At 36.8% G+C, this 115,343-nt stretch carries 99 protein-coding genes and 1 pseudogene; 58 read left to right on the top strand and 42 right to left on the bottom strand.

What is annotated here, in order from left to right; translation table 11 throughout:
- Positions 1-374 precede the first annotated feature (374 nt).
- On the top strand, positions 375-647 hold the full coding sequence (locus QSH13_RS07580; RefSeq protein ID WP_109397591.1) for a hypothetical protein: 273 nt from the start codon (positions 375-377) through the stop codon (positions 645-647).
- 138 nt (positions 648-785) lie between these two features.
- Here QSH13_RS07580 and argS read toward each other — a convergent pair whose 3' ends face one another.
- Positions 786-2,516 carry an arginine--tRNA ligase gene (gene argS, locus QSH13_RS07575; RefSeq protein WP_109406225.1) on the bottom strand — a complete coding sequence of 577 codons (1,731 nt, stop codon included), beginning with the start codon at positions 2,514-2,516 and terminating at the stop codon, positions 786-788.
- Positions 2,517-2,688: 172 nt separating this feature from the next.
- Here argS and QSH13_RS07570 point away from each other — a divergent pair, with 172 nt between their 5' ends.
- A complete protein-coding gene (locus QSH13_RS07570) occupies positions 2,689-3,243 on the top strand; it encodes a VOC family protein (RefSeq protein WP_109397589.1) in 555 nt (184 codons plus the stop codon).
- Positions 3,244-3,397: 154 nt separating this feature from the next.
- Positions 3,398-4,150 (top strand): copper homeostasis protein CutC, encoded by a 753-nt coding sequence (gene cutC, locus QSH13_RS07565; protein ID WP_286039011.1) that lies wholly within the window; start codon positions 3,398-3,400, stop codon positions 4,148-4,150.
- Positions 4,151-4,209: 59 nt separating this feature from the next.
- On the opposite strand, the gene QSH13_RS07560 is transcribed toward cutC, so the two are convergent.
- The 5 genes from QSH13_RS07560 to QSH13_RS07540 all read right to left on the bottom strand — a co-directional run bounded on the left by QSH13_RS07560 (position 4,210) and on the right by QSH13_RS07540 (position 9,269).
- The gene (locus QSH13_RS07560; protein WP_286039012.1) at positions 4,210-5,775 is read right to left on the bottom strand and encodes an ATP-binding cassette domain-containing protein; all 1,566 of its coding nucleotides are present in this window, start codon (positions 5,773-5,775) and stop codon (positions 4,210-4,212) included.
- Between the two features lie 237 nt (positions 5,776-6,012).
- A complete protein-coding gene (locus tag QSH13_RS07555) occupies positions 6,013-6,828 on the bottom strand; it encodes a hypothetical protein (RefSeq protein WP_286039013.1) in 816 nt (271 codons plus the stop codon).
- A gap of 128 nt (positions 6,829-6,956) precedes the next feature.
- Positions 6,957-7,931 (bottom strand): tRNA 5-methoxyuridine(34)/uridine 5-oxyacetic acid(34) synthase CmoB, encoded by a 975-nt coding sequence (gene cmoB / locus QSH13_RS07550; protein ID WP_109397585.1) that lies wholly within the window; start codon positions 7,929-7,931, stop codon positions 6,957-6,959.
- Positions 7,931-8,683: a carboxy-S-adenosyl-L-methionine synthase CmoA gene (gene cmoA, locus QSH13_RS07545; RefSeq protein WP_109406228.1), complete on the bottom strand. Its 753-nt coding sequence runs from the start codon at positions 8,681-8,683 to the stop codon at positions 7,931-7,933. The genes cmoB and cmoA overlap by 1 nt, the downstream gene beginning before the upstream one ends.
- Positions 8,684-8,870: 187 nt before the next feature.
- Positions 8,871-9,269, bottom strand: coding sequence for an MAPEG family protein (locus tag QSH13_RS07540; RefSeq protein ID WP_109397584.1), 399 nt, complete (start codon positions 9,267-9,269; stop codon positions 8,871-8,873).
- A 266-nt stretch (positions 9,270-9,535) separates the two neighbouring features.
- Here QSH13_RS07540 and aspS point away from each other — a divergent pair, with 266 nt between their 5' ends.
- The 6 genes from aspS to ruvB all read left to right on the top strand — a co-directional run bounded on the left by aspS (position 9,536) and on the right by ruvB (position 14,930).
- On the top strand, positions 9,536-11,320 hold the full coding sequence (gene aspS / locus QSH13_RS07535) for an aspartate--tRNA ligase (protein ID WP_109397583.1): 1,785 nt from the start codon (positions 9,536-9,538) through the stop codon (positions 11,318-11,320).
- Positions 11,321-11,323: 3 nt separating this feature from the next.
- Positions 11,324-11,758 carry a dihydroneopterin triphosphate diphosphatase gene (nudB, locus tag QSH13_RS07530; RefSeq protein WP_286039014.1) on the top strand — a complete coding sequence of 145 codons (435 nt, stop codon included), beginning with the start codon at positions 11,324-11,326 and terminating at the stop codon, positions 11,756-11,758.
- 27 nt (positions 11,759-11,785) lie between these two features.
- Positions 11,786-12,541, top strand: coding sequence for a YebC/PmpR family DNA-binding transcriptional regulator (locus tag QSH13_RS07525; RefSeq protein WP_023582074.1), 756 nt, complete (start codon positions 11,786-11,788; stop codon positions 12,539-12,541).
- 123 nt (positions 12,542-12,664) lie between these two features.
- Positions 12,665-13,186, top strand: coding sequence for a crossover junction endodeoxyribonuclease RuvC (ruvC, locus tag QSH13_RS07520; RefSeq protein WP_006536599.1), 522 nt, complete (start codon positions 12,665-12,667; stop codon positions 13,184-13,186).
- Between the two features lie 103 nt (positions 13,187-13,289).
- On the top strand, positions 13,290-13,910 hold the full coding sequence (gene ruvA / locus QSH13_RS07515; protein WP_109406229.1) for a Holliday junction branch migration protein RuvA: 621 nt from the start codon (positions 13,290-13,292) through the stop codon (positions 13,908-13,910).
- A gap of 12 nt (positions 13,911-13,922) precedes the next feature.
- A complete protein-coding gene (gene ruvB, locus QSH13_RS07510) occupies positions 13,923-14,930 on the top strand; it encodes a Holliday junction branch migration DNA helicase RuvB (RefSeq protein WP_109397580.1) in 1,008 nt (335 codons plus the stop codon).
- Between the two features lie 97 nt (positions 14,931-15,027).
- Here ruvB and znuB read toward each other — a convergent pair whose 3' ends face one another.
- Entirely contained in the window at positions 15,028-15,813 is a 786-nt protein-coding gene (znuB, locus tag QSH13_RS07505) for a zinc ABC transporter permease subunit ZnuB (protein ID WP_109397579.1), read from the bottom strand.
- Positions 15,806-16,531 (bottom strand): zinc ABC transporter ATP-binding protein ZnuC, encoded by a 726-nt coding sequence (znuC, locus tag QSH13_RS07500; protein ID WP_286039015.1) that lies wholly within the window; start codon positions 16,529-16,531, stop codon positions 15,806-15,808. The genes znuB and znuC overlap by 8 nt, the downstream gene beginning before the upstream one ends.
- A 74-nt stretch (positions 16,532-16,605) precedes the next feature.
- Here znuC and znuA point away from each other — a divergent pair, with 74 nt between their 5' ends.
- From znuA to lpxM, 3 genes are all read left to right on the top strand, one after another.
- Positions 16,606-17,550 carry a zinc ABC transporter substrate-binding protein ZnuA gene (gene znuA, locus QSH13_RS07495; protein ID WP_109397578.1) on the top strand — a complete coding sequence of 315 codons (945 nt, stop codon included), beginning with the start codon at positions 16,606-16,608 and terminating at the stop codon, positions 17,548-17,550.
- 12 nt (positions 17,551-17,562) lie between these two features.
- On the top strand, positions 17,563-18,888 hold the full coding sequence (gene mepM / locus QSH13_RS07490) for a murein DD-endopeptidase MepM (protein ID WP_286039016.1): 1,326 nt from the start codon (positions 17,563-17,565) through the stop codon (positions 18,886-18,888).
- A gap of 105 nt (positions 18,889-18,993) precedes the next feature.
- Entirely contained in the window at positions 18,994-19,968 is a 975-nt protein-coding gene (gene lpxM, locus QSH13_RS07485) for a lauroyl-Kdo(2)-lipid IV(A) myristoyltransferase (protein ID WP_196544275.1), read from the top strand.
- A gap of 80 nt (positions 19,969-20,048) precedes the next feature.
- Here lpxM and pyk read toward each other — a convergent pair whose 3' ends face one another.
- Together pyk and QSH13_RS07475 are read right to left on the bottom strand one after the other, a co-directional pair.
- On the bottom strand, positions 20,049-21,491 hold the full coding sequence (gene pyk, locus QSH13_RS07480; RefSeq protein WP_109397575.1) for a pyruvate kinase: 1,443 nt from the start codon (positions 21,489-21,491) through the stop codon (positions 20,049-20,051).
- A gap of 231 nt (positions 21,492-21,722) precedes the next feature.
- The gene (locus QSH13_RS07475) at positions 21,723-22,565 is read right to left on the bottom strand and encodes a MurR/RpiR family transcriptional regulator (protein ID WP_109397574.1); all 843 of its coding nucleotides are present in this window, start codon (positions 22,563-22,565) and stop codon (positions 21,723-21,725) included.
- Between the two features lie 352 nt (positions 22,566-22,917).
- Here QSH13_RS07475 and zwf point away from each other — a divergent pair, with 352 nt between their 5' ends.
- From zwf to mdtI, 3 genes are all read left to right on the top strand, one after another.
- Positions 22,918-24,393, top strand: coding sequence for a glucose-6-phosphate dehydrogenase (zwf, locus tag QSH13_RS07470; protein WP_109397573.1), 1,476 nt, complete (start codon positions 22,918-22,920; stop codon positions 24,391-24,393).
- Between the two features lie 612 nt (positions 24,394-25,005).
- On the top strand, positions 25,006-25,446 hold the full coding sequence (gene mdtJ, locus QSH13_RS07465) for a multidrug/spermidine efflux SMR transporter subunit MdtJ (protein ID WP_109397701.1): 441 nt from the start codon (positions 25,006-25,008) through the stop codon (positions 25,444-25,446).
- A gap of 2 nt (positions 25,447-25,448) precedes the next feature.
- On the top strand, positions 25,449-25,781 hold the full coding sequence (gene mdtI / locus QSH13_RS07460) for a multidrug/spermidine efflux SMR transporter subunit MdtI (protein ID WP_109397572.1): 333 nt from the start codon (positions 25,449-25,451) through the stop codon (positions 25,779-25,781).
- A gap of 142 nt (positions 25,782-25,923) precedes the next feature.
- Here mdtI and QSH13_RS07455 read toward each other — a convergent pair whose 3' ends face one another.
- Both QSH13_RS07455 and QSH13_RS07450 read right to left on the bottom strand, forming a co-directional pair.
- Entirely contained in the window at positions 25,924-26,565 is a 642-nt protein-coding gene (locus QSH13_RS07455; RefSeq protein WP_286039017.1) for a LysE family translocator, read from the bottom strand.
- Positions 26,566-26,902: 337 nt separating this feature from the next.
- Positions 26,903-27,247, bottom strand: a complete 345-nt coding sequence (locus QSH13_RS07450; protein ID WP_109397570.1) for a RidA family protein — start codon at positions 27,245-27,247, stop codon at positions 26,903-26,905.
- Positions 27,248-27,332: 85 nt separating this feature from the next.
- On the opposite strand from QSH13_RS07450, the gene yoaA reads away from it, so the two are divergent.
- The 5 genes from yoaA (at position 27,333) to rnd (ending at position 33,965) form a co-directional block, all read left to right on the top strand.
- Positions 27,333-29,276, top strand: coding sequence for a DNA repair helicase YoaA (gene yoaA / locus QSH13_RS07445; protein WP_286039018.1), 1,944 nt, complete (start codon positions 27,333-27,335; stop codon positions 29,274-29,276).
- A gap of 92 nt (positions 29,277-29,368) precedes the next feature.
- On the top strand, positions 29,369-30,070 hold the full coding sequence (tsaB, locus tag QSH13_RS07440) for a tRNA (adenosine(37)-N6)-threonylcarbamoyltransferase complex dimerization subunit type 1 TsaB (protein ID WP_286039019.1): 702 nt from the start codon (positions 29,369-29,371) through the stop codon (positions 30,068-30,070).
- Between the two features lie 90 nt (positions 30,071-30,160).
- Positions 30,161-30,757, top strand: coding sequence for a Slp family lipoprotein (locus QSH13_RS07435; RefSeq protein WP_109397567.1), 597 nt, complete (start codon positions 30,161-30,163; stop codon positions 30,755-30,757).
- Positions 30,758-31,059: 302 nt separating this feature from the next.
- On the top strand, positions 31,060-32,748 hold the full coding sequence (gene fadD / locus QSH13_RS07430; protein ID WP_109397566.1) for a long-chain-fatty-acid--CoA ligase FadD: 1,689 nt from the start codon (positions 31,060-31,062) through the stop codon (positions 32,746-32,748).
- A 98-nt stretch (positions 32,749-32,846) separates the two neighbouring features.
- On the top strand, positions 32,847-33,965 hold the full coding sequence (gene rnd / locus QSH13_RS07425; protein ID WP_109406232.1) for a ribonuclease D: 1,119 nt from the start codon (positions 32,847-32,849) through the stop codon (positions 33,963-33,965).
- A 360-nt stretch (positions 33,966-34,325) separates the two neighbouring features.
- On the opposite strand, the gene minE is transcribed toward rnd, so the two are convergent.
- Genes minE through minC form a run of 3 tightly spaced genes read right to left on the bottom strand, consistent with a single transcriptional unit; the run spans position 34,326 to position 36,135 of the window.
- Complete coding sequence (gene minE / locus QSH13_RS07420) at positions 34,326-34,595, bottom strand: cell division topological specificity factor MinE (RefSeq protein ID WP_006536628.1); 270 nt, start codon at positions 34,593-34,595, stop codon at positions 34,326-34,328.
- Between the two features lie 3 nt (positions 34,596-34,598).
- Positions 34,599-35,411, bottom strand: coding sequence for a septum site-determining protein MinD (gene minD, locus QSH13_RS07415; RefSeq protein WP_109397564.1), 813 nt, complete (start codon positions 35,409-35,411; stop codon positions 34,599-34,601).
- A gap of 22 nt (positions 35,412-35,433) precedes the next feature.
- Positions 35,434-36,135, bottom strand: coding sequence for a septum site-determining protein MinC (gene minC / locus QSH13_RS07410; RefSeq protein ID WP_109397563.1), 702 nt, complete (start codon positions 36,133-36,135; stop codon positions 35,434-35,436).
- A gap of 133 nt (positions 36,136-36,268) precedes the next feature.
- On the opposite strand from minC, the gene QSH13_RS07405 reads away from it, so the two are divergent.
- The 4 genes from QSH13_RS07405 to ycgN are packed head-to-tail and all read left to right on the top strand — an operon-like array spanning position 36,269 to position 38,897.
- Complete coding sequence (locus QSH13_RS07405) at positions 36,269-36,556, top strand: YcgL domain-containing protein (RefSeq protein ID WP_069369136.1); 288 nt, start codon at positions 36,269-36,271, stop codon at positions 36,554-36,556.
- A gap of 24 nt (positions 36,557-36,580) precedes the next feature.
- Positions 36,581-37,708: a lytic murein transglycosylase gene (locus QSH13_RS07400; protein WP_196544278.1), complete on the top strand. Its 1,128-nt coding sequence runs from the start codon at positions 36,581-36,583 to the stop codon at positions 37,706-37,708.
- A 52-nt stretch (positions 37,709-37,760) separates the two neighbouring features.
- Positions 37,761-38,417: a fumarylacetoacetate hydrolase family protein gene (locus tag QSH13_RS07395; protein ID WP_109397561.1), complete on the top strand. Its 657-nt coding sequence runs from the start codon at positions 37,761-37,763 to the stop codon at positions 38,415-38,417.
- Between the two features lie 36 nt (positions 38,418-38,453).
- Positions 38,454-38,897 (top strand): cysteine cluster protein YcgN, encoded by a 444-nt coding sequence (gene ycgN / locus QSH13_RS07390; protein ID WP_109397560.1) that lies wholly within the window; start codon positions 38,454-38,456, stop codon positions 38,895-38,897.
- Between the two features lie 65 nt (positions 38,898-38,962).
- On the opposite strand, the gene fetB is transcribed toward ycgN, so the two are convergent.
- The 4 genes from fetB to QSH13_RS07370 all read right to left on the bottom strand — a co-directional run bounded on the left by fetB (position 38,963) and on the right by QSH13_RS07370 (position 42,678).
- Positions 38,963-39,736 carry an iron efflux ABC transporter permease subunit FetB gene (fetB, locus tag QSH13_RS07385; protein WP_109397559.1) on the bottom strand — a complete coding sequence of 258 codons (774 nt, stop codon included), beginning with the start codon at positions 39,734-39,736 and terminating at the stop codon, positions 38,963-38,965.
- A gap of 50 nt (positions 39,737-39,786) precedes the next feature.
- Positions 39,787-40,437: an iron efflux ABC transporter ATP-binding subunit FetA gene (gene fetA, locus QSH13_RS07380; protein WP_196544279.1), complete on the bottom strand. Its 651-nt coding sequence runs from the start codon at positions 40,435-40,437 to the stop codon at positions 39,787-39,789.
- A 213-nt stretch (positions 40,438-40,650) separates the two neighbouring features.
- Positions 40,651-41,583 carry an acyl-CoA thioester hydrolase/BAAT C-terminal domain-containing protein gene (locus QSH13_RS07375; protein WP_286039020.1) on the bottom strand — a complete coding sequence of 311 codons (933 nt, stop codon included), beginning with the start codon at positions 41,581-41,583 and terminating at the stop codon, positions 40,651-40,653.
- Positions 41,584-41,763: 180 nt separating this feature from the next.
- The gene (locus tag QSH13_RS07370) at positions 41,764-42,678 is read right to left on the bottom strand and encodes a helix-turn-helix domain-containing protein (RefSeq protein WP_109397556.1); all 915 of its coding nucleotides are present in this window, start codon (positions 42,676-42,678) and stop codon (positions 41,764-41,766) included.
- Positions 42,679-42,768: 90 nt separating this feature from the next.
- On the opposite strand from QSH13_RS07370, the gene QSH13_RS07365 reads away from it, so the two are divergent.
- The 3 genes from QSH13_RS07365 to QSH13_RS07355 all read left to right on the top strand — a co-directional run bounded on the left by QSH13_RS07365 (position 42,769) and on the right by QSH13_RS07355 (position 46,055).
- Entirely contained in the window at positions 42,769-43,389 is a 621-nt protein-coding gene (locus tag QSH13_RS07365; protein WP_185902138.1) for a TetR family transcriptional regulator, read from the top strand.
- A 66-nt stretch (positions 43,390-43,455) separates the two neighbouring features.
- Positions 43,456-43,932, top strand: a complete 477-nt coding sequence (locus QSH13_RS07360) for an NUDIX hydrolase (protein ID WP_185902139.1) — start codon at positions 43,456-43,458, stop codon at positions 43,930-43,932.
- Between the two features lie 524 nt (positions 43,933-44,456).
- A complete protein-coding gene (locus QSH13_RS07355; protein WP_196544721.1) occupies positions 44,457-46,055 on the top strand; it encodes a methyl-accepting chemotaxis protein in 1,599 nt (532 codons plus the stop codon).
- A gap of 84 nt (positions 46,056-46,139) precedes the next feature.
- On the opposite strand, the gene QSH13_RS07350 is transcribed toward QSH13_RS07355, so the two are convergent.
- Positions 46,140-47,138: a 2-hydroxyacid dehydrogenase gene (locus tag QSH13_RS07350; RefSeq protein WP_185902141.1), complete on the bottom strand. Its 999-nt coding sequence runs from the start codon at positions 47,136-47,138 to the stop codon at positions 46,140-46,142.
- Between the two features lie 149 nt (positions 47,139-47,287).
- On the opposite strand from QSH13_RS07350, the gene QSH13_RS07345 reads away from it, so the two are divergent.
- From QSH13_RS07345 to QSH13_RS07335, 3 genes are read left to right on the top strand one after another with little or no spacing between them, the layout of a single operon-like run.
- On the top strand, positions 47,288-49,924 hold the full coding sequence (locus tag QSH13_RS07345; protein ID WP_196544722.1) for a YdbH family protein: 2,637 nt from the start codon (positions 47,288-47,290) through the stop codon (positions 49,922-49,924).
- Positions 49,921-50,127 (top strand): YnbE family lipoprotein, encoded by a 207-nt coding sequence (locus QSH13_RS07340; RefSeq protein ID WP_006536650.1) that lies wholly within the window; start codon positions 49,921-49,923, stop codon positions 50,125-50,127. Before QSH13_RS07345 ends, QSH13_RS07340 begins: the two co-directional genes overlap by 4 nt.
- Positions 50,128-50,137: 10 nt before the next feature.
- Positions 50,138-50,470: a YdbL family probable chaperone protein gene (locus QSH13_RS07335; RefSeq protein ID WP_109397550.1), complete on the top strand. Its 333-nt coding sequence runs from the start codon at positions 50,138-50,140 to the stop codon at positions 50,468-50,470.
- A gap of 93 nt (positions 50,471-50,563) precedes the next feature.
- On the opposite strand, the gene QSH13_RS07330 is transcribed toward QSH13_RS07335, so the two are convergent.
- The 4 genes from QSH13_RS07330 to QSH13_RS07315 all read right to left on the bottom strand — a co-directional run bounded on the left by QSH13_RS07330 (position 50,564) and on the right by QSH13_RS07315 (position 54,974).
- Positions 50,564-51,145 carry a fimbrial protein gene (locus QSH13_RS07330; protein WP_109397549.1) on the bottom strand — a complete coding sequence of 194 codons (582 nt, stop codon included), beginning with the start codon at positions 51,143-51,145 and terminating at the stop codon, positions 50,564-50,566.
- Positions 51,146-51,185: 40 nt separating this feature from the next.
- The gene (locus QSH13_RS07325; protein WP_286039021.1) at positions 51,186-53,597 is read right to left on the bottom strand and encodes a fimbria/pilus outer membrane usher protein; all 2,412 of its coding nucleotides are present in this window, start codon (positions 53,595-53,597) and stop codon (positions 51,186-51,188) included.
- Entirely contained in the window at positions 53,590-54,285 is a 696-nt protein-coding gene (locus QSH13_RS07320) for a fimbrial biogenesis chaperone (protein ID WP_196544725.1), read from the bottom strand. Before QSH13_RS07320 ends, QSH13_RS07325 begins: the two co-directional genes overlap by 8 nt.
- A 134-nt stretch (positions 54,286-54,419) precedes the next feature.
- Positions 54,420-54,974, bottom strand: a complete 555-nt coding sequence (locus tag QSH13_RS07315; protein WP_286039022.1) for a fimbrial protein — start codon at positions 54,972-54,974, stop codon at positions 54,420-54,422.
- Between the two features lie 653 nt (positions 54,975-55,627).
- Here QSH13_RS07315 and hrpA point away from each other — a divergent pair.
- Complete coding sequence (hrpA, locus tag QSH13_RS07310; RefSeq protein ID WP_196544727.1) at positions 55,628-59,524, top strand: ATP-dependent RNA helicase HrpA; 3,897 nt, start codon at positions 55,628-55,630, stop codon at positions 59,522-59,524.
- Positions 59,525-59,758: 234 nt separating this feature from the next.
- Here hrpA and QSH13_RS07305 read toward each other — a convergent pair whose 3' ends face one another.
- Both QSH13_RS07305 and ydgH read right to left on the bottom strand, forming a co-directional pair.
- Entirely contained in the window at positions 59,759-61,153 is a 1,395-nt protein-coding gene (locus tag QSH13_RS07305) for a basic amino acid/polyamine antiporter (protein WP_109397544.1), read from the bottom strand.
- Between the two features lie 262 nt (positions 61,154-61,415).
- Positions 61,416-62,369: a DUF1471 family protein YdgH gene (gene ydgH, locus QSH13_RS07300; protein ID WP_109397543.1), complete on the bottom strand. Its 954-nt coding sequence runs from the start codon at positions 62,367-62,369 to the stop codon at positions 61,416-61,418.
- A 386-nt stretch (positions 62,370-62,755) separates the two neighbouring features.
- On the opposite strand from ydgH, the gene pntA reads away from it, so the two are divergent.
- Positions 62,756-64,285 (top strand): Re/Si-specific NAD(P)(+) transhydrogenase subunit alpha, encoded by a 1,530-nt coding sequence (gene pntA, locus QSH13_RS07295; RefSeq protein WP_109397542.1) that lies wholly within the window; start codon positions 62,756-62,758, stop codon positions 64,283-64,285.
- An 11-nt stretch (positions 64,286-64,296) separates the two neighbouring features.
- Entirely contained in the window at positions 64,297-65,685 is a 1,389-nt protein-coding gene (gene pntB / locus QSH13_RS07290) for a Re/Si-specific NAD(P)(+) transhydrogenase subunit beta (RefSeq protein ID WP_109397541.1), read from the top strand.
- A 72-nt stretch (positions 65,686-65,757) separates the two neighbouring features.
- Here pntB and uspE read toward each other — a convergent pair whose 3' ends face one another.
- Both uspE and fnr read right to left on the bottom strand, forming a co-directional pair.
- A complete protein-coding gene (uspE, locus tag QSH13_RS07285) occupies positions 65,758-66,708 on the bottom strand; it encodes a universal stress protein UspE (protein ID WP_109397540.1) in 951 nt (316 codons plus the stop codon).
- Positions 66,709-66,849: 141 nt separating this feature from the next.
- Positions 66,850-67,608: a fumarate/nitrate reduction transcriptional regulator Fnr gene (gene fnr, locus QSH13_RS07280; RefSeq protein WP_036912995.1), complete on the bottom strand. Its 759-nt coding sequence runs from the start codon at positions 67,606-67,608 to the stop codon at positions 66,850-66,852.
- A gap of 572 nt (positions 67,609-68,180) precedes the next feature.
- On the opposite strand from fnr, the gene QSH13_RS07275 reads away from it, so the two are divergent.
- The 12 genes and pseudogenes from QSH13_RS07275 (at position 68,181) to ahpF (ending at position 83,621) form a co-directional block, all read left to right on the top strand.
- Positions 68,181-70,571, top strand: coding sequence for a DMSO/selenate family reductase complex A subunit (locus QSH13_RS07275; protein ID WP_286039023.1), 2,391 nt, complete (start codon positions 68,181-68,183; stop codon positions 70,569-70,571).
- A complete protein-coding gene (locus tag QSH13_RS07270; RefSeq protein WP_109397538.1) occupies positions 70,568-71,197 on the top strand; it encodes a DMSO/selenate family reductase complex B subunit in 630 nt (209 codons plus the stop codon). The genes QSH13_RS07275 and QSH13_RS07270 overlap by 4 nt, the downstream gene beginning before the upstream one ends.
- Positions 71,194-72,066: a dimethyl sulfoxide reductase anchor subunit family protein gene (locus tag QSH13_RS07265; protein WP_196544729.1), complete on the top strand. Its 873-nt coding sequence runs from the start codon at positions 71,194-71,196 to the stop codon at positions 72,064-72,066. Before QSH13_RS07270 ends, QSH13_RS07265 begins: the two co-directional genes overlap by 4 nt.
- Before the next feature lie 14 nt (positions 72,067-72,080).
- The gene (locus QSH13_RS07260; RefSeq protein ID WP_109397536.1) at positions 72,081-72,965 is read left to right on the top strand and encodes a DUF362 domain-containing protein; all 885 of its coding nucleotides are present in this window, start codon (positions 72,081-72,083) and stop codon (positions 72,963-72,965) included.
- Positions 72,966-73,094: 129 nt separating this feature from the next.
- Positions 73,095-74,117 (top strand): NAD(P)H-quinone oxidoreductase, encoded by a 1,023-nt coding sequence (locus tag QSH13_RS07255; RefSeq protein WP_369961270.1) that lies wholly within the window; start codon positions 73,095-73,097, stop codon positions 74,115-74,117.
- Positions 74,118-74,632: 515 nt separating this feature from the next.
- Entirely contained in the window at positions 74,633-76,468 is a 1,836-nt protein-coding gene (locus QSH13_RS07250) for a tyrosine decarboxylase (protein ID WP_109397534.1), read from the top strand.
- Positions 76,469-76,892: 424 nt separating this feature from the next.
- Complete coding sequence (locus tag QSH13_RS07245; protein ID WP_109406244.1) at positions 76,893-77,714, top strand: PadR family transcriptional regulator; 822 nt, start codon at positions 76,893-76,895, stop codon at positions 77,712-77,714.
- The gene (locus QSH13_RS07240; protein WP_194294842.1) at positions 77,707-77,862 is read left to right on the top strand and encodes a hypothetical protein; all 156 of its coding nucleotides are present in this window, start codon (positions 77,707-77,709) and stop codon (positions 77,860-77,862) included. The genes QSH13_RS07245 and QSH13_RS07240 overlap by 8 nt, the downstream gene beginning before the upstream one ends.
- 633 nt (positions 77,863-78,495) lie before the next feature.
- Positions 78,496-80,018 (top strand): annotated as a pseudogene (locus QSH13_RS07235) (carbohydrate porin).
- Positions 80,019-80,497: 479 nt separating this feature from the next.
- Positions 80,498-81,154, top strand: coding sequence for a hypothetical protein (locus QSH13_RS07230; RefSeq protein WP_286039024.1), 657 nt, complete (start codon positions 80,498-80,500; stop codon positions 81,152-81,154).
- 268 nt (positions 81,155-81,422) lie between these two features.
- The gene (gene ahpC / locus QSH13_RS07225; RefSeq protein ID WP_109397530.1) at positions 81,423-81,986 is read left to right on the top strand and encodes an alkyl hydroperoxide reductase subunit C; all 564 of its coding nucleotides are present in this window, start codon (positions 81,423-81,425) and stop codon (positions 81,984-81,986) included.
- A gap of 69 nt (positions 81,987-82,055) precedes the next feature.
- The gene (ahpF, locus tag QSH13_RS07220; protein ID WP_109406246.1) at positions 82,056-83,621 is read left to right on the top strand and encodes an alkyl hydroperoxide reductase subunit F; all 1,566 of its coding nucleotides are present in this window, start codon (positions 82,056-82,058) and stop codon (positions 83,619-83,621) included.
- A gap of 118 nt (positions 83,622-83,739) precedes the next feature.
- Here the strand turns inward: ahpF and catA are convergent, their stop codons facing one another.
- Positions 83,740-84,381 carry a type A chloramphenicol O-acetyltransferase gene (catA, locus tag QSH13_RS07215; protein WP_109406283.1) on the bottom strand — a complete coding sequence of 214 codons (642 nt, stop codon included), beginning with the start codon at positions 84,379-84,381 and terminating at the stop codon, positions 83,740-83,742.
- Between the two features lie 247 nt (positions 84,382-84,628).
- Between catA and QSH13_RS07210 the strand changes: the two genes are divergently transcribed.
- The 5 genes from QSH13_RS07210 (at position 84,629) to QSH13_RS07190 (ending at position 89,834) form a co-directional block, all read left to right on the top strand.
- Positions 84,629-85,111: a hypothetical protein gene (locus QSH13_RS07210; RefSeq protein WP_286039025.1), complete on the top strand. Its 483-nt coding sequence runs from the start codon at positions 84,629-84,631 to the stop codon at positions 85,109-85,111.
- A 73-nt stretch (positions 85,112-85,184) separates the two neighbouring features.
- Complete coding sequence (locus tag QSH13_RS07205) at positions 85,185-85,670, top strand: GNAT family N-acetyltransferase (protein ID WP_109397487.1); 486 nt, start codon at positions 85,185-85,187, stop codon at positions 85,668-85,670.
- Between the two features lie 189 nt (positions 85,671-85,859).
- Entirely contained in the window at positions 85,860-86,768 is a 909-nt protein-coding gene (locus QSH13_RS07200) for an AEC family transporter (protein WP_196544897.1), read from the top strand.
- Positions 86,769-86,882: 114 nt separating this feature from the next.
- Positions 86,883-88,316: a hypothetical protein gene (locus QSH13_RS07195; RefSeq protein ID WP_286039026.1), complete on the top strand. Its 1,434-nt coding sequence runs from the start codon at positions 86,883-86,885 to the stop codon at positions 88,314-88,316.
- A gap of 66 nt (positions 88,317-88,382) precedes the next feature.
- Entirely contained in the window at positions 88,383-89,834 is a 1,452-nt protein-coding gene (locus QSH13_RS07190) for an AMP nucleosidase (RefSeq protein WP_109397484.1), read from the top strand.
- Positions 89,835-89,919: 85 nt separating this feature from the next.
- On the opposite strand, the gene QSH13_RS07185 is transcribed toward QSH13_RS07190, so the two are convergent.
- Both QSH13_RS07185 and QSH13_RS07180 read right to left on the bottom strand, forming a co-directional pair.
- Entirely contained in the window at positions 89,920-90,912 is a 993-nt protein-coding gene (locus QSH13_RS07185; protein WP_109397483.1) for a tyrosine-type recombinase/integrase, read from the bottom strand.
- 340 nt (positions 90,913-91,252) lie between these two features.
- The gene (locus tag QSH13_RS07180; RefSeq protein WP_249718891.1) at positions 91,253-92,287 is read right to left on the bottom strand and encodes an isoaspartyl peptidase/L-asparaginase family protein; all 1,035 of its coding nucleotides are present in this window, start codon (positions 92,285-92,287) and stop codon (positions 91,253-91,255) included.
- Positions 92,288-93,140: 853 nt separating this feature from the next.
- On the opposite strand from QSH13_RS07180, the gene QSH13_RS07175 reads away from it, so the two are divergent.
- The 6 genes from QSH13_RS07175 to QSH13_RS07150 all read left to right on the top strand — a co-directional run bounded on the left by QSH13_RS07175 (position 93,141) and on the right by QSH13_RS07150 (position 100,624).
- Positions 93,141-94,214 carry an HlyD family secretion protein gene (locus QSH13_RS07175; protein ID WP_109397481.1) on the top strand — a complete coding sequence of 358 codons (1,074 nt, stop codon included), beginning with the start codon at positions 93,141-93,143 and terminating at the stop codon, positions 94,212-94,214.
- Positions 94,211-96,979 (top strand): ribosome-associated ATPase/putative transporter RbbA, encoded by a 2,769-nt coding sequence (gene rbbA, locus QSH13_RS07170; RefSeq protein WP_286039027.1) that lies wholly within the window; start codon positions 94,211-94,213, stop codon positions 96,977-96,979. Before QSH13_RS07175 ends, rbbA begins: the two co-directional genes overlap by 4 nt.
- The gene (locus QSH13_RS07165; RefSeq protein WP_109397479.1) at positions 96,980-98,107 is read left to right on the top strand and encodes an ABC transporter permease; all 1,128 of its coding nucleotides are present in this window, start codon (positions 96,980-96,982) and stop codon (positions 98,105-98,107) included.
- Between the two features lie 348 nt (positions 98,108-98,455).
- A complete protein-coding gene (locus tag QSH13_RS07160; RefSeq protein ID WP_196544507.1) occupies positions 98,456-98,704 on the top strand; it encodes a hypothetical protein in 249 nt (82 codons plus the stop codon).
- Positions 98,705-99,005: 301 nt separating this feature from the next.
- Positions 99,006-100,310 carry an insecticidal delta-endotoxin Cry8Ea1 family protein gene (locus QSH13_RS07155; protein ID WP_286039028.1) on the top strand — a complete coding sequence of 435 codons (1,305 nt, stop codon included), beginning with the start codon at positions 99,006-99,008 and terminating at the stop codon, positions 100,308-100,310.
- An 11-nt stretch (positions 100,311-100,321) separates the two neighbouring features.
- Positions 100,322-100,624, top strand: a complete 303-nt coding sequence (locus tag QSH13_RS07150; protein WP_109397476.1) for a hypothetical protein — start codon at positions 100,322-100,324, stop codon at positions 100,622-100,624.
- Positions 100,625-100,737: 113 nt separating this feature from the next.
- Here QSH13_RS07150 and kdpE read toward each other — a convergent pair whose 3' ends face one another.
- Genes kdpE through QSH13_RS18540 form a run of 6 tightly spaced genes read right to left on the bottom strand, consistent with a single transcriptional unit; the run spans position 100,738 to position 108,590 of the window.
- A complete protein-coding gene (gene kdpE / locus QSH13_RS07145; protein ID WP_109397475.1) occupies positions 100,738-101,421 on the bottom strand; it encodes a two-component system response regulator KdpE in 684 nt (227 codons plus the stop codon).
- The gene (gene kdpD, locus QSH13_RS07140; protein ID WP_286039029.1) at positions 101,418-104,123 is read right to left on the bottom strand and encodes a two-component system sensor histidine kinase KdpD; all 2,706 of its coding nucleotides are present in this window, start codon (positions 104,121-104,123) and stop codon (positions 101,418-101,420) included. Before kdpD ends, kdpE begins: the two co-directional genes overlap by 4 nt.
- Position 104,124: 1 nt before the next feature.
- The gene (gene kdpC / locus QSH13_RS07135; RefSeq protein WP_109397473.1) at positions 104,125-104,721 is read right to left on the bottom strand and encodes a potassium-transporting ATPase subunit KdpC; all 597 of its coding nucleotides are present in this window, start codon (positions 104,719-104,721) and stop codon (positions 104,125-104,127) included.
- 10 nt (positions 104,722-104,731) lie between these two features.
- Positions 104,732-106,789, bottom strand: coding sequence for a potassium-transporting ATPase subunit KdpB (gene kdpB / locus QSH13_RS07130; RefSeq protein ID WP_109397472.1), 2,058 nt, complete (start codon positions 106,787-106,789; stop codon positions 104,732-104,734).
- 11 nt (positions 106,790-106,800) lie between these two features.
- On the bottom strand, positions 106,801-108,504 hold the full coding sequence (gene kdpA, locus QSH13_RS07125; protein WP_109397471.1) for a potassium-transporting ATPase subunit KdpA: 1,704 nt from the start codon (positions 108,502-108,504) through the stop codon (positions 106,801-106,803).
- 2 nt (positions 108,505-108,506) lie between these two features.
- Positions 108,507-108,590: a potassium-transporting ATPase subunit F gene (locus QSH13_RS18540; RefSeq protein WP_100158289.1), complete on the bottom strand. Its 84-nt coding sequence runs from the start codon at positions 108,588-108,590 to the stop codon at positions 108,507-108,509.
- Between the two features lie 228 nt (positions 108,591-108,818).
- Here QSH13_RS18540 and QSH13_RS07120 point away from each other — a divergent pair, with 228 nt between their 5' ends.
- Positions 108,819-109,505 carry an ankyrin repeat domain-containing protein gene (locus QSH13_RS07120; RefSeq protein WP_109397470.1) on the top strand — a complete coding sequence of 229 codons (687 nt, stop codon included), beginning with the start codon at positions 108,819-108,821 and terminating at the stop codon, positions 109,503-109,505.
- Positions 109,505-109,966 (top strand): nucleoside deaminase, encoded by a 462-nt coding sequence (locus QSH13_RS07115; protein WP_109397469.1) that lies wholly within the window; start codon positions 109,505-109,507, stop codon positions 109,964-109,966. The genes QSH13_RS07120 and QSH13_RS07115 overlap by 1 nt, the downstream gene beginning before the upstream one ends.
- A 100-nt stretch (positions 109,967-110,066) precedes the next feature.
- Here QSH13_RS07115 and dmsD read toward each other — a convergent pair whose 3' ends face one another.
- The 5 genes from dmsD to QSH13_RS07090 form a co-directional block, all read right to left on the bottom strand.
- A complete protein-coding gene (gene dmsD, locus QSH13_RS07110) occupies positions 110,067-110,678 on the bottom strand; it encodes a Tat proofreading chaperone DmsD (protein WP_109397468.1) in 612 nt (203 codons plus the stop codon).
- Positions 110,679-110,853: 175 nt separating this feature from the next.
- Positions 110,854-111,711: a DmsC/YnfH family molybdoenzyme membrane anchor subunit gene (locus QSH13_RS07105; protein ID WP_286039031.1), complete on the bottom strand. Its 858-nt coding sequence runs from the start codon at positions 111,709-111,711 to the stop codon at positions 110,854-110,856.
- Between the two features lies 1 nt (position 111,712).
- Positions 111,713-112,330: a DMSO/selenate family reductase complex B subunit gene (locus QSH13_RS07100; protein WP_023582154.1), complete on the bottom strand. Its 618-nt coding sequence runs from the start codon at positions 112,328-112,330 to the stop codon at positions 111,713-111,715.
- A gap of 11 nt (positions 112,331-112,341) precedes the next feature.
- Positions 112,342-114,780, bottom strand: a complete 2,439-nt coding sequence (dmsA, locus tag QSH13_RS07095) for a dimethylsulfoxide reductase subunit A (protein WP_109397466.1) — start codon at positions 114,778-114,780, stop codon at positions 112,342-112,344.
- Positions 114,781-115,253: 473 nt separating this feature from the next.
- On the bottom strand, positions 115,254-115,343 hold a 90-nt coding region (locus QSH13_RS07090), incomplete at its 5' end, for a transposase (RefSeq protein ID WP_286039033.1).

Below are 115,343 nucleotides of genomic sequence, written 5' to 3'. Positions count from 1 at the left end.
TGAAAGTGATCATATCTATTTTGTCTGCGCTTCAAATAGGTAATACGATTGCTGGGGATAAGCAGTAAACAATAAGTCGTGTGAATAATGAAATTGATACTAAATCTATTATTAATAGGTAATTAGATTACTGTGAATTCAGTATGGTACACTAATTATCGCTTTCATTTGTCCGCCGCTGTTTTCTGTTTTTCCCTCTCTTTTCTAATCCTTGTCAATATTTCTCCTTAATAGCTCAATAACTCAAATATTTATCCATTTATTCGTTATACTTAAAACAGTTATCGATCATTAGATATTTCTAGTTTAAAGACGACTAAACAATCACTTAGTGATTTTGGTAAAAATAAAAATAAGAGTGTCAAGGAGCTACTATGAAAAAAGCAATTATCATTTCTATATCATTAGCTACGTTATTTCTTGCAGGTTGCACTGCTGATGGAAAAATTAGCACCTCAAAACTCACTCCTGTTAACTGTGTTGGTGTATTTGATAAAACGAATGAGCAGCTTGCTTTCACCGCTAAAGACGTTAATGACCGCTTATACAGCCCTAGTAAGCCAATAGATAGTGTTGATGGCTGGATTGAGGCAAAAGATATTAGAGGGCTATTGTGTCAGGATGTTATAACTGCTAACGAAGATTAATAATTAAATAGCATTGAAAATTTGGTTGGTTCATTGTTTGACGTATTTTAGCTATCTTGAATTAAAATTTGATACACAAAAAACCGATGGTATTAACCATCGGTTTTTTTATCACTATGATTTGAAAACAGCGATAAATTACATTCTATCTACCGTTTCAATACCCAAAGTATCTAAACCTTGTTTTAAAGTTTTCGCGGTTAAACGAGCCAGTTTTAGACGACTTTGGCGAGTGCTTTCATCTTCAGCAGATAAGATAGGGCAGTTTTCATAAAAGCCAGAGAAGGTTTGTGCCAAATCGTAAAGATAAGCACACATAACGTGAGGTGTTCCTTCACGAGAAACTTGCATAATCGTCTCATCAAATTGGACTAAACGTAATGCAAGCTGTCTTTCATGAGATTGTGTTAGTGCGATAGGTTGTGTTAGCGCATTTTCATCAATGTCTGCACGTTTAAAGATTGAGGCAACACGAGTATAAGCATATTGCATATAAGGTGCTGTGTTCCCCTCGAAACTTAACATCAGATCCCAATCAAAGATGTAATCTGTTGTACGATTTTTAGATAAATCAGCGTATTTAACAGCCCCAATACCCACAACACGAGCAACGTTATCTAATTCGTCTTTATCCATATCTGGATTTTTGTCAGCGATTAATGCACGGGCTCTTTCTTGAGCTTCATCGAGTAAGTCAGTTAAACGAATAGTGCCACCAGAACGAGTTTTAAACGGACGACCATCTTTACCTAGCATCATACCGAACATATGGTGTTCAAGAGACATTGAATCAGGAATGTAGCCTGCTTTGCGGACAATCGTCCAAGCCTGCATTAAATGTTGGTGCTGACGAGAGTCGATATAATAAAGTACGCGATCAGCATGTAATGTTTCGTGACGGTATTTTGCACAAGCAATATCTGTTGTTGTATATAGGTAGCCACCATCTTTTTTCTGAACGATAACACCCATAGGTTCGCCTTCCTTGTTTTTATATTCATCAAGGAAAACAACGGTTGCACCTTCACTTTCTACTGCAAGACCTTTTGCTTTTAAATCAGCAACAATACCTGCCAACATTGGGTTATAAAGGCTTTCACCCATAATGTCATCTTCGGTTAATGTGACGTTAAGGCGCTGATAAGTCACTTGGTTTTGTTGCATGGTGATATCAACTAATTTACGCCACATTGTACGGCAGTATTCATCACCACTTTGTAATTTCACAACGTAATTACGCGCACGTTCTGCGAACACTTCATCTTCATCATAGTGTTTTTTCGCTTCACGATAGAACTCTTCCAGATCGGATAACGCCATATCAGCGGCATTTTCATTCTGTTTTTTCTCTAAGTACGCAATTAACATACCAAATTGCGTACCCCAATCACCAAGGTGATTAGCACGAATAACATTATGACCTAAGAAAGATAAGGTACGTGCACTTGCATCACCAATAATGGTCGAGCGTAAGTGGCCAACGTGCATCTGTTTTGCAACATTCGGAGATGAATAGTCGATAACAATAGTTTGAGGTTCAACTGGGGTTACGTTTAGGTGTTCATCTGCTAATGCGTATTCAGCTTGCTTTGCAACCCATTGTGGAGATAAAAAGATATTGATAAAACCCGGACCTGCGATTTCAACTTTATCTGCTATATCCGTAATATCAAGCTTTTCTAGGATCTTTTCTGCGAGTTGTCGGGGCGGGATCCCCATTTTTTTTGCAGCTCCCATGACACCATTTGCCTGATAGTCACCAAACTGTACTTTGGCTGACTGACGGACAAGAGGTTCGCTATCAGCGGGTGCACCAGCAGCACACATTGCCACACTGATTTTTTCTGAAAGAAAAGCCTGAATATTCACCGGGTTACCTTAAATAATTGAGAAAATAAAACCTGACGACAAAAGCCTGACAGGTTTCTTATAAAGAATTAGGATTAACCTTGAATTTATAACATATTCCGGCTAGAACATGCTACCATCTCAGACTTATCTTTAAGGTTTTTTCTCTGTTTTTTCATTAAGGTTATTCAAAATGGTGCTATTTTCTTCAATTTCTCAATTAAATGATTTAACTCGTGAGCTTTCTTTGTTTGAAGAAAATATGACACTATTTGCCGATAGTTTGGGTATAGATTTAGCTATCTATCCCACTGATCATGTATCGTTACGTTGTCACGATTTGGCTTTGGCTGAGCAGTGGCGAATAGGATTAAGTCAGTGTGGAAAGTGTATTTCTGATAATGTGATTAACGGGCGCCCAATATATCTATTTCAATTAGAAACGCCATTAACTATTTTAAATCAATCTGTTTCAATTGTTGAATTGCCTTTTCCCACAAATAAAACATATGAATATCAAGGTTGGGAGCATATTGAGCAAGTAATCTCCGTCGAACCAAGAGAGCTAGTGAGTCGAGTCATGTCTTTTTTACCCCAAACATTACCAGAAAATGTGAGCTTAAAAATCAGTGAACCTAAAGGTGAGAAAGAGCGTTTACCTAATCCAACGGTGGCCATTTCTAATGGAAAAGTCACTGTGAAGTATCATCCTTATTCGTTACTTGAAATCGTAGAAAGTGAGTGTTGAACGACATTTTCAGAAAATAGTTTGCTTGTGTCAGCACAAAACTCTGATAGTGGAATTGAATGAATAACGATATTCGACAACTATTGTTAGTAATCGCTGAGAAATGATATTTATTTTCTGATTACTTTCTTTATTAAGGATGGAGAGGGATGATATGGCTACATTGGAGATTTGTTGTTTTGGCGCTGAATGTGCGTTGGTAGCAGAACGAGCAGGCGCAGACAGAATAGAGCTGTGCACGAGTCCGGCAGAAGGCGGCATTACGCCAAGCTATGGAATGCTACGACAAGTCAGAGAGTTGGTTCGTATTCCCGTTCATCCTATCGTTCGCCCGCGTGGTGGTGATTTTTGTTATTCACAAGCTGATTTTTCAGCAATGAAAAATGATATTAGTTTGATCCGTGATATGGGCTTTTCAGGAGCAGTTGTTGGTCTTTTAAATGAAGAAGGACATATTGATTTGCCTAAAATGGAAATTTTAATGGAGCTTGCAGGTCCATTAGCTATTACTTTTCATCGTGCTTTTGATATGTGTATTAATCCATTATTAGCGTTAGAACAACTGACTCAGTTGGGGGTTTCTCGTATTTTAACGTCAGGACAGCAACCGAATGCAGAACTTGGCTTACCATTGTTACGAACGTTAAATGAAAAAACACAAGGCCCTATAATTATGGCGGGTGCGGGTGTAAGGCTTAGTAATATCCAAAAATTCCTAGATACAGGATTAAAAGAAATACACAGCTCAGCAGGAAAAGTGGCACCTTCAACCATGATTTATCGTAAAGCGGGTGTAACGATGAGCTCTGACAGTGAGATTGATGAATTTACGCATTACTGTGTGGATGAAGATACTGTTGAAGCAATGAAAGATATTATGAGTATTTATACGCCATTAGCATCTTGATTAGACGGATTAAATATTCTAGAACTGCGCTTTTTTATAGCGCAGTTTTTTTATCTAATCTAGCCTAATACCAGCGTGTGCGTAATACCACAGCGTTCAACAAAGGTTTCATCATGCGAAACTAATAATAATGTGCCTTGATATTCAACGAGTAGATCTTCCAATAGTTGTTTTGATTCTATATCAAGGTGATTATCTGGCTCATCAAGTAATAATACCGCAGGTGGTTTTGGGCTATGTGTTAAAGCCAATAATGTTGCTTTTAATTGCTCACCACCACTTAGTTTTTCAAGTGGCAGTAACGATTTATCACTTCTAATTCTTAACATTCCAAGACGTGTTCGCCATTGCTCGATAGAAATCGCGGGTTGATATTGGTGTAGTGCTTGTGCAACTGGCAATGTTTTATCAAGTAAAGTCAGATGTTGATCAAGATAACAAAAGTCTTTGTTGAGACGAAATTCACCAGAAAGTGGTGCAAATTGTTTGATCAAACATTTTAATAATGTTGACTTTCCACATCCATTTTTACCTTGAATATGCCAATGCTCATTCCCATAAGCTGAAAATGAAATGGGGTGCTGATAACCATATGGAAGCTGAAGATTATTAACAAATACATTTAAACGATGACCATCACTTTGATAATTTAATACCATTTTCTGCTGATGAACATGTGCTTTTTCTTCATCGATGCTTTGCTTTTGAGATTGCATATCATCAATTATACGCTGATGCCGTTTAGCAACTGCAGATTGTCGTTGTTCAGCCCTATTTGTTTGCATATCTAATAAAAGTAAGCACTGAGATCCACTTTTCCTGATTGATTCGCCTTGTCGTTTCCGTTGTGCTGCTTTTTGTAATGTCGATTGTTGCTGGCGTTTCTCATTTTTAATTTGGCTGTTTAGTCGATCACTTGTTGCTTCCAACGATGCTATTTCTGCACGTTTTTGTGTCTCATATAAAGTATAATTTCCACCATATTCAAATAAACCTTTCTCACTTAATTCAAAAATAGTATCAGCATAAGAAAGCAAGTTTCGATTGTGACTTACAATAAGAGAGCCCGCTTTGTGCAAAGCCAATTGTTTTACTAGCCATTGTTGTCCTTGATAATCAAGATGGTTATCTGGTTCATCTAACAGCAAAAAACTCTCTTTACATAAAAAAGCACGACATAGCGCTAAACGTGTTTGTTCTCCACCGCTTAGATGCGTAATAGGAGTATCTAATGCGACAGGAAGTTGTGCTGAATCTAATAAATTCTGCCACATAACAGGAAATTGCCATTTGCCATCGAGTAACTCAATATCTTCTAATGTGGCGATGCCGGCATCAACGCGTTGAAATACTTGATAAATTTCATGAATACCTAATGCTTGAGCAAGTGTATTACCTTGTAATCGAGTTAATTGTTCAACGTGAACAAAGGGGATATTCCAATTAACTTGGCCAGTGGTTGGTAATATTTTTTGTGCTAATAATCTTAATAGTACAGACTTTCCTTTACCGTTATGGCCGATTAATGCATTTTGCTGACAAGACAATGCACGAGTTAAAGGTGGAAAAAGACTTTGCTGATTAAATTCGATAGTAAGTTGTGAAAAGTGGCAGGCTATTGTCATAATAAGACCTCCTAAGCGAAATAGGTGGCAGACAGCCGAGATCTTTTTTTAGATGCGACGAAGTAAATTATTGTCTGCCAGTAACAGAAAAGTGAATACCGAAAAAGGTATTTGAAAAATTTTCTGGCAGAATTTAATTCATCGTAGGGAAGTGCCTTCTTAAAAAGAGAAATAATTGGTGGAAATAGCATGCGTATTAAAACATGAATAAAGATGAACAACAAGGGCTGAATAAGATTATCTGTGTGTGGTTTTTATTGCTCTAGCTTTTATTCTGAACATTATATGTTTATATATTGATGATATATTAATATAGGTAATGCAGGCTAAAGGAATACCATAAAATAGAGTGCCATAAGCCATACCAATATGTGGAACATTAAAATAATCACTGTGTTGTGGGATTAAATGGAGATAGTCAATTTCATGTAAATATTGGGGCGTTAATCCGCCATAAGGGACTAGGAATTTAAAAATCATGACAGAGAAAAGGCATAGCATAAAATTTAAAACTAATAGTGCAGAATAGAATAAGTTCTTCCCCATTTCTTCTTTAGTTTTCACTTGATAACCACTGATAATTCGATTAGCAACAATCACAGCATAAAGCCAAATAATCAGGTTTTCATCACCCATAATCATACTATTTATGATAAGAGCAAATATTCCATAAAAGGGAATAAGAGCAAAAACCAGTTTAGTACGAGCAAATGCAGCCATAAAAACACCAGAATGCACAAGAATAAATTCAAATAAAAATAAAACGGTTAGATTATAAATTGTCTGAACTGAGAAGTGTTCAGGAAACCACCAAACGGTAATAATAAAAACGATATATAAAAATTGTGTGGCATAGTCAAATAATGAAAAAAAGAGATGTATTCCACGTTGTAGAGGTGTTAGTGGGAGACGCTTTTCTGATGTTGTTTCTATAAAAGAGGAGAAAAGAGGATCATCATATTGCTGATGTTTATTCTTTTGTAAAAGAGCGTATTGTTTTTTTTGTGTTATTTTCTTTTGGGTAGAAAGTTTGCTCTTTGGTGTTTTAGCCATAATTTTCTTTAATCGTTCATCTGTAAATAAAGGGGGGGATAAGGCGCTTTTAATAAAACGGCAAGATGAATATTATGAAAGAAAGGGATATTAAATAACTTGATATCCCTTTAAATTTAGATAAAAGATTAAGGCTTAGTTGCAATTAATATTGCACGTTTAGGTGCGGGATAACCTTCAACGGTTTTTGTTTTATCATCAGCATCTAAGAATGCATCTAATGAATCCGTGACCATCCAATCGGTTTTACGCTGTTCATCAAGTGAGGTTGTGTTTTCATCGACAATGCGTACATCTTTAAAACCACATTTTTCTAGCCAAACTTTCAGCATTTTTGCAGATGGAATAAAATACACATTACGCATTTGTGCATAACGTTCACCTGGGATCAGGCATTGAAACTCATCACCATCAATAACAAGGCTTTCTAATACTAATTCACCACCAGAAACTAACTGGTTTTTTAATTGCCATAGATGATCAAGTGGTGAACGGCGATGATAAAGCACTCCCATTGAGAATACGGTATCGAAGGCATTTAATTCAGGCATTTGTTCAATACCAACAGGAATTAAATGTGCGCGTTGGTCATTACCTAATAATTTTCTGACAGCTTCAAATTGGCATAAGAAAAGTTGAGTAGGATCGATCCCTACAACAAATTCTGCACCTTCACCTAACATCCGCCACATGTGATAGCCACTACCACAACCGACATCTAATACTAAGCGACCTTTAAGTGGTGAAAGATGAGGTAAAACACGCTCCCATTTCCAATCAGAGCGCCATTCTGTATCGATATTAACGCCATAAAGTGAAAATGGGCCTTTACGCCACGGCATTAAATTTTTTAAAACGTTGCTTAATCCCAGCTGCTCGCCTGCGCTTAATGTAGGTGTGTGTTGGGCAATTACACCATTTTTTAAATCAATCTCAGTAGGCGTAATTTCAGGTAAACCATCGAGCATTCTTTCCCATGAGGAAAAGTGACCGTGTAACGCATTTGAACGCCATTCTGATAATTGAGCCGGTAATGTATCTAACCAATGAAATAAGCGCTCATCTTGCGCAATAAGTTGATAGAACGAGCCAAAATTAATCATTAATTATTGCCTTTAATCGCTAAAAGAGAGCCGAAATTAAAACATTGGAACCAAACTTCTGTATGCGGAAAACCTGCATTATGTAAGCGAGTTTTATGCGTTTCAACAGAATCGGTCAGCATAACATTTTCTAACATGCTACGTTTTTGGCTAATTTCTAATTCGCTGTAACCATTAGCACGTTTAAAATCATGGTGCATATTAAAGAGCAACTCACCAATTTCTTTATCTTCAAAACTAAATTTTTCAGAAAGCACTAACACACCACCAGGATTAAGGCCTTGGTAAATTCGGTTTAATAATAGTTGGCGATCGTTCGGTGCTAAGAATTGTAAGGTGAAATTAAGTACTACCATTGAGGCATTATTAATTTCGATATCAAGAATATCACCTTCAATAATATCAACAGGTGTATCTGCTTTATAGGCATTAATATGGCGCTGACAGCGCTCTACCATGGCAGGTGAATTATCAACACCAATAATTTTGCAACCAGTAACATCAATATTACGACGCATTGAAAGGGTAGCTGCGCCTAAAGAACAGCCTAAATCATAGACTTGGCTATTGGGCGTAACAAAGCGACCTGCAAGCATACCAATCATGGAGATGATATTTGAGTAACCTGGTACTGAGCGTTTTATCATATCAGGAAATACTTCGGCGACTTTTTCATCAAAGCGCCAGTCACCCAGATTAGCAATAGGTGTCGCAAATAAGCTGTCTTGTTGTGATGATTTTGAATTCGACATAACTGAAATAGGTTTAAGGAATAAAAGAAGCTCGCATTCTACCAGAAGCGACGGTGCTCACAAAGTTGCATTATTTAGAAAGAAATTGGAAAAAATAAATAAACCTTTTTGATACCTTGCCGTTATTAGACACAACAGCAAGGATGCCGGTTTTGATCATGGATGATCATGTTATTCCCACGAGGACTTAGTAATAAAAGGAAAAGATTTGTATCCAAGGAAGGAAATAAATATTAGCAATGATCATCAATACCATTGATAAGTAAGTGGCAGCCATTCCTGAACGACGCCAGCGAAGTTCACGATGTTTTAATCCATAAGAGTGTAAAAAGCGACCTGCGATTAAAATTGAGCCACAGATGTGTACCATCCAAACAAAAGCACCATTCATTTCCATGACCAGCAATAAGATCATGGAGATTGGAATATATTCTACTGCATTGCCGTGAACACGGATGGCTGTTTGTAATTCATAAAAGCCACCATCGCCATAAGCAACCCGATATTGCGTTCTGAGTTTTACGACATTGAGGGACAATTTAATCAATAACAGTGCGCCCAGTATGATATAAAGCGAGCTAACCATCTTTTCTCCATTGCCAAAGCCAAAAAACGGCGAATTTAATGATAAACCTCAAAGCGACTTCTGTCGCTATAAATAATTATTATTAATTAATTGTTTGGGGATTAGCAAATCCTTGAAAAGATGTATCATATAAACTAGGTCTATACTCTTATCTCCGGGAAGAATTTTCGTTATAATGTCTGCCTTTTTTTTGACACTACTCGAAAAAGACTATTGCCAAAATTTCCGCAGCAGAAAGCACAACAAGCTGAGTAAAAGGATATTGTATGCGTACTAATTATTGTGGGCAGTTGAATGGCGCCCATGTGGGCCAAAAAGTGACTCTTTGTGGTTGGGTTAACCGTCGCCGTGACTTAGGTGGACTTATCTTTATTGATATGCGAGATCGCGAAGGTATTGTTCAAGTCTTCTTTGACCCAGAGCAGAAAGAGGCATTTTCTCAGGCTTCAGAACTGCGTAATGAATTTTGTATTCAAGTCACAGGAACAGTACGCGCTCGCCCTGATAGCCAAGTTAATAAAAATATGGCAACAGGTGAGATTGAGTTAGCGGCAGAATCTCTGTCTATTTTTAACCGTTCAGAGCCATTACCGTTAGATAGCAATCAAACAAATACTGAAGAGCGTCGTTTAACTTATCGTTATTTAGACCTGCGTCGCCCAGAAATGTCAGAGCGCTTAAAAACCCGAGCTAAAATCACAAGCTTTGTTCGCCGTTTTATGGATGGTGAAGGTTTCCTTGATGTTGAAACCCCTATGCTGACAAAAGCGACACCAGAAGGTGCGCGTGACTATTTAGTTCCAAGTCGAGTACATAAAGGTAAATTCTACGCGTTACCACAATCACCACAGCTTTTTAAACAGCTGTTAATGATGTCTGGCTTTGATCGTTACTATCAAATTGTAAAATGCTTCCGCGATGAAGACTTACGTGCTGATCGTCAGCCTGAATTTACACAGATCGATGTTGAAACCTCTTTTATGAGTGCAGATCAAGTACGCGAAGTGATGGAGCGTATGATCCATGCATTATGGTTAGATATTCTTAATGTTGATTTAGGTGCATTCCCTGTAATGACTTTTGCTGAAGCAATGCGTCGTTATGGTTCAGACAAACCAGATTTACGTAACCCTATGGAACTGAAAGACATCGCTGATTTAGTCAAAGATGTTGAGTTCAGTGTATTTGCACAAGCTGCCAACGATGAAAGATGCCGTGTTATCGCATTGCGTGTACCGGGTGGGGCATCATTAACCCGTAAAAATATTGACGAATATACACAGTTTGTTGGTATCTACGGTGCTAAAGGCCTTGCGTGGATGAAAGTTAACGAACGCGTGAAAGGTATTGAAGGCGTACAAAGCCCAATTGCTAAATTCCTGACTAACGATGTTGTTAACTCAATTTTAGAAACAACGGGTGCAACAGACGGTGATTTAATCTTCTTTGGTGCAGGTCGTAAAGGCACAATCAGTGATGCGATGGGTGCTCTGCGTCTGAAAGTCGGACGTGATCTTGAACTGACTGATTTAAATGCATGGAAACCATTATGGGTCATCGACTTCCCAATGTTTGAAGAAGATGAAGAAACGGGTAGCTTAAGTGCGATGCATCACCCATTCACTTCACCAAAAGACTTATCACCAGATGAATTGACTGCACACCCAGTAGGTGCTGTGGCAAATGCTTATGATATGGTTATTAATGGTTATGAAGTGGGTGGTGGTTCAGTGCGTATCCACCGCAATGAAATGCAACAAGCGGTATTTAGCATTTTAGGTATTGCACCGAATGAGCAACAAGAAAAATTTGGTTTCTTATTAGAGGCTCTTAAATTTGGTACTCCACCACATGCAGGTTTAGCTTTTGGTTTAGACCGTTTAGTGATGTTGTTAACAGGCACTGATAACATTCGTGATGTTATTGCTTTCCCTAAAACAACAGCAGCTGCGTGTTTAATGACTAATGCACCAAGCTTTGCTAATGAAGATGCTTTAAAAGAGTTAGCGATTGCAGTAACTCAAAAAGAAGTTAGCGAAGATAAAGAGTAAATGATGAAATATAAGCGCCCGATATCCGTTTTAGTTGTTATTTATGCAAAAGAGACCAAACGGGTGCTTATGCTAAAGCGTCGAGATGATCCTGATTTCTGGCAATCTGTGACTGGCAGTTTAGAGAAGGGGGAGACGCCTTTTCAAACGGCATTGCGCGAAGTGCAAGAAGAAGTTGGAATTGATATCATAAAAGAAAATCTTGAGCTGGTGGATTGCCATCGCTCAATTATTTTTGAAATTTTTGCACATTTTCGGCATCGTTATGCACCAGATGTTACTCATTGTCAGGAACATTGGTTTACATTAGCACTACCCGCAGAGCGAGATATTGTGCTTACTGAGCATTCGCAATACCAATGGTTAGACGCGCCACTGGCGGCAAAATTAACAAAATCCGCCAGTAATCAGCAAGCGATTGAAGAATTTGTTATTTAATGATTAGACCACGTTTGGAGATATTTCATGGCAGGTCATAGTAAATGGGCCAATACAAAACACCGTAAAGCAGCGCAAGATGCGAAACGCGGTAAAATTTTCACTAAAATCATCCGTGAATTAGTTACAGCAGCACGTTTAGGTGGTGGTGATCCAGCAACTAACCCACGTTTACGTGCGGCAGTTGATAAAGCATTATCGAATAACATGACTCGTGACACCTTAAATCGTGCAATTGCACGTGGTGTGGGTAATGATGAAAACGATAATATGGAAACCATCATTTATGAAGGCTACGGCCCAGCAGGTACTGCTGTGATGGTTGAATGCTTAAGTGATAATCGTAACCGTACTGTTTCCGATGTTCGCCATGCATTTACCAAAACAGGTGGTAACTTAGGAACAGATGGTTCTGTATCTTATCTGTTTACCAAAAAAGGTGTAATTTCATACGCACCAGGTGTTGATGAAGATGCCGTTATGGAAGCTGCGTTAGAAGCAGGTGCTGATGACGTTGAAACTTTTGATGATGGCGCTATTGATGTTTACACGACACCAGAATCTTTTGGTGAAGTAAAAGATGCGATGGATGCAGCAGGTTTTGTTGCTGAATCAGCAGAAGTTTCAATGATCCCATCGACTAAAGCAGAATTAGATATTGAAACGGCACCAAAGTTAATGCGTCTTATTGATATGTTAGAAGACAGTGATGACGTACAAGAAGTGTATCACAACGGTGATATCTCAGATGAAGTTGCAAAACAACTGGAAGATATCCTGTAATCGTTCTGACGATTATCGAAAATAACGGTGTTTAACGCAGTTATTAAAAGTGCGAAGAGAAGAGCAGAGCAGATTTTTTGCTCTTTTCTCTCGCCATCGACCATATCGGCAACAGGAATTGATATGGCTATCATTTTAGGTATAGACCCTGGTTCGCGTGTTACAGGCTATGGTGTAATTCGACAGCAAGGGCGACAACTTATCTATTTGGGAAGTGGTTGTATTCGTACACAAGTTCCCGACCTTCCTAATCGACTTAAACGTATTTATGCAGGTGTTAGCGAAATTATTACCCAATTTTCGCCAGATGTGTTTGCGGTTGAGCAAGTCTTTATGGCTAAAAATGCCGATTCGGCACTTAAACTTGGGCAAGCGCGCGGTGTTGCGATACTTGCCGCAGTTAATAATGATCTCCCTGTTTTTGAATATGCCGCTCGTCAAGTCAAACAAACTGTAGTGGGTACGGGGGCTGCTGAAAAAAGCCAAGTACAGCATATGGTGCGTTCAATATTAAAATTATCTGCTGCACCACAATCGGATGCTGCTGATGCATTGGCGATTGCGATTACACATTGCCACTTTAACCAAAATTTACTACGTGTAGGTGATCCGCGTCTTGTTTTAACGCGAGGCCGGTTAAGATAAGTTGTTATCTTGGTAAATGTCTTTGGTTTTTCACAAGCTGGATATACGTCCAGCTTTTTTTATGTTATAAACTTGACGTAATTATTTTTGCGGAGGCGTTAGAGTGATAGGTCGTATCAGAGGAATTATTCTTGAAAAACAGCCACCAGTGGTGCTGATTGAAGCAGGTAATGGTGTTGGTTATGAAATCAATATGCCAATGACCTGTTTTTATGAATTGCCTGATATTGGCCAAGAAGCCATTATCTATACGCAATTTATTGTACGTGAAGATGCACAATTACTTTATGGTTTTAACCAAAAACAAGAACGTGCACTCTTTCGTGAATTAATTAAAGTAAATGGTGTAGGGCCTAAACTCGCTTTAGCCATTCTATCTGGTATGTCTGCTCGCCAATTTGTGACCGCCATTGAAAATGAATCTATTACTTCATTAGTAAAATTACCGGGTGTAGGCAAGAAAACAGCTGAGCGTTTAGTTGTTGAAATGAAAGACCGCTTTAAAGGCCTTAATGGTGATTTATTCGAAAATAGTGATATCGAGTTACCTGAAAGCACTTCACCTAAAGCGCCAAAAGTGGCTGATATTGAAGCCGAAGCTTCTGCTGCATTAATCGCATTGGGCTATAAGCCACAAGAAGCGGCAAAAATGATCAGTAAAGTGGCAAAGCTGGGTACAGATAGTGAGACGCTTATCAGAGAAGCGTTACGCGCGGCTATTTAGGAGTAACACATTGTGATTGAAGCAGATCGCCTGATTTCAGCAGAAATTCAACAACCTGAAGAAGAAATTATTGATAGGGCTATTCGCCCTAAATCTCTTGCCGAATATGTTGGGCAACCGCAAGTTCGAGAACAGATGGAGATTTTTATTCAGGCGGCTAAATTACGTCATGATGCACTCGATCATTTACTTATCTTTGGACCTCCTGGATTAGGTAAAACCACATTAGCAAATATTATTGCTAATGAAATGGGGGTGAATTTACGTACGACATCAGGCCCTGTACTTGAAAAAGCGGGTGATCTCGCTGCTATGTTAACTAACCTTGAGCCTCATGATGTATTATTTATTGATGAAATCCATCGTCTTTCACCAGTTGTTGAAGAAATTCTTTACCCAGCAATGGAAGATTATCAACTTGATATAATGATTGGTGAAGGACCTGCGGCTCGTTCAATTAAAATTGACTTACCTCCCTTTACCTTAGTAGGGGCAACGACAAGAGCGGGCTCTTTAACATCACCATTACGTGACCGTTTTGGTATTGTTCAACGTCTTGAGTTTTATCATGTTGACGATCTTCAGCATATTGTTTCTCGTAGTGCTAGTTTTATGGGATTAGAGATGACAGATGAAGGTGCTCGCCAAATTGCTATGCGTTCACGAGGTACACCACGTATTACTAATCGATTATTGCGCCGTGTGAGAGACTTTGCCCAAGTAAAGGGCAATGGTGCTATTGATGAAGAGATTGCTTCTAAAGCGCTTGATATGTTGAATGTGGACGCGGCGGGTTTTGATTATTTAGATCGTAAACTCCTTTTTGCCATTATTGATAAATTTATGGGTGGCCCAGTGGGGTTAGATAACCTTGCAGCCGCAATTGGTGAAGAGCGTGAAACCATAGAAGACGTATTAGAGCCTTATTTAATTCAGCAAGGTTTTATTCAGCGTACACCAAGAGGCCGTGTTGCCACTAATCATGCCTATCGTCATTTTAATCGAATTATGGAAGATTAGTTTCCTTACAATAACTCGATAATGAATCATAAAAATAACCCTCACTAGAAATTATAGTGAGGGTTATTTTTTGCATGAAATCTTATTTATATTTCAATTACTGTTTAGTTGGGGCAAATAAACTTAAGATAAATAGACAGCTCGCCGCTAAAACCACAGAAGGACCAGCGGGAGTATCATAGAAAGCAGAGAAGGTTAAACCGCCTGTAATTGCCAACATACCAACAACGACTGCAATCAGAGCCATTTGCTCTGGCGAACGAGCAAAACGACGTGCTGTTGCCGCTGGGATGATCAGTAAAGAGGTAATGATTAGTGCACCTACAAACTTCATCGCTAAACCAATGGTTAATGCGGTGATCATCATTAGCTTTAAGCGTTCTCTCTGAATATTTACACCATCAACAAATGCCATATCTTGATTAATTGTCATGGAAAGCAGAGGGCGCCATGAGCGAAGGATCACAAATAAAACAATCACAACACCAATAAAAATACTGAGAACGTCTTGATAGTTTACTGATAGCAAATCACCAAACAGATAAGCCATTAAATCAACACGCACATTCGACATTAAACTAACAACCACAAGCCCTAAAGAAAGCGCACTATGTGCCATGATCCCTAAAAGAGTATCAACAGAAAGTTGAGGTTTTAATTCTAACCAGACCAATAAAATAGCGAGAAGGAGCGTGACTGCAATAACAGCATAAAAAGGCTCGATATTAAACAGCAAACCAAAAGCAACACCAAGTAGTGAAGCGTGTGCTAAGGTATCACCAAAATAAGACATCCGGCGCCAAACGACAAAAGAACCCAAAGGGCCCGCCGCCATTGCTAAGAGCATACCGGCAATCCAACCCGGTAACAGCAACTCAATCATGACGACACTCCTTACTATGCTGGTGATGATGACGATAAATACCCAGTTGCTCAGCACCACGACTTCCAAACATGGCAATGAATTCTGGGTGAGAAGAAACAACGTCAGGTGTGCCCGAACAGCAAATATGACCATTTAAACAGAGCACTTCATCTGTTTTTGCCATCACAAGATGAAGATCATGAGAAACCATCAAGATGGCACAACCTAATTCATGGCGAAGCTGATTAATTAAATCATAAAGTGCTAATTGACCATTAACATCAACACCTTGGGTGGGTTCATCTAAAACTAAAAGTTGAGGTTGATTAAGTAATGCTCTTGCTAACAATACACGTTGAGACTCACCACCAGAAAGTTTCTGCATAGGTTGATCGATTAATTTAGCTGCATTAACTCGTTCTAAAGCTGGGAGAATATCTTTATTATGGACTCCCGGTTTTAGTGTCATAAAACGTTTAACGGTGAGTGGCATGGTTGGTTCAAGATAAAGTTTTTGTGGCACATAACCTACTCGTAGCGCATTTAGACGCTCAACTTTTCCTGAGGTTGGATTTAATAAACCAAGAACTAAACGGATAACTGTAGATTTACCAGCACCATTAGGGCCAAGTAAAGTAAGAATACGGCCTGCTTTTAGATTAAAAGAGATATCTTTTAAAATTTTTCTTTCACCAAAAGAAACACAAACCGATTTTAAACAAATCAAGTCAGACATAAAATTAGCACTTGCAGAATCATTGAAACGTTATAATATAACATTTCCAATGATGATTCACGAGAATTCTTCCTATGTTACATAAAAACAACAAATTTGCGCATCGTTTTTTATTGAAATCATTTTTAATGACAGCGATGATAAGCTCATTTAGTGCTTCAGCGCAGGCTGATGTGGTCGTTTCCATTAGACCATTAGGATTTATTGCGGCAGCTATCGCTGATGGGGTAACACCAACAGAAGTTTTATTGCCAGATGGAGCCTCTCCACACGATTATGCATTAAAACCTTCTGATTTGAAAAAAATCACCTCCGCAGACCTGATGGTATGGGTAGGACCAGATATGGAAGTGTTTTTAGATAAGCCATTAAACAGACTTACTGACAATCATAAGTTGGCTTTAGCGGAAACTAACGAAATAAAGTCGCTTTTATTGAAAGATGATGGTGACAATGTGCATAAACATGAGGAAAATCACGAACATCATTCTCACGGTGATTATAATATGCACATCTGGTTATCACCAGAAATTGCGTTGTCGTCTGCAAAACAGATCCACGAAAGGTTAATTACACTCTATCCAGATAAAAAAGAACTTCTGGACGTAAACCTAGGTAAATTCAGCGAACAACTCAAGCAAACTGATAGAAATCTTGTTAATATTCTGTCGCCTGTGAAAAATAAGGGTTATTTTGTCTTTCATGATGCTTATGGCTACTTCGAAAAACATTATAATTTAAAGCCGTTAGGTCATTTTACTATCAACCCTGAAATACAGCCGGGTGCACAGAAATTACATCAAATACGAACACAGTTGGTTGAGCAAAAAGCAACCTGCATTTTTGCTGAGCCACAATTTAGGCCGACGGTAATAGAAACAGTGGCGAAAGGCACTGGGGTTAAAATGGGTGTATTAGACCCCCTAGGAAGTGGGATTGCTCTGACTCAAGAGAGCTATATAAAATTCCTTACCCAACTAGCTAACCAATATGCGAGCTGCCTGAATGAAACACAATAAGGAATTAAGAACGTGCAGCAGAAGAAATCCATTGCACAGGTATATTTAAGTTTACCACTCCCACATAAGATAATGCTTGGTTCGTTAACTGCAGCAACACTGGCCGTCGCAATTTGGCGACCAGTGGTTCTTCAAAATGAGCAAAGCCGAGAAGTTCCTGTCAGCATTCAAATGCCTTCAGCAGTACAAAGTGAAAATACAGATGACATTATCACTGACAGTAGTGATCAGCTTACTGATGAAGGGTTAGTCGGTGCGGAAGATGGTACAGATACAAGCACTGCAGTTGCACAAGTTCCTCATACTTATATTGTCTCTAGTGGTGATTCACTAAGTTCAATATTAACTCAGTTTGGTATTGATTCTTCTGATATCGCAACTATTTCTAATCAAAATAAAGATCTTAGAAACCTTAAAATCGGGCAATCTATTAGCTGGGAGCTTGATGATAATGGGTTGCTAAAAGAGTTAAGTTGGGGGATTTCTCGTCGCGAAACACGTGTTTATACCCGCACTGAAACGGGCTTCAAAGAGACAAAAGAGTTTCAAAAAGGTGAGTGGAAAAACAGCGTTACCACTGGTGTTATTCGTGGTAGTTTTTCTGTTAGCGCAACAAATGCAGGTTTAACTAATTCAGAAGCACGTGCAGTGACTAAAGCATTGCAATGGCAAGTAGACTTTAAAAAACTACAAAGTGGCGATCAATTTGCTGCACTTTTTTCTCGTGAAGTGCTTGATGGCCGTACAGAGCAAAGTGAACTTATTGGTGTGCGTTTACGCAGCGCAGGCAAAGATTACTATGCTTTCCTTGCTGAAGATGGTCGTTTTTATGATAGCCAAGCTGGTGGGTTAGAACGTGGATTTATGCGATTCCCAACAGTGAAGCAGTTTAGAGTTTCCTCTCAATTTAATCCTCGTCGTATTAATCCTGTTACGGGGCGTTTAGCTGCTCATAAAGGTGTCGACTTTGCTATGCCAGTAGGAACACCTGTACTAGCAACAGGGGATGGTGAAGTTATTGTGGCAAAATATAGTGGTGCTGCGGGTAACTTTATCGCTATTCGTCATGGTAGCCAATACACCACACGTTATATGCACTTACGTCAGTTACTTGTAAAACCAGGACAACGAGTTAAACGTGGGGATAGAATTGCCTTATCAGGGAATACCGGTCGTTCTACAGGGCCTCATTTGCACTATGAGCTGTGGATCAACCAACAAGCAGTCAATCCACTTACGGCAACTTTGCCTCGAGCTGATGGTTTAACAGGTAAAGATAAACAAGAATATCTTGCTAAAGTAAAAGAGATTAAACCTCAGTTAGTGCTAGACGATTGACAATAAACACGATTTTAAAGACATAAAAGCGGATGATTGATATCATCCGTTTTTGTTTTAATGTTTTTTACGCCTATTTGGGATATCAATTCAGAGAGTTATCTGATGAATAAAGAAAAAGATACAGATAGCAAAGCGGGTTATGTACCCACTTTTCACTGTGCCTATTTACATCCTCGTCATTGGGGAACATGGTTAGGTGCAGGTGTATTAAGTGTATTAGCTTATATGCCAGTAAAGTGGCGTGATCCATTTCTTGCTGCTATTGGTCGTTTTGTTGGACGTAAAGCGAAAAGCGCAAGACGCCGTGCAGATATCAACTTGAGATACTGTTTTCCAACATGGAATAAAACGCAACGTGAAAATGTTCTCGACAGCATGTTTGAAACTGCGCCCCAATCTTTTGTGATGTTGGCAGAGCTTTGCTTAAGAGGCCCTGAACGTATATTAAAACGTACATCTTGGCAGGGGCTAGAAATCATTGAGCGTTTTAAAGAGCAAGGCCGTAATGTTATTTTTATGGTGCCTCATGGCTGGGCAGTTGATATCCCTGCAATGTTATTAGCATCAACAGGCCAGAAAATGGCAGCGATGTTTCACCACCAAAAAGATCCTGTTGCTGATTATTTATGGAATAAAGCACGTCATCATTTTGATGGTCGATTACATTCACGCGAAGCAGGCATTAAGCCTTTTATTTCTTCCGTGCGACAGGGGTACTGGGGCTATTATCTGCCAGATCAAGATCATGGCGCAGAGCATAGCCAATTTGTAGATTTTTTTGGTACCTATAAAGCGACATTACCTGCGATTGGGCGATTAATGAAAGTATGCCGAGCGGCTATCGTACCATTGTTCCCCGTATATTGTCATAAAACACATCAGCTGAGTATTATTGTTCGTGAGCCCATGGATGATATTGAAGATAAAGATGATGCCTATATTGCTCGTAGAATGAATGAAGAGTTAGAAGCACTTGTGACACCAACGCCAGAGCAATATACGTGGATCTTAAAATTGCTGAAGACACGTAAAGAGGGCGAAATAGAGCCTTACGCTCGTGAGAATATCTTGAACTAATTCATGTACGAAAAACAAACAGATAAAAAACGGGCTCTTAATAAAGAGCCCGTTTTGTTATTACGATTTAGAGTTCTGTGTTATTCAACAGTCAGAATACGGCATGTATTGGTACTACCGATTGTACCCATTTGGTCACCCTGAGTGACTAACACTAAATCACCAGAAACTAAGAAACCTTTATCACGTAAACGACCAATTGCTTCGTTAGCAGCGGCAATTCCATCTGTGTGTGTACTGCAATAAACAGGTGTCACGCCACGATAGAGTGCGGTTTGATTCAATGTTTTCTCATGACGAGACATTGAGAAAATGGGTAAACCTGTACTGATACGAGACATCATGCGAGCAGTACGACCTGACTCAGTCATTGCAATAATCGCATTAACGCCTTTCATATGGTTAGCTGCATACATTGTAGACATCGCAATGGCTTCTTCCACTGAATCAAACACCATATCTAAACGGTGCTTAGAAACATTGGCAGCTGGCATTTTTTCAGCACCTAAACAGACTTGAGCCATTGAAGCGACTGTTTCTGCTGGATATTGTCCTGCGGCGGTTTCTGCTGAAAGCATAACGGCATCAGTACCATCTAATACGGCGTTAGCAACGTCCATTACTTCGGCACGAGTTGGCATTGGATTTGTTATCATTGACTCCATCATTTGAGTGGCAGTGATAACGACACGATTAAGCTGACGAGCACGACGAATTAGTTTTTTCTGTACGCCAACCAGCTCAGGATCACCAATTTCAACGCCTAAATCGCCACGAGCAACCATAACTACATCTGAAGCAAGAATGATTTCATCAATGATTTCATCATTAGCAACTGCTTCAGCTCGTTCTACTTTTGACACTATTTGGCACTCACAGCCAGCATCACGAGCTAAACGACGAGCAAGGTTAAGATCTTCGCCCGTTCTTGGGAATGAAACAGCAAGGTAATCAACACCAATTTTTGCAGCAGTGATAATATCTTGCTTATCTTTTTCTGTTAATGCATCAGCAGAGAGGCCTCCACCGAGCTTATTAATACCTTTATTATTAGATAAAGGGCCACCAACAGTCACTTCAGTAAAGACTTTTAAACCATCAACTTTGAGGACTTTTAACTGAACTCGACCATCATCAAGAAGTAAAATATCGCCTGGAACTACATCGGCTGGTAAGCCTTTATAATCAATACCTACTTGATTTTGATTACCTTCGCCTTTTTCGAGCGCTGCATCAAGTAAGAATTTATCACCGACATTCAGGAAAACTTTTCCATCTTTAAAGGTAGATACACGGATTTTAGGGCCTTGTAAATCCCCGAGAATAGCGACATGGCGACCTAATCTTGCTGCAATTTCACGTGTACGATTTGCGCGAGCAAGATGATCTTCTGCAGAACCATGAGAGAAATTTAATCGAACAACATTTGCGCCAGCAATAATAATTTTTTCTAAGTTATTATCACGATCTGTTGCTGGGCCTAAGGTGGTAACAATTTTTGTTCTTCTGAGCCGTCTGGACATGTATTACTCCGTTGACCTTGAACGAAAGGTGTTGGCAATTGGATAAAACAGAAATAAGACTATGTTTTACCCAATATGTTAAGTGAAACGCTTCAAGCTAATTGCAACATATACAGCTGTTTTCATTATATACGAGAGTTAGCTCGCAGATATGCTACCATTTTTCAAAAACTTATCTAGTCAGGGGCACAATTTGAAGTGTGACAATACTAACAGAATAATTAAAAACGGTTATTTATCAAACCGTGAATCACGTAAAGCTTCTTTGACGCGCTTCAAGTTATCTCTGAATTTTGGTCCTCGACGTAAAATAAATCCTGTTGCGAGAACATCAATAATAGTCAGTTGGGCAAGGCGGGAGATCATTGGCATGTAGATATCAGTATCTTCTGGTACATCAAGCAAGATGGGAAGGGTCGCTTCAGAGGCTAAAAGAGAGCCCGGAGTTGTAATGGCAATAACAGCCGCATCGTTTTCCCGTGCGATTTTGGCAATTTCAACTAAATTTTTAGTACGACCGGTATGTGAAATAATAACGACCACATCTCCATCAGTACTGTTTATGCAACTCATTCGTTGCATAACAATGTCATCAAAATAAGTGATAGGAATATTAAAACGAGAAAACTTATTCATGGCATCGTGAGCAACGGCTGCTGATGCACCTAAACCAAAAAAAGAAATTTTTTTAGCTTGCGTCAAAATATCAACGGCACGATTGATTGCGGCGATATCAATATTGTTTTTAACGTTTTCAAGTCCCGCCATTGCGGATTCAAAAATTTTATTGGTATAAGAAGAGACCGTATCAGAATCATCAATATTACGATTTACATAAGGCGTACCGTTGGCAATGCTTTGTGCTAATTGTAATTTGAAATCAGGAAATCCTTTTGTTGCCATTCGGCGGCAAAATCGATTAACAGTTGGCTCACTGACATCAGCGGTTTTAGCCATTAAGGCAATACTTGAATGGATAACGGTTTGTGGTGCAGTTAAAACAGCCTCTGCGACTTTTTTTTCTGATTTACTCAAGATGTCCAGATTCGACTGAACCCTTTCCAATATATTCATTAAATATACAGATCCTTGGCTTTACCAATTTCAATAAAAGGAGAAATCTATAACGGTTTTATGAAAATATACTACGCAAAGAACAAGGCTTGCAGTGTAAACCATCGGTAAGCTGGGCTTTTTTCGTTAAAGTATGACGTGTGTCTAACTTTCAAAGCTGAAAACAAGAAACAAAACTGTAGTAAAGTTACAAGAAAAGATAAAAACACGGGTCATAAAATGAAGTGCCACAATATGTGTGCTAAGTTAAAGAGTAAAATGTGCAAGTGTATTTACTGAATACATTCAAAAGAGTACATTAATACAAAGTTCTGTAACAAAATTACAAAATCTCATCATGAGGAGACGTTCTATGGCAGCGATATCGACTGCTCAGGCCTGTGATCTGGTTATCTTCGGTACGAAAGGGGATCTGGCACGCCGTAAGCTCATTCCATCATTATATCAATTGGAAAAAGCAGGATATATTCACCCTGACTCTCGTATTATTGGTGTCGGCCGTGCTGATTGGGATGTTGAGGCATATAAAAATGTCGCTCATGAAGCGTTAAAAACCTTTTTAAAAGAAGAAATTAATCCTGAAATTTGGCAACGTTTAAGTGATCGTCTCGATTTTTGTAATCTTGATGTCAATGAAACAGACCATTTTATTGAATTATCAAAACACCTAAAACAAGATAAGTTACCTGCTATCTACTATTTTGCGATGCCACCTAGTACCTTTAGTGCAATGTGTCAGGGATTAGGTCATGCAAAATTAAATAAAGAGCCAAACCGTGTCGTAATGGAAAAACCATTAGGGACAGATTTAGCCTCTTCAGTTTCTATTAATGATAGTGTGGCAAAATACTTTAAAGAGAGCCAAATTTATCGTATTGACCACTATTTAGGGAAAGAAACAGTATTAAACCTTTTAGCTCTTCGTTTTGCCAATTCCCTTTTTGTTAACAACTGGGACAATAAAACAATTGATCATGTCCAAATTACAGTTGCAGAAGAAGTGGGTATTGAAGGGCGTTGGGGATATTTTGATCAAGCAGGTCAAATGCGTGATATGGTGCAAAATCACCTATTACAAATCCTGACTATGATTGCGATGTCTCCGCCAGCTGATTTAACTGCTGACAGTATTCGTCAAGAAAAAGTGAAAGTTTTGCGTTCATTGCGCCGTATTGATAACACAAATATTCGCGAAAAAACGGTTCGTGGACAATATACCGGCGGCTTTGTACAGGGTAAAAAAGTACCCGGTTATCTTGATGAAGAAGGTGCCAATAAAACCAGCAATACTGAAACATTTGTGGCAATTCGTGCTGATATCGATAATTGGCGTTGGGCTGGTGTTCCGTTCTATTTAAGAACAGGTAAGCGTCTACCAAGTAAATGTTCAGAAGTTGTGGTTTATTTTAAAAAGCCTGCGCTGAATATTTTCAGTGAGACTTACCAAGAGTTACCACAAAATAAGCTCACTATACGTTTACAGCCAGATGAAGGGATCGACATCGAAGTGCTAAATAAAGCGCCAGGACTCGACCATAAACACCGTTTACAAACAACTAAGCTGGACTTGAGTTTCTCGGAAACATTCAACCAGACGCATTTAGCGGATGCTTACGAGCGCTTACTGTTAGAAGCCATGCGTGGTATTCAAGCGTTGTTTGTGCGTCGTGATGAAGTAGAAGAAGCATGGAAATGGGTTGATTCAATTATCAATGCATGGGAATGTGATAATGAGCTCCCTAAACCATATCAAGCGGGAACATGGGGACCAGTTGCATCTGTTGCAATGATCACGCGTGATGGTCGCTCTTGGAATGAAATTGAATAATTGATTTTGATTGTCCATTCTAAAACAAAAACACCCAGTTATGCTGGGTGTTTTTGTCTCACTTAAATATCTTTAAGCATAATTCCAGCAATTTAGATGAATAAAACTACTGAAGGATCGTAAAACTGTTGATTAACTATGCAATCTAATTTTAACTAGAAACTAAAACTTAAATAAAACCAACTAATTTTAACTAGAAACTAAAACTTAAATAAAACCAACTAATTAACTAAAAAATTTTCTTCAAAAGGATTGCTTTAAATAATTTGGCATGATAGAAATATCATGTAACATTTAACCATCTTATATGAGGGTTCGGAGTATATCGTGCGGATGGTCTGTGCGATGAAAGAATAAATAATCATGACTAGCGCCAAAAGCGTCAAAGTTAAACGTTCTACCTATAAGTTATTCCTTTCTGCTATTTTATCCAGCGAACACTACTGGTGTGGCGCATTATAGAAACCTCTCATCTTAATTCCTGAGTTATCAGGAAACGACGTTGCCTTAACGTTCGGCTATTATTGCCGCCAGAAAGACTATCTACATATTCTCTATCTTCTGCGCAAGAAACGTTTTGGCGTATTTCGAATGTGTATGAGAGATGAAAAAATGATTTATTGGATATTTTTAGCATTAGCTATTGTTTGTGAAGTTATCGGTACTTTATCAATGAAGTACGCCAGTGTAAGCGGTGGTTACACGGGTATGATAGTCATGTGGTTAATGATTGCCACTTCCTATATCTTTTTAGCCATAGCCGTTAAAAAAGTGGCATTAGGTGTAGCATATGCACTGTGGGAAGGTATTGGAATTGTCATTATTACGACATTCAGCGTTCTGTGGTTTGGTGAATCACTCTCACCACTAAAATTAGGTGGCCTAGCAATGTTGATTGCAGGGATCACGCTTATCAAATCAGGTACTAAAAAATCGGCTGTTGCTAAGAAAACAACTGCCTCGGTAAAAAGTATCGCCGGTAAAGCTAAGCACGTTGCCAGTGCTGTAAAAGGAGCGAATAAGCCAATTCCTGCTAATATTAAGGAGGCTTAATTATGTTAGCTCAATTTGAATGGTGGCATGGTGCGTTCTTAATACTAGCCGTAGTGCTTGAGATTGTCGCAAATATATTCTTAAAAATGTCTAATGGCTTTAGCCGTATGGGATTAGGAATATTATCATTGATTTGTGTATTAGGCGCCTTTAGTGCACTTGCTATGGCCGTTAAAGGGATAGAGCTTTCTGTTGCTTATGCCCTTTGGGGAGCATTCGGAATTATTGCAACTATCGCCGCTGGTTGGATTTTATTTAATCAGAGACTCAATTATAAAGGATGGGGGGGAATTATATTATTACTGGTTGGTATGGTAATGATTAAATTTGCCTAAATCTTATTAACTCAATGAGCGAGATATTGATAAAACAAAAATAGAATTATCGCAGCAAAATAAATGACATTAAAAAAGCTGAATTCATAAGAATTCAGCTTTTTTTCACGATTAAATCTATTTAAAACGATAATGATAAAATTTAACTTTTGCTTCGTTGCCCTAAAAGTAAGCCCATACTTGCGAATATCAAAAGCGAGGAACAAACGCGATTAAAAATACGTTTAGATTTAGGTTTTACTAAAAGTTGTTTCATATACAGACCGATAGCGGCATAAAGCATAATGGCAATAAATTCTAGCAGAAGAAAAAGTGTACCTAAAATTGCAAATTGATAGCCTGTTGACATTTCAGGATCTATAAATTGAGGTAAAAAAGCGGTAAAAATTAAAATAGCTTTAGGATTACCAGAAGCAACAAAAAACTCTTGCTTCATTAGTGTCAAAGGGCTTTTATTTTGTGTCGCTTTTAATAATGCAAATCCTTCTACAGGTGCTCGCCAAAGTTGAACAGCTAAATATAATAAGTAAGCAACACCTAAAAACTTAATTGCGTAAAAGATAAGTTCAGAAGTGTGTAAAACTACAGCTAAACCTAGAGAAGCTAGGCAGAGCATAAAAATAAAAGCTACGAGCCGACCTAATCCACCTATGCAAGAAATTTTAAAACCATAATGTGTTGCATTATTAATGGATAATAAGTTATTTGGGCCTGGAGCTAAATTTAATGCAAAACAGGCGGGTAAAAAAAGAAGTAATGTTGTTATGTCCATATCGATACTCATATTATTTATTTTATAACTATTCGATAATATCGTCATCGCTTGCTTTTTTAAATAATTAAAACAGAGAGTCAAAATATTTATTTACTTCTTAATTAGAAATAAATACTGAGATTTAAAAATAAAATAGCTTTTCTGTCTTTAATAATGATGAATATGTAGAGTTTTTCTCATAGAAAGACCCTGTTACTATTATTTTATCAGCGATGTTATTTTTTGCTGATAAAATGAAAAAAGATAAGTATGGTGATGAGTGTTTATTAGACAGCTATCTTGATTTAGTTAATAAATTTAATTCAAAAATAAGCACCCATAAATTTGGGTGCTCAGTATAGTGCAGTTATAAGGCTGCAATAATTTTAATTTCAACTTTATATTCAGGGTGCATTAATTGTGCTTGGACAGTACAACGTACGGGGGCGCTACCTTTGGCAACCCATGCATCCCATGCTTTATTCATACCTTCAAAATCGGCTTTATCAGCTAAAAAGATTGTCGCATCAAGAATTTTAGTTTTATCAGAACCTACACGTTGTAACAAAACGTCAATTGCCGCTAATGTGTCTGCTGTTTGTTCAATAATATCGTCTGATAAATTTTCTGGCACTGCAGTGTAATAAATTGTGTCGTTATGAATTACGGCTTCAGACCAGCGATCTTCAGGGTCGATACGCTTAATTGTCATTATGAGTTCTCCTTTGTATTAACGGCATAGGTGGTACTTTGGGTTATCCACTGGCATAATTTACGTCTTATTTTATAAAAAGAGTATGCCTGTGTCAGACGATTTTGCAGAAAACGGGATTTTAACCCGAACTATTCCAGGATTTCATCCCCGTGAAGCTCAACGACAAATGGCGAAATCAATAACTGAAATTATTGATAAGCAAGGTGTACTTATCGCTGAGGCGGGTACAGGTACAGGAAAAACGTATGCTTATCTTGTGCCCGCGTTGCGTTCGGGTAAAAAAACGATTATCTCAACAGGATCTAAAGCCTTACAAGATCAATTATATAGTCGAGATTTACCCACGATCATTGAAGCGATTAATTATGATGGTAACACCGCGTTATTAAAAGGGCGCTCTAATTATCTCTGTTTAGAACGACTTGATCAGCAAATGCTCAGTGGTGGTGATCTTGAAGCCGAAATTTTGTCTGATGTAATGTATGTACGCCAATGGTCAACACAGACCGAAGATGGTGATGTTAGTCGCTGTCATAGTGTTGCAGAAGATAGTCGCGTTTGGCCTTTAGTCACTAGCACTAACGATAACTGTTTAGGAAGTGATTGCCCTCGTTATAAAGAGTGTTATGTTCTAAGTGCACGTAAAAAAGCAATGGATGCGGATATTGTGGTGGTTAATCACCATCTATTTATGGCTGATACTGTCGTTAAAGATACTGGTTTTGGTGAGTTAATTCCGGAAGCTGAAATTATGATCTTTGATGAAGCCCATCAAATTCCAGATATTGCTAGCCACTATTTTGGTCAACAACTTACTAGTAGGCAGCTTTTTGATCTAGCCAGAGATATGACAGTGGCTTACCGTACAGAAGTTCGTGATCAAGTTCAGTTGCAAAAAAGTGCTGATAGATTAACCCAAATGGTGATGGATTTTCGTTTAGTGCTAGGTGAGGCAGGGTATAGGGGAAATTTACGGGAGCTATTGCAAGGTATTGAAACAAAACGTTTTCTTACATTACTGGATGATGCCTTAGAATTGAGTTATGACGTTATGAAACTCTCTTTAGGTCGAAGCCAATTACTTGATAGTGCTTTTGAACGAGCCACCGTTTATCGTAATCGATTGAAACGTTTGATTGATACTACAATTCCAGGTTATAGCTACTGGTTTGAAAGTTATGGTCGCCATTTCTTATTAGCTATTACGCCTCTCTCTGTTGCAGATAAATTTCGCGAATTAATCAAATCACATAAAAGTAGCTGGGTATTTACTTCCGCAACACTTTCTGTAAATGAGAAAATGTCTTATTACACGGATAGGTTGGGCTTAGAAAACGCGACAACACTGATTTTAAACAGCCCATTTGATTATCAACATCAGACGTTACTCTGTGTACCACGTTATTTGCCTCCATTAAATCAACCTTATACGGCAAAACGTTTAGCGACTATGCTGACGCCTGTTATTTTAAAAAACCAAGGTCGCTGTTTTTTCCTTTGTACTTCACATGCCATGATGCGTGGACTTGCTGAAGAGTTTAAAGCTAGTTTGCCATTACCTGTATTAATGCAAGGTGAGATGAGCAAAACACAATTACTGCAAAAATTTGTCTCATCAGGAAATGCGCTTTTAGTTGCGACTCAAAGTTTTTGGGAAGGTGTTGATGTGCGTGGCGATACACTGTCTTGTGTGATTATTGATAAATTACCATTTACTGCACCCGATGATCCTTTATTAAGGGCTCGTATTGAAGATTGTGAGTTGCGGGGCGGAGATGCCTTTAGAGATGTCCAAATTCCTGATGCTGTCATTAGTTTAAAACAAGGTGTCGGGCGATTAATTCGTGATGTGCATGATTATGGTGCAATTATAGTTTGCGATGATAGGTTGGTTTCTCGTGCATATGGTGAGGTTTTTTTAAGTAGTTTGCCACCATCACCACGCACGCGATCACTCGAAAAAACAATGAAATTTTTGAGCCAACGCGCACAGCAGAATGAAATACAAGAAATATCGGATTCATAATAGCGATCGCACAGAATGTGTGTTTATTCTGTTGAACACTATTATGATATTATTCTTCCTCTTTTAATTATCGAATTTGCCGGAGTTATGGCGTGTCACTGCGAATTTTAGCAATTGATACTGCAACAGAATCTTGTTCTGTTGCAGTTTGGAATGAAGGCGTTGTTGCTTCACGTTTTGAGATCTCACCTCGTGAACATACACAAAAGATTTTACCTATGGTGAAAAGCGCCTTAGAAGAAGCAAACATCACATTGCAGTCATTAGATGCACTTGCTTTTGGTCGAGGCCCAGGAAGTTTTACAGGTGTTCGTATTGGTGTGGGGGTTGCACAAGGTATTGCGTTAGGTGCTGAATTGCCAATGATTGGTATTTCATCACTTGCCACAATGGCTGAAGGTGTCTTTAGAACAACGGGTATTAAACATGTTCTGGTAGCAATCGATGCACGTATGGGCGAAATTTATTGCGCTCAATATCAGCGTAATGATGAAGGTGCTTGGGTGGGGGAAGACACTGAAGCGGTGATGAAACCTGAACAATTTATTGAAACATTACAATCCACAATGGGAACTTGGGCAATGGCAGGTACAGGCTGGCAAGCTTACCCTGATTTAAAAGAGGCACTGCCTTTTACTGTTGTTGAAACTGAGATTAAGCTTCCTGCTGCACAGGATATGTTACCCCTTGCTGTAAACGCTTGGCATAAAGGTAAAGCAACGAAAGTTGAAGATGCTGAACCTGTTTATTTACGTAATGAAGTGACGTGGAAAAAACTGCCTGGTCGTGAATAAATTTATGTATCAATTAGACGCCTAAAAGTGAAGCTAAGCTATAATATTATTATAGAGTAACGTTAATATTGACTTGCAATGAGGTGGTTTATGAACAGACAATTAAACTACTGTTTGGTAAGCAAAGTGCTATTTTTATCTAGTGCTTTGTTTCTGGCGGGATGCGTCTCTATACCTGAATCAATAAAAGGTACATCAGCAACGCCTGTTACTGATTTAAATAGAGTTTTTGTTGCACCTGAGCTTTATATTGGTCAAGAAGGGCGTTTTGGTGGGCGTGTGATTGATGTTAAAAACCTTCAATCATCAACACAGCTAGAGATTGCTGTTATGCCTCTTTCTCAATACGATGCAGCACCCGAATTGCGACAGCCTTCTATTGGGCGTCTCTATGCTAATGTTATGCATTTCTTAGATCCTACTGATTATAAAAATCAGTATGTAACAGTTGTTGGTACTATAAAAGGTGTTGAATCTGGCAAAGTGGGCGAAGCCACTTATCCATTCTTACGTATAGATGTGACGGGTATGAAACGTTGGACACTGACACAGCAAGTCATTATGCCAGCACCTGTTATGACATGGGGATATTATGGAGATGGCCCATATTGGGGTTATCACAATGGATATGGCGGTTATGGTGGATATCCATATGGAGCTGGCCAGGTTGTACCCGTTTTAGAATAAAAATAGGGTATCAGATTACATGACGATATAATATTTTATCTCCATTCGTGTGAAACGGTGTATAATCAACATCTATAATATATTAGGTAACTATCTAATAGAGTTATTAAAGTTGAATAAAAATAAAAGAGAGGGCGGTTTTGACCGCCTTCTTTTTTGTTAATCTAAAAAAGAAAATATTTAGTGACACACTTCGCATCTTAACAACAGAAAATTGTTTGTGCTGGTAGGATGAGTTAATACTTTGTTAAAAGTGAAACATAATATTAACCTAAGAAGTGCGATTAATCAGGAGTACTACTTTGGAAAAAGTCTGGCTAAAACGTTATCCGGCAGATGTTCCGGCTGAAATTGACCCGGACCGTTTTGCATCCCTTGCTGAGATGCTTGAAAACGCTGTCGCAAATTACGCAGATCAACCCGCCTTTATTAATATGGGCGAGGTCATGACTTATCGCAAACTTGAAGAGCGTAGCCGTGCATTTGCAGCATATCTGCAAAATGGCTTAGGATTAAAAAAAGGTGATCGTGTTGCATTAATGATGCCTAATTTATTGCAATATCCTATCGCACTTTTCGGTATTCTTCGTGCAGGCATGGTTGTCGTAAACGTAAACCCTCTTTACACACCAAGAGAACTTGAACATCAGTTAAATGACAGTGGTGCAAGTGCCATTGTAATAGTCTCTAACTTCGCGCATACGCTCGAAAAAATCGTATTTAATACCAATATTAAACACGTTATTTTGACCCGAATGGGTGATCAACTATCTCGTCCTAAAGCAACATTAGTCGACTTTGTTGTTAAATATATCAAACGATTAGTGCCTAAATATAACTTGCCTGATGCAATTTCATTTCGTAGAGCAATGCATTTTGGCTATCGTATGCAATATATTAAACCTGAAATTACAGGAAAAGATTTAGCCTTCTTACAATACACAGGAGGAACAACGGGAATCGCTAAAGGTGCGATGTTAACGCATCGCAATATGTTGGCAAACCTTGAACAAGCAAAAGCGGCTTATGTCCCTGCACTAAATGTAGGTAAAGAGCTGGTAGTTACAGCGTTACCGCTATATCACGTTTTTGCTTTAACCGTAAACTGCCTGCTCTTTATTGAAATTGGTGGTAAAAATTTACTTATTACCAATCCGCGTGATGTGAAAGGGACAGTTAAAGAACTAGGACGTTACCCTGTCACTGCAATTACAGGCGTAAATACTTTATTTAATGCTTGGTTACACAATCCAGAATTCCGTCAGCTTGATTTCTCCAAACTAAACCTCTCTGTGGGCGGTGGTATGCCTGTACAAAGTAGTGTTGCTAAAGAGTGGGAAGAGTTAACCGGTAAACATTTGTTAGAAGGTTATGGTTTGACTGAATGTTCTCCGTTAGTTACAGGTAACCCTTATAATCTGAAAAAATACAGTGGTAGCATTGGGTTGCCGGTGCCTTCAACGGACGTTAAGTTTATTGATGATGAAGGTAACGAAGTGGATCGCACTGTCGGCGGTGAAATGTGGGTTCGTGGTCCTCAGGTCATGAAAGGTTATTGGAACCGTCCTGATGCAACTGATGAAGTCTTACATGATGGATGGGTTGCAACCGGTGATATAGCCACAATGGATGATGAAGGCTTTATCCGTATCATCGATCGTAAAAAAGATATGATCTTAGTTTCAGGTTTTAATGTATACCCTAATGAAGTGGAAGAGGTTGTCTCTGCGCATCCTAAGGTTTTAGAATCAGCTGCGATTGGTGTACCAAGTAAAAACTCGGGCGAAACGGTTAAAGTTTTCATTGTGAAAAAAGATCCATCATTAACAGAAGATGAGATAAAAACACACTGTCGTCGTTACCTAACAGGTTATAAAGTACCTAAAATTATTGAATTTCGTGATGAATTACCAAAATCGAATGTTGGTAAAATTTTACGCAGAGAGTTAAGAAATGAAGAAAAAGAGTTGAAAACCTCAACTGAATCTTGATACAACACTCAATAACCTTTTTCAATTTCGCCGGTTTATACCGGCGTTTTTGTGATTAAATAAAAAATCATTAGACATAAAAATAAGAGAAACCTGTTTTGAATTATCAATTGATTACGACAGACACTGCACTAGATACCGCCTGTAAAGCCGCTTCAAAGGCTTCACAAATTGCTTTAGATACAGAGTTTGTCCGCATACGTACCTATTACCCACATCTTGGTTTGATCCAGATGTATGACGGTAAACAGATCTCTCTTATTGATCCGTTAGCAATTAAGGATTGGGCTCCGTTTGTTGAGCTATTAACAAACCAGGGTATTATGAAGTTTCTCCATGCTGGAAGTGAAGATCTCGAAGTCTTTTCTCACCAGTTTGGCTGTGTCCCAACACCGATGATTGACACTCAAGTGGTTGCTGCATTTTTAGGTCATCCCATTTCTTGTGGTTTTGCGACATTAGTTGAGAAATATGAAAATGTTGCACTAGATAAAAGTGAATCTCGTACAGATTGGTTAGCGCGCCCTTTAACTGAAAAACAGTGTCAATATGCGAGTGGTGATGTTTTCTATTTACTACCTTTAGCTGAAAAATTAATTAAAGAAGCTGAAGAAGCTGGCTATATGGATGCTATTGCCGATGAATGCGAAATGATTGCTGAACGTCGACAAGAAACGGTGGTACCAGAGCTTGCTTATCGTGATATAAGCAATGCATGGCAATTAAAAGGTCAACAGCTAGCATGCTTACAAATGCTTGCTCAGTGGCGTTTAAATCAAGCTAAATCTCGTGATATGGCATTAAACTTTGTTGTAAGAGAAGAGCATTTATGGTCTGTTGCTCGTTATCTTCCTTCATCATTAGCAGAGCTCGATGCATTGTCACTTTCAGGTCAAGAGATCCGTTGCCATGGTCGTCGCTTATTAGATTTTGTTGTTAAAGCTAAAGAAATTAAAGATGAAGATTGTCCAGAGCCTATTGGCAATTTAATCGAACAACCAAACTACAAAAAAGCATTTAAAGCGATTAAAGCGGTTATTCAAGAAATTAGTGAAGATAAACGCTATAACCCTGAGCTGTTAGCATCAAGAAGACAGATTAACCAATTATTGAGTATTCACTGGAAAATAAAAGAAGGGCAACCTGAATTGATTTCACGCTGGCGTAAAGCATTATTAGAAGAGAAAGTGACAGAAATTCTGGCACAATATCCATAGCCTTATTAATTGTTTGTTTTCTAATCTCCAATACCCCAAATAAGTTAGGTTGTTAGTTTAATAAACAATAATGAATAGGAGTCTCTTTTGAGGCTCTTATTTTTGCACACAAAAAATACCTAAAAAAGGTGAGGCAATAGATAGGTTAAATAAATTATTAGTCAATATAATAGATGTTATTGCGAAATAACCTGCCTCCTTTGACTTATCACCAATGATGAAAATAGTAGTGAGATATAGCGCTATTTGCGCATTCAGGTGTTTTCAATATGTATATAATTAAACACAGAGCCAATCAAATTAATTATCGTTCATGGCTGGCTCTGTGAATAATGACTTATATAAAGCGTAAAATATGATTTACTTTGTAGGTTCTTCACTCTCAGGTAAAGTCACATTTAGCTCTAATACAGAGATATCATCGCCTTTTTGTTCAAATTGAACAGAAAGCATATCTGGATCTATCTGCACATATTTACAGATGACACCTAATAAATCTCTTTTCATATCAGGTAAATAAGCTGGCTCGCTATCACCACGGCGACGTTCTGCTACGATTATTTGTAGACGCTCCTTGGCAATATTAGCTGTCGACTTTTTACGCGACAGGAAAAAATCTAGTAAAGCCATCTTTTACCCCCCAAAAAGGCGTTTCAGAAAGCCTTTTTTCTCTTCTTCAATAAAACGGAATGGATGTTCTTCCCCTAACAAACGATTTACTGTATCTGAATAGGCTTTACCTGCATCAGATTCGCCATCTAAAATAACAGGTTCACCTTGGTTAGATGAACGTAAAACAGATTGATCTTCTGGAATAACACCCAATAGTGGAATGCATAGAATTTCAAGGACATCTTCCATACTTAACATGTCACCGCGGCTAACACGACCAGGATTATAACGAGTTAATAGCAGATGTTCTTTAATTGGATCTTCACCACGTTCAGCACGACGTGATTTAGAGGCAAGAATGCCTAAAATACGGTCGGAGTCACGTACAGATGATACTTCTGGGTTTGTTGTGATAATCGCTTCATCTGCGAAGTAAAGGGCCATTAATGCGCCACTTTCAATACCCGCAGGAGAGTCACAAATAATAAAATCAAAACCCATCTCATCGAGTTCATCTAATACTTTTTCAACACCATCACGGGTGAGCGCGTCTTTATCTCTTGTCTGTGAAGCAGGGAGAATAAACAGATTCTCTGTACGCTTATCTTTAATCAAAGCTTGATTTAAAGATGCATCCCCCTGAATAACATTAACAAAATCATAAACAACTCTACGTTCACAACCCATGATAAGGTCTAAATTACGTAACCCAATATCAAAGTCGATAACAACCGTCTTATGACCTTTTTGAGCGAGGCCGGTAGAAATGGCCGCGCTGGAAGTTGTTTTACCAACCCCACCTTTACCTGACGTAACAACAATAATGCGTGCCATGGAGTGATTCCTTGTCGATGCTCTAAATTAAGTTCTCGATTGTTAATTCATTCTCTTTCAGACTCAGTTGTACTGACTTACCAACAAAGTCTGTAGGAATTTGGTCGCTTAGCCAATATTGACCAGCAATAGAAACAAGTTCAGCAGACAGATGTGTACAAAAAATATGGCTCTCATTATCACCCGATGCCCCTGCAAGGACACGTCCACGCAATACACCGTAGACATGGACATTACCATCAGCAATTAATTCAGCGCCTGCACTTACATTACTAATAACGACTAAATCGCTATTTTGAGCATAAATACGCTGACCTGAACGAACAGGAGTATGGATGATTTTTGTTTTTTGACGAACAGCTGTCGGTGCTTCATTCGTTTTATCGTTATTTGCCTGAGTGCTTGGCTTAACTATTTTACCTTCATTTAAGATAGGTAACTGTGCGGCAATTATCGCTTCTTTCTGTTGAGCGTCTGAACTACCACTAATTCCCACGACTCGTAAGCCAGCATCTTCTACAATTCGCCTCAGTTTTTTAAAATCAATATTTTCATCAGCTAAAGCAGAAACATTGATAACTACAGGTGCGTTTTTCAGAAATTGAGGCGCTTGTGCAATTTTTTCTGAAATAGCCTGACGAATAACTTTCGGTGTTCCATCGTTTAAATGGAGTACTGAAAGGGTAAAATTACTGCCTTTTAACTCAATGGGCGTGTTTGACATCTATCTGACTCAGTAAATTTTTTATAATCTGGCACAAAAAACCAGAGACGATATTACGAAAGTATATAAGCATGTTATATTTACTAAAATATTCAGGCAAGTCGCTTATTTTAATAATTAGAGTTTAATGAAAATGATTTGTGCAATTTACCGTAGTACCAAACGTGATCAAACTTATTTATACATCGAAAAAAAGGATGATTTCTCTCGAATTCCGGACGAATTATTACAAAGTTTTGGCGAACCACAGTTTTCAATGTTGCTTAATCTCGCGGATAGACAGCGTTTAGCGCATGCTGACATTGAAAAGGTCAAAAAGGCATTAGTTGAGCAGGGTTTTTACTTACAAGTGCCACCACCTGTCGAAAGTATGTTAAATGCTTATTTAGATGAATTAAAAAAATCAGAAAAAACTGAATAAATCATCGAGATAAAAGGAGCATAAATGTTCAAATATTCATTCATCGCTGTGATTGTTTCCGGTTTAATGTTATCTGCGTGTACGAATAGCCAACAAAAGTTGGCTGAAAGACAAATTGTCCCACCAGGGGCAACGGCTGTTGAAGCACAAAAAACACCTCGATGGAAACAAGTGGATGTTGCATCGTTAGAACAAGCGTTTCCTAAAGAAACTCGTACTTCTGCACAATTTCCCGCTTATATCGAAGCATTAAAATTGAAAGCAGCTCAATTGGGATATAAACAAGAAACAATAGATTTTGCTTTTTCAGAAGCACATTTTATTGAACGAGTGATTAAATCAGACCGTAATCAACCGGAAAAGAAAATTACACTCGATGTTTATTTACCACGCATTGTCACCAATGGTCGTTTAAACCAAGGGGCTAAGCTTTACCAAGAGCATCAAGATACCTTAGCGCAAATCAGTAAAAAATATGGTGTGCCTGCTAACTACATAGTTGCGTTATGGGGGCTTGAAAGTGGTTTCGGTAAAGTGCAAGGCAAAGAGGATGTTGTCTCTGCACTTGCAACGCTCGCATTTGAGGGCCGTCGAGAAGCACTATTTACTCGTCAATTGATGGCTGCATTAGAGATTATTGAAGAAGGACATATCCCTCAAGGACAGCGCCTCAAAGGCTCATGGGCGGGAGCGATGGGACAAACTCAGTTTATGCCATCATCCTTCCTAACTTATGCTGCCGATGGCAATGGTGATGGAAAAATCGATATCTGGAATACTCAAGAAGACGCTTTTGCTTCGGCTGCTAACTATTTAGCGACTGAAGGTTGGGAAAGTGGACTCCCTTGGGGAGAACAAGTTACTTTATCGGTAGATTTCAACCAACAGCTTGAAGGCATTAAGACCGAGCAGAAAAAAACGGTCGCTCAATGGAAAGCATTGGGTGTTCAATTACCTGTAAATAGCCAATTAAACGATGCGATGTCTGTATGGTTAATTATTCCTGATGATGATTTACACAGAAGCTACTTAGTGACACAGAACTTCCGTACGATTATGCATTGGAACAGCTCTTACTTTTTTGCCCTTAGCATTGTCACAATGGCTGATGGCGTTGCTAATAAAATAAATTCATTGCCTCACGCGAGCTAATCGCGTTTTGCCGTGAAATAAAACACAGCAATTTACCTAAAAGGAACACAATATGTATCAACATCGTGATTGGGAAGGTGCGTTACTTGATTTTCCGGTTAATAAAGTAATTTGCGTTGGCAGTAATTATGCAAATCACATTAAAGAGATGGGATCGGTTCGCTCAGAAGAGCCGGTGATTTTTATCAAACCAGAAACCGCTATGTGTGATATTCGCCAACCTATTGCTATCCCAAGAGATATGGGGGCGGTTCATCACGAAATTGAATTAGCTGTACTTATTGGTCAACCACTTAAGCAAGCTAATGAAGATAGAGTTGATCGTGCAATTGCGGGTTTTGGTATTGGTCTTGATCTCACATTGCGTGATTTACAAGGTAAATTGAAAAAAGCAGGGCAACCGTGGGAAAAAAGTAAAGCGTTTGATGGCTCGGCACCTTTATCTGGTTTTATCCCTGTCAATTCATTTGGCGATCCGCAAAATGCGGATTTAATGTTACGTGTTAATGATGAGATTCGTCAGCAGGGTAACAGTCGTGATATGCTAACGCCAGTTTTACCCCTTATCAGCTATATGTCTCGCTTTTTCACCCTACGTCCTGGTGATGTGATTTTAACGGGAACACCTGAAGGTGTTGGCCCTCTAGAATCAGGTGATATGTTGGTATTAAGCGTTAATGAACATCAGCTGACAACGCGGGTTATTTAATTCGTATTAGATGAGCAATAAGGTAATAACGTAGAGATGACACAAGCTTTTTGGCAGACTAAAACATTAGATGAAATGAGTGATGATGAGTGGGAATCGCTCTGTGACGGGTGTGGACAGTGCTGTTTACACAAGTTAATGGATGATGATACTGACGAGATATACTTTACCAATGTCGCTTGTAATCAGCTAAATATTAAAACCTGCCAATGCAGTAATTACGAAGATCGTTTCCGTTATGAGCCAGATTGTATAAAGCTTACACGGTATAATTTACCAACATTTGAGTGGTTACCAATGACTTGTGCATATCGTCTGTTAGCAGAAGGTAAGGCGTTACAAAGTTGGCATCCTTTAATTGCTGGTAATAAAGCAAGAATGCACCAAAACAATATTTCAGTAAGATATATTGCGGTGCCAGAAACGGAAGTTGAAGATTGGGAAGAGCATATTCTTAATCGGCCGAAAGGACGTGGTTAATCTCTTATTTTATTAAAAAGGTCACTCAATTGGGTGACCTTTTTCAATAGAGTTAATAACTATAGTTAGCGGTTCTCAAAATTAATAAGCTGGTGGCGCTGATTAAAAAATTTCTTATAGGTTAAATAGCAAGCAATAATGGTTGAAATACTGGCTGTTGCCATCAACATAAAAGTCACCATAATTTGATATTTAACGGCCTGTAATGGATCAACACCGGCAAAAATAAGCCCTGACATCATGCCTGGTAAACTAACTATACCCACAGTTTTTGCTGCATCAACGGTCGGAATTAATGAAGATTTAATACTATCTCGAATAATACTCATTGAAGCTAGTTTAGGTGTAGCACCCAAGCTTAACATCTCTTGCAATTGCTGTTGTTGATTTTGAAAACGTTGACCCAAATTGTTATAACAGAGCCCTGTTGCTATCATGGCATTTCCGGCAATCATCCCTGTAATTGGGATAATTTGAATTGGCGTAAAAGCAATTGAATTGGTGAGCAGTAAAATAGCTAAAGTTAATAATGCCCCAGTTGTAATAGCAGTAAAAGAGATCAGAAAAATATCTTTAACGTATTTGCTTCGTTTTTTGGCATTATGAGCTGCGTTATAGCAGATAAATAACACCATTAAGAAGGTGAGTATAAAATGGTCGACATGGAAAATATAGGTTAAGACATAGCCAACAATTAATAGTTGAATGATGGCTCTTGCTGTACTCCAAATAATGTCTTTTTCTAAAGCTAATTTCTCTTTGCGACTAATAAAAATAGCCACGAGAACTAATAAAAGCGAGAAAATCAGAGATTCATTGCTTATCGTATGTTCGTTCATAATATTATGTTCGCTCATAACAAAGGGGTGACTGATAAAGAAAGAAACAATCAGGCATCATTGTGAGAAGATAATGAGATCACATCATCAGCATGTTTTATTTCATTTTGATCGTGTGTGACCCATAACACGGCGAGATTTTGATCTTTAACGTAGTGGTGAATAATATCATTCACTTTTGTTTTATTATTTTCATCTAATGCACTTGTTATCTCATCAAGTAATAAGATTTTTGGCATAAATTGTAGATTTCTTATCAGTGAAATACGTTGTTTTTCCCCACCCGAAAGTTCATTAATTCCTTTTTTCATAATCGATTCAGGTAAACAAAAATAATCCAAATCATGCACCAGTTTCTTATCATCCACTGGGAGTTTTCGTAAGAAATAAGGAAATTTAAGGTTGTCGTAAACAGTCTCACCAAATAACATGGGGGTTTGAGTACAATAAGAAACCTGTTGGCGATATTCTTCGGGGGACAAGGTTAAATAGTCTTTATTTTCAAAGAAAATTGAACCGTTAGTGGGTGATAGTAGAGAAGCGACAATCTTGAGTAAGGTACTTTTACCACAACCTGACGGGCCTGTGATAAGCTTAAATTCAGAAGGTTGAAGTTCAAAATTGATATTGTCGAGGATAATTTTGTTATCAATTCGATAACTTACTTTATCAAGACGTAAAAGTGTGGCCGTGCTTTCCATTTTTATCCCAAACTTAAAAAAGAGAATAATTATCATTATATAGAATTAACGATATAAAGATCCTGCTTTAAATCAGTTAGTAAGCAATTTTATTACTATTTAAGTATAGGATAATAAAAATGCAAGCCAATAAAAAAGATAAAATTACTTTTTCGATTGATTAAAAATGTCAAGTAAGAACAATAAACCTAAAATAATAGATAAGCTATTAAATCACGCTTTGGGCTGTTGTTCATATTGAGAGTACCAATGCTGTATATCATTGATTATTTTATTTGTTAAACGCTCACCTTGTTCATTATAAAACCCATGATCTAATTTTTCATATTTAATAAACTTCACATTAGGCTGATTAATATTTTGGCTTAGTTGATAAAATGAATCGACATTTACATTAGTGTCATTAAGTGTCTGAATAATTAACACTGGGGTGTGTTGATTACTTTTAATGATTTTAAGTAAATCGATAGTAAAAAATTGTTGCCACCATATTTTACTGTGCTCGCTTATAAATTGTTCATCATCTATTTGATCGTTTTTTATTGCGTCAGCAAATTGCTGGAAGCCATTTAGAGCATCTTCAACATGTTCTTTTGGTGTGGTATGACGGATATTATAAAGAACATCATCAAGAAAAAAACGTCCTCCGCCATTTAGCGCAATAGCGACTTTAATATCATTGCGTTTTGTTACCATCAAATGTACTATCGTCGCGCCTTCACTTCCACCAAGTAAAATAATATTTGGATACTGTGAAGATAATTTATCTAATACTGCCTCATAATCTTCGGTTCGTTGTTTGGGATTATCATGACGTTGATAGCTTTTAGGGCAATCAATACGCTCACCATCATATTGTGAATAAGGTAATTGAGCGGTAATACCGTATTTTTCCACCATTAAAACATCACTATTTGGTAGCCAGTGACCAAAGGTTTCTTGGATAAACACATTATTTTTAATGCTGTTACAGTCAGAGCCTTGCATTAATACTAATAACGTTTGATTTTTTTCAGCTCTTTTATCCACGTAATAGCTAATTTCACTGCCATCTTTCCGTGGGAGTAGATGTGTTGATATTTCTGCATAACTTGCGAAAGAAGGAAGTAAAAAAGCAGAGAGTAAAAATAGAAGAGAAGTGCGCATGATCACCTTATTTGTTTTTGTAGGGATGTAATAAGAAATTTTGTTTTAATAATCAGTAAACAGCTAACTTAGTGAATTATTGTACAGAAAAAACGATAAAAAAGTTATTGCACAGCAGCCTTTATAAAACGAATCTACTCTTAATAAAATAGCCTGAAAATTCAGGCTATTTTAGGATCATTAATGAATAGGAACGAAATAATCAATTTCTAAGGTTTTGGGTAATTCCATTAAATCAATATCAGTTTCTATACAGACATATCTTTCAATATCAGCACCTAAGCGACGACATAAACCTAATGAGGGAAGGGTATAAAAATAAATTTTCATCGCAAACTGTTTATATTCTTCTAGAGTTCCTTTGAATTGGAATCTGACATAACGCCCAGCCTCAATCACTCTTTTTCTAAAACCACTTGTTTTTGTAAAATGATCTAAGCTATTTAACCCAATTTCATAATCAATCTGGATTTTATTTTTACGTAATGTGTTTGGTTGGTACGAAATAAGCACAGTGCTCTCTGTAAAATTTTTGTCCGTATACAGTAAAAAATCATTCCAAAATTGGTGACGAATATCTTCGTGCAATTTGCCAATATCTTCGATTGAACAAAAATATTGATATTGCATCCCATAAACATAACTTTCAGGCAATTCCATAATTTTAGGAATAGGCAAATCAACAACATCAAAATTGATTGGTGGCTGAAAATTATTACCACAAAGATTATCGAGTTTACGGTATTCCGTAGGTGTTACACCAAACGTGGCTTTAAATCGACGTGTAAATGATTGTTGAGAATCAAACTGATAACGCAATGCCACCGTCAGAATAGGTAATTTGGTTAAACGTAATTCTGTTGCCGCTTTTGTTAAGCGTCGTCCTCGAATATACGAAGCAAGTGTTAATCCTGTTGCTTGCTTAAATACGCGTTGTAAGTGCCATTTTGTATAACCAGAACGGATCGCAACATCATCAAGTAGCAACGGCTTTTCCAGATTCACCTCAATCCAGAGAAGAAGTTCTTTGATAATTTCTATATTAAAAGAGGATAAGGTATTTGAGGGGATAAGCCCATTGTACTGAGATGACATGATAATTTCCTGAAAATATTTTGTTCAGTTTACACGAAACTGATACCCATATATTATTACATACTTATGGTATGTTTTAAGGGTTTTATCATGGAAATAAAATCTCGGCAACAAGAGAATTCAGAGCAAACGCGTTCTGCATTACGTGAAGCAGCGCAAGAACTATTTATAAATCAGAACTATTGTAATGTTTCCGTTGATGAAATATCGCGTCACGCAAGAGTAACGAAAGGGGCTTTCTATCACCACTTTAGTAATAAAAAAGCGTTATTAAAAGAGTGCTACCTTTTTCAGGTTGATAAAGTTGTCGAAAAACTCGTTCAAATTCCTACCTATGATGATCAGTGGCAGGAGTTAGAGGTTATTTTTAGTGTTTGTGTTGATCATATTTATCAACATAAAGATAAGCTTATTCCTTTACAAGAAATAATTTCAGTTTTAGGTTGGAAAGAATGGGATGAGATTGATTCACAAATTCTTATTCCTCGAATTAGAAAATGTGTAGATGTTCTCTATGATCAACAAGAAATTTGTACTTATTCTTCTGATATTGTTGTGAATTTAATTTATGGATTTGTCACGCATATCACGATTAATTTAAAGAATGAAGCTACATTATCTGAAAATGCCTGTAAGGACTTTAAAATGATATTTTCTGATTTTTTGATGGGGATAAAACAATCTTCGATAAATGCGAAAAACCATAAATAGCACAAACATAATAATAGATGTGATGTAGATTGGATAAAAATAAACAGAGCAAAGGATCAGAATATTATGACAATAGACGTGCCTAAGAGCCATTTCACAGCAACGGGCATTGTATTCGATGGGCAGGGCAAATTCCTTCTTCATTTACATTCTAAAATAGGCTGTTGGTTACCACCTGGTGGCCATATAGAAGAAAATGAAGAGCCACAAGATGCAGTATTAAGAGAAATAGAAGAAGAAACAGGTTTATTGTGTGAGTGTCTTTGTTATCAACCTGAGTTTAGCCTTAACCTAAATAATGATGATGTTATTGAGCTTGTAAAACCTCTCGCTATTTTAAAAGAACCCATTCACGATAAAAAACAAGGATTTCATTATCACATCGATATGATTTATCTTTGCAAACCGTTAAAAAATAGCCAATTAACAAATAAATCTTTCCAATGGCTTTCTTTGGAAGAGGTTAAAAAAAGAGAAACTCCATTAAATGTGATAAGACTTATTGAACTAACTGAAAAGCTATTAATAAAAAAAATTATTTAAATTTCTTAATAAAATTAACTGACTCATAATAAATAAACAATTAAAGCGGTTTTTAGAAACTGCTTTATTTTTATTGGAAATAAAAAACTTTTAAACTTACTATAAATTAATCTTAGAATTAAATAAATTAATGTTAATAGGTATATATACCTATTGAAGCTTAAGATGAAAATAAACAAATAAAATTACAAAAACTAAAAAATAACTAATAAATTATCTTTTTATGAGTGAAATCCCCTTCATTGCGGGATATTGTATAGATAATTTGCGTATTGGTGGATAAAGTAATCGTTTATTTTATAAATGAAAAATGGTTTTCACTGCACTCTAAAGTTTTCCCTCATTATTACCGACATTATAAATGAAGGCAGATCCTACGAGCCTTTATATTCTAATGAATAAATTTTTTTAGCCTTATTTTATTTACACCAGGGAATATGCTCTTTGTCAGAGAGAAAGAGTGCATTCTGATATCTTACAAATGTACAGATAAAAAATTCTGTATATTTTGATGGAATATGACCATGTTTAAAAATATCAGTATAGAAAAGACCGTTAAGGTCATGCTGGCCATTTTATTTGCGTTGATTATGAGCATTATTTATTTTAGTTATGATGCTTCCACTCGATCCTATAATAATTTCGTTTCATCAAATAGCCTAAGTCAGCAAATGTTACTTATGGGCAAAGCGCGATATCAAATGGCCGTGATCAGGGCAAATATTAATGGGTTAGATGGGCAATTGCGTGTTAATGAAAAACCTTCAGCAAAATATTTTCACCAAACAGCAGAATATATTGAAATAACCCGTGAAGAGATCCACCGTTGGTCAGATACAGAAAAACTCACCTTAGAGGGGAGAGAATTAGCTGATGATATGACGAAGCGTTTTGATGAACTGCTTGATATTTTCACCGGTGCACTGGATAGACTGCGTAAAGGTGAGCTAACAACACACTCGGCCAGTGCTAAAATGGACGAGTTAAATGATATTACTATGAAATATTATGCGGTTGCTAATGGTATTGAAAATAGTTATATCGATATTGCAAAAACATCTCAAGAACGCTTGATGATGGTGTCAATTTCTACTGGTACTATCGTTATTCTCTTATTTATCTTTATATTGCGTTGGTTTTCCCATACTTTTATTAGCAATATTCGAGTGTTAATCAATATCTTTAGTAAAATGAGCCAAGGCGATTTAAGTATGCGTGTAGAGAATCACGGTACTAATGAATTTGGTTTGTTATTCAATGAAATGAATAAGATGAAGAATTCATTAAGCCATATGATCTCTTCCGTAAAGAATGCCGTTAATACTATTAGTGTTAGTGCAAGCGAAATCGCGACAGGAAATACCGATTTATCTTCCCGTACTGAAGAGCAGGCGAGTGCATTACAAGAAACGGTTGCGAGCATGGAGCAAATTAAAACAACCGTTGAAAAAAACGCAGATAATTCACGTGAAGCAAGCAAATTAGCACTAACAGCAACTGCATCTGCCCAAAACGGCGAAAATGTGATGGATAGCGTGGTCGAAACTATGCATTCAATCTCTGAAAGTGCGAAGAAAATTGCAGATATCAATGACATTATTAACAGTATTGCTAATCAAACGAATATTTTGTCATTGAATGCAGCAGTTGAAGCGGCAAGAGCGGGTGAACAAGGTAGAGGATTTACCGTTGTTGCATCTGAAGTGCGTAATTTAGCTAGTCGTAGTGCGGAAGCTGCAAAAGAGATCAATGAGTTGATTACGCACTCTGTTAATAAAGTCAATGTTGGTTCGCAGCAAGTTGCGCAAGCTGGACGTTCAATGTCAGAGATTGTTACAACAATTAATCAGGTGAATGACTTTATGCAACAGATTGCTCTTGCTTCTAATGAACAGAGTATGGGTATAAACCAAATTGCGTTAGCTGTCAGTGAAATGGACACCGTTACTCAACAAAATGCAGCATTAGTTGAAGAATCAGCCGCTATCACAGCGAATATGGATGATGAAGCTCATCAATTAGCTAAATTGGTTTCACAATTTAAAGTGGATGAAGAGAAAGAAACGCTTTCACCTTTTGTTCCAACGCAATCAACGGAAGTTATCGATACTCAAGAAAAATAAGTCTCGCATCGATAATAAATAACAAGCCCCTTAGCGTATCTACAGCAAGGGGGCTTTTATTAGGTTTATTCTTAATGCTTAGAACTAAGCTTTGATCTGATTAACGCACTCAATGCCTGAAGCAACTTCTTTAATATTGTGCAGTGTTGTTTCACTAATACTAATTAAGGCTTCTTCTGTTAAGAAAGCCTGATGTCCTGTGAACAGCACGTTATGACAAGAAGAAAGACGGCGAAAAATATCATCTTGGATCACGTCATTTGATTTATCTTCAAAGAAAAGATCGCGTTCATTTTCATAAACGTCCATTCCCAATGCACCAATTTTGCCTTGTTTCAATGCATTAATTGCAGCTGCAGAGTCAATTAATGCACCACGACTAGTGTTAATAATCATCACACCATCTTTCATTTGTGCAAAAGCAGTTTCATTTAATAGATGATGATTATCTGCGGTTAATGGGCAATGTAATGAAATCACATGAGAATTTCTGTAAATTGTCGCTAAATCGACATATTCGGCACCTAAATCCAGTACTGCTTGATTTGGATAAGGATCATAAGCCAGTAATTTCATGCCGAAGCCTTTTAATATGCGTAATGTCGCTAATCCTATTTTACCTGTACCAATTATACCGGCAGTGCGATTATGCATATTAAAGCCAGTTAAGCCTTCTAATGAGAAGTTAGCATCACGAGTGCGTTGATAAGCTCTGTGTATACGACGATTAAGTGATAGCATCATGCCAACAGCATGTTCTGCAATCGCTTCTGGCGAGTAAGCCGGAACACGGACAACTGTTATGCCTAATTCAGTGGCAGCTTCTAAGTCAACGTTATTGAATCCAGCACAGCGTAATGCGAGGATACGTATATTAAGGCTAGCAAGCTCTTGTAAAACCGCACGATTTGCATCGTCATTGACGAAAATACAGACAGCATCAGCGCCAACGGCATTTTTTGCAGTTTGTTCTGTTAAATTAAAATCGAAATATTCAATATCATAATGATATCCATTATGTTGATTGACCCATTCCATGTGCTTACGATCATAATGTTTAGTACTATAGGAAACGATTTTCATCCAGTCTTCTCTACTCTCGATTAAATTTTTATTCAGAGACTGGAAAAACAAGAATTATCCAGCCCCAATATGAAAGAAATTAATACTATCATTATAAACAATTTAACGAGGTAAGTGGATGATTCAGGTCTGTTTAAAAGGAATATGATGTGTTGTTAAGAAAAACAATCAAATGGACAGGGATGATACTACTAGGCACCAGTCTAATAGGCACTGCTTTATGGGTATCAATTCCTCGTTGGTTGCCAGTTGTTGCCGATTATTACTTACCTGAAGGTGTAACACTTTCGTTATCACAGCCCAAGTTACAGCCTATGGGCGTTTCAGTTGAAAATATCGCATTAAAGACAGAGAGCTGCACTTTAGCTAATCTTGATAACTTTGTTTTCTCTTATCAAAAAGAGCAGATTGATAAACTTCAATTTAATAGCCAGCAACTTGCCATTGATGAAAAATGTTTTTCAATGATGCCTGCAAGTAAGCAAGAAGAAACGGCAACCGTTCCTCTTGAGATAAATTCACTACTCACCTCAATACCTCATTTATCTGTCAATATCGACAATGTGTTTTTAAAAGAAAATAGCCGTTATCAAGGTGCGTTACAGCTAAAAACACAAAATAATGGGCGTTTAATTTCTTACCAAGGAAAAAATGCTCAACTTGCTATTTTTATTAGAGATAACCAGTGGCTTGATATTAAACAGCTTAAAGTGAATTTACCTGATGACAATAATATTGAACTTGCTGCAGAAATAGCGCTTCCTCTAGATATTGCGTCATTACCAGAAAAAGGCACCATCAATGCCACTTTATTAGCTTCTGATTATGCTCATCCTTTAGTTTTTATTCTTGAATGGATAGGACAATCTGGCACTATTTCAGTTGCTGAACAGGGTGGTGGTCACGCATTGGCTTTATTACCATGGACAGTCACATCTGAAAATATTGTTATTGAGCAAGGCCGTTGGGAATGGTTTGGATTAGATCAACCTTTGCGAGGTGGTGTAAATATTAATATTGCCCAATGGCAAAAAGGATTGGCGGATTTAAGATTAACTGCGCGATTAAACGTGATGACAGAAGGCAAAGCGGGGAAAGGAAATTTAGTGATATCGATCCCTGAAACAGCAGTTAATTGGTTAGATGCTCAAATCCCTATTCAAATCACAGGTGTTATTAATAAAGAATTAATGCAAGCCACTGCGCAATTACCAGTTAAAGTTACTGGCATGTTGACCAATCCTACTATTGAATTTCAATCTGGTTCTTTATTTCGTTTTAAAGGACCAGTCACTGAAACGCTTACCGTCACAGATGCTCGTTTACCTTTAGCCGGAACTACACTTTCATCAAAAGGTTTTAATGGGCGTTTAAATGCGATAGTTGTTGCCCAAGATAGTATTTGGGGAGATTACCGCATTCATTTCCAAGGTAAATCTATTGATTTTTTACCTGATAATGGGACTTGGCAATGGCGCTATTGGGGCGATGGTAATTTACTACCATTAAAAGCGCGTTGGGATATTGCAGGGACAGGTTCTTGGGTTGATAAATTAGTGAGTTTTGAAAAACTCAACACAGGTTTTGATGTTTTAAAATATCAACATACCGTAATGACAGCACCACGATTATCTTTGCTAAGCCCATTTCGTTGGAATAGAGATGATAAAACGTCGACATTTAATGGAAAGCTAAAATTAACGAGCCAGCGCATTGATTTTCCTGCTGGTGGTTTTTTAGATAAGACAGATTTTATTGCTACGGTGAGTGGTAAATCCCCCTTTAATTTTAATGTAAAAGGTGAATTGAGTGCCAAACCCAATATAGGGCCAATTGCAATTAATACACGTTGGGATGGAGCAAGATTAAGAGGTCAAATGCGTTGGCCGTTACAGCCAATTGATGTTTTTCAATCACTTATCCCCGCAGATTTAGGAATTACGCTTGATAAAGGTGAGTTATATACGCAAGCAGATTTTTCTATTGCACCTGGACAAGGATTAATTGCTGGTGGTCACCTTGTTGTTAAACAAGGGGGAATGTGGCTTAAAGATGGCATCCTAGAAGGTTTAGATTTTATCTTACCTTGGCGTTTAAACGGTGATGAATGGCAACTTGGTGTAAAACAGCCTGTTCAGTTACGAATAAAGCGTGTTAATAATCTTTTTGAAATGACCGATATTACAGCTGATCTTAAAGGTTTTTATCCAGCAACTGAAAGTAAGCCATTAGTCTTATCTAACGTTAATGTAGCAATGTTGGATGGAACACTATCTTTAGCAAAATTAGCAATACCACAACATGACGCAGCGATTATTTCTATTGATAATATTCAATTAAGTCATCTGTTTACTTTATTAAAAGTGACGCAATTCGCAGCATCAGGTAAAGTAAGTGGTGAGTTTCCATTTTTTATTAGCAATAATCAATGGATTATTAAAGATGGTTGGTTGGCTAATTCATCTTATTTAACGTTAAGGCTTGATAAAGATTTTGTTGATTCGATTGATAATAATAACATGTCAGCCGGTGTTGCTATGGCATGGTTGCGTTATCTAGAAATCAGTCGCTCTTGGACTCGTGTGAATTTAAGTAATTTAGGTGAGTTAGTGCTAGAGGCTGAGATTCGAGGAACAAATCCCCTTGAAGATAAACGTCGCCAGGTTAATTTCAATTATCGTCACGAAGAAAATGTCTTTCAATTATGGCGAAGTTTACGATTTGGTTCACAATTGGAAGAGTGGTTAGAAAAAAGCTTATCAGATTTAGGGAGTGAGTCAGAGTGAAACCATTATTCTTAAAAAATCTATTTTTATTCACGATCATGGCAATGGGAATATCAATTTTAACCGGATGTATTCGATTAGAGGTCGCAACACCGGATAAACCGATAAATATTAATATGAATGTAAAAATCGAACATGAGATTAATGTAAAAATAGATAGACAAGTGGAAGATCTCTTAAAAAATAACAGCGCCATTTTTTAAAGGATAAATGATGAATTATAAAAAATATCTGTTAAGTTTTGGGATAATCATTGCTCTAACGAGCACGAATGTTATGGCTTTAACACTTGATGAAGCGAGATCACAAGGATTAGTTGGGGAAACCTTTAGCGGTTATATTGAGCTGGTACAGACAAATAACAAACAAGCCCAGCAGCTTGTTGATGAAATAAATCAAGCTAGAAAAACAAAATATGCTGAAATCGCTAAAACGAATCAAGTAACACCAGAATCTGTTGCTCGGCTTGCAGGTGAGAAATTAGTGGCAAGAGCCAATGAAGGTGAGTTTGTAAAAGGCATTAATGGGCAGTGGATTAAGAAATAATATCCACTGCCCAAGTAATGTAGTAATAAAAAAATAGACTAAATTATTATCTGATAATTAATATACTTATAATATTTATTATCACTTTATTTTTTAGTCTTCTTGATAACCTATGTCTATTAATTTATCTGACTCAATAATCTGATCGTTCGCTTCCATATTAAACATGATATGAGTAGTTATACTTCCTGGCATTGGAGGGAGATCATCTTTCTTGACATAATTTAATAAAAAGTGAAAATGTGCTTCATTATGTTCATCAATAATTTTAGTGAATTTATTTTTCTGGTTTAAATTAATAGGATTATTTTCATCATTAATCAATTGAAATGTAATATTGTTACTCGCCGTGGGGCCAGTTGCATGATTTATAAAGTAGCCATTATTAAAATCAATACTTTTATTATCAATACTTACTGTTATTTCAGTATTAGTTTGTGAACAATTTTCAAATGATAGCAGAATAACTTCACTATAGTCTTCATTAGCTAATGCTCCTGCATGAGATGCAGTAAAATCATCAGAAGTTATATTGCTAAATACAGTGGTATAAGGTATGTAAATATCACAGTTTACTGGAGGTGGTAAACTTCCTCTTCTATTTTCAGATAAAGCAATAAAAGGAAAGTATAGTAATAATATAGGGATTAAAACCATTATGTTTATTGATTTCATATAAAACTCTTCAATAAATATGTAAGAATATAATTATTAATTATTGACAGCTAATTTCTTTTTTAATAAATGAGTTATTTTTTATTTCATTTTTTATGTCATAATGGAAGATACATTGTTTTTCTTCTGTATCTCCCCATTTTACTTGTACCCATCCTGTTTCTTTTATTCCCGAGAGAAAAATTCTATTATGATCATAGACAAAGTCAGTAGAACTAAGATTATTATTGTTATCAAATACCATTACATTTGCAGAAAACGGAATAGGTGTATTTGAGGTAAATAAAACATTATAGCCCATATTTACAGGGAAATTGATTTTTGATACTGCACCTAATGTAGGAACGATAATTTTACTTTGAGTGTTAGTACTACTAAACTCGGGTAACGAACGTATATTTAGTCCAATAATATTTTTACGATATGGAGTGATGCTCGATAATATTAAATTACCATTATTGTCTGTAGTGGTTTTTGACGAGTTATTAGTTTTAATTCCGGCTATGCCATTAGTATTTACAATAGCAAAAGTATTACTTAAATTAGATGCTAAGGTAATTCCACTTTGATGTATAACTATCGCGCCATTAACTCCTAACCTGAAAAAGGTGTTATTAGACGAGTTAGTGGTATTAATAGAATAAGATTGGTATTCTCCTCTATATTGTGCATTTAGTGAGGTATTCTGGTTAACATTTGGGTTGCTAAAATCCCGTTGGTAATTAATAGAATATCCTAAGCGATGATGTTCTAGTAAACTCCCACCTATAGTTGTACTATTTATATAATTTTTATTATTTGAATGATAATTAAATTGATTGTTTATCCAATGATAAGAATGAGATTTACTTATTAATGGGATCCTAAAATTTAAAGAAAAATGATTATCATTATAATGTCCTTTGTTTTCATATTGATATTTTACACTATAATGTATTTTTTTTATAGAAGATGATAGAGAGGTGTTTATCATAAAATTATTTTTTATTTTGGTAAAGGAATTTTGATGGTAACCAAGAGAAAATGTACCAAAATATTTAATGGGTTGAAAAAGAGAAATTGAATATCTATTTTTTATTCTGTCTTTTTGACTTTTTTTATTGCTATTATCATCATCTTTTATTGATTGGTAATGGCTAGAGGATATGTTTAAAGAAGTACCAGTATTGCTCCAGCGTTTATGGTAGCGCAATTGATATTTTAATAGGTTATTATAGTTAAAATAACTAATGTCGCTAGCTAATCCCCCCCAATGACCTAAATCCAATGATAATCCTGAAAAGAAGGTATTGTGATTAAGCATTTTTCTGATTGCACCATAGGCTGTTATTTTTTGATTAATACCATAAGAGAATTCACTCAGTAAAAAAATAGGCTTCTCATTTGAGTTGTTATGCTGATTGTATCTATCATAAGAATATCCAGAAATAAAATTATATTGATAACGACCTTTTTTTAATTGATTTGGCATTGAAGTAAAGTAATGCGTACTTTTTCTTATACGCCCATCAGCCTCTTTTATTTCTAATACTAATTCATTGCTCCCTATAACAGGTAAATCATTTAAAACAAAAGGACCTGGAGGAACAATAGTTTCATAAATTGTTTTTCCTTGCTGTTTCACTTTAATTTCAGCATTGGATTCTGCTATTTCTTCTATGATAGGGCTGTTCATATAGAGGTCATTACCAGAGAGCAAATTGCTTGATATGAGTTGGAATCCAATCAATTTATCCGTCGATAACATTCTACTTATTGGTCGAAACTCACCCATATTCAGAGTTGCCAACAGCGTATTTAATTGGCGATAAGCATATAGTGAGTATAATTTGAACTGCTGTTGCTTATCAGTGTAATGATAATAACTTTGACTACGTACTCGCCAAGCACCTAAATTAGCACCTGAATTAAAATTGATTTTATGATCTATTTTATTTTTGTTGTTATATTTACCAAAATAGGAATATGAGCTAAATAAAGCAGGGACACCATCATCCCACAAAACTTGATCTGATAGTTTGTTTTTTTTATTTTCTAATGCTTTCTGTGGAATGGTTAAATATAATGATTGTGTTGAAAAATTATATTTGAAATCAATATGGTAATCACTTAATAAGAAATCAGAATTTAAATCCAAAGGGATATTATAAAAAGATGGTGAGATGTTTAAACGAATTAAGTTATCAACATTAATCCTTGGCGTTAATATTCCATCTTTATTTTCATAATATAAAATAATAGTTTCTTTTTTCTGGTTGTTGATATGGAAATTTGTTGAGTAATAGCCGTCCGGATGCTCATTAATTAATAAGCTATCGATAATTTTATTATCAATGTTTGATAATACTTTTTTGTATAGAGGATGAATATTACTATGCGCAATAGAAAAAAAAGGGTATACATTTAATATCAATAGTAAAGATGTTTTTAGTCTAAAAATTATCTTACTCATAAGTAAGTTCCTTTGGTGTGCCAGTAATGGTCTCGCCATACTCATTTATTTTTTTCCAATACACTTTTTTATCTTTGATATTTTTAGTTGTGTTTTTTATTTTATAATATTTAAATGGCGGTATGGTTATTTTTTTATCCAATAAATTAATATTGTTTATGATTATTTCTTTTATTGTAATAAAGTAAGGGGTAGGGTTGTTTATTTTAATGTAACCATCAGCATTAATAGAAAAACTAATATCTTTGTTGTTATCTTTATTTGAAATATTTTTAGGTGTATAGAAAAGATTATATATTGAATTTAAAGAGATAAGGAGAATGTTTTTATCAACCATTTCATTATCCATAACTGGAACTAATTTTATATTTACTCTATACACAGATTCTTGGTTAATTTCTTTTATGTCATCCATTTTGATAATTTTTAATGTGAATTTTTCATTTGGTGCTAGTTTTATTAAACTTGGGGAGATGATAAATGGTGCCTCAGCACTATTTTCTTTTTTATAGTGTGATACCCAGCTATGAACAATATATGTATTTTGTTCATTTTTGTTTTTTATATTAAATAGAATTTCCTTATCTTGCTCTTTGTAAAAAAACTCATCCTGACTTATTTGAATAGAAGCATAAGATGAGAATGTAAGAAAAAATGATATTATATATATGCTGTATTTTTTAAACATGTGGTTTTTAATCAACTTTATATGAAATAATTAATTATATTAGTCTAAGAATAAAAAAGCCGGCATTCCGGCTTTTTATTTAATTAAAGTTCAAAGAGAAATAATGCTTATGACATGCGGTCATTAGCAATGATTTATTCAATATCTTCAATGATATCATTATTGATGTAAGCATCAAAAACTAAGTTAGAGGCGAATTGACCGGCTTTAATTTCTCCACTTGCTGGCGCCTTATAATTTGCTTTTAATGTAAATTCAGCATTGCCATCAACAATATTCTTTTTAAAAGTAATATCATTTTCTTGATTTAATAAAATTGGATAATCATCTTCATCAAGTAATTGAATTAAAACATTGGTTGCATCTTCTCCTTGAAGAGTATTTTTTAATTCATTAGATTCTTGTCGTTGAAGTTTAATAGAGACTTCTTTAACTTCATCAGAATTAGCGCAATTAGAAAAATTTATCTTAAATTCTTTTACCTCAGAGTGCTCAATTTCATCATCGTAAATATTATCTAATACAACTGGCTCTATATTCTCTAGGGCGCAAATTGGAGCCCTTTTAATTACATTACCTTGGATAGATATGTTTTCATTACCCTGAATAAGATAACCATTTTCTGCAATAGCTTGATTTGATAAAGAAAGAGTAGATAGAATTAACAGTGAAAATAATGATTTTTTCATTTTAAAGTCCATTTAAATTTTAATTTTAGTTACAAGTTTGCTCATAATTAAGAGCGAGATAATAATATTTATTTACGTGAAAATTGGCAAGTTATATGTGATTATAATTAATATTGTTTTGTCAAATAATTAGCAAAGAATACTTTCCATGATAGGTAACTTAGATTTAAATTTCGACATGTAGGTAAGGTTTGAATGATTTATCTGTTGAGGTTTTTTTTAAAAAAAATAGAGGTGTTTTTTTTATAATTGTATTTATGAATAAATAGCACCTCGATAAAAATACCAATAAATATAGCTTTATTTTATCATTATTTATTAATCATTAAATGAATTTATTTTTATTCTTAATCATGAGGCTGTTGTGCATATTCTTTACCGATAACAGTATCTTCGATTAAAATAAATTGTAGATTATTAATATCAATAAATGATAAAAAACAGTGTTAGGAAAGGAACAATCAGATCAGAAGGTTGATCTTTATAAAAGCTGCCATGGTTGGTTAATCGTTCAAATATGCTATTCAAATTTGTTGATTATATACATTTATGTAATAAGAAAATTCATCAACCCTTTATGTGCAAATTGGCTGTTGTGATATCATAACTACAATATTATTTGGTTAAATAAACCTCAAAAAGGATAGCAAAAGGTGACATTATCATCTGCCACGCTCTATCAAGAAATAGAGCAACTATCGCTACGGGAGCAGCAGCGATTAAGAAAACGTCTACGTGGCGTCGCTAAAATTAATAATGAAGAGTCTAAACAAGCGGTATTAAGTGCAATTAAAGGCGATATCACAACAGCACAACAGATGATAATTCGCCGTCGAGCCAATTGTCCTGAAATTACTTACCCAGAAAACCTTCCTGTTAGTCAAAAGAAAGATGCTATTTATAATGCAATACGCGATAACCAAGTTGTTATTATTGCAGGAGAAACTGGCTCGGGTAAAACAACACAGATCCCTAAAATTTGTCTTGAATTAGGAAGAGGGATAAAGGGTTTTATTGGTCATACCCAGCCTCGTCGTTTAGCTGCACGTTCAGTGGCTGAACGTATAGCTCATGAATTAAAATGTACGCTAGGTGGATCTGTAGGTTATAAGGTTCGCTTTAGCGATCATGTTGGCGACAATACTCTCGTTAAATTGATGACTGATGGTATTTTATTAGCAGAATTACAGCAAGATAAGCTGTTACTACAATATGACACTATCATTATTGATGAAGCCCATGAACGTAGTTTAAATATCGATTTTATTCTTGGCTATTTAAAGCAACTATTACCTAAGCGCCCTGATTTAAAAGTCATTATTACTTCTGCAACCATCGATCCTGAACGTTTTTCTAAACATTTCAATCAAGCACCGATTATTGAAGTATCTGGTCGGACTTATCCTGTTGAAGTGAGATATCGTCCTATTGGTGGTGATGAACTTGATAGTGATAAGGATATGACAGATGGCATTGTTGATGCTATTGATGAATTAAGCAGAGAAAGTGCGGGGGATATTCTTATTTTCATGAGCGGTGAGCGAGAAATTCGTGACACTGCTGATGCGCTGAATAAATTACAACTTCGCCATACTGAAGTGTTGCCTTTATTTGCTCGTTTATCTAACAGTGAACAAAATCGAATTTTTCATCCTCATAATGGCAGACGTATTATTTTAGCAACTAACGTTGCCGAAACTTCATTAACTGTACCGGGTATTAAGTACGTTATTGATACCGGTTTTGCACGTATTAGTCGTTATAGTTATCGAACTAAAGTGCAACGACTTCCAATCGAGCCTATTTCTCAAGCTTCAGCAAATCAAAGAAAAGGGCGTTGTGGTCGTGTTTCTGATGGTATTTGTATTCGCCTTTATTCAGAAGATGATTTTATTTCTCGTTCTGAATTTACAGATCCTGAAATATTAAGAACTAACCTTGCATCTGTTATTTTGCAAATGACGTCGATAGGGTTAGGTGATATTAGTGCTTTCCCATTTGTACAGCCACCCGACAAACGCAACATTCAGGATGGTGTTCGTTTATTAGAGGAACTAGGTGCGTTACAAGACGAAACTGATCACAATGGTGCTTATCGTTTAACCCCAATGGGGAAACAACTTGCACAACTTCCCATTGATCCTCGTTTGGCGAGAATGGTACTTGAAGCGCGTAAATATGGCGCAGTAAAAGAGTTGATGGTGATTACATCTGCACTTTCAATTCAAGATCCGCGCGAAAGACCAATGGATAAGCAACAAGCTTCTGATGAAAAGCACCGACGCTTCCAAGATAAAGATTCTGATTTCTTATCTTTTTTAAATATGTGGGATTATTTAAAAACTCAACAAAAAGAGCTGAGCCATTCTCAGTTTAGAAAGTTGTGTCGGCAAGATTTTTTAAACTTTATGCGTGTTCGAGAGTGGCAAGATGTTTATACGCAATTGCGACAAGTTGTTAAAGAATTAGGCTTTCCTGTCAATAGTGAACCCGCAGATTTTAGAAGTGTCCACGTTGCTCTGTTAAGTGGTTTATTGTCGCATATTGGGCAAAAAGATGCAGATAAACAAGAATTTACTGGTGCAAGAAATGCGCGTTTTTCTATTTATCCTGGTTCGGGTTTATTTAAAAAACCACCAAAATGGACAATGGTGGCAGAGTTAGTCGAAACCTCTCGTTTATGGGGACGGATCGCAGCGCGCGTTGAACCTGAATGGATTGAACCTATTGCTGAACATTTGGTGAAACATCACTATAGCGAACCTCATTGGTCAAAAGCGCAAGGCGCTGTGATGGCAAATGAAAAAGTGACTCTGTATGGTTTACCAATTGTTGCTTCTCGACCTATTAATTACAGCCAAATTGATCCGCTCTTATGTCGCGAGCTCTTTATCCGACATGCGTTAGTGGAAGGAGATTGGCAGACTCGTCATACATTTTTCCGTGACAATTTAAAATTACGGACAGAAGTTGAAGAGTTAGAGCATAAATCTCGTCGTCGAGATATTCTTGTTGATGATGAAACAATGTTTACTTTCTACGATCAACGGATACCTCAAGATGTTGTTTCGTCTAGACATTTTGATAAATGGTGGAAAGAGGCTCAAAAGGCATCACCTGATCTGCTTAACTTTGAAAAAAGTATGCTGATTAAAGATGATGCTAAACGTGTTAGCGCATTAGATTATCCAAATTATTGGCATCAAGATAATCTAAAATTACGTTTAACCTATCAATTTGAGCCAGGTACTGCGGCTGATGGTGTCACTGTTCATATACCATTACCTATTTTAAATCAGGTAAAAGACGAAGGCTTTGATTGGCAAATTCCAGGTATTCGTCATGAATTGATCGTTGCCTTAATTAAGTCATTACCAAAACCTATCCGTCGTAATTTTGTACCAGCACCTAACTATGCCTCTGCTTTTTTAGAGCGTGTACCACAAGTTGAAGGTAATTTACTCGATAGACTTGAAAAAGAATTACGTCGTATGACGGGAGTGACCGTTGATAGAGAGAGTTGGCAACTTGACCAAGTTGCTGATCACTTAAAAATGACATTCCGTGTTGTTGGCGATAAAAATAAAACGCTAGCAGAAAGTAAAGATCTCAATAAATTAAAAGAGAACTTAAAGGAAAAAGTGCAAGAAACATTATCAGCAGTCGCTGATGATGGTATTGAGCAACAAGATTTACATATTTGGAGTTTTGGCGATTTGCCTCAGCGTTATGAGCAAAAACGTGGTGGCTATTCAGTGAAAGCTTATCCTGCATTGGTTGATGAAAAAAATAGTGTGGGGATTAAGCTTTTTGAAACAGAATCTGAACAGCAAGCTTCAATGTGGGAAGGGGTAAGACGGTTATTATTATTAAATATTCCGTCACCGATAAAATATCTACATGAGAAATTACCGAATAAAGCAAAACTTGGTCTTTACTTTAACCCTTATGGCAAAGTGCTTGAGTTGATTGATGATTGTATTGCTTGTGGTGTTGACAAATTGATGGCGTCTTATGGTGGTTTAATTTGGCAAGAAGATGAATATCAAAAACTGCAAGAATATGTCAGATCTGAATTAAATGATGCAGTGGTTGAAATAGCAAAACAAGTTGAAGCGATTTTAACTCAAGTGTTTGCTATCAATAAACGTTTAAAAGGGCGGGTAGATATTAGCGTTGCTTTTGCATTATCTGATATTAAAGCTCAACTTGGTCAGTTAGTTTTTCCTGGTTTTGTTACTTCGCATGGATGGAAGCGTCTAGCGGATATTCCTCGTTATTTAAGCGCAATTGAAAAACGAATGGAAAAACTGGCCATTGATCCTAACCGTGATCGCGCTCAAATGAGTCGAGTTGAAAATGTTATTCAACAATGGCAACAGTGGTTAGGTAAGTTAACTGAGAAACAAAAACAGCAAGAAGAAGTGCAAAATATTCGTTGGATGATAGAGGAACTTAGAGTAAGCCTGTTTGCTCAGCAGATAGGCACACCATATCCAATATCAGATAAACGTATATTGCAGGCGATGGAACAAATAAGTTTTAACTAATTTTATAGAGATATGTTTAGACCCACGAGAAGTTGTACTTCTTGTGGGTTTTTTATTACCCAGCTAATTAATGACTATTTCTATATTAGTTACAACATACTATATATTTCTTAATTTATAAATACCTAACCATCTAAGTTAAAAATAACAGCTTAGCAGAAAGGCGTTTAACTTAAGTGAGGGGGAAGGAAGGAGAAGAGAGGTACCGTTTCTCTAGTACCTCTCAGATTGTCTTTAGTAAAAAATTAAGTAGCCTAATGCCGGAATTGCGCCAAATAAGACAAGAGCTAACAGGATCTTTTCACTCAAGAATAGAGGCTTTTTGTCTTTGTACTGTTTTCGTGTGTATAAAAACATCAGAATACCGGGGGCATACAGAACGACAGAGAGCAATAAATTAATAACACCTGATGCATAAAGTAGCCATAAACCGTATAGACTTGCAGGTATTGCTATTAATAATAGAGCACGACTGCTACGTGCGATTGCGACTTTAAATAAAAATGCACCGACAAGAAAGTAAGGGACAAGGATCATCTCTGATGCAATGGTTAACAGTGTATTGTAGTTACTTCCGGTCAACCAAATTAAAACTAAAGAGAATTGGACAGCACAATTGGTAAACCATAATGAAGATGAAGGAGCATCATTTTTATTCTGTATTCCTAATTGTTTAGGAAATGAATGATGCAGTGCAGCAATATACGGCACTTCTGCCGCCATAATAGTCCAGCTTAAATAAGCACCACATACAGAGAGAATAAGACCGGCTGCAATAATTATCTCGCCTATGCCACCAATAAGCTGAACGAGTAACGGCGCCATTGATGGGTTTTTCATTGATGCCAACTCTGCTTGGCTAACCAAGCCTTGCGATAATAAAGTGACGAGGATATAGATAATTAATGCGATAACAACGGCAAGTACTGTTGCTAAGCCAACATCACGACGATTTTTGGCTCTTGCGGAAACTACGACGGCACCTTCAATACCAATAAATACCCACAGTGTAATCAGCATGGTATTTTTGACCTGATCCCACACCGGGACACCCATATTTACACCTTTAAAATCAAGAGTAAATATATCCATATTGAAAGCTAATAGCGCGACAATAATAAATAATCCTAAAGGAAGGAGTTTTGCCATTGTCGCCATTAAATTAATACTAGCTGCAGTTTGAACACCACGTAATACAAGAAAATGGACAACCCAAAGTAAAATTGATTCTCCAATTAATGCCTGCCATGTATTTCCATCACCAAAAATAACGTTCTCTGGTGTGTCTGTAAAAAAACTAAAGGCAGCAAAAACAATAACAAGATAAGAAACGTTTGCAACAACAGCGCAGACCCAATAACCCCATGCAGAACAAAAACCAATGAATTCACCAAATCCTTCTTTCGCATAGGTAAAAATGCCACCATCAAGATCAGGTCTAAGACGAGAGAGGAGTAATAAAGATGTAGCAAGAAAGAGGATTCCAATGCCGGTTATCAGCCAGCCAATAATTAATGCGGCAGGACTGGCAACTTCAGCCATATTTTGAGGCAAACTGAATACACCTGCACCAACCATTGAGCTTAATACTAATGCGGTGAGTGATATTAAGCCAAGTTTCTTATTCAAGGATAATTACCTACATGATTAAAATTGTAAATAAATAGCGTATTTTCTTGTTTTTTGGTCAGTAAATAGAATAAATATGAATATCTCAAATTTAAATAAAGATAAAAACACTAAAAAACAGCGAGATTTTACGGAGAGTTGAGTTGGTTGTCTATGCATTAAATCATAAAAATTATTCACTTTTATAAAATAATGATTGTTTGATTAAATTTTGAATAAAAAAAACCTTGCTAGAGCAAGGTTTTTTAATGGGAAACTTTTATTACTTGAACAGATCAGCAGTAATAGTGACTGTACCACCATCACTTTGCCATTCATTTGTAATATGGTAGAACTTAGCGCCTTTTGCTGCTGCACGCTTAGCAACCTGATACGAGATTTCTGGTGAGTTCACAAAGTAGCCACTGAAAGTAATGGTATCAAAAGGATCCATTAATGCAGCCGCTGCTTTGTTGACTTCTTGAATTTCAGTACCATCAGGTAAAGTGACGGTGTAACGACCACTTGCACCAGAGCTTTGTGTTTCAGCAAAAGCACCTACGCTTCTATCAAAGTCAGTATTTGAAGCAAGGCCAGGTTTTTCAACTTTATTTGCAGCGGCTCCGCCTTCTGCAATAAGTGCACGACCTGCCTCTGAATCATAAGGAACGACAGCCTCTGGCGCTTGAATTGCACGTTTAGGCGCATCTTTTTTGTAGATATAAGCTGTTACTTCTTGGTTACCGCCATCATTCGTTGATACGTTACGAACAATAAAGAATGATGCTGCACCTTTTTTAGCTGCCGCTTTTGCAATTGCGTTGTTAATATCAGGGGTTGTAGGGTAGTAACCACGGATAGAAACTGTATCAAATGGTTGTAGCAGAATTGCTTCAGGTTTTGGTAGTTCTTTCACGCCATGAAAAACACGATAGCTTTCTTTATCTGCTTTTGGTGCATCTTTATGGTATAGGTCAGCAGTAACACTCATGTTGCCACTATCACTAATATCATCTAGACCTTGAATATAGAAACTATCAGCACCGACTTTATCCGCACGACGAGAGACCGCATCAGCGGCTTCATAAATGGCGTTAAAACGACCGATAACTGTAATTCTTTCAAATGGTTTTAGTTCTGCAGCTTGTTCGGGTGTTAATTCCTGAGCAGCCTGCGCAACAGTGATATTAGTTAAAGATAACATCGCTGCTGCGATGACTGAGGTTTTCAGCTTCATACAAAATCCTTCCGCCTTGCGCAATTAATATTGGTCATGTGCTGAACGTCGTGGTTTATCACATAGGGATTAATTATTACATGTAATAATAGCATTTGTCGCATTATTTTATTTAGCGAATTGCCACAGAGTCAAATGACCAGTATATGTTACCAGATATTTACCTGAATATAGTGAATAATTCATAAATATGCCTTTTCGACTAAAATGATCCAATTAAGTTCAATTTTAGCTTTACACAGATATAGATTATTGGTTTTATTTTCAGTAGGTTATTAGAACTCCGATTAATGGCATACATATTATTATTTTTAACATTTTTTTTGCATAAATGTGAAGTTAACGGGGAAATTTTAACAGAACTCTATGGATAAGAAGGGGAAATTATGCGAATTGGTATACCCAAAGAGCGACTTTCTAATGAAACAAGGGTTGCAGCTACACCAGCTACAGTGGCTCAACTCATAAAATTAGGATTTACAGTCGCTATTGAAAATGGTGCAGGCATTGCCTCAAGCTTTGAAGATAACGCTTATCAGGAAGCCGGTGCTGAGATCCTAGCTCTTCAAAATGTTTGGGAATCAGACATTATTTTGAAGGTAAATGCACCACTAGATGATGAAATTGCGTTGCTACAAGATGGTGCGACACTGGTGAGTTTTATTTGGCCAGCTCAAAATGCGGCATTGCTTGAAAAGTTAGCTAAAAAGAATATTAACGTTATGGCAATGGATAGTGTGCCACGTATTTCTCGTGCGCAATCTCTCGATGCGTTAAGTTCAATGGCAAATATTGCAGGTTACCGTGCTGTTGTAGAAGCTGCCCATGAATTCGGAAGATTCTTTACCGGACAAATTACTGCTGCAGGTAAGGTACCACCAGCTAAAGTGATGGTCATTGGTGCTGGTGTTGCAGGCCTTGCCGCTATCGGTGCCGCAGGTAGTCTTGGTGCTATTGTTCGTGCTTTTGATACTCGCCCTGAAGTTAAAGAGCAAGTTCAAAGTATGGGCGCTGAATTCCTTGAGCTTGATTTTAAAGAAGAGGCGGGCAGCGGTGATGGTTACGCGAAAGTAATGTCAAAAGCATTTATTGATGCTGAAATGGCATTATTTGCAGAACAAGCAAAAGATGTTGATATCATCATTACAACGGCATTAATTCCAGGAAAACCCGCTCCTCGTTTAATTACGAAAGAGATGGTTGATTCAATGAAGCCGGGAAGTGTTGTCGTCGATCTTGCGGCTCAAAATGGTGGTAACTGTGAATATACCGTACCTAATGAAATCTTTACGACAGAACATGGCGTAAAAATCATTGGTTACACTGATTTAGCCGCTCGTTTACCTGCACAGTCATCTCAACTCTATGGTACTAACTTAGTTAATCTATTGAAATTACTGTGTAAAGAAAAAGACGGTAATATCAATATTGATTTTGATGATGTTGTCATTCGTGGTGTGACGGTAATTCGTGCTGGTGAAGTAACATGGCCTGCGCCACCTATTCAAGTTTCTGCACAGCCTAAAGCCTCTCCTGCTGCAAAACCACAAGAGAAACCCGTTGCTAAACCAGTTTCACCTTGGAAAAAGTACAGTTTATTAGCGATAGCCTTTTTATTGTTTGCATGGCTTGCAAATGTTGCACCGAAAGAGTTTTTATCTCACTTTACGGTATTCGCACTTTCTTGTGTTGTCGGTTACTACGTTGTTTGGAATGTAAGTCATTCATTGCATACGCCATTAATGTCAGTGACAAACGCAATCTCAGGCATTATCGTTGTTGGTGCTTTACTCCAAATTGGTAGTGGTGGCTGGGTTAGCCTATTTTCGTTTATCGCAATATTGATTGCGAGTATTAATATTTTTGGTGGATTTACTGTTACTCAACGTATGTTGAAAATGTTCCGTAAAGGATAAGGGAGACAATTATGTCCAGCGGCGTTGTTACAGCGGCATATATTGTCGCCGCGATATTATTTATTTTCAGCCTTGCCGGCTTATCAAAACATGAAACCTCTAAACAAGGTAACTATTTTGGTATTGCAGGGATGGCAATTGCATTGTTCGCAACCATTTTCGGCCCTTATGCTGGTAATGTGGGTTGGATCATTATTGCAATGGTAATCGGTGCTGTTATTGGTATCCGTTTAGCTAAAAAAGTCGAAATGACTCAAATGCCAGAATTAGTCGCAATCTTACACAGTTTTGTAGGTTTAGCGGCGGTTTTAGTGGGTTTTAACAGTTATCTTGACCATAATACAGCAATGGATCCTGTCATGGTGAATATCCACCTAACAGAAGTCTTTTTAGGGATCTTCATTGGTGCGGTTACATTCACTGGTTCAATTGTCGCTTATGGTAAATTAAGCGGGAAAATGTCATCTAAACCGATGATGTTACCTAATCGTCATAAATTAAACCTTGCAGCTTTGGTTGTTTCTTTTTTATTGATGGTTTGGTTTGTTAAAACTGACAGTGTTGGCTTACAAGTTTTCTTAATCATCATAATGACTGTGATTGCCTTGGCATTTGGTTGGCATTTAGTTGCATCAATTGGTGGTGCAGATATGCCAGTTGTTGTTTCGATGCTGAACTCTTACTCTGGATGGGCAGCCGCGGCAGCAGGCTTTATGTTGAGCAATGACTTGTTAATTGTAACAGGTGCATTAGTGGGTTCTTCAGGTGCTATCCTTTCTTATATTATGTGTAAGGCGATGAATCGTTCTTTTATTAGCGTAATAGCAGGTGGATTTGGTACTGATGGCTCAGCTTCAACAGAAGACGGTGAAATGGGTGAGTATCGCGAAACAACTGCTGAAGAAGTGGCTGATATGCTGAAAAACTCAACCTCAGTTATTATTACTCCGGGCTATGGAATGGCGGTTGCTCAAGCACAATACCCTGTACATGATATTACTGAAAAATTGCGTCAACGTGGTGTGAAAGTGCGTTTTGGTATTCACCCAGTAGCAGGACGTTTACCGGGTCATATGAATGTGTTATTAGCAGAAGCTAAAGTACCTTATGATGTTGTATTAGAAATGGATGAAATCAATGATGATTTCCCCGACACTGATACGGTGTTGGTTATTGGTGCTAATGATACAGTAAACCCAGCTGCACAAGATGATCCAAATAGCCCAATTGCGGGTATGCCAGTATTAGAAGTGTGGAAAGCGCAGAATGTTATTGTGTTTAAACGCTCAATGAATACGGGTTATGCAGGTGTTCAAAATCCACTGTTCTTTAAAGAGAATACACAAATGTTGTTTGGCGATGCTAAAGCCAGTGTGGATGCAATTTTAAAAGCGCTATAACAGATATAGATAGCGAATAGCAAAAAGCCAGTCAATTTTTGACTGGCTTTTTTAGTATACAGAGCAATAAGTTTAATCGTGATCGCTATCAACAGTAATAGGGCAGGTAAAACCATCCGGTTTAATTGCTAACAAATCACATTTAATATGGTCGATAAGTTGTTCGGCTGTATTTCCTAAAAATGCGGCGGATAGGCCAGTTCTCCCCAAAATACCTAGTACGACAATACCCGCATTTAATTCTTCACAAACTTGAGGGATCACTTGCTCTGGCAATCCTTCTTTAACATGTGTTTTCTCTTCTGGGATAGAGAACTTCTGGCGCAACTCTTTCATTGCAATGAGATGCTGACCACGTAGTGCACTATTATAAAGATTTGGATCAAAATCAGGTAACTCAATCGCAATATTAATAGGCGCAACAGGATAGGCGCTGAGTAAATGGACATCAGGATCTTTTTGTATGCGATGAGATAAATCGGTGGTGAGTTCAATCAATTTTAGATTAAGGGCATCATGATAAGATTCTTCGTTTGATAAATTTGCAGCGACAACGATAGTACCGTATTCAGGCCACTCTTTATCTTTGACCATCCAAACAGGGCAAGGGCATTTTCTAAGTAGTTGCCAGTCAAGCGGGGTAAAAATAAGCGAGCCTAATTTATCATGTTGGTGAGCCATTTTAATCAGTAAGTCATGTTGATGTGCAACAACTTCTTCAATAATGGCTTCATAAGGGCGATTATGCCAAATGACTTTTATATCAATCTCTATACCTGCTTCAAGGTAGTAGCGTGCTTGTTGTTTGATCCAAGCAGCCTTCTGACTGATAACACCTTTACGCATGGCATTACGTTCATCGGGAGATAAAAGAGTTGTCATGTCATAAGAGAGATCATAAACAGGTAGAAAAGCTTTTATCCGCCCACCATTACGCTGAACGATATAGACAGCACGGCGAAGTGCTGGTTGGTCATCTTGGTTAGGATCAATGACAACGAGAAGGTTTTGATATTTTTCCATTGTAATATCCTCTTTAGGGCTGGATTTATCCATCTACAATTTAAAGATAACCCAAGAAGATAAAATGCAATAGCACAAAATAGAAAACGGGACACAAATTTGTGTGCCCCGTTATAAAATTAGCGTGTGAAATGTAACAGATTAAACTTCAACTGATGAAGGAAGTTTGCCTGCAAGTTCACTTAACAGTGTACTATCTTCAATAGTAATATATTTGCCTTTAACGCTTAACATACCACTTTTCTGGAAGCGACCAAGTAAGCGACTAATCGTTTCAACGGTTAAACCTAAGTAATTACCGATATCACCACGAGTCATGGTTAAACGGAATTCACGAGGCGAAAAACCACGCTGTGCGAAGCGACGAGAGAGGTTATAAATAAAAGCAGCCAGACGTTCTTCTGCATTCTTTTTCGATAACAGTAAGATCATCTCTTGGTCACCTTTGATTTCGCCACTCATTAGGCGCATCATTTGTTGACGTAAGTTAGGCATTTTGCCTGACAGGTCATCCAACGTTTCGAATGGAATTTCACAAACCATCGAGGTTTCTAAAGCTTGTGCGAAACTTGGGTGTTCAGTATTAATAATGGCGTCAAAACCAACCAAATCACCAGCAAGATGAAATCCTGTTATTTGCTCGTCGCCTTCTTCCGTAATGGTATAACTTTTAATTGTACCGGAACGTATGGCATAAAGTGATTTCAGCTCATCACCTGCTTTAAACAAGGTTTGACCTTTCTGGATGGGCTTTTTACGCTCGATAATATTATCGAGTTGATCAAGCTCATGCTCGTTTAAAGTAAACGGGATGCAGAGCTGGCTAATACTGCAATCCTGACAATGGATTGCACAACCGCCAGATTGGATTCGGCGAACGACGCGTTTTTCTGGGATCATAAGCTTGCTCATTACAAATAAAAATATTGATATGCGTCAATTTTAACACATATTGAAGTAATTAGTAAGGGGAATAACGGTACGTGTGGAAATAATTCTGAATGTAACAAAACATGTATCTTGATAAAAACAATGTTTTGCTTAAAGGTCTATTTAGAACAATTTGCGCTAACCCTATACTCAATTGGTATATTATTCGATTTTCTAACGAAGTCATAGTGCTATTACTAAATTATCCGTGCCAAAAGCCAAAAATGAAGAGGCGCTTCAATATTTTCTATCTTTATATTGACATTTTATTTACGGCTTTATCTTATCTTTGTCTTTTTTATGTATAACTCTTTATTTTTATAACAAAAAATCAGGGAAAAACAACTTAATGTATTTTTGATGCAACTTAATGCTACCTTGAGTTAGCTTTTCTTTATAAAAAGTGGGAGATCGGCAAAGAAGTGAGGAATATTGAAACATTCTATTACCTCTTTAGTGGTATTGATGTGCATCAATGATGGTTTACCTCTATATCCTATCATTTTTACTGATAAAAGTTATTATGTGAGAATGATAAACTAATGAAAAAAATAGAAAAAAATGAGAAAAGCAAAGGGATGATGTCGTTAAGTCGCCGCCACTTTGTTCAATCAAGTGCCGCATTAGTGACAGTGCCATTTTTCGCACGAAATGCACAAGCTAATGTAGATGAAAGTTTACCAATTGCAAAAATAAATGGAGAACCCTCCACTGTTGTTGCAACATGCAGTACTTTTGACTGTGGTGGGAAGTGTGATATACGAGCCCATATAAAAGAAGGAATTGTTACTCAGATCACAACAAGACCTGATAATGAATTAGATGAATCGATGCCTATTATGAGAGCGTGCGTGCGTGGTAGAGGTTATCGTAAATTTTCTTATCACGCTGACAGGCTAAAATACCCAATGAAACGTGTGGGCAAGCGTGGTGAGGGTAAATTTGAACGTATTTCATGGGATGAAGCAACAACGCTTATTGCAGATAATATTTTGCGTTTAACTGAAAAGTATGGTGCAGCAAGTCGTTTTTTAACTGTCAATACCGCTGTAACGGGAGGGATCTTCTCTGGTGATACCATGATGAAGAAACTTTTCAATTTAACTGGTGGATACTTACCTTATTATCATTCTGTTAGTTTAGGGAATACGGTCAAAGTGACCCCTTATACTTACGGCATATCCAAAACAGGTAGTTCACTCGATACACTTGAAGATACACCATTAGTGATTTTATGGGGTCATAACCCTAATGAAACTATTTTTGGTCATACAAACCATTATTTTCAGAAAATGAAAAATAAGGGTACTAAGTTTATTGTGGTCGACCCTCGCTATTCAGATACAGCGCAGTCTCTTGCGGATCAATGGATCCCTCTTTTACCAACAACAGATAATGCTTTAATGGATGCAATGATGTATGTCATTGTTACTGAAAACCTTCATGACAAACCTTTTATTGACAAATATGTTATTGGTTTTGATGAAGAGCATATGCCTGAAGGCGTTCCTGCTAATGAGTCCTTAGTGGCTTATTTAACAGGTCAAAAAGATGGAATAGAAAAAACGCCTGAATGGGCAGAAAAAATCACTCGAGTCCCTGCAAATACTATTCGCCAACTCGCTCGCGAATATGCCATGACAAAACCAGCCGCTCTTATTCAAGGTTGGGGACCTCAACGTCATATATGTGGTGAACGTAGCGCTCGAGGTTCGACACTATTAGCCACAATCACTGGAAATGTAGGCAAAAAAGGGGCATGGGCTGCTGGTTACGGTGGTATTGGTAATCGTCAATCTATGCGTGGTCCTAATATTGGGAAGAACCCAATTAAAGCCCAAATATCCATTATGAATTGGATGCAAGCGGTTGATGATGCAAGTCAAATACGTGTTGAAGATGGTCTTTTAGGTGTTGATAAACTCGATACCAATATCAAAATGATCTTTTCTTTAGCAGGCAACTATTTAGTTAACCAAAACCCAGATGTTAATGCGGCTGCTAAGTTATTAGCTGATGATTCAAAAGTTGAATTTATTGTTGCTAGTGACTTATATCTTTCTCCGTCTGCAAAATATGCCGATCTCGTTTTACCTGAAACCAGTTTTTTAGAACGTTGGAATATTGGTAATACATGGGGAACGGGTAATTATTTCCTTTTATCTGAGAAAGTGGTTGAGCCTGCTTTTGAACGCCGTTCTGATTATGAGTGGATAACAGACGTAGCAGAAAAAATGGGCGTGAAAGAGGCGTTTACTGAAGGTCGAAGTGAAAAAGAGTGGATAGCTTATCTTGTTAATACAAATAAAGAACGTTTCCAAGATAGACCCGACTTCCCTAATTTTGACGAGTTGCTAAAAACACGTCGTTATCTTTTCAAAGATGAACCGTTTATTGCTTTTGAAAAAAATATCAATGATCTTGAAAACAATCCATTCCCAACACCATCAGGAAAAATTGAGATTTTTTCTAAACGTCTTTATGACATGAATAATCCAGATATTCCGGCCCTATCTCATTATGTACCTGCTATTGAAGGCCCTGAAGATAAGTTAACAGCAACGTATCCATTACAAATGCTAACTTGGAAAGGGAAAAATCGTGCAAATTCAACTCAATATGCCAATCCATGGTTACAAGAAGTACAACGTCAAGAAGTATGGATAAATCCAATTGATGCTGAAAATAGAGGTATCAAAAATGGTGATATGGTGCGTGTTTATAACGACAGAGGAATAACTCAAATCCCTGCATTAGTAACACAACGTATTATCCCTGGTGTGGTTGGATTGCAAGCCGGAGCATGGTGGACGCCCGATGAAAATGGTGTTGATCATGGTGGATGTCCTAATGTTTTAACATCTACACGAATGACACCATTAGCACATGGCAACTCGCATTTAACCGTTTTAGTTGAGGTAACCAAAGCATGAGTGACTTTAAAGAATATGCGCCAGTGAGTGATGAACAACTTGGTTTCTTTATTGATTCCTCTCGTTGCTCTGGTTGTAAAGCTTGTCAAGTGGCATGTAAAGACAAAAATAATTTAGAAGTAGGGCGTCGTTTTCGCCGTATTTATGAAATAAAAGGTGGTGGTTTTGCACCAACAGGACAAGGTGGTCTAGTTAATAATGTTTTTGCTTATACATTAACTCTATCTTGTAACCACTGCGATTCACCTGTTTGTGTGAAAAACTGCCCGACTACTGCTATGCATAAGCGTGAAGGCGATGGCATTGTGCGCGTTGATACTTCTAAATGTGTAGGTTGTGGGTATTGCGCTTGGTCATGTCCTTACGGTGCACCGCAAATGAATGAAGAAACTGGGCAGATGTCAAAATGTGATTTTTGTATCGATTTGTTAGCTGAAGGCAAAAATCCAATTTGTGTTGATACCTGTCCGCTAAATGCAATTAAGTTTGGCAAAATTAAAGAGCTAAGGGCGAAATACGGGGATTTGAATCAAGTTCAAGGATTACCAGATTTTACGATGACAAACCCGAATTTAGTTATCAAACCTCATACTGGAGCGACGAAAAAAGGAGGAGTTCAAGCATGAGTGAATGGCCATTAGTTACTTTTACTTTATTTGTCCAAAGTTCTGTGGGTGTGACTATTTTTACCGCACTTTATTTTTGTTGGCTAGAGAAAAAGTTTGGTAACCAGAGAGCGACTGTTGCTATGCGCCCGGTGTTATTAACGAGTGCTATTTTAGGTTGCTTAGGATTATTAGCATCAACTTTACACATGGGATACCCATGGAATGCTTTTCATGCATTACGCCATATATCGTCATCATGGCTAAGTCGTGAAATTATATTTGCTGCAGTTTATCTTGGCGCAATATGCCTTTATACCTTAGTTATTTTGATAAAAGGGCATATGAATAAAACCATACTGGCAATGATTGGTTTGATTGGCATTATCGATATATTCTGTATGGCATCACTGTATTACAACACATCAATGCTGACATGGCAGCACGCAAATACCTATTTTATGTTTATAGGTGCACTATTTACAGTAGGAGCCGTTATTGCATTATCAATAACCGCATTTCGTGTTAAAGCATTTGTGAATGATGAGCTAGCAAAAAGGATTGTAATAAGTGCATTAGTGGTTGTTTTCCTTGCTGTAACATTACGTATGGTTGTACAGCCTTTTTATTTGGAATGGATGTCAGTAGTCATTTCAACAAATGATGCAATAACGTTCCCTCATACGCCTATCATTGCGTATAATGAAACATTCGGATTAAGAATATCTGCATGGCTTATGTCAGTTCTTGGTATTTTAATGATGGGATACAGTGTATGGAAATATCGCCATGCTGTATTTACTTCAGGATTGCGTATGGTGTTAGCAAGTAGCGCAATAATACTGATTGCAGAAATTCTTAATCGTTTTGCATTCTTTATTGTTAAGTAGTGGAGTAGTGATGTATGAGGCGTTTTATTAAGGTGGATCTTCCGCCTGAACCGATTATTAATGATAAATGTGTGAGAAAACGCCTCAAACAAAGCCTATGTGATAGTTGCTCCAAAGTTTGTCCTGTTGGCGCTATCACTTTCGCTCATTTAGATGTAAAAATAGACAATGAACTCTGTTTTCAATGTGGTAATTGTCTATTTACCTGTCCCGTTGATGCGATAGAAAATATCGCACCTCACGAAAGAACACATCAAGATAATTACCTTGTTGTTAATCATGATGAACCATTAGCAAGCACCGAAGAATTATTAGTGTGGCACCGCCAATATCAAATCAGAGGAATGAAGATAGCACAGCCTTTAGTAGATAAATGGCTTCCTGTTTTAGCAAACTTAAATCTTCAATTAAAAACATTACAAGAGCCTATTTGGCAATTAATTATCACAGAACCTACTGATATTGATAGTGGGCGTCGCTTTATGCTTTTTCGTCAAAAACTAGATGAAAAGCCACTCAATAAAGATCAAGTAAGAACAGGATTAAATGCAAGAAAACAACTTTATCCTGAAGACAGTTGGTTTCAAATTCAGTTAGATAAAGACAGTTGTATTCTTTGTTCTGCCTGCGCCAAAGTGTGTGATGAAGGTGCGATTGAACTTGAAAATAATATATTTACGCTTGATGAAAAACGTTGTACTGGGTGTATGAGTTGTGAAGTGGTTTGTTTTCCTAAATCCATTCATATTAATGAAAAAGTTGCTAAAAATAATGAACCCACACACTACCATTATTATGATGCTCATTGTGAAAAATGCCGTTTAGCCTTTTTATCCTGGACTCCAGAAGCAAAATTGTGCCCGATTTGCATACAGCATCAGAAGCAAGGTTGGTTATAATCTCTCTCAAATACATTTAGGTTATTTATTACTGAATAATCGACCATCCTTATTAAAATGAGAAACAGCGTGTTGATTTTGTTTATTTATCATTAACTTCGTGAGTGATTAAATAAATGGGAGCCTATTATGAAAACAACTGTCTTACCTGCAGATATGTTAGAAATTGCCATTACAGAGCCAGGTGGTATAGATAAATTAAAACCCCAACTATCACCGATACCTTCACTTCCCCCACATTATCTTTTGATCAATGTTAAAGCTTCAGGCGTTAATCGACCTGATATTTTTCAACGCCAAGGTAGTTATCCTCCACCAGCAGATGCTTCACCTATTCCAGGCCTAGAAGTTGCTGGCGAAGTTGCCGCATTAGGGGAAGGTTGCACTAAATGGCAACTAGGAGATAGAGTTTGTGCGTTAGTTGCTGGAGGTGGTTACGCTCAATATTGTATTGCTCATGAAGATATTGCATTACCGTCAATGAATTTAACGGATATTGAAGCAGCTGCACTACCTGAAAATTTCTTTACTGTTTGGGCTAATTTATTTCAGTTAGGTAAGTTAAAACAAGGTGAATCTGTTCTGATTCATGGTGGAACGTCAGGAATTGGATCAACGGCTATAATGCTTGCTCACACAATAGGTGCAACAGTCTATACAACGGTAGGCTCTGAAGAAAAAGCTGTTGTAGCTCGTGATCTTGGGGCTGATTATGTCATCAATTACAAACAAGCCGATTTTGCTAAGGAAATTCCTATCTTAACTGAAGGGAAAGGTGTTGATGTTATTCTTGATATTATTGGTGGGGATTACGTAGAAAAAAATTATCAAGTTGCCAGTAAGTTTGGGCGCGTTATACAAGTTGGTATGATGAAAGGAATGCCTAAAAATTTAAATATGATGCCAATGATGATTAAGCGTTTAATTCATACTGGTTCAACGATGCGATCTCGCTCAATAGAAGAGAAGGCACAAATAGCGCAAGAACTAAAACAGCATGTATGGCCACTTATAGCTGAAGAAAAAATCAAACCAATTATTAATGCAATTTTTCCATTAAAAGAAGTGGGAAAAGCACATGAGTTAATGGAGTCTGGTGATTTGATTGGTAAAGTGATGCTTGAAACCTTGTCTTATAACATAAAAGAGTAAAAATAAGAGTATTTAAAACTTATTTGATATAAGAACCAGAAGTTATTTTACTTTCTAAAAAACGAATATTCCGAAAAACACATGTTCATATTTCATGTGTTTTTTTATATATTGAAGAAAAAATGAATAACATTTAAATAAATAAATTCTTATTTTAGATAAGTAATTTAATGTCTGTTCTTTTTAATAGCCGTTAAACGATAGAAACATTCATTAATTCTTATTAGGGTAGATGTAAGTATCGACCTTAGTAAAAATAATATCACATTTACAGAAATATAACTTAAATCAAAATTGATAATAAATTAAAGAAACTAACAAGTAAAGCTAAATCATTTATCATTAAAATGTCATTTAATTAAATCAAATTAGAAAAATATTAACTAATATCAATAAAATAAAGAAGATTCTTACTCATCATGTAGTATATCATTTGAATAAAGATTAATTATTGACGATTAATAAACACAATTCTCATTAAAACAGATAATAAAAATTTATATATAGGTGCGATGATGGCAAATTACAAACAAACCTGTCTGAGTGCTACAGAGCGTGTATACCATACCCGAACCATTGATACTCTCACATGTTATTATCGAGAGATGGCAAAAATACTAATGGATAGTGAGTATTCTTTTCCTAAAGCAAATAAAATGAAAAGAAATAATAGCGAGAGTTTAGACGCTAAAATAAAAAGTAACACTATTGAAAAAAAAGCAGTAGATAATGCTTATGAAAGTATTTTAGAGACTTTAAAACAGCAAAATAATTATAATCAATCTGATATTGAACCTTATTTTTCCCATCATCATTCTCAAGTGATGCAATTGGCGAAATTCGGTTATCTTTCTGCGTTAGCATACAATTCGGATAATGTTTTTAATAACCACTCTCCCTTATTAAAAGAACAAGAAAAGAAAATTACAGATGATCTCTGTAGATTAATCGGTTTCTCATCAGAAGATGCATTTGGTCATATCACAACAAGCCATACTCTTGCTTGCTATGAAATATTATGGGCGCTTAGAAATTTAAAAACATTACCAATGGCAATCGCTCGTCATCCAAAATCACGCGATTTAGTTGCAGATAAAAAAGCCTTTGAGTTATTCAATATGTCTGTTACGGATATTTTAGCAATAAGCGAACAACTCAATGAGCGCGGGATTTTTGATGATGTTAGCCATTTAACATGCCGAGGGACGGGCATGACAAAAACAATGCATTTAGGAAAATTGCTTGTTCCTGTTTCTCGTTTTGAGTTTTGGAAAAAAGCAATGGATATACTTGGTTTAGGGTATGACAACCTTATAGCATTGCCGATTGATGAAACATTTAAAACCGATATTGAAAAAACACGCAGTATTGTTTTTCGTTTGATAGAACAAGGTGAGCCCATTCTCGGCGTTATAGGCATATTAGGTGCACCGTCTTATGGTTGTGTTGATAAGTTAAAACCACTTTTTGAATTAAGAAAAGAGTGCGAGGAAAAATACAATAATTCATTTTACATCCATATTGATGCATCGCAATTTGGTTATATGAAAAGCTTATTTCTTGATGATAATTATGAACTTATCCCTTATCAGACTTTATGTAATAAATTAAAGAAAGAAGCTCCATTACTCGAATTGACGCCTGAAATATATGAAAGCATTACACAACTTTCTTTCGCTGATTCAGTCTCTTTTGAACCGTTTCAAGCTGGATTTTCACCATATCCTACAGGTGTTGTGTGTATTAAAGATGCGCGTATTAGTCGTTTTTTAACCAACCCTCCTAGATTATGTCCAGAGCAAGCTGATGAAGTTCCTGAAATTGATGGTATTCAATCCGCACCAGCAGTAGCATCGATGTGGAGTGTGCATCAACTCTATCCTTTTACTTCATCTGGATATGGCAGATATGCACAAATTCAATGGGAAACGCGCATCAAGCTTGAGCAGTTTTTTAATCAAGCAACTGCTTTTGAAAAAGAATTTGATCACTATTATATTCGTGTTTTATCTGCATCTGACTTTAATAAACTAAATTTTGCTATTGTAAAGAAAGGAAATAAGGACTTAGAAGCGCAAAATAATCTTAATAAAACAATCTATGAAAACTTGGTGATAAAAAGTCATCATAAACAAGATTTAAGTTTATTAACGCTTTGTGCTCGCAATAGCGATGATGCACCCGCGCAGTTTTGTTCTGAGTGTGGTTTTGATAACAATGAGTGGGAAACTGTTAAACACTTAAACTTGCTACAGCTTACTATAAAAAGTACTGAAATCTGTGATGAACAACAAATTGAAGCAGGATATCAATATATTAAGAAAGTAGTTTTGTCTGCATTAGACAAGTAACAATATTTCGTTTTTGTTATATTTTCTACAATTGAAATAAATTTTGTTAAAAAGCGAAGTAGTGGGTTATTACCTCATTATCTTCGCTTTTTTTTAATAGATAAAAGTGACACCGTCACTTATTGCATTCTAAATGTCTGTTTTGTTCCGTGTGCATTTTAAGCTAAAAATGCCTATTTTTTATTCTTCTTGATTAATAATCTTCTTTTATTTTCATCGATAGCACATAAGAGCAAATTAGAGAATGATAATCATTCATAATTAAGCTTATGTTTGAATAATATAATCATAGATAAATCATATTGTTAATAAGATAATCGATTTAAATGTATATTTAGATATATCTAAAACTTGATCATTTAGATATATCGGATTATATTGCACTGTATAAATTCGATATATCTAAAACAATGAGGGAATATTTATGATGATTCGAGCATTGAACTCACTTTATCAACAATGTGCTGAAAATGGTGAACATGGCGGTCATGGACATGCGCACGGAAAAGGGCGTTGCAGTGGTAAAGGTAAACATAACCGACACCAAGAAAATCATGGCGAGCATTGTTGTCATGGTGAACATAGTCATGGACATGAAGGTCGTGGCGAGTGTTGTCATGGTGAACATGGTCATGGGCATAAAGATCGTGGTGAGTGCTGTCATGGTGAACATAGCTCTGATGGACATGGAAAACACCGTGGGCGTGGATGCGCAGGTAGAGGAAAAGGGCAAGGTCGCCAGTTAAAACGTATGTTTGATCATGGTGATTTACGCGTTCTGCTACTTAGCATGATCTCGAAAAAACCAAGTCATGGTTATGAAATTATTAGAGAAATAGATGAGGCTTCTTCAGGGTTATATGTACCTAGCCCAGGTGTTATTTATCCAACGTTAACACTACTTGAAGAGCAAGATCTATTAGTTGCTACGATTGCTGAAAAAGGTCGTAAAAACTACAGTATTACATCTGAAGGCGCTGCATTTTTAGCAGAACATCAAGATATAGATGCCAATATTCAAAGAAAACTGGCTTATGCAAGAGATTTATCTCAAAACGCTGGTGGTGTTTCTGAGGAAATTGAATCTGCTGTTGGTAAATTAAAAGCAGTTTTACGCCATAAATTAGTGTTAAAAGAGCTCTCTGTGGAAAGAGCTGGACGTATTGCTTCTATTCTTAATGAAGCAGTTGAGAAAATTGAAGCTATCAATGAGGCATTGATCTCAGAGGAAAGGGAAGATGAATAAAGCAGATACTCGGCTACAAAATTCAAGAAGAAATAATGAAATAGATAAAGATGATTTGGAAAACAATCCAGCAGTAAAAGAACAAACTTGCCCTAAAATGCCAGTTTCTTACTTTCGTAGAGCATTACGTAAACCTGGTAGAATATGATAATGATGGACAGAGGTTATAATAGTATAACCTCTGCTACTTTCCCCTCTATCAAGCAATTCCTATCCATTTATCACCTTATAAAATTATTATAAATATCAAAACTCCTCATTCCTGATAAAACACGCCTTATCTTTATTTATTTGTAATGCATCATTTTTTGATGGGTTATTACATTGATTTTCTCAGGTTCTTGTACTGACCTCAAAAAAATCACAAATGATTGTGGAAATGTTCCACAATAGCGATTATTTTAATTAACTTAGTGAACCCATTATAAAATTTGAAAACGTAAACCAGAGATATGCTTGAAATAATAATAAATCAAATACCGAATCAAAATAATAAACGTTTGTAAGTACTTAAACGAGAATAAGTACCTTAGTCCAAACGTAACCTTACTTATGATGCTAGAAGTTAATAAACATAAATAATGTCAAGGTTATCAAGGTATCGGTTTATTTATTATTAAGAATAGAAATAATGATGCGAATAACTGATTGATATTTATAAAAATATTATCTAATTATTATAACAATACGCTCATCAGATAGAGCAATCGATCAACAGAATTGATTGCTATGTATTTGTCGTACCTGTTAAGCCAACATTTGCTAACTTAGGAATATTCGAATGAAAGTTAAAGCATTATCTGTTGTGATAAGTTTAATCCTCACTACGCCATTATGTGCCAATGCACAAACCGATATAAGTGCAATTGAAGCAAGGTTAAATGCACTTGAACAACGAGCAACTGCCGCTGAAGCTAGAGCCGCTGCTGCAGAACAAAAAGCGGCTCGCCTTGAGCAATTAATTAACTCCAACAGCTTATCTCAAGAAAAAAAAACATCAAATAATGTTACAAACGTCAACATGGAGCAACGTCTTGCGCTATTAGAAAAGCAATCTGATGAGGCTCAAGCAAAAGTAGACATTGCACAAACTCAACTTAATGAAATCAAACAAAAACAATCAGCTCAGCTTACTAGTACGAAAAGTAAAGAAGGTACAGGTTTTTTCTCTACCAATACAAATTGGGGTGATCTCAAATTATATGGTGACGTTGAATATAATATTGATGCTGCTAGTAAGAAAGGGCAACTAACATCGATGAGAATGATGCCGGTAATCAAAAAGATTTTGATGATAATGAAAAATGGTCACTTAATGGGCGTATTTTAATTGGTGTAGATGGTGAACGAGAATTAAAAAATGGTAATTATGCCGGTTTTCGTGCTCAGCCTATGGCTGACATGACTGGTAAAATGAATCTAGATGATGCTGTTTTTTACTTTGGTCAACGTGATAAATGGCAATATAAAATTGGTCGTTATGAAGCTTACGACATGTTTCCTTTAAATCAAGATACATTTGTTGAATATTCAGGCAATACAGCAAATGATTTATATGGTGATGGTTTTGGCTATATGTATATGATGAAAGAAGGACGCGGTCGTAGTAGTGATGGTGGTAGTATGATGGTTAATACACACTATAATGACTGGTATTTTGAGCTAAATGCTTTAGTTGAAGATGGAACTTCTGTTTTTAAAGACAATGAATATCATGGGCGTAAACTTGATAACCGTAAAAATGTTATTTATATGCGTCCTGTTGTTGCATGGCAGAAAGACAATTTAACTATTGCCGGCGCAATAGATGCAAACGTGATAAGCAAAGCTTATGGCTATGATGATGAAAATGGAAAGTTCCAAGATCAATCACGGCGTACAGGTTATGGCTTAACTGTAAAATGGGACACTTTAGCTGATGATCCTATTAACGGTATTGTTGCAAATTTAAGTGCTGCTTATCTTGACGCTAAAGATGAAAATGATTTTTCTATTGGTAGTAATGTGTTGTGGCGCAAATTTCAACTTGGTTATATTTATGCTCATAATGATATTAGAGCTTACTATCAAAAAATCGAAACCACGAGTGGTCAAAATGACACCTATTTAACGCTTAATCCTGGAAAGTACAATATCAACACGGTATTTGCTTCTTATGAATTACCTAATATTTTAGATATGGATAATTTTAAGACTTATTTAGGGGCTTATTATTCACATATAGATGGCAAAGATGATATTAATGTACACAATAGTGATAAAGATCGTTATGGGGCTCGTGTCCGCTTTAAATATCTATTTTAACTCTGTTTTTAGTTACAGATAGTTAGAGATTGGTTTTATATAAAGACTTCAAGATACAGAGTATTGTTAGTTAATTGAGGTCTTTATATTTTTATATAGTTTGTATAGTTATTGGAATATAAAACATCAGATAAGAAAAAGCCTTAACTAGCTTTTCATGATTACTCTTTAATATCTCAAATTTGTTCAAACGCTTCGTCAGATTTTCTTATTATTGAATAGTCATCAGACTAAACTATTCGTATAAGTAATTTCTTTTAATTAAATAGGAGTGATTGAAGCAACATCTTTAACGATTTGATCTTTTTTCTTAATTACATGTTCTCTTTTTTAAGTTGTGAGATCGCTCGATCTTTTGATAATTTTTAGCTAGGTAGCTGATTTTACTCGTGCTATTGTTTTATTTCCTGCGATAATCAGTTTAACGTTTACAGGCGTAGTGTATTAAGTGTAGATGATATTTATCAGGAAACAATTCAATGCCTTTCTATATACAAAGCGGTAAATTAAATATCGACAAGACCTATAAGTATAAGAAAAATAGAACAAAAACACTATTAATAAGTTTATCTTTAATTCCTTCATTTGGTTTTACACATGATCTTTCTCAATTACCACAAAAGGAGCGCGTAGCTTACTTTACGCAAGCTCAGCAAGCAGGGATCACCGGTGTAGCAATAAAAACAAAACCTGTTCTAGCAAGACCCGCGAAAGAAGGTGAGATCATCACAACTATAATTAAAGGTGAAGGGATTGAAACAATTTCAGAACCAGCAAAAATAGGAGATTGGGTAGTACAAAATATTTGTCCAGAAACAGGTAATGAGGAGATATTGGTACGAAAAACCAAATTTGCTCAACGCTACAACACCGCAGAGAAAAGTGAAATTAATTTAGCGTCTTATCCTCGTGATTATCAGCCTTTTACTCCAAAGGGTATCGAAATGAATTACTTTATTGTACCGGATTCTACACCTCCATTTGTAATGAAGGCACCTTGGGGAGAATTGCAACGTTTTCAATCGGGCGATGCTGTTGTGCAATCCACAATAGATAGTCAAGATGTTTATCGTATTCAAAAGGCGGCATTTGAATGTACTTATACTGTTCTTAAACCTGCCAAATTAGCACAATAGTATTTTATTTATCTATAATAGAGTTAATATTTATTTATAATTCATTATGTTATAATTTTACTGTTACTGAGGCTAGGGATATTAAACAGAGAGAAGGTAGGTGTACTTTACTTGTTGTGCCTTGCTTTAATAGCTACATATCATTAACCTACCTCTATCAATTTCTTCAACTCATTAGGTAAAACCTATTGAACTGATAGCAGGAATGTATTAGCTATTCTAAAATGGAATAGGTACATTAGTCCCATACCAAACAGGAGGAAATACAATGTCTTTAATTAATACCCCAATCAAACCATTCAAAAACATGGCATTTAAAGACGGTCAATTCGTAGAAGTGACTGAAAAGGACGTCGAAGGCAAATGGAGCGTTTTCTTCTTTTACCCTGCAGACTTCACTTTTGTGTGCCCAACAGAATTAGGTGACTTAGCTGATCATTATGCTGAGTTCCAAAAACTGGGTGTAGAAATTTATTCAGTTTCTACTGACACACATTTTACCCATAAAGCATGGCATAGCAGCTCAGAAACTATCGGTAAAATCAAATATGGCATGATTGGCGATCCAACTGGCGCATTAACTCGTAACTTCGAAAACATGCGTGAGAACGAAGGTCTTGCAGACCGCGGTACTTTCGTTGTTGACCCACAAGGTATCATCCAAGCAATTGAAATTACTGCTGAAGGTATTGGCCGTGATGCATCAGACCTGCTGCGTAAAGTTAAAGCAGCTCAGTATGTAGCTAGCCACCCAGGCGAAGTTTGCCCAGCAAAATGGAAAGAAGGTGATGCAACTTTAGCTCCATCACTGGATTTAGTTGGCAAAATCTAAATAAGAATTAGGCCACTAAAAAGTTATTTATCGGGTGTTTCGGCACCCGATTTTATTGAGGGTGCAAAAATGTTAGATAATAATTTAAAAGCTCAATTGAAAGCTTATTTAGAACGATTAACCCAGCCAGTTGAGCTAGTAGCAACATTAGACGATAGTAAACATTCTGCTGATATCCAAGCGTTATTAAAAGAAATCGAACCATTATCTGATAAAGTCACTTACCGTGAAGATAATAACGCCGATGTACGTAAACCATCTTTTCTTATTACCAACCCAGGGAAAGAAACGGGTGTTCGTTTTGCTGGTTCGCCATTAGGTCATGAATTTACTTCATTAGTTTTAGCATTACTACAAACTGGTGGGCATCCATCAAAAGAAGCGCAAGAATTACTTGAACAAATTCGTCAGTTAGACGGTGAGTTTCATTTCGAAACCTATTATTCGCTCTCTTGTCATAACTGCCCTGATGTTGTTCAGGCATTAAACTTAATGGCGATTTTAAATCCGAAGATCACACATACTGCGATTGACGGAGGCATGTTCCAAAATGAAATTCAGGAACGTAACATCATGGGCGTTCCTGCTGTATTCTTAAATGGTAACGAGTTTGGTCAGGGTCGTATGACCTTAGCTGAAATCGTCAACAAAGTAGACAGCAATGCAGAAAAACGTACTGCAGAATTGTTAAACCAAAAAGATGCATTTGATGTTTTAATTGTGGGAAGTGGTCCTGCTGGTGCGTCAGCAGCTGTTTATTCAGCTCGTAAAGGTTTGAATACTGGCCTTATTGGTGAACGTTTTGGTGGCCAAGTTCTTGATACTGTTGATATTGAAAACTATATCTCAGTACCAAAAACTGAAGGTGCAAAACTTGCTGGTGCATTAAAAGCCCACGTTGATGATTACCAAGTAGATGTGATCGATAGTCAAACTGTTAGTCGCTTAATTCCAGGTGCATCAGAAGGGGAATTACACCAAATTGAAACCGCATCAGGCGCGATTTTAAAAACCCGTAGCTTAATTATTGCAACGGGTGCTCGCTGGAGAAATATGAATGTTCCCGGTGAAAATGAATACCGTACTCGTGGTGTAACTTATTGCCCACACTGTGATGGCCCACTGTTTAAAGGCAAAAGAGTTGCTGTTATTGGTGGTGGTAACTCAGGTGTTGAAGCGGCAATTGACTTAGCGGGCTTGGTTGAACACGTAACAGTATTAGAATTCGCTCCAGAAATGAGAGCAGATGCGGTATTACAGAAAAAATTACGTAGCTTAAGTAATGTAGAAGTTATCTTAAATGCACAAACTACAGAAGTATATGGTGATGGCACTAAGTTAACTGGTCTAAAATATAAAGATCGTACCGATGATTCTATGCATGATATTGCATTAGCAGGTATTTTCGTTCAAATCGGTTTATTACCTAATACTCAGTGGTTAGAAGGTACTGTTGAGCGTAATAAGATGGGCGAAATTGTTGTTGATGCCCGCGGTGAAACAAATATCAAAGGTGTATTTGCTGCGGGTGACTGTACAACAGTACCTTATAAGCAAATCATCATTGCTGCAGGTGAAGGTGCAAAAGCCTCACTTAGCGCCTTTGATTATTTGATTCGTACCAGTGCAAAATAAGTAAATCAGAATTAAAAATTAGCTATTAGTATTATTACTAATATTGTTTGTAAAAAAGCATCTCTATTGAGATGCTTTTTCTATTTCACACTTTTTACTTATCGAAGATCTCTATTCTTTAGCCTAAAAATTCATCACATAACTCTTGGAGTTTATTGATCATTCTAGCTATATGGAAACCATCACATGTAGCATGGTGCACTTGAATGGATATTGGTAATAAAAACTTGCCACTCTGATGGGTGTATTTTCCCATAGTAAAAATAGGAGGAAAATAATCTTTTACATTAGCTACATTTAGATTAAATCCATCAAAGCTTACCCATGGGATCATCGAAATGCAGAAATGATTTTCGGGGAAATTAGATTTTGCGGATAGACTCAGATTATCTTGATATTCTTGATAATCTTGATTGTATCCTTGTGAAAAAGAAGGCCAATCCTCAAAGTACTCACTCCATAACTCAGAGAAAGTCTCCGTTTTAGGATGAAAAATAGTGTATGCCGGATTGATGTAATCCCAAATAACTAATTCATTATCCTTGATCGCCATTCTAGACTCAGGATAGCTATTAACTGTTTTGGCAATTAAATAGATCATTACCGGATAAAACTTAAAATTATTTTTATCTAATACTGTTTTTAAGACAGTAATATCTATTTTAGTGGTTAAACTAAAGCCACACTGTAAGTTGTGTCGATAATGTAAGAAATGTTCTTTTCTATTCCATTGTTCTAAATCGACTTTTTTATAATTCATATTTAAAGCCCTTCTTGTTAAGTAATAAATTGATTTTTAACGAAGAAGGGCAAAACGGGTTGTCTGAATAGATAGCATCGTAACTCCTTATGTATTTTATATTTTAGTTAAATAAAAAAGTATTGAGAGAGAATTATCACATTAACTATCAAAAATTGAAGGTATTTTTGTGCTTTCATTAGATGATGACATAAGTGTATTATGATAAAAACTATAAAGTTACTATTTAAAAATGAAGGGATTTATTATGCAAGCTAAACTTGCTTATCAATGGAAACAACAACGGCGTGGGAGACTTTCTTTTTTAGGCCTAGAAATTGCTTGGACAATTTTATTTTCTATTGCAGAAAACTTAGCATATCGATGGTATATATCACTTTATCCTGATAAAGTAGAATTAATCACTGAAAATAATTTTTACTACTTATTTTCTTTCACACCATATGGCTTAATAGAAATAGTATTTTTAATAATACAAATCTACATATTTACACTTATTTTATCTCAACGAATAAGAGATATAGGTATAAGCTATCCTGTTATTATTTCACTTGTTTTAACAGTTAGTCCTATTTTATTAACACCATATTTATTATTTAATGCACCATTTATGTTAATGGTATTACTTTCTATTTTATTAATAGCAGGGTTGATCGCCTTGATTGCACCATCAGCCTATAAAGTTGACATCAATGAAGACTCAAAAGAGAAAGAAAATAATAATAGATAAATGGTTAAACAGTATTATTAGAATAAATTACTTTACTAATTTAAAGCTATTGAACCCAATAAATAAGATGGAAATGAGTATGATTCAACTTAGACTCGCTGAACCACAGGAAGCTAAAAGATTGTGGTATTTACGCAATCAAGCACTGCGATTTGGTTGTAAGAATGTTTATCCATCTGAGATTTTAGCTGCTTGGACCCCTGATGAAATGCCTGAAGGATATCGGCAGGCTATTATTGGTAATCCATTTTATGTGATTGATTACCAAGAATACAATATTCCTGTTGCTTCGGGTTTTTTAGATGTTAAAACCGGTTTTGCTGAAGCTATTTTCACATTACCTGAATACATGGGAAAGGGATTTGCAGGACTCATTTTAAAACAATTGAAATATGAAGCAATTAAGAGAGGGCAATCCAAGTTATTTTTAGATGCAACACCTAATGCAGTATCATTTTATTTAAAGCAAGACTTTAAAGTATTAGAAGAACGTGATTATTATTCTGATTTAGCGAAAGCAAATTTACATTGTTACCGCATGTGCATTGATTTAGATTAGTCGTCTATATTTTAACCATCTTGAAAAGATGTTTTGTGATAGGCTAATAATAAAAAAGCTATACTTAAAATGCGGTATAAATTTATTTTTATCATTTTTTGAATTAGCTTTTATATTAATAACATAAAATAGCAATCCGCATGATGTTGCGATATTGTAAAGTATCATGATATCTCTAGGATAAATACTATGCAAAATGTGTTATTAACGTTATGGCCGTTATTTGCGTTAATTGCGCTCGGTGCAATTTTAAGAAAAAATAAAACGTTTGAACCAGCATTTTGGGTAGGAGCTGAAAAGCTTAACTATTTTTTACTTTTTCCTGCCTTATTGATCAATAGTTTAGCAAATGCTCCTTTATCTGATCCTCAATTACCTCATCTTGCAGGAGCTATTTTTTCTGTAGTCATTATTGTTACTATTTTGTGTATTATTTTGAAAAAAATAACAGGCTGGTCTGCTGGCCGCTTTGGTGCGATCGTTCAAGGCAATATTCGATTTAACACTTATTTAGGTTTAGCTATTGTCGCTGATTTATTTGGTGTTGAAGGTCTAGGAATAGCCGCATTGATATTAGCAACATTGGTTCCTCTATCAAATGTCACTTCAGTACTTTGTTTAACCGCTGGGCAAAATGTGACATTGCGTCAACTAGCATTGCCTATCATAAAAAACCCTTTAATTATCTCTTGTATTCTTGGGATCATAATAAATCTATCAGGAATTGGTCTTCCTTTTGGTAGTGATCAATTTCTTAAGTTGCTATCAGCAACCAGTTTACCTTTGGGGCTTATTTGTATAGGTGCTGCATTACATCTTTCGACGCTAAAAGCCGAGAGCAAAATGATTAGTATTAATACTGTTACTCGTTTACTTATTGTACCGATAGTAGCATATAGCGTTGCTTATTTTTTAGCTTTATCTCCGTTAGTCATGATGCTTTTGGTTATTTTCTTTTCGATACCAACGGCACCCACGTCTTATATTCTAACCAGACAATTAGGTGGGGACTCTGAACTCATGGCAGGGATTATTACATCTCAAACGATATTTGCAGTAATAACATTGCCTATAATATTGAGTATATTAGCAATTTAAATTTTTATTTAATAGAATTAAATTTCTTAATTTAAAGGTGTTTTTTTTATATCTATTTTTTTAGTTCAAAATTATCCTTTTTATAAACTAAAGAAAAAGGGATACAGGATAAATATGAAAGTAAATGTAGGTGGTGTGGAGATTACAAATAAAAAAATAGAAAAAATAAAAAAAACTGATGAAGTATCTGCAGCATTAACGATATGGGAAAAAATACAAAAATTCTTCCATATCGGTAATATTGAAGAAAAAGAAAAAATATTATCTTTAATTAAAGATGTTTTTATTAATAAAGAACCAAATTTATATCAAAGAATAGAAAGTTTTAAGGCTATGAAAGAATTATCAAAAAATAATAATTCAAGTGATGATTTTAAAATAGAAGTAGTAGATGATTTACTGTGCTTATCTATTGGTAAAGTGGATGTTAAATATGAATTTACTAAAGAAGAAGATATAATAGAAATAGAAAAAATAAAAAAAATACAAGAAAACCTTATTGAGATAAAGTTACCTAAAACTAGCGAGTTAGATAATGAGGTATTTAAATACTTAATATTAGAACTCATTAATAAAGAAAACACTAATTCTTTTGACGAAAAAGGAATGATAAATATAGATAACATTGATAAAGAGAAGACAAAAGCCAATGTAATGAAATCCATTATTAATGAAATGAAAAGAAAAATAAATGCTGAAGTTATCGATGAATCTATTTTCTATAGTGAAAATATAAAATATCTTGAAAAAAAGACTGATAGGTTAAAGGTTAATACCAATGAGTTTATACCAAATTTAAATAATTTAATTAAAAATGTAACGCTTGGAGAAATTACTAATACACTTCATAAAGATTTATTAAGAATGGATTATCATCTATTGGGTAAAGAGTTAATTGACAAAAATATAATTAAATCAAAGATAAAAGCTTTTTCTGAAAGTAATGAAGATGAAGAGACTAAAGAAAATGAAATTGAACGTCTAAAGTTAAACTTGATGAATAAAGGTTTAAATAAAATAGAAGAAATGTTTAAAAATGTAGATGAAAAGATTATCATTTATAATTTAATATCTCAAGGTGTATTCAATATAGTAAAAGATTCTTTTCATGGTATAGATCCTTTATTTTTATTGGGTTTTTCTCCGATTGATGGAAAATCTACAATAATGATTGATAAAGATAAAGATGAAAACCTAGTAATTACTGTATCTAATAAAAAAACATTAAACGAAAAAGACGAGTTAGGTAAAAAAAATGCTGATTCTTTTTTTTCTAAATATATAAATCAAGGTCTAACATTTTATACCAAAAGTAAAATTAATTTATTGCATTTTTTATGTGATAATGCACTCAATAAGCCGTCTAATTCAGCAGAGGTTTTTAATATATTGGATGAAAATGATGTTTATCAGGAACTTGATCCCTCTAAGAGCATACCTCTTTTAGAAGAAAATATACAATTAGTTTTTACCTATAATGTTAAAAATCAAAATATCAGCGTAGATCCACAGAAAAGTTATTATGAATATTCCTATCTAAATATTTAGCACTATGGCATAGAGAAGCTTCTTGCTATTATGGTTATAAACCAATAATAAATAAGAGGCTCTTTTATGTCACAACCTCATAATCCAGAAATTCAAAAAATTATTAATGAATTAAAACAACAATATCAAAATGCTGTAGATGCATTACGCAATGCAATTATTGATTATGCCCAAGATGGAAAATTACCAGATATAAAACAAAGAGCGGAAGGAATATTTGCTTACCCCCAATTAACTGTACATTGGTATGGTGAAGTTAAAACAGAAGATAAAACACGAGCTTATGGTCGATTATCAAAATCAGGTAATTATTCTACCACGATTACTAATCCGGCTTTATTTGAAAATTACCTGTCAGAACAACTACAACTTATTGCTGATGCTTACCATGCCACTTTTGAAGTCAGCGCTTCAAAGCAAGAAATTCCTTATCCTTTTGTGATTGATGGAACAGGTATTGGTTTTGATAGAAAAATGAGTGCCTCTTTAGCAAAATATTTTCCAACAACTGATTTATCTAAAATCGGTGATGAAATTACCGACGGTTTAATTTGTGATAGGGAAATGTTGCCACTTTCTCATTTTGATGCATTACGTACTGATTTCTCGTTAGCGCGTTTAAAACATTATACAGGTACATTACCTGAAGACGTACAACCCTATATTTTATATACGAATTATAATCGTTATGTTGATGAATTTGTTCGTTGGGCTTGCGATCAAGTTGCGGATAAAAATAGCCCATATTGTGCACTTTCCTGTGCTGGGTTTCAGCGAATTACAGCCGAAACTGTTGATCCTGAAAAGTTAATATCTGATTTAACTTGGAAGAAATACCAAATGCCAGCCTATCATCTAATAGCTAAAGAAGGTCCCGGAATAACATTAGTTAATATTGGTGTTGGCCCTTCAAATGCTAAGACAATTTGTGATCACCTGGCTGTTTTACGTCCTCATGTTTGGTTAATGATTGGTCATTGTGGTGGATTACGTGAAAGCCAACAACTTGGTGATTACGTTTTGGCTCATGCTTATTTACGTGATGATCATATTTTAGATGATGTTTTACCTCCTGATATTCCTATTCCAAATATTGCTGAAGTACAACGTGCACTTTATGATGCGACGAAAATGATCAGCGGTAAACCAGGGCATGAAATAAAACAGAGATTAAGAACAGGAACTGTTGTTACAACGGATGATCGCAACTGGGAATTACGTTTTTCGGTTTCTGCAAGAAGATTTAACTTAAGTCGCGCCGTTGCTGTTGATATGGAAAGTGCCACAATTGCTGCACAAGGTTATCGTTTTCGCGTTCCTTATGGCACTTTATTGTGTGTATCAGATAAACCATTGCATGGTGAAATTAAATTACCGGGTCAGGCTAATCATTTTTATGAAGGGGCGGTATCCGAACATCTGCAAATTGGTATTCAAGCCATTGAATTACTTAAACAAGAAGAGAGTAATTTACACTCTCGTAAATTAAGAACATTTAATGAGCCACCGTTCAGATAAACTGTAACAAAATAGTATTTAAAAAATAAGCTTAATTTAAATACCCATTTTAATTTATTAAATGGGTATTATTTCAGAATAAAAACTAAAAACGTAAATGCCTAGCTGCTTTTCTTAGTCGATCATCTCCGCGTCTATCATAACGCTGAGTTGTCATAATGCTGGCATGCCCCATGGCATCTTTTACGGTGACGATATCCTCACCATTATCAAGCATTGCAGAAGCAAATGTTCTTCTTAAATCATGAGGAGCAAATTTATCAATACCACTTTCTTGTTGGCGTATTTCTAAAATATAGTAAATGGCTTGGTCTGTTATTCGCTCATCAGTAACATCATCGAACCGACGAATTCGAGTAAAAAGGGCACCATTTTGAGTTCCTCTTATTTCATCAATCCATAATTGAACACGATCCCAAGTATCATCTGGCATATAAGACATGCGCTCTTTATTACCTTTACCTCTAACAAGAAAAGCTTGATCACGAAACTGAATATGCTCGTAATTTAGAGCCACAATTTCTGAACGACGTAATCCACAACCTAATAGCACGCTTAATATTGCGGCGTCTCTTAAACCTTTCGATGAATTGTCTTTTTCACAACTTCTAAATAATGCACGGATTTCGTTGCTAGTTAGTGCACGGCCTTTAGGTAATCGACTTCCTCTTACAGATTTAACTTGGCGGATATGCTGATAACTTTCAGTATCCATTTGTTTCATTGCCCAAGCTTCTAAAGCGACACCTTTTAATGCAGCGAGATAAGTATTGATAGTGGCGGGGGCTTTATTAGCATCGGACAACATATCAATAATGGCTTGAATATGATGACGACGAAGTGCTCCCCATTGGCAATTTTTAAGAGAAGAAAACCCGATCATCTTAGCAACAATAGTGAGAAACGATCCCATTGTTTGACGACTACGTTTTGAACCTAAACTCATTAAATAGGCCATTGCTGGATTGGTATGAGCAGGCGAGGTGAATGTTGTATTCAAATCCAATAATGCTTGTTTTTCCGGCAAAACTAGCGATGTTTCAGGTGTTAAGTCCTGATCGTCATGGTGAAATTCCACTGCTATTTCCTTATTAAATCAACATAACCATGATGAATATTCTAACAGATCCAAAAAAGAAAAAAGCTACTTTTTCAAAGGATCATTTTAATAAGTAGAGATGATCTTGTTTGTTTTATCATCAATAAGGTTGCTATGTGAGCTTTTCTAGTGTGAATAATAGTCAAATTGGATTGAGAAAAAAATAGGGTAAATGGCGTTAAGAAAAAGAGTGGGGAATAAGAAGGGATAAAAGGCGTTTAGATCGTTTTCGCACCCAAATATTTTCACCTTTTATCGATTTAAAAATAATGAAGATAACAGTAAAAATTGGGTGCGAAATAATCAATGGTTAGTTAAATTACTCTTTATAAATTGCGACAACAGGTTTTCCATCATTACCAATTGTGCCACGATACATACCTTCAGAATTAAAACTCATTGTGTAGTTACCTGTTTTATCTAATACGATAACACCACCACTACCATTGATCGCTTTAACTTCATCAAGTGCATTTTGAGCAGCTTCTTCTAAAGGTAAATTTTTATATTTAACTTGGGCTGCAATATTGAAGGCAGTTAATGTTCTGATAAACATTTCACCAGATCCTGTTGCCGATACAGCAACAGTTTCATTATCAGCATAATTACCCGCCCCAATAATAGGGGAATCACCAACTCGGCCATAACGCTTGTTTGTCATTCCTCCCGTAGAAGTTCCCGCTGCTAAGTTGCCATGTTGGTCAAGAGCAACAGCACCAACGGTGCCATATTTATAATCGTACATCATAGGATCAACAAAAAGAGCAGCCGTTTTACCATCATGATCTAAAACGACTTGTTCTTTTTCTATTGCTTTTTGAAGCTGTTGCCAACGATGTTCAGTTCTAAAATAGGACGGATCAACAATAGTAAGCCCTTGTTCTTTAGCAAAAAGATCAGCACCAGTAGAAACCATCATAACATGTGGGCTTTTTTCCATCACCGCTATGGCGGCATTTATTGGATTTTTAACTGTAGTTACACCTGCAACAGCGCCAGCTTTACGGGTTTTACCATCCATAATAGAAGCATCAAGTTCATTACGACCATCATGGGTAAAAACGGCACCTTTCCCCGCATTAAATAATGGTGAATCTTCCATGATATTAATCGATTTTTGAACTGCTTCTATACTGGTTCCTCCACTATTTAGAACAGCATATCCAGCATTTAATGCTTCAGTTAGTTTTTCTTTATATTCTTTTTCTTGTTCTGGCGTGATGGTGTCTTTAGTGATTGTCCCGGCACCACCATGAATTACAAGGCGAATAGGAGGAGCGTTATTTGCAAAAACAGAGGTAGTAAACAGGGTGCAAAGTGTCATTGTGGCGAGTTTATACTTAATATTATTCATATATAACCCTTCTTTTTTAATTAAAATTAACGCGGTATTATCATATGGATTTTACGATCTTGATCTTAAACTCTAATTAATTACATCTACGTACTTTGATAACTAACTGCAATAATCACTATATAAAAAGTTTAAGACATAAGTGGTCTGAACACTTAATTTTCTTTTTAATTTATCGATATTTATTGTGTTATAGTCTGCTTTTTTTTATCAATTTTAAAATGAAAATCAATACGTTGTGTTCTTTTTGTATTTCTTGGTTTAATGAAGGGAATAAATATAAAATGTAGTTAATAATATTTTTTAAAAAACAAAATAATATTGTTGTTTTTACTTTTTGTTTTTATTTAATATAATTAAATTTAAAAAAATAAAATTCACTCAATTATATAATAAATAAAATTATAATAATGTTAAATAGGGAAATAAATCTATTTTGTGTTGAAATGTTTATAAAAAAACTAAGTAATCTTTAATATTGATTTATCGTTGATAACGTTTTGTTATTGTTTCATTTGTATTTTAATGTAACTAAATTTAGTTTTCTATATACAATTTGTGTGTTTCCTCGAATAATCAAAAATAGATGATGGATTCTGTGATAAAAGTACTACATTAATTTGAGTTAAAGCTCTATTATAATAACATAACATTTATAATTCATAAGGTTAGCATTTAATATTTTATTTTTTTATAGTGAGTTCGTTAGCTTTATCAACACAAATGAACTATTTTTAAATAGATATAAAATAAAAAATTAATACGTCTCATTATTTAACTATTTTCTTACATACAGTGGATAAACATATTTTTTGGTGTTCTTTTATGGCTAAAGGAAGGTTAAATAATTTATATGAAAAATCAAAACAAGAGTCGTTTTTTTGTTTATAGCATCATTATTGTCGCGGTTGTTGCCGCGGGAATTTTTTGGTGGAAATCTCAAGCGCCAACACTTCCTTCAGGATTTGCTCAAAGTAATGGGAGAATAGAAGCAACAGAAATTGATATTTCAACGAAGAGTCCAGGAAGAATAGACACTATTTTAGTTCAAGAAGGTGATTTTGTTAAAGCGGGTGAAGTGTTAGCAAACATGGATACTCGAACACTTAAAGAACAACTTCATGAAGTGCAAGCTCAATTAAACCAAGCAAAAAGCAGTGTGGTTACTGCACAATCTGCATTATCACAACGTAAAAGTGAACAACTTGCAGCCCAAGCTGTTGTTCGTCAACGTATTGCTGAGCTTGATGCAGCACAAAAAAGACTCAATCGTTCTCGTGCATTAGTAAAAACAAATGCTATTTCTATTCAACAATTAGATGATGATATTGCAAGAACAGAAGGAGCAAGAGCTGCGGTTGAAGCGGCTAAAGCTCAAGAAACCGCCACCATTGCAGCAATAGAATCGGCTAAAGCGGGGATCATTCAAGCTAAGACAAAAGTAGATGCAGCAACGGCAACCGAAAGACGCATTTTGGCCGAATTAGATGACAGTATTTTAAAGGCACCGCGTAATGGTCGAGTTCAATACCGTGTCGCAGAGCCCGGTGAAGTTTTAGGTGCTGGCGGTCGTGTGTTAAATATGGTTGATCTTAGTGATGTTTATATGACTTTCTTTTTGCCAACAGAAGCTGCTGGTAAAGCGGCTTTAGGAAGTGACGTTCATATTATTTTAGATGCAGCCCCTCATATTGTTATTCCTGCAAAAACAACCTACGTTGCTAGTGTCGCTCAATTTACCCCGAAAACTGTTGAAACTGATAATGAACGATTAAAACTTATGTTCCGTGTAAGAGCTCGTATTGCGCCTGAATTACTTGAAAAACACCTTGAATATGTAAAAACAGGTTTACCTGGTCGTGCTTATATTCGCTTAGATAATAGCCAATCATGGCCAACTGATTTAGAGGTGAAATTACCGCAATGAGTCAAACAATGAGAACGCAAAACCATTCTCATATCATTGAATTGACTCATGTATCCCAACATTATGGCGATACCAAAGCGCTTGATGATGTGACATTGGTTATTCCTGCTGGAAAAATGGTCGGATTAATTGGCCCAGATGGTGTAGGGAAATCGAGCTTGATCTCGCTTATTTCTGGTGCGAGAGAAATCCAAACTGGACAAGTCATTGTGTTAAACGGCGATATGAGTGATGTTGAACACCGAAGAGCCGTCTGTCCTCGTATTGCTTATATGCCTCAAGGATTAGGTAAAAACCTTTATCACACGCTTTCTGTTTTTGAAAATGTTGATTTCTTTGGCCGTTTATTTGGTCAATTAAAGCAAGAGCGGGCAGAACGCATAAATGACTTACTTGAAAGTACGGGTTTAGCCCCATTCCGTGATAGACCTGCGGGTAAACTCTCTGGGGGAATGAAACAAAAATTGGGTTTATGTTGTGCGCTTATTCATGATCCAGAATTACTTATTCTTGATGAACCGACTACTGGCGTTGACCCATTATCGCGAGCACAATTTTGGGAATTAATTAATCGTATACGTAAGCGCCAAAAAAATATGAGCGTGTTAGTTGCGACCGCTTATATGGAAGAAGCTGAGCGTTTTGATTGGTTGGTTGCAATGGATGCAGGAAAAATATTAGCAACAGGTCACGCTGATGAATTAAAAGCCCAAACTCATACTGATGAACTAGAAGCTGCCTTTATCGAATTATTGCCAGAAGAAAAAAAGAAAGATCACCAAAAAGTGATTATCCCACCAAGAGATAAAAGTGACGATGATACCATTGCGATTGAAGCGCAAGATTTAACTATGCGTTTTGGGCAATTTGTTGCAGTAGACCATGTAAGCTTTCGTATTCCTAAAGGAGAAATTTTTGGATTTTTAGGATCGAATGGTTGTGGTAAATCAACCACAATGAAAATGCTGACAGGTTTACTTGAAGCGAGCGAAGGGCGAGCTTGGTTATTTGGTCAAGAAGTTGATCCTAAAGATATTGAAACTCGTCGCCGTGTTGGCTATATGTCTCAAGCATTTTCACTTTATAGTGAATTGACTGTACGGCAGAATCTTGAATTACACGCCAAGCTTTTTCATATTCCAGAAGAAGAAATTCCCCAACGTGTTAAGGAAATGAGTGAGCGTTTTAATTTAACTGATGTTGAAGAAATGATGCCTGATGGATTGCCATTAGGTATTCGTCAGCGTTTGTCACTCGCAGTTGCTGTTATCCATAAACCTGAAATGTTGATATTGGATGAACCGACTTCAGGGGTTGATCCCATTGCGCGAGATATGTTCTGGAATTTGATGGTTGACCTATCTAGACGTGACGGTGTCACTATTTTTATCTCAACTCACTTTATGAATGAAGCGGCACGTTGTGACCGAATGTCACTCATGCATGCGGGTAAAGTATTAGTCACAGATACGCCGGCAAATTTAGTTAAAAATAGCCAATTTGATACACTTGAAGAAGTCTTTATTGATTACCTTAAAAAGGCATCGGGTGAACAAGAAGCTCCTGAACTTAATGAAAAAAGCCTACAACTTCCTGCATCTAGTGATGAAAGTGCGGAAAAAGCATTAAAACAAAGATTCAGTTTACGGCGTTTATTTAGTTATAGTATTCGTGAAGGCATGGAGTTACGCCGAGATCCGGTACGTCTTACTTTAGCACTATTAGGTACAGTGATCCTGATGTTTATTATGGGGTACGGTATTAGTTTAGATGTTGAAAATTTACGCTTTGGTATTATGGATCGAGATAAAACAGGGTTAAGTCAGGCATATAGTCAAAATCTTTCAGGCTCTCGATATTTTATTGAAAAGGCGCCTATCACCGATTATGAGCAACTGGAAAAGCGACTGCGTAGTGGTGATATTACGGTTGCGATTGAAATCCCACCTAATTTTGCGCGGGATGTTGCCAAAGGTCACACTGTGAAAATAGGTGTTTGGATTGATGGTGCAATGCCTAATCGGGCTGAAACTGTTCGTGGTTATATTCAGGCAATGCATTTAACATGGATGCTTAATATGGCTATGCGCCAACCAACTAGTGTGGTTGATAAATTGTCACCCATTAATATAGAAACCCGCTATCGCTATAACCCTGATGTAAAAAGTTTACCGGCTATTGTACCTGCAGTTATTCCTCTTTTATTAATGATGATCCCCGCAATGTTAAGTGCATTGAGTGTGGTGCGTGAAAAAGAGCTTGGCTCGATTATCAATCTTTATGTTACACCTGTCACTAAAGCAGAGTTTTTGTTAGGTAAGCAATTTCCTTATATCTTACTGGGCATGTTTAACTTCTTTATGCTCTGTGCGCTTTCTGTCTTTGTGTTTGGCGTAAGTTTTAAAGGGAGTATGTTAACGCTCTCTTTAGGAGCATTACTTTATATCACTATTGCCACAGGAATGGGATTACTTATTTCTTGCTTTATGAAAAGTCAGATTGCCGCTATTTTTGGTACTTCAATTATTACCTTAATTCCAGCAACACAATTCTCAGGAATGATTGATCCTGTTTCGTCACTGGAAGGTATAGGTAAATGGATAGGGCATATTTATCCTACGTCTCACTTTTTAACCATCTCCAGAGGGACATTTTCTAAGGGATTAAACCTTTTTGATTTACCTTGGTCTTTTATTCCTTTGCTTATCACTATCCCAATTGTTATTGGGTTGAGTGTCTTTTTTTTGAAAAAGCAGGAGGCTTAAATGTGGCGCACAATTCAAAATGTGTTTAATTTAGGCGTAAAAGAACTGCGCAGTCTCTCTCGTGATAAAGCGATGCTGGCATTAATTGTATTTGCTTTTACTGTGTCAATTTACTCATCTGCAACTGTTACACCCGGTTCGTTACATCATGCGCCGATTGCCGTTGCTGATCAGGATAAATCTCAGTTATCCGCACGTATTGTAAATAGTTTTTATATGCCTTACTTCTTACCTCCTGCCGATATTACACCTGAGCAAATTGATGGTTTGTTAGATAGAGGCGCTTATACCTTTGCACTAGATATCCCGCCTAATTTTCAGCGTGATCTCTTAGCGGGTCGAAAACCGGAAATACAAGTTAATATTGATGCAACGAGAATGAGCCAAGCCTTCTTAGGTAATAGCTATATTCAAAATATTGTAATGGGTGAAGCAAAAACCTTTTTAGCGAAAAATAGAAGCAACGATCCACTGCCTGTTGATTTGGAAGTTAGGATGAGTTTTAACCCGAATCTGACACAATCTTGGTTTGGTTCAGTTATGGCAATTATCAATAATATCACCATGTTATCGATAGTATTAACAGGAGCAGCATTAATAAGAGAACGAGAGCATGGCACTATAGAGCACTTACTGGTTATGCCAGTTACTCCCTTTGAAATAATGCTTTCTAAGATATGGTCAATGGGATTGGTTGTATTATTGGCATCAGCCATGTCGCTGGTATTAGTCGTGAAATCTTTACTTCATGTCCCTATCGAAGGCTCTGTTCTACTGTTTATGTGTGGTGTTGCTTTAAGTTTATTTGCAACAACCTCGATAGGTATTTTTTTAGGAACAATGGCTCGTTCAATGCCTCAATTTGGTTTATTGATGATTATGGTATTGTTGCCATTAAATATGTTATCAGGAGGGATGACATCACGAGAAAGTATGCCTCAGTTTGTACAGGATGTAATGCAAACAATGCCAACCACACACTTTGTTAGCTTAGCTCAGGCTATTTTATATCGTGGTGCTGACTTCTCAATTGTGTGGCCTCAATTCATTATCTTAATTGTTATTGGTTCGGTGTTTTTTTCATTAGCTTTATTACGTTTTAGAAAAACCATTTCGGCTATGGCCTAATAAATTTAAATATTAATCGATAAATTAACCTATTTTCTTCTATTATTAAATATAGAAGGGAATAGGTTTTTTATTAATTTAATTATCTAATGTTGGTGTTTTTACTTAACGATGAGATTTCAATAAATAATATTCAAGAAGGTACATAATTTATTTAAATTAAGACGTTAAATAAAATTTATTAATAAAGGATTTTATCCATTACTTTAATGACATAATTTATATATTTTTATTGATTGAGTTAAATTTATTTTTAATAAGGCTGGTTTAATGAGAACAATTAAAATATTAAAAAAAGTAATAAGAGAAAGGAAATTTAATAAAGAAGAAAAAATTGCATAGGATATAATGGATGTTAAACCAATTAGAGATAAATTATTTGTTATTTTGGCATCAACGTTTTTAGAGAATAATACTGGTTTAACAATAGATAGAAGTAAACAGCATTTTGTTTTTTATTCTGATGGTGTTTTATCAAATAATAGACATACAGTCGGATATACACGCTTAGAATCACAACCTAATGGTGATGTAATAACTGAAGATCAATTTGTGATACTTAAAGAGAACAGTAGAATGATGGTGGTTTTTGGTTAACCAACAGCGCCCCTGATGACAATTTAATGCTAAGAGACTGCCTGAACAAAGCATAGACTATTTTTAGAAAAAGTCACTGAAATATAAGAAAATTATAGAAATAACTTGCGAAACCTTGCCTTGCGTTGAATTTATTACATTTCCCTTTGAAAAGTCATATACATCCGTACTATAAAAGATAAGATTTTCTTATTGGTTTTTAATTAATTAGTTTCTGGCAAGGGTGGAAACTAATAGAGAGAAAACATATTAAGTTACTCATTCTGTTTTTTTATCATTGCTATAATTTAAGAGGTTAAATATGTCATCTACACTTAAGCTTAATGATGGTTTATCCGATATCGGTGCGATAATACATTATGGTATCAGTCAGATTCCAGTTGTCGGAGGTGTACTAAGCACCATTTTTGGCCTTTTATGGCCAACAGATAAGGAAGATATATGGAGTACGATTAAACAGGAAGTTCAAAGCCTTATAAATGAAGATATTCAAGAGGACGACTGGGATCGCCTTGTGGCCGCAGTAAGCGAGCTTCAGGATAAAGTATCATTTATCAATGACCAGTTAATTAATGCCCAGTATGATACGGCTGGCCCTGAACTGATGACAGTGGTTGTAGATATAGTTGGAATTGAAGAAAACTTCAAAATAAAAGGGACTAATTTCAAATATGCATTTGCTCCACTTTTTGTCGCCGTTATGAATTTAAAAATTGCCTTATATCTTGAAGGGATTAAATACTCTAATGAATTAGGATTAATTCAAGATCAAGTTAATCAATTAAAGTCATTGCTTCAATCTGATGTTCAATGCTCCAAGAGTTATTTATCTCCAATAAATTCGTCAATAGGCAGTACTTATCTTAACAACATACAGACCTACTTTAGTGTGAAGTTATATTATGGAACAAGTGTGTCTTTATTTAATGAGCTATGGTCAGAGGATTATGAAGACTATAATGCGCCAGCCCCGCTGGAAAATTACTACGTTCCAGCCATGGCAGCAGGATCTTTCTATAAGCTTATAAGCCTAGACGGGCAAAATTACTCAGTGCCTATGGCATTTGCTGAAGTAGCTGATAACTCAATGATGCCTTCTACAAACATCCTGGGATCTTTATATCAGGAGCCAACATCTTATCCAGATGGCTATATTAATTTTATCGATGTTTATACAGACCTGTCCGTGTCACATCGAACTACTGGGTTAATGTTTACCTGTAGTGGGTCTGATGAACAATATGAAATGGGTATGACGCCAAATAACAATGATTCATTCAATGTTGGACAAAACACCATGAGTATTAATGTTGATGGTGGTGAGTTTATTAATCAGGTGTCCGTGAGATCGGAGTCTTTTGTTTCACAAATTGAGTTCACCACTAATCTTAATAATACAATGGTAGCAGGTCAGCATCCTGATGATGACTCTATGCAAGAAGTCACTTTAGTCAGCCCATTTTCAATTAACTCCATGTATGTGGTCTCTGATGCTGCAGGATATATTCAATCATCTGGCCATCAAATGTGTGGGTTAGCGATTTCAGCAATATATAATAATGAACTTGCGATGCAATATGTCAGCAGCCTATATAAAAACAGTTAAGGAGGTGCATTATGTCGACTAATTATGTTATTCAACCTTTGGAAACAGTTACAGTATGGGACGATGCTGAGCCTATCATTCCAACAGTTTCTAAAAGTGTAATTGTTACTAATAATGGTGAAACGAAATTAGAAGTTGTGAATTACTGGGCACCACCATCACATGTTTTTTATCCCGATACCACATATTGGGTTGAACCTAATGACACGATTATTGTTCAAGCACCCGAACGATCATTTTACTACTACAGAGTTAATGTAACTAACTCGGATGATACCAAGGTGGGTGCGGCTATCGTTGAAATTTTAGATTAGCATTTACTTGATGGTCAGGTGAGTTCTTACGCAGGTTAGGCATGTATATATTGTATAAATAAGAAAACGGATTAATTAATAGATTAACCTTATTTCTTCTCCAATAGCCTTAGTTAAGGCATAAATCGATAGCCGATCCCCGTTTCTGTCATTAAATGCACCGGACATGCGGGATCGGTTTCTAGTTTTTGGCGTAAATGCCCCATATAAATACGCAAATAGTGACTATGTTCAACGAAATTAGGTCCCCAAACGTGTTGCATTAAATGCCGTTGAGTAAGTACTTTACCACTGTTATTAACCAATTCACTTAGCAAACGAAATTCTGTCGGCGTTAAATGAACGGGCTCATTTTGACGAGTAACAAGACGATTAACCCAATCAATCGTAATATCACCAAAAGTAAATTGTGTACTTTGTGTTTCTTGTTTAACAAAACGGCGTAGTGATGCTCTGATTCTGGCGAGTAGTTCACTAATACCAAAAGGTTTCGTCAGATAATCATCCGCTCCTGCATCAAGTGCTTTCACTTTATCTTGCTCTGAATCTCGCGCTGATAGTACGATAACGGGTGTACTACTCCATTGGCGAAAATCCTGAATAAAACAGAGGCCATCTTTATCAGGCAAACCCAGATCAAGAATAACTAAATCAGGTTTTCTTGATGCAGCTTCAATTAGTCCTCGTTGACATTCATTGGCTTCATAAACACGAAATCCTTCGTTCTCTAAAGCGAGTCGAACAAAGCGTAAGATCTCTTTTTCATCTTCAATAATTAAAATGTTATATGGAGTCACTGTTTTATTTCAATCTCATCAATATCAGGGAGTGATTTTAAAGGTAGAACAAAGTGGAAACTTGCTCCACCTTTTTTATTGTTTTCAGCCCAAATTTCACCTTCATGTAAGTGAATAATGGCGCTACATATTGCTAAACCTAATCCAACACCAGGAATTGCGGATTCTTTTACTGCACGTGAAAATTTATTAAAAATAAGTTGTAGTTGGTCAGTAGGGATCCCATGGCCTTCATCCCATACTTCAACATGAATCTTAGCAGCTTCAATATAGGCTTTTACTCCGAGCTTTGTGTTTGATGTCGTATATTTCACTGCGTTTTCAAGTAAGTTCGTGATAACTCGTTCAATTAAATTACCATCGCAATAAAGCAATAAATCAGCAGAAATATCAATTTGTAATGGATGTTTATCAAGTAAATAAGAGAGAGAACGAATGGCACTTCCTGTTATTTCTTGTAGCGAATTCCATTGTAAATTCACTTGAATGCCACCGGATTGAATACGTGCCATATCAAGTAAATTATTGACTAATCTTGAGGTTGTAAGGATCTGCTGTCGAATTTGGTTGACTTGCTCTGTATGGGATGAACCTTCAGCACTTAAATCGAGAAGCAAAATCTCTGATTGTCCAAAAAGCACAGTAAGCGGTGTTTTTAAGTCATGAGAAAGTGCGGCTAATAATGCATTTCTTAATTGTTCTCGTTCGATATTAATTCGAGATTGTTCTGCAATTTCAGCCTGTTGTAATCGCTCAAGCGCATTAGCAATCAAACCGTTGAAAGTTTGCAATAATTGCTGTTGTTCAGGGATAAGTAGTTGGCGAAGATTATTTGGTTCAATCGCTAAAATAGCTAAAACTTGTTGAGAGGCGGTAATTGGATGTAATTGGTAAGGCACACTTGGTAGAGTATCTGTGCCTGCACCTGCAATTTGGTCTTTATCACAACACCAGCGTGCAATGGCATTATCAATAGGTAAATGCTCCATACCTTGCGCATGAAAAGGAGTTAATTCACCTTGTTTGTTGGGGAGTAACAAGCAAACTTTGGCATCGAATGCACTTGATAAAAAATGGTAACTGGTACGAACAACATCTTGTAGCGTTACCGCTCGACCCAGTTCTCTTGTCATTTCAAATAAGTGGCGAGTACGCTGTTCTCGATAACGTGCAACACGAGTTTGATAACGCATACCCGCAGTTAAATTACCAACCACTAATCCGACAATAAGCATCACAGTAAAAGTGATCAAATACTGCATGTCGAGTACAGCCAGCGAAAAGTGAGGTTGTACAAAAAATAAGTCAAAACTAATAACGTTGATTAATGCCGCAAAAATAGAAGGGCGACGGCCAAAAAAGAGGGCAATTAATACAACACCCAACAAATAGAGTGTCACTAAATTAGCTTTATCAAGTGCTAGTAGAAATGTGCGAGAAAATAAAGTGATTGCTAAACATAATCCAATCGCAGTGAGATAGCCTCTTATTTCTTGTCGCCATTTCTCATTATTTTGCAGTGGCGTTGCTTTGGTTTTATAACGTATGTCCTCATCATTGAGGGCAACACTGATAACATGGAGATCAGGTGCATAGCGTGCTAATTTTTCTGCAAAACGCATCCGTATCCAGCGTTTTAACCATTGCCATTTCTGGTAAGCACGTTGACCAATAATCACTTTTCCAAGATTATGCTCTCTGGCGTAACGGATCACGGCCTTTTCAGCTTGGTTATCAGAAAGGATCGCGGTTCTTGCACCTAGATGTTGTGCTAATTTTAAAGAGTGTAAAATAGCTCTGCGTTTATGCTCTCCAATTTGATGAAGCTTAGGTGTTTCAACATAAATAGCATGCCATTGGCAGCCAAAAGCAGCAGCATAACGCGCTGCTGTGCGAACTAATTTGTCGTTACCGCCATGAGCACCAAGACATACCATTAAACTATCTGTAGTGTGCCAAACCGGTGCCGTTCCTTGACTATCTCGAAACTCTTTGACTTGTGTATCAACTCTATCTGCCATACGGCGTAAAGCTAATTCTCGTAACGCGATTAAATTACCTTTACGAAAAAAGTGTTCAATAGCTCGTTCTGCTTGTCCGGCTAGATAGACTTTGCCTTCATGTAAACGTTGTTGTAGATCATCAGGTGGTAAATCCACCATAACCACTTCATCGGCACTATCAAAAATATAATCAGGGATCGTCTCTTGGACACGAATTCCTGTAATACTTCCCACGATATCGTTAAGGCTTTCGATGTGTTGTACATTTATTGTGGCAAGTACATCAATACCTGCATCCAACAATTCTTCCACATCTTGCCAACGCTTAGGGTGCCGACATTTATGAGGATTACTAAATGCCAGCTCATCCATTAAGATCACCGCCGGATGTCTAGCTAATGCGGCATCTAAATCAAACGCTACAAGCTTTCTACCATGGTGATGAATACGTTGTGGTGGCAATAAAGGTAACCCACGAAGTAACGCGGCCGTTTCTTGCCTTTGGTGCGTTTCAACAACACCAGCAAGCACATCAATACCTTGCTGGTGGAGACGTTGAGCTTCTTGCAACATGGCGTAAGTTTTCCCAACCCCCGCACAAGCACCAAAAAATATTTTTAGTCGTCCACGAGTTGTTGTTCGCGTTGAAGCAAGTAAATCATCGGGTGAAGGACGTTGCCATTGCTGATCGAGTTCCATTTTATTGAGTACTCACTTTTTGCTGCTTTTCTGCACTTAACTTATCAAGTGCCTGATTTAGCATAAACACATTCACAACAGGTTCACCCATAAATGACATGAGTGGTGATGTTGTATTGTCTTTTATTAATTGCTCAATTTCATTTTTAGTGAGTTTGCGAGAATATGCAATATTTTCAATTTGATAATAAGCGGCTTGTAAGGAAATATGAGGATCAAGTCCACTTCCTGATGCCGTGACCAAATCAACAGGAACAACGTGTTGATTATGTGTTTCTTTTTTCCATATTTGGATACGTTTAGTTATCTCATTAAGAAGTAATGGATTTGATGCAGCTAATTGGCTGGCACCTGATGCCATACTGTTATAGGGCATTTCTGCCGTCATTGATGGGCGACTTTTAAAATAATCATCTCGCGTAAATTGCTGCCCAATCAGTTTAGAACCAATCAGTTTATTATCTTGATAAATCAGTGAACCGTTAGCTTGCCATGGAAAAATAAGATTGGCTAATCCAGTAACAAGTAAAGGATAGGCGAGTCCAGTTATTAGTGTGAGTAATAATAACATCACTAATGATGAACGAAATAGATGCATATACAACTCCTTAAAAACCAATCAACGTTAAGATCATGTCGATGATTTTAATGCCAATAAAAGGAACTAATAACCCGCTGATCCCGTATAAAGAGAGGTTACGGCGCAATAATGAGTGTGCTGAAACCGGACGATAATGAACGCCTTTAAGAGCCAGAGGGATCAAAAAGACAATAATTAAGGCATTAAAAATAACCGCAGATAGCATTGCAGATGCGGGTGAATGTAAGTTCATGACATTAAGCATGTTGAGTTGCGGGTAGGTGACCGCGAAAGCAGCAGGAATAATGGCGAAATATTTGGCGATATCGTTAGAAATACTAAATGTCGTTAACGCACCTCGTGTCATTAGCATTTGTTTACCAATATGCACAACTTCGATCAGTTTTGTTGGATTAGAATCTAAATCAACCATATTTCCCGCTTCTTTGGCAGCTTGTGTACCTGAATTCATTGCAACAGCAACATCAGCTTGTGCTAAGGCTGGTGCATCATTAGTACCGTCACCTGTCATTGCGACTAATCGACCTTCTGATTGATATTGACGAATTAATGCTAATTTTGCCTCTGGTGTTGCTTCAGCCAGAAAATCATCCACACCAGATTCTGCTGCGATAGCTGCAGCCGTAAGATGATTATCACCCGTGATCATCACGGTTTTTATACCCATTTGGCGAAGTTGAGCAAAGCGTTCTTTTATTCCACCTTTCACAATATCTTTAAGTTCAACAACACCTAAGATTTTCTGATTTTCAACGACCACCAGCGGTGTCCCACCTGTTCTGGCGACTTGTTCTACTATCGTGGTGACTTCATCGGGAAAATGGCCGTGACTGACTTCAATATGGCGGCGAATAGCATCAACGGAACCTTTACGGATCAAGCGATCTCCTAAATTAACGCCACTCATTCTTGTCATTGCAGAGAAGGGAATAAAAGAAGCACCAATTGACGCTAAATCACGTTCACGCAAATTAAAACGCTGTTTAGCGAGGATCACGATACTTCTGCCTTCCGGCGTTTCATCTGCAAGCGAACTTAGCTGTGCTGCGTCAGCAAGCTGTTTTTCGCTAATACCTGAAAGAGGGATAAAACGAGAAGCTTGGCGATTGCCCAGTGTAATTGTGCCTGTTTTATCAAGCAGTAAGACATCAACATCACCTGCGGCTTCAACAGCACGTCCACTAGTTGCAATTACATTGGCATCAAGCATTCGGCTCATGCCAGCCACACCGATTGATGAAAGTAAACCGCCAATCGTGGTAGGAATAAGACACACTAATAGAGCAATTAAAGTGACAACAGAAATAACATTACCATGCCCTTGGAACTCAACCGCAAAAACACTAAATGGATAAAGGGTGATACAAGCCAATAAGAAAATAAGTGTCAGTGCTGTTAATAAGATAGTTAAAGCAACTTCATTCGGCGTTTTTCTACGCTTAGCACCTTCTACCATTCCAATCATGCGGTCGAGAAATGAATTACCTGCTTCAGCAGTACAACGAATAATCAGCCAATCTGACAATACTCGCGTTCCTCCCGTTACAGAAGAAAAGTCACCGCCTGATTCACGGATCACAGGCGCTGATTCGCCCGTAATCGCACTTTCATCAACAGAGGCACCACCTTCTATTACTTCACCATCGCAAGGAATAGCTTCGCCGGCGTTGACTAAAACAATATCACCTTTATGTAATGAAAAAGAGTCAACGGTTTCTTTCGGGGCGTTAATGTCTGCGTGATGTAAACGCACCGCTTTGGATTGTTGTTTCGCGCCACGTAAGCTAGCAGCTTGTGCTTTACTTCGACTTTCTGCCAATGACTCAGCAAAATTGGCAAATAACAATGTTACCCATAACCAAAACATCACTTGTAAAGTAAAGTGATTATCATCTGGGAGATAACCTAACAACGAAGCAATCCAAATTCCGGTCGTTAAAAGCGCACCAACATAAACAATAAACATCACAGGGTTACGCCATTGTGCTTGAGGTGTGCATTTTTTTATTGCATCAAAGAAAGCCGATATCACGGTTTTTCTGTCAAATAGTTGGGTTGTTTTCATGATACGTTTCCTTATTTCGCCCAAAACAGCTGTAAGTGTTCTGCAATAGGGCCAAGTGCTAATGCCGGAACAAAAGTCAACGCGCCGATCATTAATACTGTGAGGATCAATAACAAAATAAATAGCGGTGAAGTGGTAGAGAGTGTTGCCAAACTTTCTGGCTGACGCTTTTTCACGGCTAAACTACCTGCAATAGCTAAAACAGGTAACATGACACCAAAGCGACCAATCAACATGGAAAGTCCTAATAATAAATTATAGAAGGGTGAGTTGGCGTTAAGCCCTGCAAAAGCACTACCATTATTATTAGCCGCAGAAGTAAAGGCATATAACACTTCACTAAAACCATGAGGTCCTGGATTCAAAATGGCTTCACGACCAATATCGGTAAATAAGGCGAGGGTTGTACCTAATAAAATAACGGCGGGAGAAATTAAAATAGCAACGGCTACCCATTTCATTTCGGCAACACCTATCTTTTTACCCAGATATTCAGGTGCTCGACCAACCATTAATCCAGCGATAAACACAGCTAATAATACATAGAGGATCATGCCGTAAAACCCTGATCCTACACCACCAAATACCACTTCTCCTGTTTGCATTAACCACATTGGCACCATGCCACCTAAAGCCGTTAATGAGTCATGCATGGCATTAACTGCGCCACAAGATGCTGCTGTTGTGACGGCAACAAAAATAGCACTACCTATTATGCCAAAGCGTGTTTCTTTGCCTTCCATATTCAGCGAGCTATCTGTACCTGCAAAGATAAATTCTGGGTTTCCTTGCCATTCAGCCCACGTGATAACAGTAACAGCAACAATAAAAATTAGTGTCATAGTCCAAAGCAACGTATGACCTTGGCGTTGCGTTCCACTTAAACGGCCAAAGGCAAAACATAAGGCGGTAGGAATAAGAAATATGGCAAGTATCTGCAAAAAGTTACTTAATGATGTTGGATTTTCATAAGGATGGGCAGAGTTTGCCGCAAAATAGCCACCACCATTTGTACCCAATAGTTTTATCGCTTCTTGAGATGCCACAGGTCCCATTGGCAACCATTGTTGTTGCCCATCAAGGCCTTGGCTTAATACTGCTGGGTGAAAGTTTTGTATGACGCCTTGGCTGACGAATAACAGAGACCAAATAATTGATAAAGGGAGTAGCACATATAATGTAATGCGTCCGATATCAACCCAAGCATTGCCTAATGAAGTACAAGATGACTGTGTTAGCGCTCGAATTAAAACAAAAGCGACAGCTATGCCTGTTGTTGCAGATAAGAAGTTTTGTACTGCAAGCCCTGTCATTTGACTTAAATAACTCACTGCGGTTTCTCCGCTGTAAGCTTGCCAATTAGTATTAGTAATAAAACTAACTGTGGTATTTAACGCTAAATCCCAACTCATATTAGGAGCAAATTGAGGATTTAAAGGTAAATAGCCTTGGTTAAGTAATATGACAAATAATAGAATTGCACCCATTAAATTAAAAATAAGTAGGGCAAACATATAGTGATACCAGCTCATTGGCTGGATGGTTTTTCCTGCTGGCTTAAAACCACAACAACGCCAAATAACATGTTCAGTTTGGGTGATCCAATGAGGTAAATCACCTTCGATAAGGCGAGCTAAATAATGTCCAAGCATTTTCCCTATCACAAATAATGTGACCAGAAAAACAGCAAGATATATCAACATCGTTGTTGCCATTTTTAAAATGCCTCTGCGTTAAATAACACATAGATAAGATAAGCAGTGAGCAAAACAACTAACGTCACAGCACCGAATATCAACATCAGAACTATCCTTCATCTATTTAGATTCAGTAAGCGTACTTAAAGGTCTGTAAAGATGTTGATAAAAGAGACTGGGGAAGTGTAAAAAAAGTATAAAAATGACTTGATAGGCAGTTAATTACCTATTGATTTGTTGAAATAATGTCATCGCTTTGTTAGATATAATTATAAGTTTAAATAGTATGCTAATTAAGTGAGCCAAAATTAGCATTTTCTAGGAGATATTGAATGAATACTCTCTATCTAAAGGCTAAATGGTTTTTATATTTCTCAAGCCTGTTAATAATTTCATTTATCTTTATGGTTAAAGTGATGGCTAATTCTGATAAAGCATATTTAGTTACATTGGCACAAGAAGGGAATTTATCTGAATTAAAGCGTCAGATAGAACAAGGTGCGAATATAGAACAGCGAGATCTAAAATTGCGCACCCCTTTAATGGCTGCCACACATGCTAACCAAATTGATGTTGCAAAATATCTTATTGAACAAGGTGCCGATGTTAATGCTCGTGATGCGATTCAAGATTCACCTTATCTTTATTCGGGAGCGAGAGGATTACAGGAGATCTTAGAATTAACTTTATCACATGGCGCTTCTCTTAAAAGTGTGAATCGTTATGGTGGAACAGCATTAATTCCAGCTTCTGAGCGAGGACATGTAAAAACGGTAAAAACATTAATTGATGCGGGTGTAGATGTTGATCATATTAATCGTTTAGGTTGGACAGCTTTAATTGAAGCCATTATCTTAGGTGATGGTAGCCAAAAATATGAAGATATTGTGACTTTACTTATAGAGGGTGGCGCTAATGTCAACCTTGCCGATGCTTCAGGTCAAACACCATTAACCTTAGCAAAGGATAAAGGTTATACAAACATCGTTAATATTCTTAAACAGGCGGGGGCAGAATAATGTTAGATAAACAGTTTATACAACAAGCCATTTCGCTTGCTCTGGATAATGTGAAAGTAGGGGGAAGACCATTTGGTGCTGTCATTGTGAATAATGGTCAAGTGATTGCAAGTGCGGTTAATCAGATAATAGAGACAAATGATCCTACTGCGCATGCTGAATTATTAGCATTACGGGAAGCAGGCAAGGTATTAGGACGGCCAAAGTTAGATGATTGTGTTGTTTATGCTAGTGGACAACCTTGCCCAATGTGTCTTGCGGCAATGCGTATGGCCGGGATTTCTAAGATTTTTTATGCTTATTCGGATGCAGATGCCAAGCCTTATGGATTATCGACTTCTACGATTGCTCAAGCATTAAGAAAGGCACCAGAACAACAAGATGGTCTGCAATTTATACAGATAAAAACCGAAGATGAAGCACACCCTACACTTTACCAAATTTGGTCAAAACAGTCTTAAATATTCATTTTATAAGTAAAAGCCCTAAAAGAATTGAATGTTACAGGGTCATTTTAACATTCACTTTTAGGGCTTTTTATTTTTGCTATCTATTTATTAATCAACAAAATAGCTGTTTTTCAGCAGGTTTAACATTTAACTGAGATTGCCAGTTTTTTAGTGTTAATGTCGTCAACATGGCTAAACCTTCATAATAAGGGAATGCACCTTGCAGAGATAACTTCTCTAAATAACGATAAGCCCATGGCAGTAAGTGTTCTGCTAATAACTCATTTAATTTTTCAGGGCGAGTTTCTGCAATCCATGCCACCATCATTATCATTAAACCAATATGATCTTCTGGCTCATTTTGAGTTAATGCAATATCAATACCATTTTCTAGCATCCATTCGCGTAAATCTAATGTTGAGTTACCAAATAATACATTTTCATGATCAAGGTAAACAGAGCCCCAAGGTGGTGCAGGCAGTGCGTAAGGACCGACAAATAAACGTTGATATGCCTGTGCTAACGTTTCTTCCTCTAATGTGGTTTGTGAAAGAAGGCTAGCAATACGTTGTTTTTCCTCATCACTGCCATAAGGCCATTCTTCAACCCACTTTTGACTAGACAGCAGTTCGACAATGTCACTTTTCTCAGTAGGTGCGTAATAAAATGCAGCGCCTAAAATACGGGCAGTGAGAGAAATATTAGTAATAAGTTGTTGTTCCATAATATTTTTATAATCCGCTTAGATTTATTGTCTTTACTATATGCGATTTTCTATCTAAACATAATGACGAAGATTAAAAAAGAGCGATACCGTAATATAAAAGAGAAACCGCTATAACAGATAAAAAGAACGTACTTTTTAACTATTACAGCGGTTTAGAAGGGTGAGAAATTAATTAACCAACTACTGCCATACCGACAGTCATATGTAAACCATAGAACACACCGCGTCCTATAAACTCACCAGCAAACACTAAAATAAAGCCCAATGCTAACAAAGCAACAGAAGGGTTGTTTTTACGTAACAGTGGGGCAATCCAGCAACTTAAGCCTAAGACTAAAGCCACTAATTTAATGCCCATTAGCGCACCATAGTTAGGGACTAAATCCACCGCTTTTTGCACAGAGGTTTGAATAGAACCTAATTCAAAACCTTGTGATATTGCCACAATAGCACTCACAATAATGGCGATAATACTGAGTAGTGGTAATGCACTAACGCAGTTTAGGTTAAAGCCTGCAATGCGCATTAAGAGCGCGGCTAAAATAGGACCAGCAATAAATGCGGTCAGCACAAAATTAAATGTGGTATAGCTGTTATACCACGTCGGAACAGTATCAATTTGGTATACACGAGAAATCGCCACAATAAATATGGCGGCTAATACCATAACCAGTGCGACCCATAATTTGCCTAATGCAGCAGGCATTTTATTAAGTACAGCCAGTAACCAGTAAATTCCCCCCAGTGCAAAGAAAATTGAACCGCTGGCGATTTCATTACTTAATGATGAGTGTCCAAAACGAAGTAATGAGTTAAATGCACGTAATGGAGTTCCCATATGCATCATGGATAATAAAAAGCCAATTCCCATTAATGCCCAGAGTCCAAACATGCTGTAATGCACTTTTCGGTTCATTTCGGCGGAGAGCTTACCCGAAAGAATAGCGCATCCCATAATAATAAAGGCGCCAGCAACGCTTTGACCGATAACGGTAAAAAACATTAGTGGCCATTCATGCAATCCCACCATCTTACACCTCCTCTGGGTTTGCCAGATGACCAGTGGTATCACCCACAGGACGGCTATTGGCATTTAATTTAAGGACAATATTTGGCTTGGTGTATTTTGCTGAAGGAAGTGGTGCAATTTCAGCTAAATCACCATATTTAGCGCGTAACTCTTCAATCGGTGCCATATCCAATGCACGCAGTGGGCAAGATTCGACACAAATCGGTTTTTTACCTTCAGCTACACGTTCATAGCAACCATCACATTTGGTCATATGACCTTTGACTTCATCAAATTGTGGAGCACCGTAAGGGCAAGCCATATGACAATAACGACAACCGATACAAATATCTTCATTAACAACGACAAAGCCGTCTTCGCGCTTATGCATTGCACCACTTGGGCAAACTTTGGCACAAGCCGGATCATCACAATGGTTACATGAAATGGATAAGTAATAAGCAAAAACGTTCTGTGTATAAACACCATCTTGCTCTGTCCAATCACCACCAGCATATTCATAGATACGGCGGAAATTGACTTCAGGGGATAAATTTTTAAAATCCTTGCACGCCAGTTCACAGGTTTTGCAGCCGGTGCAACGACTTGAATCAATATAAAAACCATATTGCGTTGACATAACCAGACTCCTTACGCCTTGACGACTTCAACAAGATTACTGTGAGAAGGATTGCCCTTAGCGAGAGGTGAAGGGCGTTGTGTCGTTAACACGTTAATGCTACCAGCATGATCGATACGGTTACTATCTGGGTTATACCAAGCACCTTCACTTAAACCGACTACGCCCGGTAAAATACGAGGGGTAACTTTCGCATTGATCCGAACTTCACCACGATCGTTATAAATACGCACTAAATCACCGTGTTTAATACCACGTTTGGATGCATCCACAGGGTTGATCCATATTTCTTGAGGGCAAGCCGCTTTTAAGACATCAACGTTGCCATAAGTTGAGTGGGTGCGTGATTTATAGTGGAATCCTGTCATTTGTAATGGATATTTTTCCATAGCCGGATCGCCATAGCTTTCAAAGCCAGCGGAGTAGATAGGCAGTGGATCAATCACATCGTCAGACGCGAGCTCCCATGTCGCTTTAATCTCAGCAAGTTGAGAAGAATAGATCTCAATTTTACCTGATGGTGTTGTTAATGGGTTGTTTGCAGGATCTTCACGGAATTTGCGATAAGCAACGTGATGACCTTCAGGGTCACGTTTTTTGAAGATACCTTGAGCACGGAATTCCTCAAAAGTCGGTAGTTCAGGTAAGTTTTGACGAGATTGTTCGTAAAGATGGCGTAGCCACTCTTCTTGAGTACGGTTTTCAGTGAATTTTTCACCCACCCCCATACGTTTTGCAATTTCGCTTGTCATTTCATAGATATTACGGCTTTCAAAGCGAGGTTTGATTGCCTGATCAGCGAAAATAACATATGACATATTACCTGCTGATGCATCCATACAGAAGTCCATCTGTTCCGATGCTGTGCAATCAGGAAGTAGAATATCGGCATATTTAGCTGATGCAGTCATATGATTATCGATCACCACAATCATTTCGCATTTTTTATCGTCTTGTAAAATGTCATGAGTGCGATTGATTTCAGAGTGTTGGTTTACTAGGCAGTTACCTGCATAGTTCCATACCATTTTGATTGGTACGTCAAGCTTGTCTTTACCTCGAACACCATCACGGGTTGCTGTCATTTCTGGGCCACGCAAAATGGCATCCGTCCACATAAACATAGAAATGCTGGTGGTCACTGGGTTAGTTAGAGTCGGCATACGAACAAAAGGAATACTGTAAGAACCTTCACGAGCGCCAGTATTACCGCCGTTAATTCCCACATTCCCCGTTAAAATAGAGAGCATTGCGATAGCACGAGAAGTAAGCTCACCGTTAGAACGACGTTGAGGCCCCCAGCCTTGTGTAATATAAGCAGGTTTCGCTGTTGCGATTTCACGGGCTAATTTAACAATGCGTGAAGCAGGAATACCCGTGATCTGCGCTGCCCATTCAGGCGTTTTTGGCTGACCATCTGCACCATTACCTAAAATATAGGCTTTATAGTGGCCATTTTTTGGCGCACCTTCTGGCATAGTCGTTTCATCATAACCAACACAATATTTATCTAAGAAAGGCTTATCAACTAAGTCTTCTTTGATCATGACATAAGCTAATGCATTAACTAATGCAGCATCTGTTCCGGGACGAATAGGGATCCATTCATCTTCACGACCCGCACCGGTATCCGTATAACGAGGATCGATGATAATCATTCTTGCATCAGATTTTTCACGTGCTTGTTCAACGTAATAGGTAACACCGCCACCACTCATACGTGTTTCACCTGGATTATTACCGAACATCACGACAAGTTTGGTGTTTTCAATATCTGAAGGGCTATTACCATCAGCCCAACCACCATAGGTATAATTTAAACCCGCTGCGATTTGTGCCGTACTGTAATCACCATAATGATTAAGATAACCGCCACAACAATTCATTAAACGTGCAATTAGCGTTGCACCTGGTGGCCAAGACTTTGTCATGGTGCCACCTAAAGTTCCTGTACCGTAGTTTAGATAAATAGATTCATTACCATAATCTTTGATTAAACGTTTCATGGTATCTGAAATAGTATCAAACGCTTCATCCCATGAAATACGTTCAAACTTGCCTTCACCGCGTTTACCTACACGTTTCATTGGGTAACGTAAACGATCTGGGTTATAAACACGGCGACGCATAGAGCGACCACGTAAACAGGCACGAACTTGGTGTAATTCTTCGTAGACATCATTGCCTGTATTGTCAGTTTCTACATATTTAATTTCGCCATCAACTACATGCATACGTAATGGGCAGCGACTACCACAGTTTACTGTGCAGGCACTCCATACCACTTTTTCGCTGTTTGGTGTTGATTGTGTTTCTGAGGCAACGGCTTGATGAAAGGGAAGGGATAAACCACCCGCAGTTATTGCTAAACCACCCGCTGCACCTGTTTTTACAAAACGACGGCGAGATAAGGGAGTGGAAAGTAACGCCATCTCTTTGATGTTTTTCATACATTACTCACTTGATTATTTACATTTTAAGAAGAAACAGAAGCCAACAAGCTTATAAAGAAATAATTATTGTTATTGTTGTTAAAAAATAACTACTTTAACGTAGGCAATAAAACCCAACTGTTAATGTGGATACTACGTATTTCCTAAAAGTCGTAGTTGCTTTACATCAAAGAAAAGTGATTTATTACAAGAGTTACTAGTTTTTAAAGGTTACTTTAAGTTTTTGTATTAGCTAAATTTAATCATTTGATTAACATCTTTGTATAAATAAATATATATCGATTAATTAAGTATTTTGATGTTATCAGTAACATTTTTTAAGCCTGCTTATTCATTTCTATCTATATGATTTTGTTAGTTCAATAGTCACTTTTATTAATGCTCAACAGTCGTTTTTAGCGAAAAACGCCGTAAACCCTCGCCCAATGCGGGTGGGGATATAAGGCGAAAAGCCCGCAGGGCTTTAAAGATCAATCAGACGTTGACTGACTCTGAACGTAGGCTCTGAGCGTTTCAATCGTTGCCCCTCCGGTGCTACAGACAAAGTACGATCTCGACCA

Source organism: Proteus faecis (assembly GCF_030286765.1).
Taxonomy (GTDB): domain Bacteria; phylum Pseudomonadota; class Gammaproteobacteria; order Enterobacterales; family Enterobacteriaceae; genus Proteus; species Proteus faecis.
This window is presented reverse-complemented; position numbering and strand designations above follow the sequence as displayed.

Excerpts from the sequence above, each read along its gene's own strand:
- QSH13_RS07580 (WP_109397591.1), top strand. The coding sequence starts at position 375 with ATGAAAAAAGCAATTATCATTTCTATATCATTAGCTACGTTATTTCTT.
- QSH13_RS07570 (WP_109397589.1), top strand. The coding sequence starts at position 2,689 with ATGGTGCTATTTTCTTCAATTTCTCAATTAAATGATTTAACTCGTGAG.
- cutC (WP_286039011.1), top strand. The coding sequence starts at position 3,398 with ATGGCTACATTGGAGATTTGTTGTTTTGGCGCTGAATGTGCGTTGGTA.
- QSH13_RS07560 (WP_286039012.1), bottom strand. The coding sequence starts at position 5,775 with ATGACAATAGCCTGCCACTTTTCACAACTTACTATCGAATTTAATCAG.
- QSH13_RS07555 (WP_286039013.1), bottom strand. The coding sequence starts at position 6,828 with ATGGCTAAAACACCAAAGAGCAAACTTTCTACCCAAAAGAAAATAACA.
- cmoB (WP_109397585.1), bottom strand. The coding sequence starts at position 7,931 with ATGATTAATTTTGGCTCGTTCTATCAACTTATTGCGCAAGATGAGCGC.
- cmoA (WP_109406228.1), bottom strand. The coding sequence starts at position 8,683 with ATGTCGAATTCAAAATCATCACAACAAGACAGCTTATTTGCGACACCT.
- QSH13_RS07540 (WP_109397584.1), bottom strand. The coding sequence starts at position 9,269 with ATGGTTAGCTCGCTTTATATCATACTGGGCGCACTGTTATTGATTAAA.
- aspS (WP_109397583.1), top strand. The coding sequence starts at position 9,536 with ATGCGTACTAATTATTGTGGGCAGTTGAATGGCGCCCATGTGGGCCAA.
- nudB (WP_286039014.1), top strand. The coding sequence starts at position 11,324 with ATGAAATATAAGCGCCCGATATCCGTTTTAGTTGTTATTTATGCAAAA.
- QSH13_RS07525 (WP_023582074.1), top strand. The coding sequence starts at position 11,786 with ATGGCAGGTCATAGTAAATGGGCCAATACAAAACACCGTAAAGCAGCG.
- ruvC (WP_006536599.1), top strand. The coding sequence starts at position 12,665 with ATGGCTATCATTTTAGGTATAGACCCTGGTTCGCGTGTTACAGGCTAT.
- znuB (WP_109397579.1), bottom strand. The coding sequence starts at position 15,813 with ATGATTGAGTTGCTGTTACCGGGTTGGATTGCCGGTATGCTCTTAGCA.
- znuC (WP_286039015.1), bottom strand. The coding sequence starts at position 16,531 with ATGTCTGACTTGATTTGTTTAAAATCGGTTTGTGTTTCTTTTGGTGAA.
- znuA (WP_109397578.1), top strand. The coding sequence starts at position 16,606 with ATGTTACATAAAAACAACAAATTTGCGCATCGTTTTTTATTGAAATCA.
- lpxM (WP_196544275.1), top strand. The coding sequence starts at position 18,994 with ATGAATAAAGAAAAAGATACAGATAGCAAAGCGGGTTATGTACCCACT.
- pyk (WP_109397575.1), bottom strand. The coding sequence starts at position 21,491 with ATGTCCAGACGGCTCAGAAGAACAAAAATTGTTACCACCTTAGGCCCA.
- QSH13_RS07475 (WP_109397574.1), bottom strand. The coding sequence starts at position 22,565 with ATGAATATATTGGAAAGGGTTCAGTCGAATCTGGACATCTTGAGTAAA.
- zwf (WP_109397573.1), top strand. The coding sequence starts at position 22,918 with ATGGCAGCGATATCGACTGCTCAGGCCTGTGATCTGGTTATCTTCGGT.
- mdtJ (WP_109397701.1), top strand. The coding sequence starts at position 25,006 with ATGATTTATTGGATATTTTTAGCATTAGCTATTGTTTGTGAAGTTATC.
- mdtI (WP_109397572.1), top strand. The coding sequence starts at position 25,449 with ATGTTAGCTCAATTTGAATGGTGGCATGGTGCGTTCTTAATACTAGCC.
- QSH13_RS07455 (WP_286039017.1), bottom strand. The coding sequence starts at position 26,565 with ATGAGTATCGATATGGACATAACAACATTACTTCTTTTTTTACCCGCC.
- QSH13_RS07450 (WP_109397570.1), bottom strand. The coding sequence starts at position 27,247 with ATGACAATTAAGCGTATCGACCCTGAAGATCGCTGGTCTGAAGCCGTA.
- yoaA (WP_286039018.1), top strand. The coding sequence starts at position 27,333 with ATGCCTGTGTCAGACGATTTTGCAGAAAACGGGATTTTAACCCGAACT.
- QSH13_RS07435 (WP_109397567.1), top strand. The coding sequence starts at position 30,161 with ATGAACAGACAATTAAACTACTGTTTGGTAAGCAAAGTGCTATTTTTA.
- minE (WP_006536628.1), bottom strand. The coding sequence starts at position 34,595 with ATGGCTTTACTAGATTTTTTCCTGTCGCGTAAAAAGTCGACAGCTAAT.
- minD (WP_109397564.1), bottom strand. The coding sequence starts at position 35,411 with ATGGCACGCATTATTGTTGTTACGTCAGGTAAAGGTGGGGTTGGTAAA.
- minC (WP_109397563.1), bottom strand. The coding sequence starts at position 36,135 with ATGTCAAACACGCCCATTGAGTTAAAAGGCAGTAATTTTACCCTTTCA.
- QSH13_RS07405 (WP_069369136.1), top strand. The coding sequence starts at position 36,269 with ATGATTTGTGCAATTTACCGTAGTACCAAACGTGATCAAACTTATTTA.
- QSH13_RS07400 (WP_196544278.1), top strand. The coding sequence starts at position 36,581 with ATGTTCAAATATTCATTCATCGCTGTGATTGTTTCCGGTTTAATGTTA.
- QSH13_RS07395 (WP_109397561.1), top strand. The coding sequence starts at position 37,761 with ATGTATCAACATCGTGATTGGGAAGGTGCGTTACTTGATTTTCCGGTT.
- ycgN (WP_109397560.1), top strand. The coding sequence starts at position 38,454 with ATGACACAAGCTTTTTGGCAGACTAAAACATTAGATGAAATGAGTGAT.
- fetB (WP_109397559.1), bottom strand. The coding sequence starts at position 39,736 with ATGAACGAACATACGATAAGCAATGAATCTCTGATTTTCTCGCTTTTA.
- fetA (WP_196544279.1), bottom strand. The coding sequence starts at position 40,437 with ATGGAAAGCACGGCCACACTTTTACGTCTTGATAAAGTAAGTTATCGA.
- QSH13_RS07375 (WP_286039020.1), bottom strand. The coding sequence starts at position 41,583 with ATGCGCACTTCTCTTCTATTTTTACTCTCTGCTTTTTTACTTCCTTCT.
- QSH13_RS07370 (WP_109397556.1), bottom strand. The coding sequence starts at position 42,678 with ATGTCATCTCAGTACAATGGGCTTATCCCCTCAAATACCTTATCCTCT.
- QSH13_RS07365 (WP_185902138.1), top strand. The coding sequence starts at position 42,769 with ATGGAAATAAAATCTCGGCAACAAGAGAATTCAGAGCAAACGCGTTCT.
- QSH13_RS07360 (WP_185902139.1), top strand. The coding sequence starts at position 43,456 with ATGACAATAGACGTGCCTAAGAGCCATTTCACAGCAACGGGCATTGTA.
- QSH13_RS07355 (WP_196544721.1), top strand. The coding sequence starts at position 44,457 with ATGTTTAAAAATATCAGTATAGAAAAGACCGTTAAGGTCATGCTGGCC.
- QSH13_RS07350 (WP_185902141.1), bottom strand. The coding sequence starts at position 47,138 with ATGAAAATCGTTTCCTATAGTACTAAACATTATGATCGTAAGCACATG.
- QSH13_RS07335 (WP_109397550.1), top strand. The coding sequence starts at position 50,138 with ATGAATTATAAAAAATATCTGTTAAGTTTTGGGATAATCATTGCTCTA.
- QSH13_RS07330 (WP_109397549.1), bottom strand. The coding sequence starts at position 51,145 with ATGAAATCAATAAACATAATGGTTTTAATCCCTATATTATTACTATAC.
- QSH13_RS07325 (WP_286039021.1), bottom strand. The coding sequence starts at position 53,597 with ATGAGTAAGATAATTTTTAGACTAAAAACATCTTTACTATTGATATTA.
- QSH13_RS07320 (WP_196544725.1), bottom strand. The coding sequence starts at position 54,285 with ATGTTTAAAAAATACAGCATATATATAATATCATTTTTTCTTACATTC.
- QSH13_RS07315 (WP_286039022.1), bottom strand. The coding sequence starts at position 54,974 with ATGAAAAAATCATTATTTTCACTGTTAATTCTATCTACTCTTTCTTTA.
- ydgH (WP_109397543.1), bottom strand. The coding sequence starts at position 62,369 with ATGAAGCTGAAAACCTCAGTCATCGCAGCAGCGATGTTATCTTTAACT.
- pntA (WP_109397542.1), top strand. The coding sequence starts at position 62,756 with ATGCGAATTGGTATACCCAAAGAGCGACTTTCTAATGAAACAAGGGTT.
- pntB (WP_109397541.1), top strand. The coding sequence starts at position 64,297 with ATGTCCAGCGGCGTTGTTACAGCGGCATATATTGTCGCCGCGATATTA.
- uspE (WP_109397540.1), bottom strand. The coding sequence starts at position 66,708 with ATGGAAAAATATCAAAACCTTCTCGTTGTCATTGATCCTAACCAAGAT.
- fnr (WP_036912995.1), bottom strand. The coding sequence starts at position 67,608 with ATGATCCCAGAAAAACGCGTCGTTCGCCGAATCCAATCTGGCGGTTGT.
- QSH13_RS07275 (WP_286039023.1), top strand. The coding sequence starts at position 68,181 with ATGAAAAAAATAGAAAAAAATGAGAAAAGCAAAGGGATGATGTCGTTA.
- QSH13_RS07270 (WP_109397538.1), top strand. The coding sequence starts at position 70,568 with ATGAGTGACTTTAAAGAATATGCGCCAGTGAGTGATGAACAACTTGGT.
- QSH13_RS07265 (WP_196544729.1), top strand. The coding sequence starts at position 71,194 with ATGAGTGAATGGCCATTAGTTACTTTTACTTTATTTGTCCAAAGTTCT.
- QSH13_RS07260 (WP_109397536.1), top strand. The coding sequence starts at position 72,081 with ATGAGGCGTTTTATTAAGGTGGATCTTCCGCCTGAACCGATTATTAAT.
- QSH13_RS07255 (WP_369961270.1), top strand. The coding sequence starts at position 73,095 with ATGAAAACAACTGTCTTACCTGCAGATATGTTAGAAATTGCCATTACA.
- QSH13_RS07250 (WP_109397534.1), top strand. The coding sequence starts at position 74,633 with ATGGCAAATTACAAACAAACCTGTCTGAGTGCTACAGAGCGTGTATAC.
- QSH13_RS07245 (WP_109406244.1), top strand. The coding sequence starts at position 76,893 with ATGATGATTCGAGCATTGAACTCACTTTATCAACAATGTGCTGAAAAT.
- QSH13_RS07240 (WP_194294842.1), top strand. The coding sequence starts at position 77,707 with ATGAATAAAGCAGATACTCGGCTACAAAATTCAAGAAGAAATAATGAA.
- QSH13_RS07230 (WP_286039024.1), top strand. The coding sequence starts at position 80,498 with ATGCCTTTCTATATACAAAGCGGTAAATTAAATATCGACAAGACCTAT.
- ahpC (WP_109397530.1), top strand. The coding sequence starts at position 81,423 with ATGTCTTTAATTAATACCCCAATCAAACCATTCAAAAACATGGCATTT.
- ahpF (WP_109406246.1), top strand. The coding sequence starts at position 82,056 with ATGTTAGATAATAATTTAAAAGCTCAATTGAAAGCTTATTTAGAACGA.
- catA (WP_109406283.1), bottom strand. The coding sequence starts at position 84,381 with ATGAATTATAAAAAAGTCGATTTAGAACAATGGAATAGAAAAGAACAT.
- QSH13_RS07210 (WP_286039025.1), top strand. The coding sequence starts at position 84,629 with ATGCAAGCTAAACTTGCTTATCAATGGAAACAACAACGGCGTGGGAGA.
- QSH13_RS07205 (WP_109397487.1), top strand. The coding sequence starts at position 85,185 with ATGAGTATGATTCAACTTAGACTCGCTGAACCACAGGAAGCTAAAAGA.
- QSH13_RS07200 (WP_196544897.1), top strand. The coding sequence starts at position 85,860 with ATGCAAAATGTGTTATTAACGTTATGGCCGTTATTTGCGTTAATTGCG.
- QSH13_RS07195 (WP_286039026.1), top strand. The coding sequence starts at position 86,883 with ATGAAAGTAAATGTAGGTGGTGTGGAGATTACAAATAAAAAAATAGAA.
- QSH13_RS07190 (WP_109397484.1), top strand. The coding sequence starts at position 88,383 with ATGTCACAACCTCATAATCCAGAAATTCAAAAAATTATTAATGAATTA.
- QSH13_RS07180 (WP_249718891.1), bottom strand. The coding sequence starts at position 92,287 with ATGAATAATATTAAGTATAAACTCGCCACAATGACACTTTGCACCCTG.
- QSH13_RS07175 (WP_109397481.1), top strand. The coding sequence starts at position 93,141 with ATGAAAAATCAAAACAAGAGTCGTTTTTTTGTTTATAGCATCATTATT.
- rbbA (WP_286039027.1), top strand. The coding sequence starts at position 94,211 with ATGAGTCAAACAATGAGAACGCAAAACCATTCTCATATCATTGAATTG.
- QSH13_RS07165 (WP_109397479.1), top strand. The coding sequence starts at position 96,980 with ATGTGGCGCACAATTCAAAATGTGTTTAATTTAGGCGTAAAAGAACTG.
- QSH13_RS07160 (WP_196544507.1), top strand. The coding sequence starts at position 98,456 with ATGGATGTTAAACCAATTAGAGATAAATTATTTGTTATTTTGGCATCA.
- QSH13_RS07155 (WP_286039028.1), top strand. The coding sequence starts at position 99,006 with ATGTCATCTACACTTAAGCTTAATGATGGTTTATCCGATATCGGTGCG.
- QSH13_RS07150 (WP_109397476.1), top strand. The coding sequence starts at position 100,322 with ATGTCGACTAATTATGTTATTCAACCTTTGGAAACAGTTACAGTATGG.
- kdpD (WP_286039029.1), bottom strand. The coding sequence starts at position 104,123 with ATGGAACTCGATCAGCAATGGCAACGTCCTTCACCCGATGATTTACTT.
- kdpC (WP_109397473.1), bottom strand. The coding sequence starts at position 104,721 with ATGCATCTATTTCGTTCATCATTAGTGATGTTATTATTACTCACACTA.
- kdpB (WP_109397472.1), bottom strand. The coding sequence starts at position 106,789 with ATGAAAACAACCCAACTATTTGACAGAAAAACCGTGATATCGGCTTTC.
- kdpA (WP_109397471.1), bottom strand. The coding sequence starts at position 108,504 with ATGGCAACAACGATGTTGATATATCTTGCTGTTTTTCTGGTCACATTA.
- QSH13_RS18540 (WP_100158289.1), bottom strand. The coding sequence starts at position 108,590 with ATGTTGATATTCGGTGCTGTGACGTTAGTTGTTTTGCTCACTGCTTAT.
- QSH13_RS07120 (WP_109397470.1), top strand. The coding sequence starts at position 108,819 with ATGAATACTCTCTATCTAAAGGCTAAATGGTTTTTATATTTCTCAAGC.
- QSH13_RS07115 (WP_109397469.1), top strand. The coding sequence starts at position 109,505 with ATGTTAGATAAACAGTTTATACAACAAGCCATTTCGCTTGCTCTGGAT.
- dmsD (WP_109397468.1), bottom strand. The coding sequence starts at position 110,678 with ATGGAACAACAACTTATTACTAATATTTCTCTCACTGCCCGTATTTTA.
- QSH13_RS07105 (WP_286039031.1), bottom strand. The coding sequence starts at position 111,711 with ATGGTGGGATTGCATGAATGGCCACTAATGTTTTTTACCGTTATCGGT.
- QSH13_RS07100 (WP_023582154.1), bottom strand. The coding sequence starts at position 112,330 with ATGTCAACGCAATATGGTTTTTATATTGATTCAAGTCGTTGCACCGGC.
- dmsA (WP_109397466.1), bottom strand. The coding sequence starts at position 114,780 with ATGAAAAACATCAAAGAGATGGCGTTACTTTCCACTCCCTTATCTCGC.